The 115,343-nt window shown below is 41.0% G+C and carries 85 protein-coding genes (2 of these 85 running past the window's edge); 46 read left to right on the top strand and 39 right to left on the bottom strand.

What is annotated here, in order from left to right; all coding sequences use genetic code 11:
* A protein-coding gene (locus AAH582_RS23105) for a SulP family inorganic anion transporter (protein ID WP_046673653.1) crosses the window boundary here: on the bottom strand, nt 1–533 show its beginning. Its footprint begins 1,009 nt before the window's first position; the window shows 533 of its 1,542 coding nt (coding positions 1–533); it begins with the start codon at nt 531–533; its stop codon lies beyond the left edge, outside the window.
* Nucleotides 534–618: 85 nt separating this feature from the next.
* Here AAH582_RS23105 and AAH582_RS23100 point away from each other — a divergent pair, with 85 nt between their 5' ends.
* Nucleotides 619–750, top strand: a complete 132-nt coding sequence (locus AAH582_RS23100; protein ID WP_262506854.1) for a hypothetical protein — start codon at nt 619–621, stop codon at nt 748–750.
* An 8-nt stretch (nt 751–758) separates the two neighbouring features.
* On the opposite strand, the gene AAH582_RS23095 is transcribed toward AAH582_RS23100, so the two are convergent.
* Complete coding sequence (locus tag AAH582_RS23095; RefSeq protein WP_053003623.1) at nt 759–1,097, bottom strand: hypothetical protein; 339 nt, start codon at nt 1,095–1,097, stop codon at nt 759–761.
* A gap of 167 nt (nt 1,098–1,264) precedes the next feature.
* Between AAH582_RS23095 and AAH582_RS23090 the strand changes: the two genes are divergently transcribed.
* From AAH582_RS23090 to AAH582_RS23080, 3 genes are all read left to right on the top strand, one after another.
* A complete protein-coding gene (locus AAH582_RS23090) occupies nt 1,265–2,806 on the top strand; it encodes a helicase HerA-like domain-containing protein (protein WP_046673654.1) in 1,542 nt (513 codons plus the stop codon).
* A 133-nt stretch (nt 2,807–2,939) separates the two neighbouring features.
* Nucleotides 2,940–3,851 carry a sugar phosphate nucleotidyltransferase gene (locus AAH582_RS23085; protein WP_046673742.1) on the top strand — a complete coding sequence of 304 codons (912 nt, stop codon included), beginning with the start codon at nt 2,940–2,942 and terminating at the stop codon, nt 3,849–3,851.
* A 99-nt stretch (nt 3,852–3,950) separates the two neighbouring features.
* Complete coding sequence (locus AAH582_RS23080; protein ID WP_343320726.1) at nt 3,951–4,634, top strand: TIGR02117 family protein; 684 nt, start codon at nt 3,951–3,953, stop codon at nt 4,632–4,634.
* 110 nt (nt 4,635–4,744) lie between these two features.
* On the opposite strand, the gene dnaK is transcribed toward AAH582_RS23080, so the two are convergent.
* From dnaK to AAH582_RS23065, 3 genes are all read right to left on the bottom strand, one after another.
* Complete coding sequence (gene dnaK, locus AAH582_RS23075; RefSeq protein ID WP_343320725.1) at nt 4,745–6,649, bottom strand: molecular chaperone DnaK; 1,905 nt, start codon at nt 6,647–6,649, stop codon at nt 4,745–4,747.
* Between the two features lie 132 nt (nt 6,650–6,781).
* Nucleotides 6,782–7,666 (bottom strand): GLPGLI family protein, encoded by an 885-nt coding sequence (locus AAH582_RS23070; protein ID WP_343320724.1) that lies wholly within the window; start codon nt 7,664–7,666, stop codon nt 6,782–6,784.
* Nucleotides 7,659–10,346, bottom strand: coding sequence for a TonB-dependent receptor (locus AAH582_RS23065; protein WP_343320723.1), 2,688 nt, complete (start codon nt 10,344–10,346; stop codon nt 7,659–7,661). The genes AAH582_RS23070 and AAH582_RS23065 overlap by 8 nt, the downstream gene beginning before the upstream one ends.
* A gap of 227 nt (nt 10,347–10,573) precedes the next feature.
* On the opposite strand from AAH582_RS23065, the gene AAH582_RS23060 reads away from it, so the two are divergent.
* The 4 genes from AAH582_RS23060 (at nt 10,574) to AAH582_RS23045 (ending at nt 14,092) form a co-directional block, all read left to right on the top strand.
* A complete protein-coding gene (locus AAH582_RS23060) occupies nt 10,574–11,128 on the top strand; it encodes a thioredoxin family protein (protein ID WP_046673658.1) in 555 nt (184 codons plus the stop codon).
* Nucleotides 11,129–11,627: 499 nt separating this feature from the next.
* Nucleotides 11,628–11,990 carry an MmcQ/YjbR family DNA-binding protein gene (locus tag AAH582_RS23055; protein WP_046673659.1) on the top strand — a complete coding sequence of 121 codons (363 nt, stop codon included), beginning with the start codon at nt 11,628–11,630 and terminating at the stop codon, nt 11,988–11,990.
* Nucleotides 11,991–12,134: 144 nt separating this feature from the next.
* A complete protein-coding gene (locus tag AAH582_RS23050; protein WP_286769134.1) occupies nt 12,135–13,331 on the top strand; it encodes a PCMD domain-containing protein in 1,197 nt (398 codons plus the stop codon).
* Nucleotides 13,331–14,092 (top strand): porin family protein, encoded by a 762-nt coding sequence (locus AAH582_RS23045; protein ID WP_046673660.1) that lies wholly within the window; start codon nt 13,331–13,333, stop codon nt 14,090–14,092. Before AAH582_RS23050 ends, AAH582_RS23045 begins: the two co-directional genes overlap by 1 nt.
* Before the next feature lie 89 nt (nt 14,093–14,181).
* Here the strand turns inward: AAH582_RS23045 and AAH582_RS23040 are convergent, their stop codons facing one another.
* Entirely contained in the window at nt 14,182–15,144 is a 963-nt protein-coding gene (locus AAH582_RS23040; RefSeq protein ID WP_046673661.1) for an isopenicillin N synthase family dioxygenase, read from the bottom strand.
* A 275-nt stretch (nt 15,145–15,419) separates the two neighbouring features.
* Between AAH582_RS23040 and AAH582_RS23035 the strand changes: the two genes are divergently transcribed.
* From AAH582_RS23035 to AAH582_RS23000, 8 genes are all read left to right on the top strand, one after another.
* The gene (locus AAH582_RS23035; protein WP_046673745.1) at nt 15,420–15,860 is read left to right on the top strand and encodes a MarR family winged helix-turn-helix transcriptional regulator; all 441 of its coding nucleotides are present in this window, start codon (nt 15,420–15,422) and stop codon (nt 15,858–15,860) included.
* A 40-nt stretch (nt 15,861–15,900) separates the two neighbouring features.
* Nucleotides 15,901–18,330: a 3-hydroxyacyl-CoA dehydrogenase/enoyl-CoA hydratase family protein gene (locus AAH582_RS23030; protein ID WP_343320722.1), complete on the top strand. Its 2,430-nt coding sequence runs from the start codon at nt 15,901–15,903 to the stop codon at nt 18,328–18,330.
* Nucleotides 18,331–18,360: 30 nt separating this feature from the next.
* Nucleotides 18,361–19,536, top strand: a complete 1,176-nt coding sequence (locus AAH582_RS23025) for an acetyl-CoA C-acyltransferase (protein WP_070570298.1) — start codon at nt 18,361–18,363, stop codon at nt 19,534–19,536.
* A gap of 134 nt (nt 19,537–19,670) precedes the next feature.
* The gene (locus AAH582_RS23020; protein ID WP_343320721.1) at nt 19,671–21,452 is read left to right on the top strand and encodes an acyl-CoA dehydrogenase family protein; all 1,782 of its coding nucleotides are present in this window, start codon (nt 19,671–19,673) and stop codon (nt 21,450–21,452) included.
* Nucleotides 21,453–21,573: 121 nt separating this feature from the next.
* Complete coding sequence (locus AAH582_RS23015) at nt 21,574–22,830, top strand: YeiH family protein (RefSeq protein WP_046673665.1); 1,257 nt, start codon at nt 21,574–21,576, stop codon at nt 22,828–22,830.
* 751 nt (nt 22,831–23,581) lie between these two features.
* Nucleotides 23,582–26,179, top strand: coding sequence for a TonB-dependent receptor (locus AAH582_RS23010; protein WP_343320720.1), 2,598 nt, complete (start codon nt 23,582–23,584; stop codon nt 26,177–26,179).
* A gap of 143 nt (nt 26,180–26,322) precedes the next feature.
* Nucleotides 26,323–26,871 carry an RNA polymerase sigma factor gene (locus AAH582_RS23005; protein WP_046673667.1) on the top strand — a complete coding sequence of 183 codons (549 nt, stop codon included), beginning with the start codon at nt 26,323–26,325 and terminating at the stop codon, nt 26,869–26,871.
* The gene (locus AAH582_RS23000; protein ID WP_343320719.1) at nt 26,861–27,568 is read left to right on the top strand and encodes a hypothetical protein; all 708 of its coding nucleotides are present in this window, start codon (nt 26,861–26,863) and stop codon (nt 27,566–27,568) included. Before AAH582_RS23005 ends, AAH582_RS23000 begins: the two co-directional genes overlap by 11 nt.
* 77 nt (nt 27,569–27,645) lie before the next feature.
* Here AAH582_RS23000 and AAH582_RS22995 read toward each other — a convergent pair whose 3' ends face one another.
* From AAH582_RS22995 to AAH582_RS22960, 8 genes are all read right to left on the bottom strand, one after another.
* Nucleotides 27,646–30,819, bottom strand: coding sequence for a TonB-dependent receptor (locus tag AAH582_RS22995; RefSeq protein WP_204990864.1), 3,174 nt, complete (start codon nt 30,817–30,819; stop codon nt 27,646–27,648).
* A 209-nt stretch (nt 30,820–31,028) separates the two neighbouring features.
* Nucleotides 31,029–31,592: a nitroreductase family protein gene (locus AAH582_RS22990; RefSeq protein ID WP_046673669.1), complete on the bottom strand. Its 564-nt coding sequence runs from the start codon at nt 31,590–31,592 to the stop codon at nt 31,029–31,031.
* 17 nt (nt 31,593–31,609) lie between these two features.
* Nucleotides 31,610–32,872, bottom strand: a complete 1,263-nt coding sequence (gene pepT / locus AAH582_RS22985; RefSeq protein WP_046673670.1) for a peptidase T — start codon at nt 32,870–32,872, stop codon at nt 31,610–31,612.
* Between the two features lie 426 nt (nt 32,873–33,298).
* Nucleotides 33,299–34,129 carry a DUF4197 domain-containing protein gene (locus tag AAH582_RS22980; protein WP_343320718.1) on the bottom strand — a complete coding sequence of 277 codons (831 nt, stop codon included), beginning with the start codon at nt 34,127–34,129 and terminating at the stop codon, nt 33,299–33,301.
* Nucleotides 34,130–34,360: 231 nt separating this feature from the next.
* Entirely contained in the window at nt 34,361–35,197 is an 837-nt protein-coding gene (locus AAH582_RS22975; RefSeq protein WP_046673672.1) for an endonuclease/exonuclease/phosphatase family protein, read from the bottom strand.
* A gap of 173 nt (nt 35,198–35,370) precedes the next feature.
* The gene (locus tag AAH582_RS22970; protein WP_046673673.1) at nt 35,371–36,138 is read right to left on the bottom strand and encodes a glycerophosphodiester phosphodiesterase; all 768 of its coding nucleotides are present in this window, start codon (nt 36,136–36,138) and stop codon (nt 35,371–35,373) included.
* 262 nt (nt 36,139–36,400) lie between these two features.
* Nucleotides 36,401–37,048 carry an HD domain-containing protein gene (locus AAH582_RS22965; protein ID WP_046673674.1) on the bottom strand — a complete coding sequence of 216 codons (648 nt, stop codon included), beginning with the start codon at nt 37,046–37,048 and terminating at the stop codon, nt 36,401–36,403.
* Nucleotides 37,041–38,219, bottom strand: coding sequence for a THUMP domain-containing class I SAM-dependent RNA methyltransferase (locus AAH582_RS22960; RefSeq protein WP_343322372.1), 1,179 nt, complete (start codon nt 38,217–38,219; stop codon nt 37,041–37,043). The genes AAH582_RS22965 and AAH582_RS22960 overlap by 8 nt, the downstream gene beginning before the upstream one ends.
* A gap of 77 nt (nt 38,220–38,296) precedes the next feature.
* Here AAH582_RS22960 and AAH582_RS22955 point away from each other — a divergent pair, with 77 nt between their 5' ends.
* Entirely contained in the window at nt 38,297–38,671 is a 375-nt protein-coding gene (locus tag AAH582_RS22955) for a DUF3127 domain-containing protein (RefSeq protein WP_070570272.1), read from the top strand.
* Between the two features lie 190 nt (nt 38,672–38,861).
* The gene (locus tag AAH582_RS22950) at nt 38,862–39,326 is read left to right on the top strand and encodes a copper resistance protein NlpE (protein WP_343320717.1); all 465 of its coding nucleotides are present in this window, start codon (nt 38,862–38,864) and stop codon (nt 39,324–39,326) included.
* Nucleotides 39,327–39,347: 21 nt separating this feature from the next.
* Here the strand turns inward: AAH582_RS22950 and AAH582_RS22945 are convergent, their stop codons facing one another.
* From AAH582_RS22945 to AAH582_RS22925, 5 genes are all read right to left on the bottom strand, one after another.
* On the bottom strand, nt 39,348–40,349 hold the full coding sequence (locus AAH582_RS22945) for an acyltransferase (protein ID WP_046673676.1): 1,002 nt from the start codon (nt 40,347–40,349) through the stop codon (nt 39,348–39,350).
* Nucleotides 40,350–40,364: 15 nt separating this feature from the next.
* On the bottom strand, nt 40,365–41,519 hold the full coding sequence (locus tag AAH582_RS22940; protein ID WP_046673677.1) for an MFS transporter: 1,155 nt from the start codon (nt 41,517–41,519) through the stop codon (nt 40,365–40,367).
* Nucleotides 41,520–41,582: 63 nt separating this feature from the next.
* On the bottom strand, nt 41,583–42,071 hold the full coding sequence (locus AAH582_RS22935) for a fumarate hydratase (protein WP_231585252.1): 489 nt from the start codon (nt 42,069–42,071) through the stop codon (nt 41,583–41,585).
* Between the two features lie 48 nt (nt 42,072–42,119).
* A complete protein-coding gene (fumC, locus tag AAH582_RS22930) occupies nt 42,120–43,517 on the bottom strand; it encodes a class II fumarate hydratase (protein ID WP_046673679.1) in 1,398 nt (465 codons plus the stop codon).
* A gap of 144 nt (nt 43,518–43,661) precedes the next feature.
* Entirely contained in the window at nt 43,662–44,231 is a 570-nt protein-coding gene (locus AAH582_RS22925) for a hypothetical protein (protein ID WP_343320716.1), read from the bottom strand.
* Nucleotides 44,232–44,550: 319 nt separating this feature from the next.
* On the opposite strand from AAH582_RS22925, the gene AAH582_RS22920 reads away from it, so the two are divergent.
* The gene (locus AAH582_RS22920) at nt 44,551–46,161 is read left to right on the top strand and encodes a S41 family peptidase (RefSeq protein WP_343320715.1); all 1,611 of its coding nucleotides are present in this window, start codon (nt 44,551–44,553) and stop codon (nt 46,159–46,161) included.
* Here AAH582_RS22920 and AAH582_RS22915 read toward each other — a convergent pair.
* The 5 genes from AAH582_RS22915 to uvrA all read right to left on the bottom strand — a co-directional run bounded on the left by AAH582_RS22915 (nt 46,151) and on the right by uvrA (nt 53,915).
* Entirely contained in the window at nt 46,151–47,314 is a 1,164-nt protein-coding gene (locus tag AAH582_RS22915) for an endonuclease/exonuclease/phosphatase family protein (RefSeq protein ID WP_343320714.1), read from the bottom strand. The genes AAH582_RS22920 and AAH582_RS22915 overlap by 11 nt on opposite strands.
* On the bottom strand, nt 47,259–48,137 hold the full coding sequence (locus tag AAH582_RS22910) for a rhomboid family intramembrane serine protease (protein WP_343320713.1): 879 nt from the start codon (nt 48,135–48,137) through the stop codon (nt 47,259–47,261). Before AAH582_RS22910 ends, AAH582_RS22915 begins: the two co-directional genes overlap by 56 nt.
* Before the next feature lie 11 nt (nt 48,138–48,148).
* Nucleotides 48,149–48,835 carry a rhomboid family intramembrane serine protease gene (locus tag AAH582_RS22905; protein ID WP_343320712.1) on the bottom strand — a complete coding sequence of 229 codons (687 nt, stop codon included), beginning with the start codon at nt 48,833–48,835 and terminating at the stop codon, nt 48,149–48,151.
* Between the two features lie 12 nt (nt 48,836–48,847).
* The gene (gene mutL, locus AAH582_RS22900) at nt 48,848–50,734 is read right to left on the bottom strand and encodes a DNA mismatch repair endonuclease MutL (RefSeq protein WP_336830239.1); all 1,887 of its coding nucleotides are present in this window, start codon (nt 50,732–50,734) and stop codon (nt 48,848–48,850) included.
* Between the two features lie 340 nt (nt 50,735–51,074).
* Nucleotides 51,075–53,915 (bottom strand): excinuclease ABC subunit UvrA, encoded by a 2,841-nt coding sequence (gene uvrA / locus AAH582_RS22895; RefSeq protein WP_343320711.1) that lies wholly within the window; start codon nt 53,913–53,915, stop codon nt 51,075–51,077.
* Nucleotides 53,916–54,071: 156 nt separating this feature from the next.
* Between uvrA and AAH582_RS22890 the strand changes: the two genes are divergently transcribed.
* Nucleotides 54,072–55,127 carry a hypothetical protein gene (locus AAH582_RS22890; RefSeq protein ID WP_046673687.1) on the top strand — a complete coding sequence of 352 codons (1,056 nt, stop codon included), beginning with the start codon at nt 54,072–54,074 and terminating at the stop codon, nt 55,125–55,127.
* Between the two features lie 3 nt (nt 55,128–55,130).
* On the opposite strand, the gene AAH582_RS22885 is transcribed toward AAH582_RS22890, so the two are convergent.
* Nucleotides 55,131–55,805 carry a response regulator transcription factor gene (locus AAH582_RS22885; RefSeq protein WP_046673688.1) on the bottom strand — a complete coding sequence of 225 codons (675 nt, stop codon included), beginning with the start codon at nt 55,803–55,805 and terminating at the stop codon, nt 55,131–55,133.
* 73 nt (nt 55,806–55,878) lie between these two features.
* Entirely contained in the window at nt 55,879–57,222 is a 1,344-nt protein-coding gene (locus tag AAH582_RS22880; protein WP_046673689.1) for a sensor histidine kinase, read from the bottom strand.
* Nucleotides 57,223–57,461: 239 nt separating this feature from the next.
* Here AAH582_RS22880 and AAH582_RS22875 point away from each other — a divergent pair, with 239 nt between their 5' ends.
* Entirely contained in the window at nt 57,462–59,834 is a 2,373-nt protein-coding gene (locus AAH582_RS22875) for an outer membrane beta-barrel family protein (protein WP_046673690.1), read from the top strand.
* A 154-nt stretch (nt 59,835–59,988) separates the two neighbouring features.
* Here AAH582_RS22875 and AAH582_RS22870 read toward each other — a convergent pair whose 3' ends face one another.
* The 3 genes from AAH582_RS22870 to AAH582_RS22860 all read right to left on the bottom strand — a co-directional run bounded on the left by AAH582_RS22870 (nt 59,989) and on the right by AAH582_RS22860 (nt 63,102).
* A complete protein-coding gene (locus AAH582_RS22870; protein WP_046673691.1) occupies nt 59,989–60,405 on the bottom strand; it encodes an OsmC family protein in 417 nt (138 codons plus the stop codon).
* Nucleotides 60,406–60,548: 143 nt separating this feature from the next.
* Complete coding sequence (locus AAH582_RS22865; protein WP_343320710.1) at nt 60,549–61,853, bottom strand: SGNH/GDSL hydrolase family protein; 1,305 nt, start codon at nt 61,851–61,853, stop codon at nt 60,549–60,551.
* A gap of 22 nt (nt 61,854–61,875) precedes the next feature.
* Nucleotides 61,876–63,102 (bottom strand): OmpP1/FadL family transporter, encoded by a 1,227-nt coding sequence (locus AAH582_RS22860; protein WP_046673693.1) that lies wholly within the window; start codon nt 63,100–63,102, stop codon nt 61,876–61,878.
* Nucleotides 63,103–63,250: 148 nt separating this feature from the next.
* Here AAH582_RS22860 and tpx point away from each other — a divergent pair, with 148 nt between their 5' ends.
* Complete coding sequence (tpx, locus tag AAH582_RS22855) at nt 63,251–63,751, top strand: thiol peroxidase (protein ID WP_046673694.1); 501 nt, start codon at nt 63,251–63,253, stop codon at nt 63,749–63,751.
* An 88-nt stretch (nt 63,752–63,839) separates the two neighbouring features.
* Here tpx and AAH582_RS22850 read toward each other — a convergent pair whose 3' ends face one another.
* Together AAH582_RS22850 and AAH582_RS22845 are read right to left on the bottom strand one after the other, a co-directional pair.
* Complete coding sequence (locus AAH582_RS22850; protein WP_046673695.1) at nt 63,840–65,012, bottom strand: trans-sulfuration enzyme family protein; 1,173 nt, start codon at nt 65,010–65,012, stop codon at nt 63,840–63,842.
* A gap of 226 nt (nt 65,013–65,238) precedes the next feature.
* Nucleotides 65,239–65,727, bottom strand: a complete 489-nt coding sequence (locus AAH582_RS22845) for an META domain-containing protein (RefSeq protein ID WP_046673701.1) — start codon at nt 65,725–65,727, stop codon at nt 65,239–65,241.
* A gap of 530 nt (nt 65,728–66,257) precedes the next feature.
* Between AAH582_RS22845 and AAH582_RS22840 the strand changes: the two genes are divergently transcribed.
* The 6 genes from AAH582_RS22840 to AAH582_RS22815 all read left to right on the top strand — a co-directional run bounded on the left by AAH582_RS22840 (nt 66,258) and on the right by AAH582_RS22815 (nt 75,997).
* A complete protein-coding gene (locus tag AAH582_RS22840) occupies nt 66,258–68,141 on the top strand; it encodes an alpha-L-fucosidase (protein ID WP_286769117.1) in 1,884 nt (627 codons plus the stop codon).
* Nucleotides 68,131–70,470: a glycoside hydrolase family 95 protein gene (locus AAH582_RS22835; RefSeq protein WP_343320709.1), complete on the top strand. Its 2,340-nt coding sequence runs from the start codon at nt 68,131–68,133 to the stop codon at nt 70,468–70,470. The genes AAH582_RS22840 and AAH582_RS22835 overlap by 11 nt, the downstream gene beginning before the upstream one ends.
* On the top strand, nt 70,457–71,659 hold the full coding sequence (locus AAH582_RS22830) for a DUF4369 domain-containing protein (protein WP_343320708.1): 1,203 nt from the start codon (nt 70,457–70,459) through the stop codon (nt 71,657–71,659). The genes AAH582_RS22835 and AAH582_RS22830 overlap by 14 nt, the downstream gene beginning before the upstream one ends.
* 65 nt (nt 71,660–71,724) lie before the next feature.
* Nucleotides 71,725–72,585 carry a helix-turn-helix domain-containing protein gene (locus tag AAH582_RS22825; protein ID WP_046673705.1) on the top strand — a complete coding sequence of 287 codons (861 nt, stop codon included), beginning with the start codon at nt 71,725–71,727 and terminating at the stop codon, nt 72,583–72,585.
* 174 nt (nt 72,586–72,759) lie between these two features.
* The gene (locus AAH582_RS22820; protein WP_343320707.1) at nt 72,760–74,478 is read left to right on the top strand and encodes a M64 family metallopeptidase; all 1,719 of its coding nucleotides are present in this window, start codon (nt 72,760–72,762) and stop codon (nt 74,476–74,478) included.
* Between the two features lie 76 nt (nt 74,479–74,554).
* A complete protein-coding gene (locus AAH582_RS22815) occupies nt 74,555–75,997 on the top strand; it encodes a hypothetical protein (RefSeq protein WP_046673706.1) in 1,443 nt (480 codons plus the stop codon).
* A gap of 93 nt (nt 75,998–76,090) precedes the next feature.
* Here AAH582_RS22815 and AAH582_RS22810 read toward each other — a convergent pair whose 3' ends face one another.
* The 4 genes from AAH582_RS22810 to AAH582_RS22795 all read right to left on the bottom strand — a co-directional run bounded on the left by AAH582_RS22810 (nt 76,091) and on the right by AAH582_RS22795 (nt 80,510).
* Nucleotides 76,091–77,560 (bottom strand): glycine--tRNA ligase, encoded by a 1,470-nt coding sequence (locus tag AAH582_RS22810; protein ID WP_046673707.1) that lies wholly within the window; start codon nt 77,558–77,560, stop codon nt 76,091–76,093.
* A gap of 64 nt (nt 77,561–77,624) precedes the next feature.
* Nucleotides 77,625–78,086 (bottom strand): thioredoxin-dependent thiol peroxidase, encoded by a 462-nt coding sequence (gene bcp / locus AAH582_RS22805; RefSeq protein WP_046673708.1) that lies wholly within the window; start codon nt 78,084–78,086, stop codon nt 77,625–77,627.
* Between the two features lie 74 nt (nt 78,087–78,160).
* Nucleotides 78,161–79,885 (bottom strand): M23 family metallopeptidase, encoded by a 1,725-nt coding sequence (locus AAH582_RS22800; RefSeq protein ID WP_343320706.1) that lies wholly within the window; start codon nt 79,883–79,885, stop codon nt 78,161–78,163.
* A 13-nt stretch (nt 79,886–79,898) separates the two neighbouring features.
* Nucleotides 79,899–80,510: a fumarylacetoacetate hydrolase family protein gene (locus tag AAH582_RS22795; RefSeq protein ID WP_046673709.1), complete on the bottom strand. Its 612-nt coding sequence runs from the start codon at nt 80,508–80,510 to the stop codon at nt 79,899–79,901.
* Between the two features lie 496 nt (nt 80,511–81,006).
* Between AAH582_RS22795 and AAH582_RS22790 the strand changes: the two genes are divergently transcribed.
* From AAH582_RS22790 to AAH582_RS22745, 10 genes are all read left to right on the top strand, one after another.
* The gene (locus AAH582_RS22790) at nt 81,007–81,642 is read left to right on the top strand and encodes a DUF6266 family protein (protein WP_343320705.1); all 636 of its coding nucleotides are present in this window, start codon (nt 81,007–81,009) and stop codon (nt 81,640–81,642) included.
* Nucleotides 81,643–81,678: 36 nt separating this feature from the next.
* Nucleotides 81,679–82,338, top strand: coding sequence for an HAD family hydrolase (locus AAH582_RS22785; RefSeq protein ID WP_046673710.1), 660 nt, complete (start codon nt 81,679–81,681; stop codon nt 82,336–82,338).
* A gap of 87 nt (nt 82,339–82,425) precedes the next feature.
* The gene (locus AAH582_RS22780) at nt 82,426–82,914 is read left to right on the top strand and encodes a gluconate 2-dehydrogenase subunit 3 family protein (protein ID WP_343320704.1); all 489 of its coding nucleotides are present in this window, start codon (nt 82,426–82,428) and stop codon (nt 82,912–82,914) included.
* A gap of 7 nt (nt 82,915–82,921) precedes the next feature.
* Nucleotides 82,922–84,637 carry a GMC family oxidoreductase gene (locus AAH582_RS22775; RefSeq protein WP_343320703.1) on the top strand — a complete coding sequence of 572 codons (1,716 nt, stop codon included), beginning with the start codon at nt 82,922–82,924 and terminating at the stop codon, nt 84,635–84,637.
* 412 nt (nt 84,638–85,049) lie between these two features.
* Nucleotides 85,050–88,196, top strand: a complete 3,147-nt coding sequence (locus AAH582_RS22770) for a SusC/RagA family TonB-linked outer membrane protein (RefSeq protein WP_084823142.1) — start codon at nt 85,050–85,052, stop codon at nt 88,194–88,196.
* A gap of 18 nt (nt 88,197–88,214) precedes the next feature.
* On the top strand, nt 88,215–89,777 hold the full coding sequence (locus AAH582_RS22765) for a RagB/SusD family nutrient uptake outer membrane protein (protein WP_046673713.1): 1,563 nt from the start codon (nt 88,215–88,217) through the stop codon (nt 89,775–89,777).
* Between the two features lie 519 nt (nt 89,778–90,296).
* Nucleotides 90,297–93,341: a SusC/RagA family TonB-linked outer membrane protein gene (locus tag AAH582_RS22760; RefSeq protein ID WP_343320702.1), complete on the top strand. Its 3,045-nt coding sequence runs from the start codon at nt 90,297–90,299 to the stop codon at nt 93,339–93,341.
* Nucleotides 93,342–93,353: 12 nt separating this feature from the next.
* Complete coding sequence (locus AAH582_RS22755; protein WP_084823144.1) at nt 93,354–94,985, top strand: RagB/SusD family nutrient uptake outer membrane protein; 1,632 nt, start codon at nt 93,354–93,356, stop codon at nt 94,983–94,985.
* Between the two features lie 56 nt (nt 94,986–95,041).
* Nucleotides 95,042–96,208, top strand: a complete 1,167-nt coding sequence (locus AAH582_RS22750) for a glycoside hydrolase family 76 protein (RefSeq protein ID WP_343320701.1) — start codon at nt 95,042–95,044, stop codon at nt 96,206–96,208.
* Between the two features lie 382 nt (nt 96,209–96,590).
* Nucleotides 96,591–97,484: an alkaline phosphatase gene (locus AAH582_RS22745; protein WP_343320700.1), complete on the top strand. Its 894-nt coding sequence runs from the start codon at nt 96,591–96,593 to the stop codon at nt 97,482–97,484.
* 69 nt (nt 97,485–97,553) lie between these two features.
* Here the strand turns inward: AAH582_RS22745 and nrdF are convergent, their stop codons facing one another.
* From nrdF to AAH582_RS22725, 4 genes are all read right to left on the bottom strand, one after another.
* On the bottom strand, nt 97,554–98,540 hold the full coding sequence (gene nrdF, locus AAH582_RS22740; RefSeq protein ID WP_046673716.1) for a class 1b ribonucleoside-diphosphate reductase subunit beta: 987 nt from the start codon (nt 98,538–98,540) through the stop codon (nt 97,554–97,556).
* 132 nt (nt 98,541–98,672) lie between these two features.
* Nucleotides 98,673–100,778: a class 1b ribonucleoside-diphosphate reductase subunit alpha gene (gene nrdE / locus AAH582_RS22735; RefSeq protein ID WP_046673717.1), complete on the bottom strand. Its 2,106-nt coding sequence runs from the start codon at nt 100,776–100,778 to the stop codon at nt 98,673–98,675.
* Complete coding sequence (gene nrdI / locus AAH582_RS22730) at nt 100,738–101,145, bottom strand: class Ib ribonucleoside-diphosphate reductase assembly flavoprotein NrdI (protein WP_053003630.1); 408 nt, start codon at nt 101,143–101,145, stop codon at nt 100,738–100,740. Before nrdI ends, nrdE begins: the two co-directional genes overlap by 41 nt.
* Nucleotides 101,146–101,179: 34 nt before the next feature.
* Nucleotides 101,180–101,413, bottom strand: coding sequence for a thioredoxin family protein (locus AAH582_RS22725; protein WP_046673718.1), 234 nt, complete (start codon nt 101,411–101,413; stop codon nt 101,180–101,182).
* A gap of 460 nt (nt 101,414–101,873) precedes the next feature.
* On the opposite strand from AAH582_RS22725, the gene AAH582_RS22720 reads away from it, so the two are divergent.
* From AAH582_RS22720 to AAH582_RS22685, 8 genes are all read left to right on the top strand, one after another.
* Nucleotides 101,874–104,297 carry a S9 family peptidase gene (locus AAH582_RS22720; RefSeq protein WP_343320699.1) on the top strand — a complete coding sequence of 808 codons (2,424 nt, stop codon included), beginning with the start codon at nt 101,874–101,876 and terminating at the stop codon, nt 104,295–104,297.
* A gap of 272 nt (nt 104,298–104,569) precedes the next feature.
* On the top strand, nt 104,570–105,439 hold the full coding sequence (locus AAH582_RS22715) for an AraC family transcriptional regulator (protein WP_343320698.1): 870 nt from the start codon (nt 104,570–104,572) through the stop codon (nt 105,437–105,439).
* Between the two features lie 442 nt (nt 105,440–105,881).
* The gene (locus tag AAH582_RS22710) at nt 105,882–108,905 is read left to right on the top strand and encodes a SusC/RagA family TonB-linked outer membrane protein (RefSeq protein ID WP_046673720.1); all 3,024 of its coding nucleotides are present in this window, start codon (nt 105,882–105,884) and stop codon (nt 108,903–108,905) included.
* A gap of 49 nt (nt 108,906–108,954) precedes the next feature.
* The gene (locus AAH582_RS22705) at nt 108,955–110,598 is read left to right on the top strand and encodes a RagB/SusD family nutrient uptake outer membrane protein (protein ID WP_343320697.1); all 1,644 of its coding nucleotides are present in this window, start codon (nt 108,955–108,957) and stop codon (nt 110,596–110,598) included.
* 141 nt (nt 110,599–110,739) lie between these two features.
* Entirely contained in the window at nt 110,740–112,563 is a 1,824-nt protein-coding gene (locus tag AAH582_RS22700; RefSeq protein WP_343320696.1) for an aryl-sulfate sulfotransferase, read from the top strand.
* Between the two features lie 31 nt (nt 112,564–112,594).
* Nucleotides 112,595–113,809 (top strand): glycoside hydrolase family 130 protein, encoded by a 1,215-nt coding sequence (locus AAH582_RS22695; RefSeq protein WP_343322371.1) that lies wholly within the window; start codon nt 112,595–112,597, stop codon nt 113,807–113,809.
* Nucleotides 113,810–113,903: 94 nt separating this feature from the next.
* Nucleotides 113,904–114,803 carry an endonuclease/exonuclease/phosphatase family protein gene (locus AAH582_RS22690; RefSeq protein ID WP_343320695.1) on the top strand — a complete coding sequence of 300 codons (900 nt, stop codon included), beginning with the start codon at nt 113,904–113,906 and terminating at the stop codon, nt 114,801–114,803.
* Nucleotides 114,804–114,845: 42 nt separating this feature from the next.
* A protein-coding gene (locus AAH582_RS22685; protein ID WP_343320694.1) for a sodium:solute symporter family protein crosses the window boundary here: on the top strand, nt 114,846–115,343 show its beginning. It continues 1,386 nt past the right edge of the window; 498 of the gene's 1,884 nt are visible here — the first part of the coding sequence; it begins with the start codon at nt 114,846–114,848; its stop codon lies off the right edge, out of view.

Raw genomic sequence — 115,343 nt, 5'->3', positions numbered from 1 at the left:
ATCAATGCGCCAAAGTTGATCGCAGAGGCTATCGTGTCAAAATAGGCACCGATACCATGACCATTGTCCATTTCGAAGGCATGTGTTTCCACTAAGCCCAATGCCAAAGGAATCTGCTTCATGATAATTGTGATGCCGATCGCAGCAAGCATACCTACAATGACCGCTGAAGGGAAATAGTTTCCGATCATCCCTGCTTTTAATATACCGAGAATAACTTGTACTACACCGGCAATCACGACGGCAAGTAGAAAGGTTTCATATGCCCCTAGGCTCTGAATAGCACCTAAGACAATAACTGTAAGACCAGCAGCTGGCCCACTTACACTGAGTGGTGATTTACTGATTGAAGCGACAACGATTCCACCGATTACACCAGTCAATAATCCTGCAAACAATGGCGCACCAGAGGCCATTGCAATTCCCAAACATAATGGAAGTGCCACCAAAAACACCACAACACTAGCAGGGAAGTCATATTTTAAGTCTCTTTTCGATAGTTTCAGAAAAGCCGACGTACGAGTTCCAAACATAAAATTTGTGTTTATCTGTAAAAAATTTTCATCAGGCGACCTTTAACTGGCGTTGTATCATGTATACCGTTTGGCGTTCAACAGCATGAACAAAGCGTTAGTGCCGAACCAAATCAACGATAACATCAACAGAGCCAAAGCCGATTACTTCAGAAAAATCAAAGATTACCGCACATACATTACCTTTAGCATGCGGGTTGACGGGATACATCCCTAGGGATGCCTTTATGAATAGTTAGGAGGCGGTGTTGGAACCGTAGGATGGAAAGCTAAAATGCTTTTCTCATTTTTAAGATAATTCTTCTGTTTTCCTTGGTTCTCAACGAGAATGGTTTCAAATACAATAGGTTCTTCTGTTTTTGTATTGAAAAATTTTGAGGCAGTTTCAAGTGTATCATTACTTGCGCCGTTATTGTTTTCGATTTCCAGTTGTAAAACGACTTGTAAGATGGTACTTTGATCTAAGCTGTTTGAAAAAATAGGCGAAATAGAGATGGCCATCTTTGTGAAAAAGATGATAGCACAAAGGAATGCTGCCACAAATCTAAACTGCTTATTTAACATTTTTTATTACCTTTAATCTTACTGTTTACATCGTAAAAATAGTAATTCTATGTTAAATTCAAATTAATAGTGCACTAAAAATAAAATTTGGCACGAAATTGTGACGAAGAGATTATTTTTTGAAAAGTTTTCAATTTTTATTGATTTATAAATATTAAGCCTTTTGTATGGCAAATAAAGAACAATTTATAGAGAAGGTTCAGGCTTCCTATAATCCCAAAGGAGCGTTTATTTATCTGGGAGCGGGAATGCTTAATGGCGAAATTCTGGCAGAGGCAAAAGTGAATTTAGCCTTGAAAATGATGAACCGTCACGGACTTATTGCAGGGGCTACCGGAACCGGTAAAACACGTACGCTACAATTGATCGCTGAACAATTGTCGGATGCCTCTGTACCAGTATTTATGCTGGATGTTAAAGGTGACCTATCGGGCCTAGCAGTGCCAGGGGTGACCAACCAAGCCCTTATTGATCGGGGAAATGCCGTGGGGGTGCCGTTTGAGCCATCGTCCTTTCCGGTAGAACTGTATTCACTGTCCGGCAATAAGGGGATTCCGATGCGGATTACCGTAGAAGATTTTGGCCCCGTCTTGTTGGGCCGGATACTCGAACTTAATGAAACACAGACCGGCGTATTGGCTGCGATGTTCAAATATGCACAGGATCACCAAATGCCGTTGATTGATTTCTCAGATACGAAGAAACTGCTTACTTATCTTTCTGAAGGACCCGGCAGCGAAGAAATCAAAGGTGATTATGGTAAGATTAGTTCGGCAAGCTCGGGAACCATCCTGCGTAAGATCGTCGCATTGGAACAGCAGGGGCTAGCGCATATCTTTGGTGAGAAAGAATTTGATATTAACGATCTGTTTCAGAAGGTGGATGGTAGGGGTGTGATTAGCCTATTGAATATTTCTGACGTGCAAGATCAGCCGGTGCTTTATTCTACATTCTTATTGAGCTTATTGGCACAGCTATTTAAAAATATGCCTGAGGTGGGTGACTTGGACAAACCCAAGTTGGTCTTCTTCTTTGATGAAGCCCATCTGCTGTTCAATGGGGCTCCTAAAGCCTTTTTGACTCAAGTGGATCAAATCATTCGCCTTATCCGTTCGAAGGGGATCGGCGTTTTCTTTTGTACACAGTCTCCAACCGATGTACCTGAATCTGTATTGGCCCAGCTGGGTAACCGTGTGCAACATGCATTGCGTGCCTTTACGCCCAACGATGCTGAAAATTTAAAGAAGACTGTAAAAACCTATCCTAAATCCGATTTTTATGAAATTGATCAGGTCCTGACTTCTTTGGGTACTGGACAGGCATTAATCACAGTATTGAATGATAAGGGTATTCCTACAGAGGTTGTCGCTACACATTTGGTGCCGGCGCGTGCAGTTATGGGACCTGCAGATGATGCAACGGTTAGCCAAATTATCAATCAGTCTGATTTGCGGGCAAAATATCAGGAGCGACAAGAAAATCGCTCTGCCGCTGAAATCATAGACGAAAGAATGCAGGCTGCAGCACAGGAAGAACAACGCGCGGCCCAGGAAAAAGAAGCGGAAAAAGCAAGTCGGCCAAGCTCCAGAAGACAGACACCTCTAGAAGCTGCGCAACGAACGGCAACAACGACCTTAGCAAGAGAGGGAGTTAAGTTTTTGGGCAAACTAGCGACGGGTTTATTAAACGCATTCTTAAAAAAGAAATAATACTAATTTTTGGATTCTTTTCGTTTCAATACTATACCTTTGAAGGTGGAGCCGAACTTAGCTAAATTTGCTTTTGAGGGCAAATTTAGCTAAGTTTGCGGACGAAAAGAAAATTCTATTAACGCAATTAAATATGAGTAAACCAACCCTTTTGATTTTGGCAGCAGGAATGGCTAGCCGGTATGGTTCTTTAAAACAAGTAGATGGTTTTGGCCCACACGGCGAGACAATTATTGACTATTCAATTTACGATGCTATTCGCGCAGGATTTGGAAAAGTTGTATTCATTATCCGGGAAGAATTTCTGGAAAAAATGAAAACAGTATTTGATGAAAAATTGAAAGGTAAAATAGAAGTAGATTACGCTTTTCAAGATTTTGACTTAACAAAATTCGGTGTTAATCACGTTATCGAAAGAACAAAACCTTGGGGTACTGCCCATGCGGTGATGAGTGCTAAAGATAAAGTGCATGAACCATTTTGTGTAATCAATGCAGACGATTTCTACGGATCGGATTCTTTTCAGAAAATGGCCGAGTTCTTAACAACCGAGGTTTCTGATCAACAAATGTCGTTGATGGGCTTCCAGGTTGGAAATACCATGTCCGATTATGGCTACGTTTCACGCGGAGTATGTGAGGTTACCCCTTCTGGACATATGGAAAGTGTAACTGAACGTACAAATATATACTACAAAGGCGAAGGCGACGATCGCAAAATCGTTTATGAGGAAAATGGGGTGGAGACAGATCTAGATCCTAAAACTCGTGTTTCGATGAACTTCTGGGGTTTTACACCAAAGATTTTCGAAGTAGCTCAGGCGATGTTCCCTGCATTTGTTGAGGAAAATAAGGAAAATTTAAAAGCAGAATTTTTCATTCCTTCTGTACCAGATTATATGGTGAAGCATAAGTTGGCTGATTTTAAGGTAATCCCAACTTCTTCGAAATGGTTTGGCGTAACTTATAAAGAAGATAAACCTATCGTACAAGAATCAATTTCAAAATTGGTGGCTGATGGAGTATATCCAGAAAAGTTATTTTAAGAGCTAAAAGAAATAGCTTATCTTTCACCTGTATTGTCAAGCAATACAGGTTTTTTTTTGACCTGTGCGCTAGATTAATTGAGCGGAAATAAATCTTTGATGAAAAAAATTCTTAAAGTGTTTGGTTATCTTATTTTAGGATTGTTGTCTTTTTGTGTGCTCTATATTGTTGCTGAATACAGTTTGTCAAGAATTTCGGCTCCAAGGAAAAATACAGACGAAGAGAAGACGATTCAGGTTTTTGTTCAGTCCAATGGTGTTCATACCGATATCGTATTGCCTGTCGTTAACGAAGAGATGGATTGGTCGCAACTATTTCCTTATAGGAATACGGTGGGGAAACATAGCGGATATCGGTATGTCGGTATCGGTTGGGGGGATAAAGGATTCTATTTGGATACACCAGAATGGAAGGATCTTAAAGCATCGACAGCCTTTGTGGCTGCCTTTGGATTAGGGGAGTCTGCCATTCATGTGACCTACTACAATTCGGTTCAGCAAGATGAATTATGTTTTGCTTATCAGATCAGTAAATCCCAATACCGTGATCTGATAAAATATATAGAAGATTCGTTGGATCGAAATCAAGCGGAAGCTATTTTGGTGAAAACAGATGCGCAGTATGGCGACTCAGACGCCTTTTACGAAGCAAAAGGAGCCTATAGCATGTTTTATTCGTGCAATACCTGGACCAATAATGCCTTAAAGAGAGCGGCGATGCCAGCAGGTATATGGGCTACTTTGGACAAAGGAATCTTAAGTCACTATAAGGATAAGAAGTAGCTGGAAATGCATAAGCGTATTGCGGTGAAGGTTAAACGAGATAGTGAAAGTAATAGGCATAAAAAAAGCTCCGGGAATAATCCTGGAGCTTTTTTTATGAGGAGGAGTGATTATTTCACTTCTTCGTAATCTACGTCAGTTACATCATCACCACCTTGGTTTCCACCTTGAGCTTGACCTGCATCACTTTGAGGTTGTTGTGCACCACCTTGCGAAGCAGCATACATTTCTTCAGAAGCAGCATTCCAAGCATTTTGCAATTCTTCAGAAGCAGCATCGATATCAGCAAAGTTTTTCGCTTCGTAAGCAGCTTTTAATTTTGTTAAGCCAGCTTCAATTGGCGCTTTTTTATCTGCTGAAATTTTATCGCCATATTCTTTCAATTGTTTTTCAGTTGAGAAGATTAAAGCGTCAGCTGCATTTACTTTGTCAGCTTCTTCTTTTATTTTTTTGTCAGCATCAGCATTTGCTTCAGCTTCTTCTTTCATGCGTTTGATTTCGTCGTCAGACAAACCTGAAGATGCTTCAATGCGGATATTTTGTTCTTTTCCAGTAGCTTTATCTTTCGCAGATACTTTGATGATACCATTGGCATCAATATCAAAAGTAACTTCGATTTGAGGAACGCCACGAGGAGCTGGTGGAATATCGTTCAAATGGAAACGGCCGATTGTACGGTTTTGGTTTGCCATAGGACGCTCTCCTTGTAAGATGTGAATTTCTACAGATGGCTGATTGTCTGAAGCAGTAGAGAACGTTTCCGATTTTTTAGTTGGAATTGTTGTATTTGCTTCGATCAATTTAGTCATCACACCACCCATTGTTTCAATACCCAATGAAAGTGGAGTAACATCCAATAATAAAACGTCTTTTACTTCACCTGTCAAAACACCACCTTGGATAGCAGCACCTAAAGCAACAACTTCATCTGGGTTTACACCTTTAGAAGGCTCTTTTCCGAAGAATGCTTTTACAGCGTCAACGATTGCAGGGATACGCGTAGAACCACCTACTAAGATAATTTCGTCAATATCAGATTTGCTGAAACCAGCATTTTTCAATGCAGACTCACAAGGAGCAATTGTTCTCTTGATCAAGTCAGCTGCCAAAGCCTCAAATTTAGCACGTGATAATGAACGAACTAAGTGTTTTGGACCAGTTGCATCTGCAGTGATATATGGCAAGTTGATTTCTGTAGAAGTTGCGCTTGATAATTCGATTTTCGCTTTCTCAGCAGCTTCTTTTAAGCGTTGCAATGCCATTGGATCTTTTTTCAAGTCAAAGCCATTGTTTTCACTTTTGAATTCTTCATTCAACCAGTTGATGATTACGTTATCAAAGTCATCACCACCTAAGTGTGTGTCACCGTCAGTAGATTTAACTTCAAATACACCGTCACCTAATTCCAATACCGAAACGTCATGTGTACCACCACCACAGTCAAACACAACAATTTTCATGTCTTTGTGTGCTTTGTCCAAACCGTAAGCTAAAGCTGCTGCTGTAGGTTCGTTAATGATACGTTTTACAGATAAACCAGCGATTTCACCAGCTTCTTTTGTTGCTTGACGTTGTGCGTCGTTGAAATATGCAGGAACTGTAATAACAGCTTCAGTTACTTCTTGACCTAAGAAATCCTCAGCGGTTTTCTTCATTTTTTGAAGAATCATAGCAGAGATCTCTTGTGGTGTATATTTGCGGTCGTCAATTTCTACACGCGGTGTATTGTTGTCACCTTTAACGATTTTATAAGGTACGTGTTCAGCTTCTTTTACAGCTTCATCGTATGAAAGTCCCATAAAACGTTTGATGGAATAAATAGTTTTATGTGGGTTAGTAATTGCTTGACGCTTTGCTGGGTCCCCAACTTTGCGCTCGCCACCTTCTACGAAAGCTACGATCGAAGGAGTTGTACGTTTACCTTCGTTGTTCGTAATTACTACAGGCTCGTTACCTTCCATTACGGCAACACATGAGTTTGTAGTACCTAAGTCAATTCCTATAATTTTAGACATATCTTGTGTTTTAATTTTTTACTTAAATAAATTCTATCAGTCTATTATCAACCCTTATGCCAATCCAAAAGTTTTGTAAAAAAAACACTATTTGTCATCAATTTGTCCTTAGGTACTGCCAAACTGACATTTTCAATACACCAGTTGCTCTAATATCCTTTTTTTAGCTGACTCGTTTTGGCGATTGCGTGGCATATATCTGCCAAAGATTTCCGAAAATTCAGCAAGTTTCATTTTTTTTGATTTTTTATCCCGCCAATCAGAAGGAACAAGTTTATTGGTATAGGCGATATTTGTAGCCCAATATTGAATATGCATTTCAGGGATGACAAGACCCAATATCATCCCCGGGAGACCATGGCTTAATGCTGGTCCTGCCGATACTGGAATCTCTTCCGAATAGTAAGCGATCAGATAGAGTGAGTCTTTGGTAGCACCATTGACTCTGCGGCAGTTTACTCCGGCGATATTTCGGAATTCCTCCGTGAAACGCCAAGTAATGCTGTCCAAAGTTTCCGAAAGAATGTATTTTTCGTCGATGTCAAGCTGAATGTCTGCTGTGCCGGTTTTCAGATCCTGGTAGAGGACTTTGCCGTTCTTGTTGGCACCACCTCTAAATTGCCCCCTTTGGTTTCCTCCGATTCGGACCGCAGCCTGAGATCTGCCCCCTCTGCCTGCGCCCGAAGTTATCGTAGGTGCGGCCATTTTGACTTCACCACGTTGCTTTTCGCTAACTACGCTTTCCTCAGGCATCAACACGGTAGAATTCTCATCAAAGTAGAAGTTTAATTTTTCCGTATGTGAATCCGGCATCTTGTCGAGATATTCCATCATGCCCATCCCTCTGTCCATTCCTTTCGAGCTCATGTCGTTGGATAGCTGCCGCATGCGTGCTTTTGTGTACGTGACTTTGTCAAAACTGATCGTACCTCTACTTCCAAAATAAGCATATTGTGCCTGAAGCGATAAACCACACAGGCAGCAGATGATGACGGTTAGATATATTTTTTTAATCATTTCCTTTCCCTAGATATTTGTTGAAATCCCATTTTACACCGACCAAAAAATATTGTGTCAATACCTGTTGAACGGACTCTGAATAGTTGGTGTCACTCGCATTACGACGTGTGTTGTTAAATGTATTGAACAGGTCAAAGGCCTTTAAGCTGAGTGTCATACTCTCATCTTTCAGTACTTTTTTCTCTAATTCAATATTGGTATAAAATTGATTGATTGATTTTTTATAAAGTTTCGTAGGTCCTGTATAGCTATAGTAAATGTTTGCCATGACATTAAACTTCTTCGGTAAAAAGTATTTGATGTACGCCGAAGTCCCGCCTTGAAAACTTGTTGCGTTGTATTGGGTGTTGATCGAGTTTTGCTGTACATTAAAACCAGCGTTCGCCGAAAGATCAAAGTCGAATCCTTCTGAGTCCTGCTCATTTAAGCTAGAACCTAAACTAAAGTTGGTATTCTTTGCATTATTCAGCAGAAACTCGCCGCCGGACTGTCCGCCTTCAAATTTGGTATAGCTATAGCTGTTGTTAAACCTGACGTTTGCACTCTTGTTAAAATTGATGCGACGATTGGCCAATGGCTGCATGTGGTTAATATTCAGGCCGCCATTCCAGTTGGATTTACCCGATAGGTTTTCATAAGAACTGATTTGAGCCGAGTTGTCTAGTATGGTTGTTTTGTTGACAATAGGATTATTAACAAATGACAAGTTCCCGTTGATATTGATATTCGTTCCTTTCAATAAACTGAACGCGTTATAATTGGCCGAAATGTTATTGTTCACCGCGCGTTTTAGGTCGGGATTACCGACTTGTTGAAACAACGGATTGGTCTGAGGTTGCAGTGGTTGTAACTGATCAAACGATGGAATGATATTCGAACTTTGATAAGCTAAACGTATATTTTTGCTATTTGAAAGGCGATAATTGGCATCAACATTTAAATTGTTATCCCAGAAATTCCGGGCAAGATCAATTGATCTATAACTATCATTTAACTGTTGATTCTTGTAGAACGTACGGTTGGAAAAATTGATCTCCAACTTTTCTTTGCGATAGGAAAAGTGCACATTCACACCTTGATTGGTATTATTGTCGATCTGGTTTTGAGAATATAGTGAATCAAACTTTTGTGTAATATTGTTTATTGAATTTTGGGTATTTGTACTCTTCGAATGATTGAAGCTGTAGCCTAAAGCCAGATTGATATAGTCACTGATACGGTTGTTGAAATTGATCGAAGAGTTGAAGTCATTGCCTTTATTCCGGCCATGTCGCGTTTGGTTGATAATTGTACTATCCCCGGTTTTGTAAAAATAAGTCCGTGAATTGACTTTACTCTCTGAATCCGACTCTTTGTGATTATTGCCGACCATCACATTTAAAGAACGCCCCGCTTTTAATCGTTTTCTATAATTTAGGCGAAAATTATTGTTGGAACTTGAGGAGTTCGATTGATTGTTCTCCCTAAAGTCACTGATTGGGTTGCCCGATCCATCGCCCGTTTTGCTGTCTGTGTAAGTTAGATTAGCGTTGGTAGCCCAATTGGCATTGGATTGGAGTTCCATATTTTGCGTGGAATCCAGTCGCATGTTAAGGTTTGACCTGAAACCATTACTTCGGCTATGTCTCTCGCTATCGTTTTTACTGTTTTTTTCCTGAATGGATTGATCAGGCAGCACATTTTTATTGTAAGTCTCCGAGTGGTTCTTGTTGCTGTTGTTGTCATACCCATAGTTGGCGTTTACTTTTAAGGCCTTTTTGAAGAACTGATTTTCATAGTTTGCTCCAAGATTTGTATTCAGTGGTTCGCCCGTAATCTGGTTGTTCATCCGTAAAGAACCTTCACGGCCACTTGAACTCCCCATGTTATTGTGACTGCCCGTAATCCCAATTCGCTCGGTCTTATTGAATTTGGCAGCGAACAGATTTCCAGCATACAATCCTTTGGATCCCGCCAATGCCTCCATATTTCCAAAGATACCCTTTCGTGCTTTCTCCTTAAGTACTACGTTAACGGTTTGGATCCTTACGCCATCATCGATACCTGATAACTCGGCTTCCTCGGATTTCTTTTCATAGAGCTGGACCTTATCGACAGCATCTGCACGTACATTTCGAATGGCTATTTTGGGGTCGTAACCAAAAAACTCCTCCCCATCGATAAACACCTTCTGTACAGATTTCCCTTGGGCAGTGATACTTCCGTCTCCCGTAACCGTAAAACCGGGGAGACGACGTAGTAAATCCTCTAACTTCGCATTCTTTTCCGTGGCAAAACTCGCCGCATCATATTCGATGGTGTCGCCTTTCAGTGTAATTGGAAGACGACGCGTAACAATCACCTCCTGTAAGACATTTCTTTGGGAATTTATTTTGATATCATGCAAGTCGAGATCTTTATCTGCAATTTGGATCGTATCACTGTAGAGTTCAAACTTGGGGTATGTGGCTAAAATAATATAGCTTCCGGGCTTGATATTTTTTACCTGAAACTTTCCCTCTTCATTGGCTCTGTTAAAATAACGAAGGACTGAGTCGCGGTTCAATAAAATAATTGAGGCATTGGTCAGAGGTTTGTCATCCGCCTTGTCCAGAATCCTCCCCTTGATGTTTATTTGGGCGTAGGCACTATTGAAGATGACAAATAGTAAAAGTATTAATTGAACTAATCTTTTCATGTACGGGTTGTATCTTTCAAATATAATTTACTTAATCGTTAATAAATGTAAAACATCTCTTCTGAATGTAAAATCTTTGGTATATAAGGTAGAGGAAATCACATTTTTTCTTGCTGTACATGTACTTTTTGAGCATCCTATTTTTTATTGCATTCAATACAGATTGTTGGCGGAAGGTTGTTTGAGAAAGTTGGAAGTAAAATTTACCTTTGCACAAAATTGGTATTATGACGTTTGAAAATTACTTACAACAATTCGAAGATATCTTAAATCATCCTGAGAATCACCCGACCTATCAAGATGATGAATATTATCAGTACACAAAAATGAACTGGACAAGAATGGGCCGTTGGTTAAAACGCTTCGAACCAACGTCGACTTTTGAACAATTTGTTGAGTCAATTACTGAAAAGCAACAATGGATCATTATTACTGAACCTTGGTGCGGGGATGCGGCGCATTCGGTACCTATGTTGGCGAAGATGGCCTCAAAAAATCCCAATATCACAGTGGATATCCAACTGCGTGATAGTGCTCCGTTTCTGATCGATTCTTATCTAACAAACGGAGGCAAATCTATTCCAATTCTGGTGATACGTAACGAACAGGGGCAGGATTTGGCTGTCTGGGGCCCAAGACCTCAAGCCTGCCAGGAGCTGTTTTTGCATATGAAAGCGCAAGGGGCAGATTTCTCCGAAATCAAAGAGGAGATTCAAAAGTGGTACAATGCCGATAAAGGAACCGAAATCCAAAAGGAAATCCAGGCACTGCTCGAAAAATAAGAAAATTACATCCTTATAATAGACTGGCAATTTTTAAGTTTAACCGGATCATCATCTCAGGAATAGACCTGGTCTTTCCTGAGCATGGTTTGAAAAACTGCTGTTAAACCCGGAGCTATTTAAACCTATTTCCGGGTAAGATAAGTATACGATATTCGGAGATTAGTCGGAGCTTGTTCGGTGCTTCCTCGGTACTTGTTCGGTACTTCTTCGGTTGCAAGCGAAGAAGTACCGCTGAAGCTACGTTTTATGTCCGTCGCTAATCCCTGTAAAGGCTGAAGTTATCTGACTCTTGCTATTGTCTAGTTCCAGTTTATTTTGGATCTATTTTCGGCGTAACGTAATTTCTTTAGGGCAAATAACCCTAATGTCACCTTTGCGAAAGATCAAAAGATTTAAGTAAAACGATCCAGTGTTTTTGTTAGCTTTATATGAATTATGGACCATTTTTATGGTGGCTTTTTCAGTTTGCTTGAGCGACAACTAAAACTAAAAAAATATGAATATTGAGGATCTAAGAGATTATTGTTTATCGATTGGGCCGGTGATGGAGGAGACTCCCTTTGGGCCAGATACATTGGTATTTAAGGTAGGCGGTAAGATTTTTTTGTTGGTAGGCCTGGATCAGGTTGATGGATTACGATTTAATGTTAAGTGTAACCCCGAAAGGGCCATTGAATTGCGGGAACGCTATGAGCATACCGTACTGCCGGGCTATCACATGAATAAAAAGCACTGGAATACCGTGGTTGCCAACCAAGAGATTGATGATAGAAAGCTAGAGGAATTGATTTTACACAGCTATCAGCTTATTGTTGAAAGTCTGCCCAGTAAAATCAGATCGGAAGTCAAAGGGCTATAACCGGACTTTGTGTGTAAAGAATTAGTTGTCTATTCAGAAAAAGGTGTTTAAATGACTTTTTTTGAGGCTAGGATTGGTAGCTTTGCTAAAATCAATGCATTGCTCAAAGCATTGGTCGATAAATTTACACTAAATATTATTTTTATGAAACGAACACGAAGTTACTCGTGGATAATCTGTTTTATGCTTCTTTTCAGTTTGGGAAGTTGTATAAAGGAAGAAGCGCTCAATATGGAAGCGGATATTATCGCTGTTCATGCCGATGAAGATATCTTTTTGCTGAACCCGGTCATCTCAAATACGCAAGTTACACTTTACCTTCAGCCCAATATTCATGATCTTACCAAATTGAATATGACTTTTGACCTGACTCCTGGTGCCTCCATTGAGCTTTTGAAGGATTCTTTGAAAATGCCTGCCGGAACTCAGGATGTGAATAAAGTAATTGTTGATGAATTGCTAAAAAACGGCGTATATTATAAAGTTACGTCCGAAGATCATCAGTTTACAAAAAACTACCTGATTAAAATTGTGAAAACAGATGGTGGATTTGTTCCAACAGCATATGGTTTTGAAGATACGGCGATTGATAAGGATGATAAATACACCATATTTTACAATAAAATTGATGGCCAGGATTTCTATAATTGGGCTTCCGGAAATCCAAGTTTCTCCTTGACATTGAGCTTAGGAGGAGGTACCAAGGACCCCGAATCATATCCCACTAAAACGAGTTCGGATGCACATTCAGGAACGAAAGCGGCTTTATTGGAAACGAAGTTGACCGGTGCTTTTGGGGCGATGTTCAAGAAACCTATTGCTGCCGGAAATCTTTTTATAGGAGCGTTTGATACAGGACCTGTATTGACAGACCCGTTATCGGCAACGCAGTTTGGCCTTCCTTTCAATCAGATACCGCTGGCCTTGGAAGGTTACTATAAGTATAGTCCTGGCGCAACGGTGACGGATGAAAACATGAAACCTGTTAATACCAAGGATTCCTGTGATATCTATGCTGTTTTCTATAATCGCAAGCAGCTTATGGACTCGCAATCTGATCCCAACAAGAAAGTTTCCTATTTGACGGGACATAATATTTTAAAAGATCCAAGTATTGTGGCTATTGCCAGGTTGGAAAATGGGGGCGCAACCAAGGCTGGTGATTTTGTCAAGTTTACATTGCCATTTAAGTACACGGCGAAAGTAAACGAAGCTGATGTTGCCAATTTGGATTATAGCATTGCGATTGTAATGTCTTCGAGTAAATATGGTGATAATTTTATAGGTGCTGTCGGTAGTAAGTTGACGGTGGACGATCTCAAAATTGTAACGAAGAAGTAATGAAAATAATAAAATATACAATCGCACTGGCTGCGATGGTTTTGATAGGATCTATTGCCAATGCGCAGGAAAATACAGCGGATGAGGGTAAATTGGGTTTCGATGTGACGGTAGGCGGTAAGATCGGCGGCGCAGCACCGCTTTCATTGCCACGTGAAATTCGAAAGATTAAAAGCTATAATCCGAATGTTCCCTTTTTTGTCGGAGCAAGGGCAAACTATCATATTGATTCCCAATGGGGAGTATCTTTGGGAATCGTCTTCGAAGGAAAGGGAATGGATACAGAGGCGAGTGTTAAAGGATACAAGACGACATTCAATGCGGTGAATGATGCAAAAGAGGAGCTGAGAGGTTATTATACGGGCGATATCACAACAAAAGTACATAACCTGTATCTGTCTGTTCCGATTCAAGCTACCTATCAGCTTTCAAATCGTTGGAATGTACAGGCAGGTCCTTATATTTCTTTTGCGGTAAAAAAGGAATTCTATGGCGAGGCCTACAATGGCTATCTTAGGCATGAAGAGCCCACCGGAAATAAGATTGTTGTAGATAATGCCGATTATGATTTCTCGGAGAGTGTTAGAAGTATTGATGTTGGTATGAGTTTGGGCGCACATTATGCTATCGACAAAAGATTCTTTGCGTTGGCACAGTTGGATTATGGCTTCAATAATATTATGAAAACCGGATTTGAAAGTATTAGCTTTGGGTTACATAATATCTTTATGAATGTTGGTATAGGTTATAAATTGAAATAGCTTTAATATCCATAAAAAAGAAATGGCCGGTCCTAGGATCGGCCATTTCTTTTTTTATACTGTTACGCTCATTTAAATGATGCGGAGTTTTACATTTTTAATCCGATTTCTCTTAAGCGCTCATCCAGGTACTGACCAGCGGTATAATCTTCGTAAACCTTCGGGTGTTCCGCATCGATGCAGGAATCCAATGAAGCCAAACTCATGGCGGATTTTGGATGTAAAAAGAAAGGAATAGAAAAACGGGAAGTACCCATCTTCTCACGTGGTGGGTTTACCACGCGATGCGTAGTAGATTTCAACTTATTGTTTGTTAACCGTTGCAACATATCACCTACATTGATGACGATATCTTCACCCTTGGCTTTGATAGGAAACCATTCCCCATCTTTTGTCAAAACTTCAAGACCATCCGCACTAGCTCCAATCAATAAGGTAATGAGGTTAATATCTTCGTGGGCACCTGCACGTACTGCGTCAGGGGCTAAGGCGTCAGGATCGTTGATTGGGAAGTAATGGATCGCGCGTAGAATAGAATTACCATTGATGACATATTGTTCAAAGTAATTTTCTTCCAGATCGAGGTAGGTCGCAATCGCTTTCAATAAGTCTCGTCCTGTATCTTCTAGTTTTTTATAAACCTCAGCGGTTACGCCATTAAAGCGGGGAATTTCAGCTACTTCAGGATTGTCCGGAAAATCAGCTTTGGAATATTCTTCACCAACAATCGTTTGACCGCGTTGCCAGAATTCTTTTAAGTCAGGTGTTTTCGCGTCTTTGGCTTTTTCTCTTCCTTTTGCGGTATAGCCACGTTGACCTGCAAGTTCTGGAAATTCATATTTTTCCTTGATCTCAGTCGGCAAAGCAAAAAATTCAGGAACCACCTGATATAATTCCTCAATCAGCTCTTTTGATAAGCCATGATTTGCAATCGTTACAAAGCCTGTTTCATTGAAAGCTTTGCCAATATCTTGGATAAATTGATTTCGTTGTTCTTGGGTTCCTTGTGTATAATGTAGCAAGTCCAAGCGAGGTATGTTTACTAAAGCCATACAGTGTTGATGTTTGTTCAGGACAAAGTTAACGGAATTAATTTTGATTATTAAACAGGGACTGTTAATAAAAGTTTTGTGTTTCTGTTTATTTTGCTGTATGTCAGTGTTTAAAAGTTTTCCACATTTCACAATTGACGACAAGTATCGTTAGGTATGTATACCGAATTATGCTGACGAACATATGACAAAATTTATAATTTCGAGCTTGTTATTCTAATTGCTAACTGGTATATTTGTTATGCAAGCATAATAAATAGCTTGTGAGTACGCTTATGAACCAAAATCAGACAATCGATTATTTTTTAAAAACAGGCTGGCAGACAATAGCCAATAAATATAATCAAATTGCTTCGCAGTACGGTTTTACCCAGGCTGCGGGATATATTTTGATTAACATCCATAAAGAGGGTACACCTGTTTCTCAGATTGCAAATTTGACAGGAGTTAAAACAACTAGTTTGTCTCGGGTGTTGAATAATTTGGAGTCATTGGGATTTATATACCGCGAAACGAGTGAGACCGACAAGAGGTCCGTAAAAGTGTATTTAACCGAATTGGGGCGAGAGAAAAGACGGATTGCTAAAGATGTTGTTCGTAATTTCAATCAATATTTAGCGGACAATTTTTCAGAAAATGAACGGGATCAATTGATTGCTTCTTTAGCGAAGCTCAATGAGCTCGCAACAAGTTACAAAGAAGAAGTAATCATCTAGGAATTAAACCAAATGTACAGAAGTGCATGATAAATATGTTATGATGAACAGAAATATTAGAAAAGTGGCAGTTCTCGGATCGGGTGTTATGGGCTCGCGAATTGCTTGTCATTTTGCTAACATTGGTGTTGAAGTTTTACTGTTGGATATTGTTCCGCGCGAACTGCTTCCGGCAGAACAAGCCAAAGGCTTGACTTTGGAGAGTAAGATCGTTCGGGACCGAATTGTCAACAGCTCCTTAGAAACGGCTTTAAAAACAAACCCTTCGCCAATTTATAGCAAGTCATTTGTAAGACGTATCAAAACAGGGAATTTTGACGATAATCTAAAAGACATTGCTTCTGTGGATTGGATTATCGAGGTTGTTGTTGAGCGGCTCGATGTTAAAAAATCTGTTTTTGAGCGTGTTGAGCAATTTCGAAAACCTGGGACATTGATTACTTCCAATACTTCTGGTATTCCTATTCATTTAATGACAGAAGGGCGAAGTGAAGATTTTAAAGATCATTTCTGCGGCACACACTTCTTCAATCCGCCGCGCTATCTCCCTTTATTGGAAGTCATTCCAACACCGCATACCAAGCCCGAGGTTGTTGACTTTATACTTCACTTCGGTGACAAAATGCTGGGTAAATCGGTTGTGTTATGTAAAGACACTCCGGCGTTTATTGGTAATCGTATCGGTGTTTATTCGATGTTGGCGGTTACTCATTTAGTGGAACCTCTTGGATTGACCATTGAGGAGGTCGACAAATATACCGGTCCTGCAATGGGGCATCCCAAATCGGCAACTTTTCGTACAGCCGATGTGGTAGGACTTGATACTTTGGTGAATGTTGCCAATGGACTGGCGCAGAATGCCCCAGAAGATGAAGCCAAAGGGGTGTTCCAGCTTCCTGCATTCATCAGCAAGATGGTCGAGAATAAATGGTTGGGTGAGAAAACCAAGAAAGGGTTTTATGAAAAAGTAAAAGCTGCCGATGGTAATTCGGAGATTTTATCTTTAAATCTAAAAACACTGGAATTTGGTTCACAGCAAAAAGTGAAATCCACTACTTTGGAAGCTACCAAGCCTGTAGAGGATATCCGCAAGCGGATGAAAGTATATGAACAAGGAACCGATAAAGCGGCGGAACTCTTCCGTGCCATGCATTATCCATTGTTTGAATATGTATCCCGCCGTGTTCCCGAAATTACAGATGACTTCTTCCGGATCGATGATGCCATGCGTGCTGGATTTGGTTGGGAGTTAGGACCATTTGAAGTATGGGATGCGCTAGGTGTTCGCGAGACTTTAGCTAAAATTAAGGCCGAAGAAAAACGACTTCCGGGTCAGGACGGGGAGGTTGCTTCCTGGGTACACGAGATGTTGGAAGCCGGATGTGAATCATTCTATAAAATAGAAAATGGTGTACGTCACTATTATGATATTGCGACCAAATCGTATAAAGCTATTCCCGGTACCGAAGATCTGATCGTATTGGATCACATCCGGGAAAGTAAGACAATCTGGAAAAATACGGGTGTTTCTATTATTGATCTGGGCGATGGTATCATTAATTGTGAATTTCATACCAAGATGAATACCATTGGTGGGGATGTTATCCAGGGATTGAATAAAGCCATTGACCTTGCTGAAAAAGAGTATCGCGGTTTAGTGGTGTCCAATGATGGGAAAAACTTTTCTGCTGGAGCCAATATCGGAATGATTTTCATGATGGCCGTAGAACAGGATTTTGATGAATTGAATATGGCCGTTCGTGCATTTCAAAATACATCCATGCGCTTACGCTATTCGTCAATACCTGTAGTCGTTGCGCCATTTCAAATGACCCTTGGTGGGGGCTGTGAATTCTCCATGCATGCCGATTTTGTTCAGGCTCACGCCGAAACCTATATGGGATTGGTTGAACTGGGCGTTGGTGTTATCCCCGGTGGCGGTGGAACCAAAGAATTTACACTACGTGCCTCGGAGGAATTTAAGGAGGATCAGATTGTTCAAAATACGTTAAAAGATAAATTCCTGACTATTGGCCAGGCGAAAGTTTCAACTTCTGCCTATGAAGCCTATGAACTTGGCTATTTGCAGAAAGATAAATTTGCAATCACCATGAACCGTGCCCGTCTTCTGGCGGATGCCAAGGCAAAGGCATTAGAATTGGCAGATGAGGGTTATGTTCAGCCTGCTCCACGCAATGATATCAAAGTTTTGGGAAATCAAGGATTAGGAATCGTTTATGTGGGCGCTTCATCAATGCGTGAAGGCAATTACATCTCTGATTATGATCGTAAGATCTCAGAGAAACTAGGCTGGGTGATGTGTGGTGGAAATTTATCGTCACCGACGGAAGTGTCTGAACAGTATTTACTGGATCTTGAACGTAAAACATTCCTTGAGCTTTGTGCTGAACGCAAAACGCTTGAAAGAATTCAATTTATGTTGACCAAGGGTAAGCCTTTACGGAACTAGAACTCACTACTCACGAAAAAATTAAAAATCATGGAAGCATATATAGTTGCAGGATTTCGTACAGCAGTAGGCAAAGCGCCCCGGGGAGTATTTCGCTTTATGCGGGCCGATGATTTAGCCACGGATGTTATTAAACATCTTGTATCCACTGTGCCGAATTTAAATAAAGAAGATATAGATGATGTCATTGTTGGGAATGCCATGCCGGAAGCGGAGCAGGGACTCAATATGGCCCGTTTCATTTCACTGATGGGATTGGACACGGATAAGGTCCCGGGAGTAACCGTTAATCGATACTGCGCATCAGGCCTAGAAACCATTGCGACCGCGGTAGCAAAGATTAAGACTGGGATGGCAGATGTTATCATTGCCGGTGGTGTAGAAGTAATGTCCGGAATGCCTTTTGGAGGTTGGAAGATTGTGCCTAATCCTGTTGTGGCAAAAGAGCATCCTGACTGGTATTGGGGAATGGGATTGACTGCCGAAGCCGTAGCCAAAGATTACAATGTTTCACGCGAAGATCAGGATGCTTTTGCACTTAAATCAAATCAAAAGGCAGTTGCTGCCATTCAAAACGGTCATTTGAAAGATGGGATTGTGCCTATTACTGTAAAAGAAAATTATCTGAAAGACGGTAAGATTGCAACGCGCGAATATGTTGTTGATACAGATGAAGGTCCTCGGGCTGATACTTCCCTGGAGGCTTTAGGGAAACTAAAACCAGTCTTTGCAGCGAATGGTTCAGTAACGGCAGGGAATTCTTCGCAAACTTCTGATGGAGCAGCATTTGTCTTGGTGATGTCTGAAGCAAAAGTGAAAGAACTTGGTGTTAAACCAATTGCAAAGCTTGTTAGTTTTGCTGTGGCAGGTGTTCCACCGCGCATTATGGGCATAGGGCCTATCTACGCTATACCAAAGGCCTTGGCGAAAGCTGGGCTTAAAAAAGAAGATATTGATCTATTTGAACTGAATGAAGCTTTTGCGTCTCAATCGTTAGCCGTTATTCGCGAACTCGGATTAGACGAAGAGAAAGTGAATGTCAATGGTGGTGCCATAGCATTAGGGCATCCACTTGGTTGTACAGGCGCGAAATTGACAGTCCAGGTCCTAAATGAGTTAAAGCGCAGAGGCAAAAAATACGGCATGGTGACGATGTGTGTGGGAACTGGCCAAGGAGCAGCTGGTATTTTTGAGTTATTGGACTAAATAGGTCTTTAAAAACAGCGATATAATTAAAATATGGATCTCTGATCTCATAGTGAATAGAAGTATTTAACAACATTGTGGACAGCATTCGTCGCGTAGTAAGATTTTGCTGCCCATACAAATCTAAAAAGACAATGAGCGAAAATAAAGCAATTAAAGGCGGAGAGTTCGTGATTAGGGAGACGCCCTATACAGCAGTTTTTATTCCGGAAGAATTTGATGAAGAAGCCAAAATGATTCGTCAAACTTGCTTGGATTTCTTGGATACGGAGGTATTGAACAAACTTGATCGTATAGATGCACAAGAAGAGGGGCTTATGCCTAGTTTGATGGATAAGGCCGGTGAACTCGGGATGCTGGGAGTTTCTATTCCCGAAGAATATGGTGGTTTCGGCAAAAATTTTAACACGTCTATGCTTGTTGCAGATGCGGTAGGGGGTGGGTTTTCTTTTGCTGTCGCATTGTCTGCTCATACAGGAATCGGAACACTGCCTATTTTGTATTATGGTAATGATGCCCAAAAGGCGAAATATATTCCAAAGCTTGCTACCGGTGAATGGAAAGCTTCATATTGTTTGACAGAGCCCAATGCCGGATCGGATGCAAATTCTGGACGTACCTCGGCAAAATTAAACGCTGAAGGAACACATTATTTGATCAATGGTCAAAAAATGTGGATTACAAATGGTGGTTTTGCAGATATCTTTATCGTATTTGCAAAAATCGATGATGATAAAAATCTGACGGCATTTATTGTCGAAAAGGATTTTGGTGGTATCACGATGAATCCAGAAGAACATAAATTAGGCATCAAAGGGTCGTCAACACGTCAAATCTTTTTTAATGACTGTGCGGTTCCCGTAGAAAATATGCTTTCTGATCGTGAAAACGGATTTAAGATTGCTGTAAATATCCTGAATATTGGACGTATAAAACTGGGCGCTGCCACAATTGGTTCGGCACGAATGGTGATCAATCATGCGGTGCAGTATGCCAATGAACGTGTGCAGTTTAATCTGCCGATTTCTAAATTTGGTGCCATTCGTTATAAGCTCGCTGAAATGGCAACACGTTTGTTTGCTGTGGAATCTGCGTCATATCGCGCGGGTCAAAATATCGATGATGCCTATGATGCACTGATTGCTGGTGGTATGGATGAAGCGAAAGCAAAATTGAAGTCTGTGGAGCAGTTCGCAATTGAGTGTGCTATCATCAAGGTATGGTGTTCGGAGATGTTGGATTATGTGGTTGATGAGGGCGTGCAAATCTATGGTGGAATGGGCTATTCTGCAGATGCGCCGATGGAACGCGCTTATCGGGACTCACGGATCAACAGGATTTTTGAAGGTACCAATGAAGTGAATCGATTACTTGTGGTTGACATGTTGTTAAAACGGGCCATGAAAGGTGAATTGGATCTGATGGGACCAGCGCAAGCTGTAGCTGGAGAGCTTCTAGCTATTCCAGATTTTGGTGAAGAGGACGACGCACCTTTTGCTGCAGAAAAGAAAATTGTGGCAAACCTTAAAAAAGCAGGCCTATTGATTGCCGGAGCAGCTGTGCAAAAATTGATGATGTCTCTTTCCAAAGAGGAGGAAATCCTCATGAACATTGCCGATATTATCGGATATGTTTATATCACTGAGTCAGTCTTGTTGCGTGCGGAAAAATTGCTGCATACAGGATCAGATAAAGCAGACTATGCGAAAGATATGGCTAAAATTTACCTATATGGTGCTATTGATAAAATTAGCGCTGCTGGCAAAGAAGCATTATATTCTTTTGGCGAAGGCGACGAACTGAATATGATGTTAGTTGGTTTGCGCAGATTCACAAAAGCACAGCCATTTAATGTGAAAGATGCACGTCAGCGAATCGCAAAAAAATTGATCGATGAGAATAAATATTGTTTTTGATTGATAATAGATTATTGGTTTTGGTTGATGGCCGGAGAGAAATCTTCGGCCATTTTTGTGTTACAATACTAGAAAGTAACGGTAATTATGTTAAATTTAACCTTTAAACCCTAACCATTCTATGACATCTTCAAAATCATTTGCATTTACAGAAGACTGGGTAGTCGTCATTTTGGGGATTGCTACCATATTTCTTGCTCTCTCAGGAATTGTTGCGCCGGTACCTAGTTTTTCGTGGAGTAATTCTGCCGAACTCGTCTCGACGATTTTTGACCCGACAAATTTACTGAAGCTTTTTGAGCAGTTTATTTTTGTATTCGTTACGGCGATATTAGGCGCGTTTCTTTTGGGAAAATCTGTAAAATATTTATTAGTGGTATTTCCGACTGTATTTATCCTTACGGTATTTGCCCTGATTTTGGCAGGCAACGCAACAGTGAAAGAATATAATCTCGAAGCTGTAATTTTTAGTTTGATTATCGGTTTAATTATCAGCAATTGCTTTAAACTGCCCAATTGGTTTAAAGAGGCACTCAGTACGGAACTGTATGTCAAGATAGGCTTAATTTTGCTCGGAACGACAGTGATTTTCGGAGATATTCTCAAAGCGGGATCCTTGGGGCTTATTCAGGCACTGGCCGTTGTGCTGTCTGTTTGGTACTTCGCGTTTTGGATTTGTAAAAAGCTAAAGATTGACAAGGAAATGTCTCTGATGCTATCGAGTGCGGTTTCTATTTGTGGCGTCTCCGCCGCAATAGCAACATCTGGAGCCATCAAAGGCGATAGCAAAAAACTTTCCTATGTGATTTCGTTGGTCCTGATTACAGCAATTCCAATGATGATTTTCATGCCCTATATGGCAGAGTGGATGGGCTTGTCGCAAGAAGTTACCGGAGCTTGGCTTGGAGGAAGTATTGATACAACCGGAGCTGTAGTAGCTTCTGGCTCCTTGGTCGGTGAAGAAGCGTTGAAGATCAGTACCATTGTGAAATTTTCCCAAAATGTATTGTTGGGGCTGGCTGCTTTTGCCATTAGCATTTATTGGACCTACGCTAAATCTGTTGATGATGAAACCAAGCGCGATAAACCGACATTGAAAATTATATGGGAGCGTTTCCCGAAATTTGTGTTGGGATTTGTGTTTGCATCGTTGCTATTTTCATTCGTTATCTCCCCTGAGAAGATCGACGCCGTCAAAGGAAGTCTGAAAAACCTGCAGGGTCTCTGGTTTACCTTAGCATTTACATCAATAGGTTTGGAAACGAACTTTAAGGATCTTTTTGTCCAAGACAACAAGAAACCGCTGTATGCCTTTCTAATTGCCCAGACTTTTAATGTTATTATTACTTTATTGATTGCGCTGGTGTTATTCCGCTAAGAAGGTAAGTGTTATGATCTGAGGCGGATCGTTAAATATGATCGTAAAAATGGCTGTCCAACAAGGACGGCCTTTTTTGTTCCGTGCTCCTCATACGCTCTCGGATATACCGCTTCTTACAGCTCATTTCATAAGTCCAAAACCAGCCGTATGCAGTAGATCATCTTGACGACGACTGTAGCTTTCATGATTTTTCACGCCGGATGAAATGCGATTAGCCTTTTTATTCTCTTTAAGTGCCTTAAAATTAATGGTTAATGGTATTTTAAAAAAAAATATTATTAAATCTATCAAATTAGTAGTCTTTTAAAAAATATTTATATATTTGTATCGTTATCTGATTTTCAGGTAAATAGAAAGGTGGGCAAAAAGACTGACTTGACTATGAATCGAACTAGCCATGAAATTGATTTTGTAGAAAGACATGTAATTAAAGTTGTTTGAAATTGCCACACTGTAAGTGCATATACGGATTTGCTTTATGTAGTATGAAATAAAAGAAAAATAACAAGATAAAAAGAATGAAACAAAATTACTCTTCAAAAACAAGTTTATTGGTTGCTTCGGTAGAAGGAGCTGTTGTTGGCCTAGAAAGTTGCCAAAAACGAATGTGTTGTTAAAATTTCTCTCTTACACTCTCTTATATTAGAAAAGGGAAGCCGAGGCTTCCCTTTCACAAAGTTTTAACAATGAAGCAAGTATCGATTGGCGTTGGCACTTGTTTAGGTTCACCATTAAACTGAATAAATTTATGAAAAAAAATGCTATTTTTCGAATTAGCGTCGTTTTTAGCTTGCTTTTAACGGGTTCTTACCACAGCTATGCGCAAGTAGAAAATCCTAAACCTATTATAAATGCCTCATTAACAGGTACCGTAATTGACGCCGTAACAAAAGAACCATTACAGGGGGTAACGGTTCAGCTGGAAGCTGTTACGCACCAAGTAAAAACAGACAGTAAAGGAGTTTTTCAGTTTGTAACTGGACAAAAATTACCATTTTCATTGATCGTATCCATCGTCGGTTATCAAACTCGTCACATCGTGGTAGATCATTCTCCGGCCGTGATTGAGCTTACACCACGATTGGAAGCATTGGATCAAGTGGTCGTCACCGCACGTCGTCGGAAAGAACAATTGCAGGACGTGCCTATTCCCGTATCAATTATTCGTGGAGCAGCATTGGAAGATGCCGGCGCATTTAATGTTAATCGGTTGAAAGAACTGGTGCCAACTGTTCAGTTGTATGCATCGAACGCACGTAATACAACACTTAACATACGCGGACTTGGTTCCACCTATGGCCTCACCAATGATGGGATTGATCCTGGTGTTGGATTTTATCTTGATGGCGTATATATTGCCCGCCCTGCCGCAACTTGGCTAGACTTCATTGATATTGATCAGATTGAAGTACTGCGGGGACCACAGGGTACCCTCTTTGGAAAAAATACAACCGCGGGAGCTTTCAATATCACCTCACGTCTGCCTCAATTTACACCCGAGGCCAATGTGGAAGTCAGCTATGGAAACCAGGGGTTTATTCAGGCGAAGACTTCAATCTCAGGACCATTGGCCAAAAACTTGGCAGCGAGAGCTTCTTTCTCTGGTACACAGCGGGATGGAAACTTGTTTAATGTACATACCAATAGGAAGATCAATGATATCAACAACATGGGCTTTAGAGGGCAATTGCTGTTTACCCCAACCGAAAATATCAAACTCGTACTCTCTGGGGACCTGTCATCACAAAAACCGGACGGTTATGGCTGGGCGGTTGCCGGAGTTGTAAAAACACAGCGTGCAGACTATAGACAGTTTGATGCAATTATTAAAGATCTTGGCTACGAGTTGCCCTATAAAAGTGCTTTCGAACGTAAGATAGATCTGGATACGCAATCCAAAGCCGATAATAAATTGGGTGGGGTCGCATTGAATGCCGATATCAAGATTGGAGAAGGGACACTGACCTCTACTTCTGCTTGGCGAACATGGACGTGGGTTCCGCTCAATGACCGTGATTACTTAGGACTTCCGGTATACACCGTTTCAGCAGGTAATTCCGTCCATAACCAGTGGTCACAGGAGTTCAGATACTCTGGGAAAATCAGTGAAAAGGTCAGCGGGGTTGTTGGGTTATTTGGCCTTTGGCAGGATCTGGGCACAGACCCCGTACATACCGAAGAAACAGGATCTGCCTTTTGGCGTTTTCAAAAAAGCTCTACCAGTGCTTTGTGGCAAACTCCGGGCTTATTCGATAATTTTGGAATCAAGACTGTTTATGGCATCAAGAGTACGAGTTTAGCTGCTTATACGCAGATCGATTGGGCTGTTACGCCAAAATTACACATCTTACCTGGTTTGCGTTACAACTATGATAAAAAGGTTGCAAACTACGATAGACAGACCTATGGCGGCTTGCAGACATCAGACCCCGCATTGCTTGCTTTAAAGAATGGTGTGTATACAAACCAGACTTTTGATGTCAATGCTGATGCCGATAATTTTTCAGGCCAGCTCTCGGCAAGATATCGCTTCAATCCGAAGATAAATGCTTATGCAACTTATTCTATTAGCTATAAGCCAGTCGGTATCAATGTCGGTGGGTTGCCGACAGCAAATGGAGCAGTGCTGCTGGATCTCGCCGAAGTAAAACCGGAGGCTGTCCGTCATAAGGAAATTGGTGTGAAGACGAATCCGACACGCAATACACTCCTCAATCTGACCGTCTACCAAACGGATATCAAAGACTATCAGACGCAAGTGCAGACACCAGAGCCTGGGGTAAACCGTGGTTATCTGGCCAATGCCGAAAAGGTACGTGTAAAGGGTGTTGAATTGGATGGAAATATCAACATCGGACACTTTCTCCGATTGAATGGAGCATTGGCCTATACTGATGCCAAATATGTTAAATTTACCAATGCACCTGTTCCCTTAGAAGAGGTTGGCGGAGCGCAAGCTTTTAAAGATATCTCTGGTGGCGTCCTTCCTGGTGTTTCCAAATGGTCTTGGTCCTTGGGTGGCGAAGCGAATAAAAGTGGGAAGCTGATCGGAATTAATGGATCTTACTTTTTGGGCGCAGACCTATTTCACCGTTCTAAATTCTCATCCAGTTCCTCACCATCACAGTACCTAAACATTGATGCCTATTCGGTATTGAACGCTCGGCTAGGATTCAGGGGATCGAATGGTATTTCGGTGTTTGTGTGGAGTAGAAATCTAACCAATAAAGATTACTACGAACAATTGCTGGCAGCACCTGGAAGCTATGGACAGTATGCAGGGGTAGTTGCCGATCCGCGGACTTACGGTGTTACACTGCGATACAATTGGAAACAAGGAAATTAAATCCGTAATTCATATTATATTTTTATCGACCGTCTCCATTTCGTTATGGGGACGGTTTTTGTTTTGCGCTAATTTTCAATAGCTCCTTTTTTTATATATGGAAATTTGTATCTTAAATCATCATTAAGGTGAATGATTTGCGCATGAACGAAAAAGAGCTTTTACAACACTATAAAACAAGCGGTGACTTGTCTACGCTGGGGAAACTATATTCGCCCTATATGTCCTTGCTTTATGGTGTGTGCTTTAAATACTTACAAGACCCCGACCGTAGTCAGGATGCTGTGATGCAGATATTTGAAGAACTTATCACGAAGCTTCGGCAATATGAAGTCGATAATTTTAAGAGCTGGTTACACGTTTACAGCAAAAATTATTGCCTGATGCAGTTACGTAAAGATAAGCGGACAACACAGGTTGATATTGAAGATAATTTGTTCGAAAGCGAACAAAAGCTAAATGATACCAGTGAGGTCAAATGGGAAGAAAAAGACTTTGAGAAACTGGAAGGATGTATGCAGACTTTAAACCATGAACAACAAAAATGTGTGCGTTTGTTCTATCTCGAGCAAAAATGTTATAAAGATATTGCAGATTTGACCGGATATGACTTGAATAAGGTCAAGAGTGCTATTCAAAACGGAAAGCGCAATCTAAAAATCTGTATGGAAAGGAAAGAAAATGGAAAATAATTATCAATTATCACGGATTCATAATTACATCCATGGTTTGATGACTAAGGAGGACATGTTTCAACTGGAACGAGAAGCATTGGAAGATCCCTTTTTACAAGATGCTATCGATGGTTATCGATTACAAAATGGTGTGGATGCCCGACAATTGAGTCTATTGCAGCAACGCCTCAATCGTCGTGTAGAAGATACCGTTGCGACAAGACATGCCCAATATTTCACTTGGCAGCGTTTGGCGATAGGCGCTACCGCAGGGGTACTTTTTGTGACTTTATTGGCCTTGCTCTATTTTAAACATTTTAGCGGTAAAGCGGAGCGTACAACGGATGTAGAGTTGAGCGAGCCTGAAAATAAGGTGTCTGTTGAACCATTGTTGGATGGAGGTGATGCAACGCCGCGTGAAGGATGGAAAATTTTTGAACAGTACCTCAATCAGAAGTCCGTTACATCTGTAAGAGGTGGCGAAATTATTGTCAATTTTACGATCGACAAAAATGGAGTGCCTACTCATATCAGTGCTGAAGGACAACCAGATCAGTCGCTCGTTGATGAAGCGGTTCGACTTCTGCAGTTTGGACCAAAATGGCAGGGAACAAAAGGGCGTCTGAAAATTGTGTTCCCCGTCAAAGAGGAACGGAACTCGGCACAAGTAACTGTAATTAAACCGCCGCATTGTTTTGGAATCGAAAAAAAATAATAGTGATCTGATAAAAAGCAGCGAGCCATTTCTTTCATAGGAAATGGCTCGCTGCTTTTTTATATAGTCTGAATTACTTAAAATGCATATCTCAAGCCTAATTGTACTTGATAAGGATTACCATTTAAATTGGATACTCCCACACCAGAACTCATATTATAAATATATTGTTGACTGGTTGCATCAAAGCTTTTGATGGCATATAGATTTTGCTTACCCAGATTGTGTCCTACGCCCCAAGTTTTTTTCAATAGGTTGGCTACATTGAAAATGTCTATCGAAGCTTCAATGCCATGTTTCTTGTAAACTTTTAGATTTTTAGCCAAATGTAAGTCAAATACACCGTAAAAACCGTTGATGCCGCCGTTTCTTTCGGCGATGCGGTCGAGGTTACCATTGATGTATTTTTTAATGCTCTGTTCTGCCTTTGGATCATCCAAAATGGCTTGAATGCCCGATTTGATGTAATCGGGTGTGTTTTTATTGCTGGGGTTGTAAACGAAGGCAAGATCGTTGGAATTGACAAAATCACCATTAACATTCCCATTAACCGCTAGGGAATAGCGTGTTCCTGCAATTCCGCTAAAACGTAAACCCATAGATACACCCCATAGCGATGGCATAGTACCATAAAAAACAACTTTATGGCGGAATTGATTATCCGAATACGTCATCGTACTCAAGTCGCGTGGATCATCTTTCACCATCAGCGAAAGGGTAGCGGAGTTTGCGACGTTGCCGTTGTAAGAGGTATTGTCTTTTGTGTCGTTCCAGGTGTAAGATACGGTTATCTGCCCGTCTTTATAATAACGATAAGTTCCGTCCAGCACAACCGTATAAGAATTGTTTTTTCCTTCACTGTTCATTTCCAGTACGCGGCCTATTTGTTTTGTTTTACGGCTATTGGTCCAGTTGGCGGCACCGTTTGTCGTATTGATGCTTGATGCCGGAACATACACCCCACGGTTACCTTCGGCAGTCAGCCTAAAGTAAGGATCCTCCACCATATTGCGATCTACATACATATAATTGTTGCGCCCCCAGGTTCCGTAAGCGCTTAAACCGATGCGTAGCGAAGGTGTGAAAAAGTGATTGATGGAAATATTCGCTTTATATACAGTTGGCACTTTTACATCCTTGCTATTGGTATTGATGGTAACAAGTTTTTCGATCTTCGGGTTGTCCAGCAGTTCGCGCCCTGGAGCTGTATCGGGGTCTTGGCGATATCCTGCAAAATTTGGTTTGGGAATTAAAGTAGGGTCAGTAATATCTACACCGGCAATGCGTGAGCCATCAAACAACATATTGTTTAACATAGAATATGGGTTGAGGGCCGAACCGAATATACCAGCGCCAAAACGGATTATATTTTTCTTTTCTTCATTGATATCCCAGTTGAACTGCACGCGAGGTTGTATCTGAAAAGTGTTGATACCATTATCGGTTGAAAGGCCCAGTTCGTCATAGACTGTTTGGTTGAACGTAGCCTTCTTTAGGTATTTCGTATTGTCCAGACGTAGGCCGCCGACAACATCAAGACCCCTAGCGATTTTAGCTTCCATCTGTCCATAGAGACCTACAGCTAGATTGTTGACCAAGGTGTTTTCTTTGTCAGTCATATATACATCACGGGCATACCGATAAGGAGTCAGGTTATCGAAATTTTGTAGACCAGTAAAATAAAAACGACCATTCATTTCGCTGCCGTAGCGGAAATCCATGTTCGTATACATGACATCTGCACCGAAGGTATATTTGATTTTATCTGTGTTATAATAGAGGTTGTTGACCAGTTGTAACATATTTCCGTTGAACCATTCTGGTGCATAGCGCTGACCACCAAGCTGTATTGAATTGGTATATTTATTTGTGCCGTCCACCGATTGAACAGATTCAACGATCGCACGTGGAATACTGTGTGACTGATCAAATCCAGCTACATTGTGCTGTGCTTCAGAACGCTCATAAAAATGTTGCACCTTCAAATCGTTGGTCAATTTGGAACTGATCGACGTGCGCAAGGAGGCCATGAGGCTGTTGTTGATATACCTTCTGTTGGTGTAGGATTCAAACGCATTGATGCCTGTATTGTCTCCCTCTTGTTGATTGTCCATGTCGTAGACAAAGTTGTTCCGAATAGTCAATAAGTTTTTATCGTTCAATTGCCAATCAATGCGGGCGAAGGCCGCGTCGGTCTTTTTCTTCTTGTCAAAGGAACCAAACAGGCGATCGGCACTTGCGCCATATTTACCTACAGCAATGCGGGTAAACTCATCTAATGTAGCCTGGGTTACTTTGTACCGTGCAATGTCCTCCGTTGTTTGAATGTCTGCGATCTGAAGAGGACGGGTATCCATTTGACGATCCCAAGTTACAAAGAAGTGAGCTTTGTCTTTTATGATTGGACCTCCAAGTGAGAATCCATATTGATAGGTGGAGAATTTTTGTTTTCGGGCTGTTCCATTGAGGTTGTACTTACTCGAAAGCCAACCTGCCCGGGCAAAAGTAAATGCACTTCCAGTTAACGTATTTGTACCGGATTTGGTTACGGTGGTAATGCTGCCCCCACCGCTGCGGCCGAACGTGACATCATAGTCGTTGGTCACTACTTTGAACTCACGAATGGCTTCCATAGAGATTGAATAAGCTCCGCCGCTATTGCCACCGGCTACTGTACTGCGTGAATTCATTCCGTCTACCGTAAAATTGGTCGATGAAGCACGCTGCCCAGCAAGATTCGTCCCACTACTGACAGGCGATAAATCAATCAGAGAGGAGAAATTACGACCATTTACAGGCATTTTTTTGAGATCATTGGCCGTAATGGCGGTAGATGCACCCAATGTCTTGATCTTATTTTTTAGGTCAGCCGCAGTGCCTTGAACGATAACTTCATCCAATTTATTTTCAGCTGATGATAAGGTGAAATCCACATTGAGTTCGTCACCATAGCTCAATTTATAGTCGGTCTTTTTTTGTTCTGCATAGCCAACGTGGTTGATTGTAATGCTGTAGGGCGAGCCCAAAGGTAATTGTTGAAAGGTATAGACACCATTTTGGTTGGTCAGTGTCGTTTGTTTAAATCCTGTTGATTCATTCCTTACCGATACAGATGTTCCTTTTACGGGCCCATTGTTGTCTATGATCCGACCTGTAATCGTCGCTTCGGTACCCTGAGCCCAACTGTTGGTTGGAATTTGGAAAAATGTAATAATGGTTAATACCATTAACCAAACGATGTTTCTTTGCATAATAATTTCACTTTTTAGTTGATTAGCGTCTGTCACAAGTATGTTGCGAAATTATCTCTGCAAGATTGTTAAATGGTTAAGATCTCATTATGAAATATTTAATAAAAATGGGTTTTGATGGTCCGTCATGCATAATTAATTAACCTATAAACAGCGAGCGGCTCAGATACCTCTAAGCCGCTCGCTGTTTATTATAAAGTTGAGAAGATTTATTCTTCCCAACGAATTTTATCTGCAATTGGTGTGCGGATAGGTTCGCGCGCCTCAGATTGATGGTGTCCTAAGTAGAATAGACCAATACATTTTTGATTTTCTTCGAGATTTAAGAAACCACCCAAATGATTGATTAAACCGGGAGTCGCCCAGTATCCACCAATGTTTAGCGAGTGTGCAGCTAACCACATGTTTTCAACTGCTGCAGCAGTACAGGCCAATTCTTCCCATTCGGGAACTTCGCCTGTATAATTGACAACAATAGCGATCGCAACGTTTGACTGTGTTGCTTTTTTGCCCATTGTTATTTCTGTTGCTTCAGTGTATTTCTCTGCTGGTGTTACCGATTTGTAAATACGTGATAACTCCGTGCCCAAACGTTCCAATCCCTCTTTGCGGAAGATGATAAAACGCCAAGGTTGTGTCCTTTTATGTGTTGGAGCAGCATTAGCCGCTTCCAAGATACTCAAGATATCTTCTTTACTGACTTCTTCTTCAGTAAAGGATGCTTGAAATACTGATCTTCTGTAGTGTATTGCCTTTAATACGTCGTTTTTCATTATAATTTATTTTTCCTTTATGCTTTTTCTTCCCATAAAGATACAACATGCAAAATTGTTTTGACGGCTTTTTCCATATCTTGTACAGCTACCCACTCTTGCTTTCCATGGAAAGCATGTCCTCCGGCAAAAATATTTGGACAAGGTAGCCCCATAAACGAAAGACGGGAGCCATCTGTTCCACCACGGATACTTCTTCTTTCAGCCACCATTCCTGCTCGGTTGATGGCTTCCATACCGATTTCCATAATTTCAGGATGCTGATCCAGCACTTCTTTCATATTACGGTATTGTTCTTTTACAACAAAAGTATAAGTACAGTTTGGATATTGCTCCACGATTGATTTTGCAATACCTTCCAGTTCATCTTCATGTTTCTTGAGATTGGCCGTAACGTGATCACGTACGATAAATTGAATTTCTGCTTTTTCCACAGATCCACTGATATGAACAGGATGTACGAAACCGTCTTTTTTGCTGGTGCTTTCAGGTGAAAGTCGATTTTTCGGTAGCGCATCAATTACTGCACTGGCGATTTTGATGGCACTTTGCATCTTTCCTTTAGCAAAACCCGGATGCACAGACACGCCATGAATAGTCAATGTAGCTCCATCTGCTGAAAATGTCTCATCTTCGATGGTTCCGGCTCTTTCACCATCCATGGTATAAGCGAAATCTGCTGCTAAACGTTTTAAATCTGCTTTATCAACACCTCTACCAATTTCTTCATCCGGTGTGAAAAGAATTTTGATGTCACCATGTTTGATTTCAGGATGTTTCATTAATAAACGGGCAGCATCCATGATTTCGGCCACACCTGCTTTGTCATCTGCACCGAGTAAAGTAGTGCCACTCGCTGTAATGATATCATGGCCAATTTGATTGGCTAGATCGGGATGTTCGGCATATTTGATGATAATACTATTGTCGTCAGGAAGCACAAGATCCTGGCCCTGATAGTTAGCATGAACCAGTGGTTTTACATCTTTTCCAGAGGAGTCCGGAGATGTATCCATATGAGAACAGAAACAGATAACGGGAACTTGCTTTGTGGTATTAGAAGGAATAGTTGCGTAAATATATCCATTTTCATCCATTGCCGCGTCTGAAATACCCAATGCCAGCAACTCCGTTACAAGTAACTTTCCTAGGTTCTTTTGCTTTTCTGTAGAAGGACATGTTGGTGAATTTGCATCAGATTGTGTGTCAATCTGTACATAACGTTGAAATCTTTCGGATACCGAAAAATCACTTATGTTGTTGATCTCAAATGTGCTCATTTTTTAATAGCCCTAATGTGATAAGGATGGTCAAACTTAGATAAATTGCTTTTTATTTGCAATTTAATTTGGTTGCATTTACAAACAATTTACCCTTCATACATGCGTTTGACGCTATTGTAACAAATGGGCAATAACTGGAAACTGATCGGAGCGAATAGAATCCTAATTTTCGCTAAAGAAAATGTATCGCTAGATAGCATTGTGCTGAAGGGCTTTTGAACAGTACGGTTGTTTGTATCCATGGATATGCAACAAAAGAAATCATGATGGTGGTACATCAATAAAAACCTTCATGACTTCGCAGACACCAACAGCAATGAAAGCAAACTGAAGGTTCTTTGTGGCCAATAAGACCAGACAATTTCAGAAAAAAAAGGACCTATCAAATTGTTGACAGGTCCTTTTTCAGTGGTAAATCGTTTTCTATTTCTTTTCGTCTGCGTAACCAAATACCTTCTGCAGGATATTGGTATTTCTACTGCCGCCTATGTTGTGTCTAATTTTTGATTCCTGGTCGGCAACTTTGATAAATAGACCATCTATTGCTTTCTGCGTAACGTATGCAGTAAGATTTGTCTCCACTTTATTGCCTAAAGGAAGGTTGTTGTAAGCTGTTGTCAATTGGGTCCAGTACTGGTCCACATTGTTTGTACCCATGGCAGATTTGATAACAGGACTAAACTTGTTTGTTAATTCGGTCGATGTATTTGTTTTAAAAAACGTTGTGGCGGCGTCTTCTTTACTACCTAAAAGAATATTGGTTGCATCGGTTATCGTCATCTTCGAAAGTGCGTTTACAAATACTGGGGCAGCCTCTTTAACGGCTCCCTCTGCTGCTCTGTTCATGCTCTGTATAAACTGATCGCACAATTTTCCCATCCCAACAGCACGAAGTGTTTTTTCTACTTTTTGTGCTTCAGCAGGCATCAAAATCTTTACTGCCGCATCACCCAAAAAACCATCCTTCTTGGCTAGAGATTCGATACTCAGATTTAAGCCGTTGCTTAAAGCCTGTTTGATTCCCAACGATGCATCCTTATTGGACAAAGATGCCAAGGTATTCGATTTTGATGCTATTGCAGTCGTATTTGATGTTGTCGTCTTTGATGTCGACGTCGTTTTAGTACTGTCGGTCTGGCCCTGATTTGCTTTTGCCAATGTCTCACTGATTTTCTTAAAAATCTGTGCTTCGCTTGCATTGGAATAAAGTAATCCGGAGACAAATAGTGTACAATATAATAGTGGAAATTTCATTATGTTTTTGTTTTGCTGTCAAAATTAAACATATCGACTGTTAATTTATGTGAAAGTTTAAACCAATTGCAACGAACCATAGCTATTGTCGGGAATCGTAGCAGATGCGCTACAGCGTGCTGAGTCGCTATTCCCGATGCGGTGTAAATAAAAGCTGTCCCACAAAATAAAACAGCAGATCCTAAGCGGACCTGCTGTTTGTGTTATAAGGTTGTTGTTATTAACAAGATATTATTTCCAGGAGAGTGTCGTTGCTACTGGAAAGTGATCCGACGGAAATTTATTCATGTAGGTGTCGGTCAGGATACCATATTTTTTTACCTGGAAAGGTTTGGTGATAAAGATATGGTCTATGCGGCCTGTTGGTCTGATGCTTTTGCCCCATCCGTTGAAGGAAGAATTCGGTTCATATTTGAAAGGAGCCAATTCATGTACGTCGGTAACTACTTTGCTATTGGCAAGTGTAAAATAAGCCTCATCTTGTTCATCCACATTGAAGTCTCCGGTTAAAATGAGCGGTAGATCTTTGGCAAACTCTTTTGCTTTTGTCAGAATCAATTTGGCACTCTCGGTACGCGCAGTACGGCCGATATGATCAAAATGCGTGTTCATGAAGATGAAGCGTTTTTTATTGGCCTTGTCTTCAAAAATACCCCAGGTACAGATTCGCGGTAGTGCTGCATCCCAGCCTTTATTCGGGTGTTCGGTATCTGTGGCTGAAAGCCAGAAAGTTCCACTCTTTATCGCTTTAAAGCGATTTGTATTGTAATAAATTGCCGAGTGCTCGCCCTCTTGTGCACCATCGTCGCGACCTACACCCACGTAATCAAATCCAGGAAGGAGCTTTTTGAGATCTTGAACCTGATCAAAAAAACCTTCTTGGATACCAAAGATATCAAAACCATGGTATTTGATCAGATTGGTAAGCGGGACTTTCCGGTCGTTCCACATGTTATCGACATCGACGGTATTTCTTTGGCGGATATTATAACTGGCTGCAATAAATTCCTGCCCATACGATAGGAAGGATAAACACAGTGCTATAACGAGAAAAAGACTTTTTTTCATTTATTTGAATTATTTATGCTATTTATGAGTGATCTTCATGTGTTTAAATGAACTCGTTTCACTCGGTTATTTGTTTATCATTTATTCTTTATATAAAGGCAATCATGCTGCCTCGGACGACACGAGTGTTTAGTTTCATCGCTATAAATGTCCTTTGTTCACTCGGTTTGTCCTTATTTCTTTAATATGCGGAGCAACAACTCAGGTTCATCAGTGGTAATAAAATCAATTTTCTGATCGATTAGATTTGTCATTTCTTCTTCTGTGTTTACGGTCCATGCATTCACTTTCATACCAAGTTGATGCGCATCTTTCAGCCATGTCGCATTCTTTTTAAAGACGGAAAAGTGATAATCCACCCCATTAATCCCAGCAGCTTTTACATCTGAAGGAGATTTATCTCCTGTAAGATATTGGATATTAGCCTTAGGAGCCAATTCGTGGATCTTTTGACAAGCTTCAAAGCTGAAGGAAATGTAATCCGTAATTTTCTCAGCTTTTAAGCTTTTGACCATTTCAACCGTTTTTGTGGTCGCTTCAAGTGTACGCTCGACACCGAGTTTATTAATCTTCAATTCAAGGATAAGACGCAAGCCTTTCAATTTTTTTCCAGCATTAATATATTCTTCCAACGTGGGAATGGATTCACCGTTAGGATGTTTCTTTTCTAAGAGCTCTTTGTAGGTTGCCGTTGCGATATCAATGCCATAGAAATCATTGTCATGGTTGACTACAAGAATATTGTCTTTGGTCAGATGTACATCAAATTCAGACCCGAAGAGCTTGAGTTCGTGGGCCGCTGTTAAGGAAGCAATGGAATTTTGCGGAAGGTGGCTGTTTTTCCATACGCCACGATGTGCAATGGCTTTCGTTTGCGCGAATAATGCGGAGGATGAGATTACCATAGCGAGTGTCAGACAGCTAAAAATATGTTTTTTCATGCTATAATTATGTATGAGTGGTTGTTTTCAACGGCAGAATGTGCACGTTCCACTCGGTGATTTATTCCTATTCTATTTCTTTTTTGGACATTTATATGACCGATTGTGATGTTACCGATAAAAAAATAGACCCCGATCATGATCGTTTCTTACCGATATGTTTAAAAGCTGATTTTACATAGGACAAAAAAAGTGGTACTTTTTATCTCGATGTACAAGATCTAAAGTACCACTTTTATATTTAGGAATTGTTAAGTGTAATTTATTTTTTACCATTCCATTCAGCCATGAACTCATCCAGAAAGTTGAGCATATAGTCATGACGATGTGCTGCTATTTTTTTTGCAGCCTCTGTATTCATCTTATTCTTTAACAATAATAGCTTTTCGTAGAAGTGATTGATAGTAGGAGCTTCCGAATGTTTGTACGCTTCCTTATCCTTATATTCTTGAACAGGAATGTTCGGATTATACATCTCACGGCCTTTATTACCACCAAAGCTAAACGCACGGGCAATACCTATTGCACCGATAGCATCCAAACGATCAGCATCTTGGACGATTTCCATCTCTTTTGAATGGAATGACACTTCGCCCAAACTTGCTTTGAAAGACATATTGAAGATGATTTTCTTGACATGGTCAATGATCTCAGGCGAAATTTCTAGACTTGCCAAAAACTCTCCGGCAACACGAGGGCCTATTGTTTCATCGCCATCGTGGAATTTACTGTCAGCGATGTCATGTAATAGTGCCGCCAATTCGCAGACCATAACATCCGCTTCTTCATCTTCTAAAATTAACTTCGTATTGTTCCATACGCGTTGAATATGCGACCAATCGTGGCCTGCTTCTGCAAATTTCAATCGATCTTGCACAAATGCTACTGTGCGCTCAATAATGTTATTCATACAATACTTTTGTTTTTTCGCGAGTACCCTCGTATAATTCGTATTCTAATAATCTACAATCTAATTTACCATTATAAAATTCTATGCGACGGGACGCGCGTAGGCCGATTTTCTTTGCTAGATCTGGATTTCCTGTAAATATATAGCCTCTATAACCTTTGCACTCCTGTTTCATGAAATCCCCCATACGCTTATAGGTAATTTCTAGCTTGCTGTGCGTGCCCAAACGTTCACCGTATTCAGGATTGAATAAAATGACACCACCTTCTTTAGGAACGTGTGTTTCGGCAAAATCGCATACTTCAAACGAAATTAATTGCTCCACACCAGCAGTTCTTGCATTCATCTTTGAGACGTTGATTGCCTCTTCCGAAATATCGCTTGCAATAATTTGGGGAGCCGCTTTTTTATTGATCTGATCTTTGAGTAGTCGGCGCTCTTGGAAGAAAACTGTTTCATCATAACCGATGAAATGCATAAATGAATAGTTCATGCGCAGCAACCCTGGTTTTCTGTTTGTTGCTATCAGTGCTGCCTCAATGGCTAAAGTTCCGGATCCACACATCGGATTTACAAAAGGTGAATTACCGTCCCATTTGGAGGCAATAATTGTTGAGGCTGCAAGAGCTTCCAGCATTGGCGCTTTTCCCGGGATCTTACGGTAGCCATGTTTTGCCAGTGTCTCGCCTGAAGTATCGAGAAAAATTTCAGCACGGTCATCTTTCCAGTACAAGTGGACAACCGCTTTATTATTGTCCGGACCTGAATTAGGGCGCATACCTTTTTTTTCCTTTATACGGTCCACAATTGCATCCTTAACCTTTACGTTTGCAAATAAAGGTGTGCTGATCGTCTCATTGTCTACATTGGAGCTGACAGAAAAATATCCGTCAAATTGAATGAGTTCTTCCCAGGCAATTTTACTCAATTCCTCATAGAGCTCCGTCGGATTGTTGGCTGTAAACTCCTTCAACGAATACAAAATCTGAGAGGCTGTGCGTAGGTTCAGATTAAGCTTGATCGTATCGTTTATACTGACCTTTAATTCTACTCCTGTCGGAAATGCCCTGACAATGTCAAAACCTAACTCTTTAACTTCCTGTTGCAAATAAGGTGATAAGCGCTTATTGCACGTTATAATAACTTTATTGGGGGTGTTGAAAACTTCCATCATATTTTGTACAAAGTTAATTAAACTCTTCCTCAAAAATTGCTTAATTTTACGCTTTAATATTTATTTTTTTGATTATGGAAATTAGAGGAAAAGTACACGAGATAGGAGCGACACAACAAGTGACAGAATCATTCAAAAAACGCGATATGATTGTAGCTTATGCCGAAAACCCACAATTTGTTGAGTATATCCGTTTTGAAGCAACACAAGACAGAACGTCAATTTTTGATAACCTTGCAATTGGTGAAGAGGTAGAAGTATCTTTTAATCTTCGTGGTCGTCCTTGGACTAATAAAGATGGCGTAACAACTTATTTCAATTCATTGGTAGCATGGCGTGTTACAAAATTAGGTAATGCTGCTCCAGCTCCATCTTCTCCAGGTTATGCAGATATGCCTGCCCCTGTAGATTTGGCGGGTTCATCAGATGATGATGATCTACCATTTTAATCTGAATAGGATTATATAGCCTATCGCCACGCGGTAGCAAATAGATTATTTAAACTGTTCGCAATACAGTTATCTACGATAGAAAGGCTTCCTCAAGAAGCCTTTTTGTTTGGTGTCCAGTATGCATGCCTGATTTTTCTTGGCGCTTAAATTGCTTGCTATACGATGTCGTACATCAAAAACTACAGATATGAAATTAATTGTATTATTCTCTTGCTTAGCAATGATCTCGCTAAGTGCATGTAATCAAACCTCGAAAAATAGTCAGCATATAGCTGCAGATTCCTCGGCGCATGAGACTGTGGCCGTAGATACTGCCCATACATCGCAGAATTCGTTGGATTGGGCCGGTACTTATGAAGCTACTATTCCCTGTGCTGATTGTGAAGGCATCAAAACAAATATCACCTTAAAAAATGACAATACCTTTGCCATCGTCAGTGAATATATTAATAAAAATACCAAGGTCGAAGATAGTGGTAAAGTCATGTGGCACGACAACGGATCCGTTGTTCACCTCACAGGGAAGGAAACAAATATGAAACTGAAGGTGGGTGAAAACAAGCTAATTGGGCTGGATCAGGAAGGCCATGCGATTGAAGGCCCCAATGCGCATCTTTATATATACAATAAGGTAGAAGGCGAGAAATTGTAAAACGAAGCTCCGATAAAGGAGTTAGCCACTAACGTATTTACCGTACGGAACTTTTCGTAATAAATAGGTCAGTAGGGCACTAGCCAACAACGTGAGCACCGTTGCTGCCGGGATTTTCCACAAAGTGGATAAAGGAAGCAAAGGATGAATATAATTGAGCAGCAAAATATGGCAAAGGTAAATGCCAAAGCTGTGGATGTCGATAAATTCCCAGAAGGCGTTGAGGTTTTCTGGGAGTTTAAGACGTTGAACGAAGACGAATAAAAAGCCTGCACTCAATGCGATGTTGGGCGAAAGATAGTTGTAAAGTGTCGGATCAAATTCCCCACGGGAGCTACTTAGATAATATGTCCCCGATGCTGTAATTAAACAGCAGATCAGAAAAAATGTAAAACTTGACAATTTTACCATTGGGATAGGGTAATTACGTAGGTAATGGCCCAAGACCAAATAGCCCGCATAACCCGAGAAAAAGGTCAGGTCAAAATTAGGTAGGTAACTATTGAACCATTTATTCGTAAAAAATAACGCTGCAAACCACAATCCCAAAAAGATCTCAAGCTCTCTCTTACTGCAGTTGCCCACAATTTTGCGTATGAAAGGAACTGCAAGGTAGAGCCCAAGTATCATGTATAGGTACCAAAGGTGCGCATTCGTTCCTGACTTTAAGCGAATTAACACAATGTTAATAACTTGTGGAAAACCGATATAGTCAAAATCAATATAACGGACAAAATAATAGAGAAGATAGACGATGCTCCAAAAAAGAAAGGGCGGGACAATTTTCAATAAACGTTTCCGATAAAATTGTCCCGTACTTTCGTCTTTCTGTAACAGGAGGGCACCTGAAATAACGACAAACAGGGGTACCGCAAAGCGCGAGAAGCTATTGAGCCAATTGGCATAACTCCAGTCGAATGATTCAAATTCATTGCTGTTTAAGTAGCCCGAAGAGGAATGAATCAAGATAACGAGGAATATCGCAACAATACGTAGTACACTGATATAACTGGTTCGCGCCATTTGATTATGCTGTTTTTATTGACTTTTACTGTCGTAGACTTTCAAATACAGCAAAGTTAGGAGTGCTCCAATGCTCGCCATACCCACACCAACGAGGGAAGGTGTATTATAAGCTAAACCCCAGGTTATTGGGATTCCACCTAAAAATGCACCTAAGGTATTCCCGAGGTTAAAGGCTGCCTGGCCACCTGCTGCGGCCAATGTTGCTGCTTCTTTTGAGGCGCGGATCAACATCAGTTGTGTCGGCGAACCAATAGTGAAGGACACCAGTCCGGTAATAAAGGCTAAAGGATAGGCTGTCCAGCCCAGTGGTGATATAAAGTAAACCATCACAAGGCATAGTGCCATAGCGGAGAAACTCGCGATTGCCGCTTTGGTTGGGGAGATTGTATCCGCCAGTTTTCCGCCGATAAGATTTCCGAAAAACATACCAACACCGATCAGGATCATAATCAAGGGGACACGATCAGCAGCGATGCCCGACACATTGGTCACCAAAGGCGCGATGTAGCTGATCCAGGCGAAAAGTCCACCGGTACCAATGGCGATAATAGCCATTAAGAGCCAGGCGATTTTTTTGTTGAAGAAGTTTAACTGACTAAAGATATTATTTCCTTTGGCGGCCTCAATTTTTGGCATCCATGCATAAATTGCTGCAAAAGTGATTAATCCCAATATACTGATAATACCATACGTTAAACGCCATGAATAATGATGGCCTAAATAGGTGCCGAGTGGTACTCCAGCCAAATTGGCAATAGTCATTCCGGTAAACATAATGGATATAGCCTGTGCTTCTTTTCCTTTCGGAGCCAACCGGGCAGCAACAACAGAGCCAACACCAAAAAATGCGCCGTGCGGAAGTCCGGCCATAAAACGGGAGAGACTAATCAAAAACTGCCCCGGTGCAATACTGAAAAGGCCATTGAAGATAAAAAAGAGCAGCATTAAAAAGAGTAATACCTTCTTCGGAGGATATTTTCCTGTAAATAGCACTAATGTTGGGGCACCTACAACGACACCCAGTGCGTAGAGTGCAATCAGGTGAGCAGCGGTAGGGATTTCGATATGAAGATCTTTGGCAATGTCAGGCAGGATGCCCATCATCGTGAATTCGGTCATTCCGATGGCAAGTCCGCCAAATGCCAAAGCGATAATTCCTTTGTTCATTGTATTTTAAGGTTGAGGTTGTACGATAATGGTACGAAGATAGTAAATAGATTGTACTAAAAATTATTGATACCTTTTTTGAGGGACGCAAGTAATATTTTTAGTCTTTCTTAAGATGATCTGACGTTGATCTAACCTGCTTTCCAGTACCACCGAATCTGCAGCATGATAAACAACTTTAAAGCGGGGGATATACTGACCGGAAAGATAGCAACCTGAAATCTTCTGTTTGCCATTTTCCTTGGTATAGATACCATCGACAATGATGGAGTCTCCGCGTAATACATAAATACCTTTTGCATGTTCTGTCCAGGAGCCATTTTTGTAACAGCTATCTGGTATGGTTTGTACTTTATTGTTGACGTGCATGGTCGCGTAAACAGAGTCACAGGTAAACTTGAAGTCGGTCAAGGTATATTGCATCATCTGCTGCTGTCCAGGAATACTGTCTTGGACCCATTCTCCCTGTAAAAAGGGGGCACCTTCACTCTGCATATCCGAATTGAATTTGCAGGCTGTAAAAAAGAAAAACATACCTATGGCAAGTGCCAATAGGTATGTTTTTGTTTGTATATTTTTTATTGAAATAAAAGTCACAGCTTATTTTAAACTTCCAACCATATCTTCTGGTTTTACCCAAGCATCGAAATCTTCAGGAGTCACATAACCTAAACGCACTGCTTCCTCTTTAAGCGTAGTACCATTTTTATGTGCTGTCTGCGCGATTTCTGCCGATTTGTAATAACCAATTTTTGTGTTTAGTGCAGTTACCAACATCAATGAATTGTCAACCAATTCTTTGATACGTTTGTAGTTCGGCTCAATACCAGCTGCACAGTGCTCTTCAAATGAAACACAAGCATCACCTAATAGGCGAGCAGACTGCAAGAAGTTTGCCGCCATCAATGGTTTGAACACGTTTAGTTCATAGTGACCTTGCGTTCCACCAATCGTAATAGCCACATCATTACCCATCACTTGTGCCGCAACCATTGTCAATGCTTCACATTGCGTTGGATTAACTTTACCTGGCATAATTGATGATCCTGGTTCGTTCTCCGGGATCAGGATTTCACCGATACCTGAACGTGGACCTGAAGCCAACATACGGATATCGTTTGCAATTTTATTTAATGCTACAGCCAATTGCTTTAATGCACCGTGTGTTTCGACGATTGCGTCATGCGCTGCCAATGCCTCAAATTTGTTTTCAGCGGTTACGAAAGGTAGGCCTGTAAATTCAGCGATATATTTAGCAACGACAACGTCATACCCCTTTGGAGTATTTAATCCTGTCCCTACTGCAGTGCCTCCCAATGCAAGTTCTGATAAATGCGAAAGTGTATTTCTTAAAGCTTTCAGACCATGGTTCAATTGGGCGACATAACCTGAAATCTCTTGACCTAAAGTCAACGGAGTAGCATCCATTAAGTGTGTACGGCCAATTTTTACGACATTTTTAAACTCTTCAGCTTTTTTAGCTAATGTGTCACGCAATTTTTCTACACCTGGAATTGTAACTTCTGCAACAGCTTTGTAAGCCGCGATATGCATTCCTGTAGGGAAAGTATCGTTAGATGATTGCGATTTATTTACATCATCATTTGCTTTTAACACAGGCTCGCCTTCGCCGATCTTATGTCCAGCCAATACTTGTGCACGGTTTGCGACAACCTCATTCACATTCATATTGGATTGTGTACCTGAACCCGTTTGCCAGATTACCAATGGGAATTGGTCATCCAATTTGCCCGCCAAAATCTCATCACATACGGTAGCAATCGCATCACGTTTCTCTATAGGTAATACCCCCAACTCGTGGTTAGCATAAGCAGCTGCTTTTTTCAAATAAGCAAAGCCTGCGACGATTTCGTGTGGCATCGAAGCTGCCGGTCCGATTTTAAAGTTGTTGCGTGAACGCTCTGTCTGTGCACCCCAGTATTTGTCTGCAGGGACTTGAACTTCACCCATCGTGTCTTTTTCAATTCTGAATGACATAGTATGTAAGTATAAGTAAAACGTAAAAATTATAAGTATATGTGCGAAGCACCTAATACATCAATGACAAAGTTACAGGATAATAAAGTAAAGAGCAAGGATTAAAGAATAAGGATTGAGAATAAAACTCCCAATAAGCAGATCTTAAAAACCAAGTCGTTTTGTCAAGGAATCATTTACATGGTGGAACACTTGTTTCGGTTTTAATGCCCGCCAAGGCAGCTCATTCAATGCACCACCGAAATTAATGTAATAATCTATGTTTTGCTGCTGGAACTCTTCGATCACATGTTCACGGAAACCGATGCCCGCAATCCAGCCATCTTCGATATCCTGAAACCATTCCTCATAATAAGAGTCGTCCGAAGCATGAAAATTCAGTACATTCTCCCCGATTAGAATAAAATACTTGATGCCTTGACTGATCAATACATCGATAATCTCGCGCTTGAGCAACATAATATCATTGTAGATCGCATCATTCCATTCACCAATCAGTTCGATAATACAGTATTGTTTTTCATAGTCCACAAATAGTATTTTTAGATATAAGGTAAGTGAACCAAATTCATCCCATTGTGGGTGCAAAAGAAAATTATAGATCTGCTTGTCAAAATCGAATTCGCTATAGATTGTACCATAAAATGGGGATTGTTCATCTTCAGCGGCAATGTAATAGTCCCGCCAATTATAATAAGGTTCGATTTCGTGCATAAAGTGGAATCTTTTTCAATTCAAACTAAGATAAATTTACGCGCATTTGCAAGTTAAATTATAGACATCATCTTTATCTGTTGAAATTAAATGTTCGGTGCCCTTATCGGCTGTTCTGTTGTAATTTTTGAAATTTTTACAATGACTTCTAATCGTGGACGGCGCTGTTTCCACCTAAAAGCAAGGGCGGGAACTTTTTATTTTTAATGTAAAAATATGGGTTTAGGTACTCGTTTAACCGAATAAACTTGCTATTTTTGATGAAGTAATTAATTGTTGAATAGTTTGTCTCATCTTCGATAATTCATGAAGATCTCCCATGCAGAAAAGTATTAAAAGAAATATTTTTGTAGCCGCTACTTATGCTGCAGTATTGCTTCTTGGCTTGCTGTTGGGACAAAATTATGCCGAGGAGCAGGGAAGCAACCAAAAAACAACCTTTTCGAGTCTACGCTCGAATGGCAACTCGGATAAATTACAATATCTCATTCAATTAATTGCTGAGAATTACGTTGATAATGTCAGTATAGATACCGTTCAAGACGAAGCCATTGAACATGTCGTATCCCGTTTAGATCCTTTTTCCACCTTTTTAAGACCGAATCAAGTGCTTGCAAAGCAGGAAACGCTTGAAGGAACATTTGATGGTATCGGTGTGGAGTATTTCCGTCTGAAAGATACGCTACTTGTTGTTGGAATGGTTGCTGCTGGCCCCGCTGAAAAAGCAGGTATGCGTATCGGCGACCGCATTTTAAAGATCGGGAATAAGGATCTTGTCGGAAGAAAGGTAGCCGAGTCCGAAATTGAGAGGTTAATCCGTGGAAAGAAAGGAACAGCTGTATTGATTTCTATTCAGCGCAATGGAGTGGTAATGGCCAATCCAATAAAAGTCATTCGCGATCAGGTAAATGTCTCCAGCTTAGATGCATCCTATATGATCGCTCCGAAAACAGCTTATGTGAAAATTCGGAGATTTGGGCATAAGACAGCAGACGAATTCAGACAGTCGCTCATAGATTTACGGAAAAGTGGGGCGCAGGATCTTATTTTGGATCTGCGTAACAATGGTGGCGGATTTGTCCATACGGCGATTGATCTGGCGGGTCAATTTTTCAAAGAAAAAAGATTGTTGATGTATACCGAGGGCGCTAATGAACTACGTCAGGATTTCTATTCAGAGAAAGCTGGCGATTTTGGTGACGGCCGGGTCATTGTGCTAATCAATGAAAGTACGGCATCAGCAAGTGAAATCCTGAGTGGTGCTCTTCAGGATCTGGATCGGGCAACGATTGTTGGCCGCAGATCCTATGGTAAAGGCTTAGTACAAGAACAATTTGACTTTTCGGATGGCTCTGCAATCAATCTGACTGTCGCTCGCTATTATACCCCTCTTGGAAGATGCATTCAGCGACAATACACACGCGCCAATTTTGATGCTGCGAAATACATGACGGGCTTCGATCTATGGACGATGGACACTGAATTCAGCCAAAAAGAAATGTTTACCACCAGTAAAGGGAAACTTGTTTTTGGTGGTGGTGGTATCCTTCCGGATGTTACTATTCCGATTGACACCAACGAAACCAGTGCCAAATACCGCGAGATATTTCATTCCAATGCGATCGAAGAATTTGTTTATGATCGCTTCACGAAACATTTGCCCGCATATTCTATAGAGAATTTTATTAGCGGTTACCACTTACCGACAACAGAATTTGATCTATTTATTTCATATCTCAACAGTCAGAAGCGGATTTCGGTCACCGCCAAAGAAGCAAAAAACTTACATGATTTGATTCAATCCGATATCGAAGCCTTAGTCGGTCGCTATTATTTTGGTCGTGAGGCCTATTATAAAATCAAAAATCGAAGGGATAAATTTATTGAAATAGGACTTAAAACATTAGGTTATCAGATGCCTAAGGTTTAAGCCTAAGATCAGACCATACTGGGTAATGATCCGATAATTTCTGTTTGACAACCTGATAGTTCATCACTTGAAATTTTTGGCTAGCAAAAATATAGTCGATCTGAAAGATCGGTAGGAGGGCATGATGGGTCACTCCCCAGCCGTTACCTTTCTCCTTAAACGCATTGTACAAACCATCTCCAATTAAATTGACCGAGTAGCTCATTGGCGTATCGTTGAAATCACCTACGGCAATATAAGGATATTGACATTCATTCATGTGCTTCTTCAACGAATGCGCCTGTTCGCTACGTAGCTCGAAGGCATTCTTAAGTTTGCGGCTCAATTTACGGGTCCTCGAATTATCCGATTCATTATTATTGGACAGGTTTTGGATAAATTCCTTGTCTTCATTTTGCAGCGCAAAAGAACGTAGATGTATATTGTAGATGCGGATCAGGGTATCCTGTTTTTTGATATCAACATAACTAATCCGGTTGATTCCGTAATCGTTATCTCTGATGGTCCCTGAATCATAGATTGGGAAACGGGAAAGAACAGCCATTCCATACGCCTCATAATCGTTTTTAGAGCTCGGTTCAAAGAAAAAATAATCATACCCCAATTTATCTTTGAATTCCTCGGAGAATACATGTTTTCCCTTAATCTTGCTAATATATTCCTGAAAGCAGATCACATCAGGAGAGATGCTGTCAATAATGCGGACAACGTCAGCTTTAAAGTTTTTTTTCTCATCACCTACCTTTTTGAACAAATGGGCATTGAATGTCATGATGCGAAGCGTGCGTATCTCGGAAGATACAGGTGCATTCTCTTTGCGAATATTCCAATGCTTAGTTAAAAAAGGCCACCCAATGAGGATCGTTACGAGCGAATAAAGCGCAATTTTTCGTTTGCGGAGTAGCCAATAAAAGATAAATCCAATATTGATAAGGAGGATTGGAAGGTAGCCTAAGCCCATAAATGCAATCGGCCAAAAGGATTTGGGATTAATGAAGGTCGCCGAATAACTCATAAGTAATGCAACGATCGCAAGCATATTTGCCAGGAACATTGTTTTACTGATAAAGCCCAGTTTTCTCCTTAAAAATGTCCTTCTATCCATCAACCTTGTCACCACTATTGCTTGCCCTAAAGAGCGTTTCTTTTTCATGGTTCGTTAGACTGTCGTAGCCAGAAATAGAAATTTTATCTAAAATAGCATCGATTTCATCCTGATTGGGTAAGTCATAACGATGTTTCCGATTTGTCGGTATATTGTTACCCACAACGACTTTCATTTTTGCAGGCTTCTGTTGTTTTTTCTGAAAAATTGTAGACCAGTCCATTCCTGATTTTAGCGCATAAGTGAATCCCATTCCAAAAAGGACAACAGCAAAATACGAAATGGCAGCAGGTCGATTCGTCATCGTAAGGGCAAGAAATTCTAGGCCAAAATAGACAATGGCCACTAATTTTAGCTTGATGTTACCCAAAAGCAAAAGCCGTAGCTCATACTTGGGAACCAAAGTCACAATCGCGGCTAATACCGCTGCCAAGGGGAGAGAACCTCCCATAAGCTGTAAGTTACTTGGCATGGGAATAAGTGACCCAAAGCCCATATAGAGCACACTACCGATCAGCCAAGAGGCCATATAGACAAACAGAAATTGCCGCGTGTTTAAGAAGGTAAAGAAGATCTGACCGACCCAATAGAGCCAAAGACTATCAAAAAGTATGGTCCAAAGCTTGACGTAAACGAAATTCGATGTAACCAATGACCATGGTTGTGCAATAAAGCTTGAGAAATTACTCGGTAAACTTAATAGACGTACCGTAGGCTCCAAGAAGCTTTGTGGAACAATTTTTAATTCGAAGAGCAGGTCTAAAAAATAAATGAGGACGAATAAACAGACCTGAATACTGATCACCAAAGGTACGGGCGAGCCAGTTTTATAGGTTTGTCTCCAAAAATCTTTTAAACCGATGTTATTCATTGCGCACAATATTAATAAATTCCTTTTCTAATCTTCCACAGTTTAAGCAGTAGATAGCCAAATAGTGCACCACCGACGTGAGCCAGGTGAGCCACAGAATCTCCTGGTCTAGATAAGCTCATATATATTTCGATGAGGATAAATCCACCGATCATATACTTCGCTTTGACTGGTACAGGAATAAACAAAAATTGAAGCGGTATGTTTGGAAAAAGGTAGGCAAATGCCAATAGTACACCATAAATAGCTCCCGAAGCACCCAACATTGGAATGAGGTAGGTTAATGCTTCGTTGTTCCCGGTATTGGCCATGGAAATAAGTTCGTTTCCGCTTATGCCATGTAGCGGAGCGAAAGAACCCGTCGCATTATAAAGTTGTATGCCATTTACAGCCGTATAAAGAAACCAAGCACCGATTCCTGAAACCAGGTAAAAATTTAAAAAACGTTTCGAACCAAGGACCTGCTCAATCATAGGGCCAAACATGACTAAGGAAAACATATTGAAGAAAATATGAGTAATGGTGTTCTTGTCATGCATAAACATATGCGTGATCACCTGCCAGATTTTAAAATAAGGCGAGTCCGGATAGTAGACCGCAAGATAATCATATGCTACAGGTACAAGTTGAGATCCAATATAAAATATAATATTGATGATCAATAAATTCTTGATAACAGGTGTCAGTTGTGGAAACATATATTTTATCTTCTAATTTTTACCAAATTTTTCCGCTAATTCTTGCAATGTAAATGTTACAATTACAGGATTCCCATAGATGGAGATATTGGGTGAGTGACAAGCAAAAAGTCTGTCCACAAGCTCTGCCATTGCTGTGTTGTCCAATACGGTTCCAGGTTTAATGGCCGCGTTACGGGCAAGGCTTTTTGCAAGATTTTCGCGCTTAGCTAGCTTATACTCAGATTGATTGTTTTTGTAATCCTCTAATATTTTCTCAATCATCTTTATTTCGTCGAATCCTGTCCCTAAGTCTGCAGGAATTCCGTCAATAATATAGGAATTTTTTCCAAATTCACGAATTTGAAAGCCCAAACCGTTGATGTCCTCCAGGAGGTCTTTCATTAATTCATTATCTGCAGCATTCAGATCCAAAGTCTGTGGAAACAAACTTTGCTGACTCAGACCTTTATGTTGGTCCAGCTGTGAAAGAAATTGTTCAAAGAGAATACGCTCATGTGCCGCTTGTTGATCGATTAGGATAAATCCGGAGTGAATCTGCGAAACAATATATTTATTATGTAACTGGAAAAAGAGCTTCGAGGATGATTTATCTTCAACTTGGATGATCTGCGGGCCATCGGTACGTAATTCCGGCTCGGCATGCAATGGCAGCTGAACAGACTCCTCCTTTTCGACAATTTGATATAAAGAATCCCAATTGCTGGGTATGCCACCTGTTTTCTTGGTAAGCCCCTCAGCATAGCTTTCTGAGCGGGTGTAGCTCGAATTGGATTTTGATTTGTCTGTATCAAAAGGGTTGAAGTCCGGATTAAAGGTAACTGTTGGAACGATAATTTCATCCAGTGCCTTTTTTGTAATGAGATTGGTGAAGCTAGTCTCCTGTTCAAAATCCAGGGATGGCATAATATTGTACCGTCCCAATGATCTTTTTACGGCCGAACGGATAATTGCATAAATAGCTTTATCGTCCTCGTACTTGATTTCAGTCTTGGTCGGATGGACATTGATATCAATACGTGCGGGATCTATGTCGATAAATAAGACATAGAAAGGAAATGTTTCTGCCTGCAAGATATCTTCATAAGCGTTCATGACAGCGTGGTGCAGGTATGGATCACGTACAAAGCGTTTGTTGACAAAGAAAAACTGTTCACCACGAGTTTTTTTCGCAAACTCAGGTTTCCCCACAAAGCCCTCTACCTTGATGATGGATGTATCTTCTTCCACAGGGACAAGACGCTGATTGTAATTGTTTCCGAAAATATGGACAATACGTTGTTTTAGTGTCTCTGCCGGCAAATGGTAGATTTCATTTCCGTCGCTATGTAAGGTTAGGAAAATCTGTGGGTTCGATAAAGCAATACGTTGAAATTCATCAATGATATGACGCATTTCTACCGAGTTGCTCTTGAGGAAGTTTCTCCGGGCAGGAATATTGTAAAAAAGATTTTTAACTAAAATATTTGTTCCGGCAGCCACAGCTTCCGGATACTGATTGACAACTTTCGATCCCTCTATTTCAACGACTGTACCTAGCTCATCTTCAATACGGCGTGTTTTGAGTTCGACCTGTGCAATTGCGGCAATGGAGGCCATCGCCTCACCACGGAAACCCATCGTACGAATAGCAAATAAGTCTTCAGCCTTACGGATTTTTGATGTCGCGTGGCGCTCAAAACAAAGGCGAGCATCAGTTACGCTCATACCACAACCATTGTCAATGACTTGAATCAACGACTTGCCTGCATCTTTAACAATAAGTTTTATTTTGTCAGCTCCAGCATCAATAGCATTCTCAATCAATTCTTTAATTGCAGACGCTGGTCGCTGCACCACTTCTCCCGCCGCAATCTGATTAGCAACATTATCTGGAAGTAATTGAATAATATCCGACATATAATACAAAGTTAAGAAATATCCATGTTTGCAGCGTATAAACACTGACGAAAATCAAGCGGACATTCCACATGTTCTTTAAAAACAAAAGCGTGTAATGCGTTCATTTATACAAATGAAAATGGAATAGCAACGACCAACTGTTTACAGCCGCAAAGAACCTGTAAACGTATTTAGTCATTAAATATGACGCTTCCCAGTTGACGTCAAAGTCAGTGTGCGTTGTCTAGCACCTGTGTAAAACACAGCTGATATCGAGCTGGAAAAATATTCCCTTCGCAATAACCGAGCCACCCTACGAACAGAAACCGCATAATTCGCAGCTGCTGTTTTGTTGATATTACATTTCCAGTTTTAAGAAACGTGCCGTTTCGCTTTTGTTATTTTTAATTAAGTTTTCAGGCGTTCCTTCAAATAGAACCTGACCGCCCTCTTTACCACCTTCGGGACCGATATCAATGACCCAATCTGCCGATTTAACAACATCAAGATTGTGCTCGATGATCAAAACGGTATTTCCACGTCCGACCAAGCGATTGATAACGCCCATAAGGACATTGACATCTTCAAAGTGTAGTCCTGTAGTCGGTTCGTCAAGGATATAAAATGTATTTCCAGTATCTTTTTTAGAAAGTTCTGTAGCTAATTTTACCCGTTGAGCCTCGCCTCCCGATAAGGTTGTGGAGGATTGACCTAAGGTGATGTAGCCCAAACCTACATCCTGCAGTGTTTTGATCTTTCGATAGATACTCGGTACGTTCTCAAAGAAATCCACAGCATCGTTGATACTCATATCAAGTACATCGGAGATGGATTTTCCTTTATACCGTACTTCTAAAGTTTCTCGGTTATAGCGTTTTCCGTGGCATGTTTCACAAGGAACCTGTACATCGGGAAGGAAATTCATCTCAATGACTTTCAATCCGGCCCCCTGACAGGTTTCACAACGGCCGCCTTTGACATTGAAGGAAAAGCGTCCTGGTTTATAGCCCCTGATCTTAGCCTCTGGCAATTGAACAAACAAGGTTCTGATATCCGAAAATACGCCTGTATAGGTGGACGGATTGGATCGTGGTGTACGGCCGATAGGACTTTGGTCGATCTCGATGACTTTATCAATATGTTCTAACCCTTCAATTTTTTTGAAAGGAAGCGGGGTGGCTTTGGCTCTGAAAAAATGTTTATTCAGAATCGGATATAATGTTCCCGTGATTAAGCTGGATTTGCCTGAACCCGAAACCCCCGAAACAACAATGAGTTTCCCTAATGGAAAAGAGACAGACAGATTTTTTAAGTTATGCCCTGTTGCGCCATGCAATGACAATGTTTTTCCATTGCCCTCACGACGTTTCTCCGGAATCTTAACCTCTTTTGTCCCGTTGAGGTATGCCGCTGTCAGAGAGTCTGATTTGAGGATTTCTGCTGGGGTACCTTCGGCAACTACTGTACCGCCGTGAACCCCTGCAGCAGGACCCATGTCAATAACATGGTCCGCATGTAGGATCATGTCTTTATCATGTTCGACAACAAGGACCGAATTGCCAATATCGCGTAGGTTTTTCAGGGCATTGATCAACCGTTCATTGTCTCGCTGATGTAGTCCGATACTCGGCTCATCCAGAATGTAAAGTACATTCACCAGTTGGGAACCAATCTGTGTTGCCAGACGGATCCGTTGTGCCTCCCCTCCGGAAAGTGTTTTAGCAGTACGATCCAAGGTGAGGTAATTTAAGCCTACGTCCAGCAAGAATCCTAAGCGTGCGCGGATTTCCTTTAAGATCTCTGTTGCAATAATAAGCTGGCGTTCATCAAGTTTGCTTTCTACCTGATCAAACCACTCCTTGATCGATGTAATATCCATCGTGGAGAGCTCATGGATGTTTTTATCCGCTATTTTAAAATGTAAAGACTCTTTTTTCAAACGCGCTCCCGCACAGGTTGGGCAGGTGACTTTCGTCCTGAAATCATCTAAAGATGGGGCTTCATCCGAAGATTTTCCGGAAAACTCTTCCAGCATCTTAAAGATTCCTTCAAATTCAACACGATATTCTCGTGTGCCATAACTGCCATAAGATACTGTTACAACGATAGGCTCTTCCTTATTGCCAAATAAAAGCTGTTCAATCTGTTCTTCGTTGAGCTTTTCAAGTGGCGTTGAAATGGTAAAATCTAATTTTTTTGCGACAGCCTTCAAGACTTCTGAAGTCCAGTTCTCCCGGGTAGGTCCCAAAGGGGCTAAACCCCCTTTTTGGATACTGAGTTTTTTGTCTGGAATAACCGCATTTTTATCAATTTCAAAAATATAGCCCAATCCATCGCATGTTGGACAGGCACCGTAAGGCGAGTTGAATGAGAAAGTGTTGGGCTGCGGTTCATCATATGAGATACCCGATTCAGCATCCATGAGATAACGGCTGTAGAATTGCTCCTGATTATCCTTGGTGGAGACCTTGATAATACCTTTGGCAGTTTTCATCGCCTGCATAACCGAAGTCTGTAGGCGCTTTTTATCTTCACGCTCTACTTTCAAACGATCCACGACGATCTCAATATCGTGAATTTTATAGCGGTCTACCTGCATTTTTGGAACAAGGTCCAAGATCTCTCCATCCACGCGCACCTTCACATAACCTTGTTTACGGATTTGCTCAAACAATTCCCGGTAGTGACCTTTACGGCCTTTAACCACCGGAGCCAAGATATTTAAAGCCTGCCCTTCAAATTCAGTCAAAATACGTTCGATAACCTGATCGTCCGACATACGCTCCATTTTCTTACCGGTCACATAGGAGAAAGCTTCCCCCGCTCGGGCAAATAGTAGACGCATAAAATCATACACCTCGGTAATGGTTCCAACAGTGGACCTGGGGTTTTTGCTGGTGGTTTTCTGCTCAATGGAGATCACTGGACTTAAGCCCGAGATCTTGTCCACATCCGGACGTTCCATGCCGCCCAAAAATTGACGGCTGTAGGCACTGAATGTCTCCATATACCGACGTTGTCCTTCAGCATAAATGGTGTCAAAAGCCAAAGAAGACTTTCCGCTGCCACTTAAACCTGTAATAACAACCAATTCATTTCTCGGAAAAGAAATATCTATATTTTTTAGATTATGCGCACGCGCTCCAAATACCTGAACTTCACTTTGTTCGCCCAAATCTGGGCTTCTTTTTACTGCCATGAAAACTCCTTAAAGTCCCTGTTGAGGGATAAAATGCAAAACATGCAAAATTACAGATTTTAAAGGAATTATGCGAGCCAATCTGACTTTTGGAATAAAATGTGATATACAAGTGATTTAAAAAAATAATGTACCTTGCACAGTAAATCTAAATTTATGCGAAAATACGACGTCAGCAAACAAGAGAAGCAATCGATCGACGATATCGTCCAATTTTGGAAGAAAGAAAACCTGTTGGATGAACAAAAAGCGAACGAGCTGATGGATAGTTTGGACGTAAAAAGTTTTGACTGGGGACAACTGGCGAGATATGCTTTTTGGATTGCCTTGGCTTCTTTGGTCTTTGCTGTTTTTTCGTTGTTTACAGATGCATCATTCTTGGCCTTTGTCGATACACTTTACGAAGCACCTAATATCCTATTTTGCTTCTTTTTTGCTGCTGTGGCCGTATTATTCTATACGCTGGGTTTTCGGTATAAGAAACGATATCCTTATAAAAATCTATCCACTGAAACGATGATGCTGATTGGGGTTTTTGGAACAGCAGCCTGCATCGGATTTATGGGTAAAGTATTGGATAAAGATACGATGCATTATTCCTTGTTATTTTTACTCTCTGTTGCAATTTATGGCTTTCTGGCCGTTAAGCTTGACAGTAAACTGATTTGGACCTTTATGCTTTTGGCTTTGGGGGTATGGTTTGCGACCGAGACGGCCTACCATAGCAATTGGGGCTTTAAGTTTTGGGGAATGAATTACCCACTTCGTTTTACCATCTTCGGAGCGCTGCTAACCGCTTTGGCTGTTTGGGTTCAACCGCGGTTCGAACGCCTGCAAATCTTTCAGCCTATCAGTTACATTGTAGGGTTGATCTACCTGATGGTCTCCTTGTGGACCCTATCTATTTTTGGGAATTATGCTGATTTCTATGAATGGACGACAGTACGTCAATACCATATGTTCTATTGGGGTATCTTATCCACTGCCGTGTCGGCATTCTTGGTTGTCTACGGCTTAAAGGCTAAAGATAATGTAAGCAGGGAAGTGGGATTTGTATTTTTAGTACTTAATATCTATACCCGATATGTGGAGTATCTCTGGGATAATATCAATAGAGCCGTATTCTTTTTAATTTTAGCGGTGTCCTTTTGGTTTGTCGGTCGTTGGGCAGAGAAATTATGGAACAAGCGGAAAGAAGAGATTGCCGGATAATCCTTAAAATTGAATCGTAAATCCGACTGCTCTATGTGAACTGATACTAAGCTTGGGATCCAGGCTTAAGTATTTTCGGATTCGGGTAATAAAGACATCCATACTCCTTCCGGTAAAGAAATCTGCATTTCCCCATACCTTTTCAAGAATTTCTTCGCGTGTGACAAGTTGACCATTGTGTTGCGACAGAAATAGGAGAAGTTGCGATTCACGTTCAGTAAGCTTATATTGTTTCGAAGCATGGCTTAATAATAACTGTTCGGGATAGAAAATATACGTACCTATGGCAATCGATTTTGGGGTACTATTTTTCTGATTTCGCTTTAATATATTCTGTATGCGAAGTAACAGTTCTTCAGGATCACAAGGTTTGGTGATATAATCATCGGCACCGATTTTTAGTCCCGTGAGCTTATCTATTTTTTGCTCCTTGGCTGTTAAAAAGATAAATGGCAACGTGGGGTATAGGGCGTTGATTTCTTTAGCCAGGCTAAAACCACTAATTTGAGGAAGCATAACATCCAGTATAACCAGATCGTAATCGGCTAGCTGCTGGAAATTTTCCGTAAGATCATTGGGCTGCGCTATCCAGTCTATGTTAAATGTGGATAGCTCAAGGTATTGCTTGAGCATAAAACCAAAATCTGGGTCATCTTCCACGAGTAGTATTTTGTTCATATGCTATTTTCAGTCGTTAATGTATTGATTGTCTATTCCCTATTTTGTTTTCGCTGATCATCCCTGCTGCTGATCATGATGTCTGTGATTGAATAGCAACGAGGGGCAGCTGAATTTTAAACGTAGTGCCTACATCGGGCTTGCTGGTTACTGTAAGCTGCCCGTGATAACGATCCACGATTGTCTTAACAAGAAAAAGACCGATTCCCAAACCTTTGCTGTCGTGAATATTGTTTTTTTGGATGCGGTAAAACTTGTCGAAAATATAAGGTAACTCGGACTCCGCCATGCCGTAACCATTATCCTGTATATAAATCGAGAGTTTACCTTTCTGATCCTCAAAAGAGATATTAATCCAAGTTGCACCATATTTTACGGCATTGTTCATCAGGTTTTGAAATAGTGTTGTCGCATCATTTAGGCTCAGGCATAATTTACCGTCAGGCAAGGGGCTTAATTGGAATGCGATAGCCGGATTGGTCAATTGAAAGTCTTCGAAAATAGCGTGTAGTTCTCTGTTGGTAATAGGACGCTGATCCCTTGTTTGAAGGTTCTCGCTCAGTGGGTTGAGGGTTTGTTCGAGACGGTTTGCCTGACGTTCAATGACCGTTATGATATTGTCGTCTGTTGATTTCCGTAGTGTTTTAGCTGCAATCTTCAAGGTTGCGATTGGCGTTTTGAGCTCATGAGAAATATTGTCAACGACATCGTGTAGCACGCTGATTTGTTTCTGCTGTTTTCTGAGATTCTGAATGGTTCTATAAAAAAGCCAAAGGAAGGCGACAAGAATAAAAAGGGTGCTCAACAGAAGCGAAGTAAGTTCTTTGAATAATATCCAGTTGAGATTCGTCACCTCAAAGGATGTCTTCCTATGTACAAGAAAGGTATATAAGATTTCTTTGCTTTGGATGCTGTTTTCGATTTTCTGTGTTTCTGTTTTTTCTGTTATCCACTCGCTTGAGGAAAGTTCAACGGGCTGCCGAAAAGCTCCAGACGTTGTGTAAATGGTAATGGGACCCGCTGCGATCTGTTTTTCTAAGCTCTTGAAATAGATGCCCAAAATTTCTTTTTTCAGGATGACATCCATTCCAAGTGGCTGAAATAGACTGTCGACATATTGTGTTAGCCTCTGGGATGTTTTATGTGCATTTGCACTGTAAAGTCCTTTCAGTTTTTCGGCCGTAATCTCATTTTTAACCAATTTGATATAATAGTCTCTGGCAATGTCCTTACTCATTAAATCATCATCAAAAAGCTTGTCATTGTCATGAAGCTTGCCAAGCTTACTTTTCACAGTGGCAAAAATATCGCGCTGTTTGAGCTGATAGGTATTATACAATTGATACCCCTGTATGCCGATAAGTACAGCAAAAAACAGCGTAAAGAGGACGATGTAACTTTTGGGCTTCAATTCCATACACAAATATAACTGCTGACGGCTAAGATAATATACCTTAACGCAGCATTAACCCTTTGTTAACTATCATTTGCTTGAACTATAGGCACTTTTGAAGCATAGAATATCAGCGTATTAAATGGCCGCGGTTGTCAAATATGGATGACCACAAACTGGCCTATGTGTTACAAAACATAAATTCTAACAAATAGAATAATGCGGATAAGCTATACTAGAATTTAAAGACTAATTATTTGTAGATGAAATTGATCCTATTTTTTCTGGCTTTCCCCTTGTTGCTTTCGGCACAGACCAAACAAATCGGGGGGCAAGTACAGGATGCAAACAAAATTGTGCTGGCGGGAGCGACCGTTATGCTATTGGATAGCAACTATCAGGAGATCCGGGAAGTAAAGACGGACCATTTTGGAAAATTTATACTTATGCTGGATCATCCTAGTGGCTACTATCTACGAACAACCTATCTAAACTTCAAGTCTCAGGAACTTTTTTTTCACAGCGATACCATTTCACGCCCTTTCTTGCTTGAACTTCTTCCCGAAGCAAAGGTACTCGAAGAAGCACAAGTCGTCGGTCGCGCTCCCAGATTGATCCGCAAGTTGGACCGCTTGGAATTTAACGTTCAGAATTCAAATCTTTCAGCGCTCAACAGCTGGGACATTTTGAAGCGTACGCCATTGGTGATGGTGAATGGTGCGGATTTAATGGTCCGTGGAAGCAAAAATATTGTTGTCCTCATTAATGAACGAAAAGTGATGCTCACGGGGGATGAACTGAAAACCTATCTGGAGAATACAGCAGGCAGCGACGTGCAATCGATAGAGGTTATTACCAACCCGCCAGCAAAATATGAAGCTGAGGGAAGTACGATTATCAATATTAAACTTTCTAAATCGAACCTATATGGCTACAGAGGCTCAGCGGTTGCATTGGCCGAAAAAAGCAGTACCTGGAAGCAACTGTTTGGACTAACCCAGTATTATAAAAATGAAAAAATCAATCTTCGTGGTACCTATAACTTCGGAAGAGGGACATACGCACGCTATGAAACGAATTATGTGTATTATCCGAACGAGCAAACCTCATGGGAAGGTGTAATGGATAGATTTGATACCAATAACAGTCAGAACAGCTATGTGTTTTCGATAGACTATACACCCGATACAACCTGGACAGTCAACGCCGGATTAAATGGATATTACGGACCGAAAACCTATGGCATCTATGAGGTACCCACGATCATATACGATAAAAATCATGTGCAGGAGTCCAGTTATTTTACCACCAATGATCATCAACGATCGGCAAAAACGAATAACCTCTATCTTCAGGTAACAAAGAAACTTAATCCCCAATGGAGCATAAACTGGTCATCCTATTTTACAGATAACCATTCTACCAACGATCAGGATGTTTTGACGGCACTGCGATTTAAGGGGGAGGAACCTACAGACACCCGATTTATCAGTAATAATGAAAATAAAAACCGGCTTTTTTCTTCACAGATAGATTTCACCGGGAAAATAAAGAAACTGGGGCTGGAGTTTGGTGGGAAATTCAGCGATGTAAAAACAACAAGCACCCTTGCTTTTTCCGATGATGAATCCGGTACTCTTCAGCACCGACCCGACAAGAGCAGCGTGTTTGATTACAAAGAACGGAATATAGCTGTATATACCTCATTCGATTATGCTTGGAAGAAATGGAGCTGGAAAGCTGGTTTAAGGGGCGAATATACCAATTTGGAAGGTATTGTGTCCGAACCAGCTGATATCAATAAGCGTGATTATTTTGTGCTCTTCCCGACATTTTACATGCAATATGCCTTGGCTGACGATCAGCAGTTCGGCTTTTCTTATGGAAAGCGTATTAGTCGCCCAGCATACTCTTGGCTTAATCCGGCTAAGTCCTACTATAATCGCTTTTCCTATTTTCAGGGAGATCCACGTTTAAGGGCGACGATCGTCCATAACCTCAATCTGACCTGGACCAAAAACAACTGGAATATCGATCTATTTTACCGATTTGAGAAGTGGCCGAATATGGAAATTTCCCGTCAAGATAACAACAATCACCAGTTGATTTTCCAATATACCAATATCAAGAAAGGACAAGGGGCGGGTATAGACCTGGGTAAGAGTTTTCAGCTGACAGGACGCTGGGGAGTGAACCTCCAGTTGGAAGGAATGTATAACGAGAATTACTTTATGGGGACTGATGATGTATTGCACAAGAATGATGTGTATATCGGCAACGGAAACGTAAGTACCAACTATGTACTGCATAAAGATGCTGGCTGGAACCTTGAACTGGGTAACACATTTACATCCCCGACGATACAAGGGCCATTTAAAATAACAGGATATTCAAGTACCTATGTGACGACAAATCGAAAGTTCTTTAAGAAGAAATTTGAAGTGAATCTATCATTTATGGACATTTTCAAAACAGAAAAAATGACGATATCATCCAAGTATGGCGACCAAAACAACTTTTATAAAGATTACCGCGATACTAGAAAGGTGAATCTGACGCTGCGGTATCATTTTGGAAACCAGAAGGTCAAGAGCAGCAATCAGCCTACAAGAACAGAAGAGCAGAATCGCTTGTAAATCGGTTAATTTTGACGAAGTCAAATCCTGTTGCAGATGCTATTTACTTGGTATATCCCCATGCGCCGGTAAAGAGAATAATACCGCATGGATCAAAAATAATAATCCTCCACATCGAATGTGGAGGATTATCAGATGCCAGGAAAGTATTTTCTTAGTTTATTTTCAGTGAATACGTGATATTGATACCGCCAGCGGCAAGCATATCATGTACTGAGCAATATTTTTTAACGGCCAGTTCAGCCGCTTTAGCTGCTTTTAGCTCATCAATTTCGCCTTTTAGGAAAAAATTGATGTGGATATCTGTAAATACCTGCGGGATTTCTTCGCGTCGTTTTCCTTCCACTTCGACCTGGATATCGTCAATTTGCTGGCGTTGTTTTACCAGTATGCTATGGAGGTCAAAGACGCTACAAGAACCCAGTGCCATTAAAACCAATTCCATTGGACGAACACCTTTTCCTTCGCCGCCGATAGCTTCCGAGCCATCGATGTTGACTTTGACAGGAGATAATTCACTGCTGGCTTCGAAATGCACAGCTTGGTTGACACGGTTTAATTTGATTTTCATCTTATTTTATTTTATTCTTTTTTGCTCGTTTAGACTCCTTTTTCAATCCATACGAGGGTTTTGTTGTTCAATCTATACTAAACAAATATACAAAAAAGGCAGACGATTATTCGTCTGCCTTTTGTCAGTATGTAGATAACTGTTTATTTTGTGACGGTATCGGGCAGTTTGACACCGCGATATTTCGCTACATCAACTTGTGGAATCTTTGAGCCATATTTAGAATTGATGGCACTGATAAAGATGTTCGCCATTAGGGCGTTTCCAATTGGTGTTAAGTGAATACCATCTAAAGAGAATGCATTTCCGGTAATGTATTTTGCACTCACCGCTAGTCCGTTGATACGAACACCTCCTTTTACATTATTCAAGAACTCATGCACATCAGCTAAAGCTAGACCTTTTGAATTTGCAGCAGCTTTAATGGCTGCATTATACTCGTTGATACGTTGTACGACCGTTGCCGTTTCGCTTACATCAAGTACGTATTTGTCTTCGACGGGATTCAGCGGGTGTAAACCGTACGGAATTTGTGCAGCATTTGGTTTTCCCAATAATCCTGTTGAGGAGAAAGGAAGGACAAAATAATCTTGATCGGTAGCTGCACGGGGACCTGACTTGGTTGCTATGTAGATATTTGTTACCGGTGTCGGCGGATTTGTTGCATTGACAGCTGCCAATAAAGCAGCACGGGTTACCGTTGTAAAATAGGGTGTTGCTGTTACATCTGGAATTGTTGCTAGTACTCCTTTTTGTCCGCCAGCGGTTAATGTCGTCACATAGTTACCCAATAATGATGTGAATAGCGCAGTGGAGGTTAATGTTGATGTAGGTCCATCTTCTACGCCACCATTTGTAGCCCAGCCTAAGGCATCGTTGTTACCTAGGGCGAAACTAAAAAATGTGTGATTTTGAGCTGTGGAGTAAGCAAAATATGTTTTCATCGCATCTGCATCAGGCAGCAAGCGTTCGAAATACATATTTCCAGCCTGTGATCCTATTCCAGCTACAAAAGCCATATCCATACGCATGCCCGGTACACCAAGGTTGTTGATCGGGTCGGTATATTTTGTCAATAATTTTGGTGAAGCTGAGCGGTAGGCCAGTTTATCCGTTACCTGTGCCGTTACAGGCTGGCCATTGACGAGCGCTGTAAGTGTAATATAACCAGAACCATTGGCTTGATCTTCACTGAAAAATGGCGATTTGAACTCACCACCACCGACTTGTTTTAACTGTTCGGCAATTAAATTGGGATAGGCTACCTTTTGACCTTCCAGATACAGTCCGCCATCCGCATACCCAGCAGTCAATGAATTACCGATGGCAACATATTTTGAAAAATTAAGCGATCCTGCCGAAGGCGTATATTCTTCCAAAGTAGGTTTACATGAGGCGATCGCTAATAGTGCTAACGCCGCAGCTATATAAAGTTTGTTTTTTTTCATCTTAGTCAAATTTGGCTGTTAATTACCATTTATAACTTACACCAATACCGGGAGCAAAAATATTTGTCGCATATGTACCTGAAAGATGGCTCTCCACATTGGTTGATGGACGAGCCACAATGCGTTGATAAGCGAAGGAACCTGTGACATCAATTTTTGGCGATGGTTTTACCGTAAAACCTCCAGATATCAAATATCTTGTGTTATCTGGTGTCTCCGGATAGACATAGGCGCTCTGTTGGACCGGTGTTGCGATCACACCGCCACCTATACGTAATTGCAGGCGGTCGGAAGCAATATATTCCAATCCTGCTTTAATAGATCCTGCTTTGTCGTATTTTTTTGGTGAATGGGTATCTTGCAATACAGGTGTGTTTTCTTTGTAATCGAAATCTAGGGCTTTATATATGTCGTAGTTAATGAGCGTTGCATCAAGAGCCATCTTCAATTTCTCCGAAATAGGGAAGGCGATGCCCGCGGCAAATGTCGAAGGAAGCGGTAGCTCAGCACTGAATTTGTTACCTGCAGGAAAATTGCTAGCCACCGATTCAGGCACGTCAAAAGTTGCATCACCATTTTTAAGTTTAGTGACAACTTTAGATCGGTAACTTACCGATATTGCAAATTCGTCTTCTAGGTTATAATGGATACCAACGTTATAACCTGTGCCAGTTCCGGTTCCTTTTAGGGTCGCCAATCCGGCGTGACCATCTGGGTAAAATACCGGAACAGAATTCTCGAGGTCTACGGTACCAATGTTGTATACAAAACCACCACCAACACTAAAATTTTCAGTCAGTTTGAAACTTAATGTAGGCTGAATATAAATTGCACGAAGCGAAAGGCTAACCAAACTGAATTTACCTACCCAATCTTTTCCCCAATCGACGGCTCCACCATAAGGAGTGTAGACGCCAATACCTGCTTTCCACCAGGAGTTTTTAGGGCCGAATGCGGCAAATAATGAAAAAGGAGTTGAAATCTGATTTCTAGTATGATAAACAACTGTACTTCCAACCTCTTGAAATGCAGATTTATACATGACAGCATTACCGGCAATCGAAATGGCATTGTGGTCCATTTTTGCTAAGGCGCCCGGACTATAGAAAATGGAAGATTCATCTAAAAAGTAAGCAGAGCCTGCTCCCCCCATTCCCACTGCCTTGGGACTTTGTAGATTCACTTGTGATCCTTGTGCAAACAGGAGTGACGGACTTGCACAAAGTATTGAGAATAGTAGTTTCTTCATACTAGTGTTTATTGTTTGGTTAACATTCCTCTATCAAATACAATGCTAACATAATAAATGTTTGACTAAAATTAATAAATGTTGTGTAATATTTTTTTTGCTCGTACCTTTAAGTGCAAGGATACTAAAAATTAAACGATCATATTATATGGCTACAATCACTTTTAAAGGCAATCCAGTAAACACAAAAGGCAGTTTACCACAAGTTGGCGAGCAAGCTCCTGATTTTAAATTAACTGCAGGCGATCTTTCCGATAAATCTCTAGCGGATTTCAAAGGAAAAAAAATTGTATTAAATATTTTCCCTAGTGTAGACACCGGAACTTGTGCCGCTTCCGTACGTGCATTTAATAAAGAAGCATCGCAGTTAGATAATACTGTTGTGTTATGTATATCGAAAGATCTACCTTTTGCACAAGGTCGTTTTTGTGCAGCAGAAGGTCTAAATAATGTGGTGACATTATCGGAGTATAAAGATTCAAACTTTTCAGATGCTTATCAACTGGCTATTGCGGACGGACCGTTGGCAGGTTTGTTGAGCCGTGTTGTCATTACATTGGATGAAACTGGAAAAGTGTTGTATGAAGAGCAAGTTGCAGAAATTGCTGACGAGCCAAACTATGCGGCAGCGATCGCATCTTTGAATTAAGAATAACTTTGGAATAATCTAAAAAGCCTTTGCTTATGCAAAGGCTTTTTAGTTGATGTATATTCGCTAATTATAACTAAGCGAATGTTTATCTTGTTTTTTCTAATGCTTGCAAGATGTCGTTGATGATATCTTGTTGGTCTTCTAGCCCCACAGACAGGCGGATGCTGCCCGGTTTGATGCCTAAGTTCAAGCGTTCATCTTCTGACAATTTTGAGTGTGTGGTGGAGGCTGGATGCGTCGCGATTGATCTTGAATCTCCTAGATTAGAGGTGTATAAAATCATTTCCAAATGATCCACAAAGGCTTTTGCTCGCTCAAAACCACCTTTGACAACAAAGGTTACAATACCGCCACCAGCTTTCATTTGTTTTTTTGCCAGCTCATATTGTGGATGGCTTGGTAAAAATGGATATTTTACATCCTCAATTTCCGGATGATTTTCCAATGCCTCGGCCAAAGCCAATGCGTTGGAACAATGGCGGTCCATACGAATGCCCAGCGTGTCTAAACTTTTTGATATGATCCATGCATTGAATGGGGAGAGTGCTGGACCTGTATGACGAATGAAGAACATCAATTTGTCGATTAGCTCTTGTTTTCCAACCACAATTCCACCTAAGACACGACCTTGCCCATCCATATATTTGGTGGCCGAATGGATAACCAGGTCAAATCCATATTGAATCGGTTTCTGAAGATAAGGCGTAGCAAAGCAGTTGTCGATCGACAGAATGATATGGGGATATTTCTCTTTGAATTTACCCAACCATTCCAAATCAACCAGTTCCAAACCAGGATTGGATGGCGATTCCAAAAAGATGATTTTCGTATTGGGTTGAATCGCTTTTTCCCATTCTTCAGGATTAGCAGCGTCTACGTAAGTTGTGGTAACACCCCAACGTGGGAAGAGTTCCGTAAATAACTGATGCGTGGAACCGAATATCGCGCGTGAAGAAACGATATGGTCTCCACTTTCGATAATGCCTGCAAAGGAGGCAAATACTGCTGCCATACCTGATGCAAAAGATAACCCTGCCTCTGCGCCTTCAAGAATACAAACTTTGTTGATGAACTCAGAAGTATTTGGATTGGCATAGCGGGAATAAATCATTGCATCCTCTTCGCCAGCAAAGACCGCCCGACCTTGTTCAGCGCTGTCGAAGATAAAACTTGATGTAAGGTATAAAGGAGTCGAATGTTCGCGAAGTGCTGAACGATCGACCTGTTCACGTATGATTTTAGATTGATCTTGTTTCATGATGTGTAAAGGTACGAGATGAAATTTTTATATTCATATAATTAGCAATGAAATAACCCCTTTTTATAAAAAAAAAAGACTATCGCCGTCTATTATATTCCTTTTGCCTTATTTTTCCTATTCAAAGGACGTAGACACGATGCGAAGAGGAGGTGAAGAAGATAACAGACTCTTGAACAAAAAAAGCCGGTACATGTACCGGCCTCCTCTTTTACCTTAAACTAACCTATTTTTTAACGAATTGCATCACAACGATGTCGCCAGAGATGAACGTTAACTCGTTATCCCGTACATCGAAGTTTGTCGTAGACTTTAAACCATTCATAAATTCGTTGTAAGCTGCATTCTCACAGTGCATCATGGTTGAAACCAATTTATCACCAATTTTGATCGAATTGCCTTTTTCACTTTCGTAGGTTCCACCAATACCATTACAACCATTGTTGCCATCTACTTTATGGTCTTTTGTATTGAAAGTCAATGTTGGAATTTTGTCCTTAAATAAATCCTTAAGTTGTTTTCCTGCTGTCTCTGCTGTGGTCAAGGATTTAAGTTCCCAGGTGCCTTCCAAAGATGCATTGTCCACTGTGCTCGGTTTTTGGACGGTAGTAGCCGTGTCGCCGGAACCTGTTGCCTCAGCTTTTTTTCCAGTTGTGTTACATGCGATTGTTGAAAACGCCAATGCAACCGCTAAAATCATTAAATTTCCTCTCATAATCATTTTTAATAATATAAAACTTTTGTTATTTCGTCAGTATCTATACCCATGAAAGCAACCCGAACTTCTTTCTGGTCAATACGCTAGCGTAGCGAGCTCATTGATACGACAGATACGTTCAGAAAAAACATTCCTTTTTCTGCCCTATACTTATAATTATCATGCCAATCTCAAGGATAGCCTAAGCGAGTATCTAGTCGAACGCTGCTAACTATCTTATCCTCTATTAATAAAGGATGGATGATTTTTGTTTGATCAATAAGCGAAAGAATCTGATTTTTCAGGAAATTAGCGTGAAAAAAGGACGAAAAATTAAAAGATTGGCTGTAAAAAGCAGCATGGATAGATTGGAATACTTATTTTAATCAATCGATTGATTTGATCAAAAAATACGATTTGACCCAAGAATACATCCTAATGGAGCTGAGCATCGCTCGGTTTTGTACGCAAATGTTACATACAGCATTTTGCAAAACTTCTTATCTTAGGGCTTTACAACCTAATTTTCTAGCACATAAATATAGACTATGTTGACAATCTTGTTATCCTCCATTTTACTTTCCAGCGGGCCTGTAGCCAAATCAGATACTTTAAAAGCTTACGGGGCTCTGCCAACCGAGCGTCAATTAAAGTGGCAGGAGATGGAAACGTATTGTTTGATTCATTATACGCCGACAACTTTCCAAAATAAGGAGTGGGGCTATGGTGATGCACAACCCTCATTATTTAACCCTTCGGCTTTTGATGCAAATCAAATTGCTAAGGCAGCTGCAGCAGGTGGTTTCAGGGGCTTAATTAGTGTAGCAAAGCACCATGACGGATTCTGTTTGTGGCCAACCAAGACAACATCCTATAGTATCGCTTCTTCACCGTGGGAAAACGGGAAAGGGGATATGGTCAAAGATTTTATGCAAGCGACCCATCGGAATGGGATGAAATTTGGTGTATATCTTTCTGCTTGGGACCGTCACGATGAGCGTTACGGCACACCGGCCTATGCCGATGCCTACAGACAGCAGCTGACCGAACTGATGAGCAATTATGGCCCATTGTTTACGTCATGGCACGACGGAGCAAATGGCGGTGATGGCTTTTATGGTGGACATGAAGGGAAGCGTATCATCGATCGAACAACATACTATGAGTGGCATGAAAAAACGTGGCCTATTGTAAGAAAATTACAGCCTGAAGCCGTTATTTTCTCAGATATCGGTCCGGATATGCGTTGGGTGGGCAATGAAAAAGGATTTGCTGCTGAAACATCATGGGCAACATTTACGCCGATTGGCTTAAATGGAAAAGTCGCTGTACCTGGTGCGACAGAATCACACAATGCCGAAACAGGCGACCGTAACGGTAAATATTGGATACCTGCTGAATGTGACGTACCACAACGTCCGGGATGGTTTTATCATGAAGAACAAGATAGCCGTGTAAAAACACCCAATCAGCTTTTTGAGATCTATTTAAAATCAGTTGGAAGGGGAGCATGTATGAATCTTGGCTTAGCACCGATGCCTTCTGGTACATTACATGAGAATGATGTGAAGTCGCTGCAGGCTTTTGGAAAAAAAGTGAAGGAAACTTTCCGTACCAATTTAGCCAAAGGAGCGACCATCACGGCATCCAATACCCGTAATAGTGATTCAAAATCCTATGGTACTTCCTTTATTACAGATAACGACCGATACAGCTATTGGGCAACAGACGATTCTAAAACATCGGCTACATTGGAAATAAAATTAAAATCCCCTGCTAAGTTCGACCTAATTCAGTTGCGGGAGAATATTAAGTTGGGACAACGTATAGATAGTGTCTCCATTGAACGTTGGGAAAATAACAGCTGGAAGCCTTTGGCCAAAGCAACAAGTATCGGTGCAAACCGCCTCATCAAACTCGAGCAACCTCAAACTGCAAGTAAACTACGTCTTCATGTTTATGCTCCGGTAGCAATCACGCTCAGTGATTTTGGACTGTTCAAGGAGTACAACGAACCCTTTGCATTTAATACCAAAGAGGTGAAAAAGCTGACAGGGTTTAAGATTTCGACGGGAAGATCCAATAATAATGCTTATTTATCTGACGGAAAACCAAGTACTTTTGCGACTGTTGCCGATCAAGGTGTAATCGTTGTCGCTACAGATAAACCTGTTTCTGGTATCGGCTTCCTTCCTCGTCAGGATGGAAAGAACGTAGGGACACCAACACATTATAAAATATCAACTAGTACTGACGGGAAAACATGGACCCTTGTTAAAGAAGGTGAGTTTTCCAATATTAAGGCGAATCCGATTTTGCAACAGGTGTTTTTCGATACGAACAGCGCAACCAAGTTTATCAAATTTGAACCAAAACAATTTATCGATGGCAATGAATTAGCCATAGCGGAATTTGAATTGTATGGTAAATAGATTTTTAATGCTTATCGTGGTATGCATATGTCATACCACGATACTTTTTGCTCAACAAAATCCACTCGTACTTTGGTATAATAAGCCCGCGAAGGTTTGGGAAGAGACCTTGCCATTAGGAAACGGACTCATCGGCATGATGCCAGATGGAAATCCTAGTCATGAAAAGATCGTACTCAACGAGATTAGTATGTGGTCGGGCAGTCCAGAGGATCCCAATAATTATGAAGCCTATAAAAATGTTGAAGCTATTCAGGCGCTGCTTAAGGCCGGTAAAAATGATGAAGCCGAAAAATTGGTCAATGAAACTTTTGTGACCAAAGGCAAGGGGTCTGGTTTTGGTAATGGGGCAACGGTTCCCTACGGCTGTTATCAGCTGTTCGGCGACCTTATACTCGATTATAAATTGCCTGCTGGAACGATCGAAGGTTACAAGCGTTCCCTGGACTTAGCGACAGCCTCTGCACAAACTTCATTCAAGATCAATGGACAGCAAGTCCAACGCCGTTATTATACTTCTTTTGACAACAATGTCGGTGTTATCCAATTAAGCCAAGGCAAAGATGTGGTACAGCAGTTAGGCATATCATTCCAGCGCCAGGAAAATATTGACCGTTATACCTTGTTGGACGATGGGATTCTGGTTGAGGGATCTTTGCCTGATGGAAAAGGTGGTAAAAATCTGAAATTCGTTGGATTTATTCAGGTTAAAGGTAAAAATCTGCAGATCAACAAAAAGGATAAAACCTTAGAGGTGTCGGCAAATGGTGGTCTTACGATCTATTTCTCAGCAAGTACTTCCTATTATGGAAAGGACCCCTTACCTGTTGTCAAAGCAGCGGTTAAAGCAGCAAAAACTGCTGAAGAACAAAAGGTATATCGGGATCATCTCGCTGCGTATCAAAAGGTCTTCGATCGGGTAAGTCTCAATCTGTATGGAAATACAGTGAATAACGCTATTCCGACCAATGAACGCATTGCTAATTTTTATAAAAATCCGGTTCAGGATCCCGATTTGGCAACAATTTATTATCAATACGGAAGGTATTTGAATATTTCAAGTGCTGCCCCGAAAAATACAAAAGCACTCCCGCCAAACCTTCAGGGACTATGGGCTAATCAGATCAATACGCCTTGGAATGGTGATTATCATCTCAACATCAATGCACAAATGAATCATTGGGGCGTGGAGGTTAATAATCTGAGCGAGTATCATAAGCCTTTTATCGAAATGATAAAACGGATTGCAAAGACAGGTGAGCAGACTGCAAAGGCATACTATAATGCACCGGGGTGGGTGGTCTATATGATGACGAATATCTGGGGCTATTCCGCTCCGGGTGAGCAGGCTTCCTGGGGAGCCAGTACGGCATCGGGCTGGCTATGTAATCATCTCTGGGAACATTATCTGTTCACCGGCGATAAAAATTACCTCAAAGAGATTTACCCGATATTAAAAGGAGCAGCCGTATTTTATGATCACACACTTGTTCAGGATCCTAAAACCGGATGGTGGGTCACTTCACCGTCGGTGTCGCCGGAAAATGCTTTCCGAATGGCCAATGGAAAAGTTGCTGCGGTTGTGATGGGACCTACCATTGACAATCAGATCGTACGGGAGTTGTATCAGGCAGTAATTCAAGCGGATTCTATCCTGGCGATGAACGACAGTTTTGCCGGTACCTTGAAAACAAAGCTGAAGGATATCCCTCCGCCTGTAGTCGTTAGCCCATCCGGGCGTGTCATGGAATGGCTCGAAGACTATCAGGAAGTTGAACCTAAACACCGACATGTATCGCATTTATATGGTTTGTATCCTGCGGCATTTATCTCGCCACAGACGACACCTGAATGGGCTGAAGCTGCACGTAAGACTTTAGCTGTGCGCGGCGATGAAGGAACGGGCTGGTCGAGAGCTTGGAAAATATTGTTTTGGGCCAGATTACAGGATGGCGATCATGCACTCGAAATTCTAAGGCAGTTGCTTAAACCCGCTTTTACCAATGAAACAACGTATCAAGGAGTCGGAGCGGGCACTTACCCCAATCTGTTCTGTGCGCATCCGCCTTTTCAGATCGATGGAAACTTTGGTGGTGCAGCCGGGATCGCCGAGATGTTGATACAGAGCCACAATGGTTATATCCATCTATTACCTGCTCTACCCAAAGCCTGGTCAAAGGGCGAAGTTAAGGGACTTAAAACCCGAGGCAACTACACCGTAGACATCAAATGGGAAAATGGAAAGGTTTCCGATTTGCGGATTAAAGGTAAAAAAGGAAAGCTTCGTCTATTTGAAAACGGAAACTATAAAGATTATGAAGTTCGTTAAATATTTTTGCTTGATTTCTGTGCTGGCCTTGGGGACGACAGCCTGTACCCAAAAGTCCGAATCGGCGAAGACAGCCGCCTTGTTGAATAGCTTTAGCTATAAGATAACTGGAAAAACCACTGCCGCGAACGGAACTCAGGTGAGCCTCGTCGATCACGACAATAAACTGCAGCAATTTGTAAAAACACAGGTTGCTAATGGGCAATTTGTTTTGGAAGGTGAATTGGCTATGGCCGGATTTTATGATATTCAGATAAAGGGTATGGAGCCTTATACGTTATTTGTCGAAGGCGGGAGTGAATATGATTTGAGTGAAAATCAGGGCAAGTTTACCTTGACAACCTCTTCGCAGAATGCGAACGATTTTGTGCAGTTCAATGCAGCCTACCAAAAGCGTGAACAGGAGGAAAAAAATAAAACGGCAAATAAAAGCCAAAGGGTAAGGCAGTTGGAGAGCCAGCTGCCTTCGATGGCTGCAAGAAATGACGGTTCCTATGAAAAAACAGTGGATGAAATACAGCGCTTAAGTGGCAATACAGCATTTAATCCACGCACACTATACGCCGATTTTATTCTCGATAGTACCCATCGTTCATCCTTGGTATTGCCTTATTTTTTTAAATACATCTCCTTGGATCAGACGAACTATAAAAAATTCGATGCCGCATTGCTGAGTTTTAATGCAGATTTACAGAAGCATCCTTATTTTAAGTTTGCCCGTGAAAAGGTCGATAAGGTGAAAGACTTCTATGAAAATATGCCTGTATTTCCTGCTATTAGCCCGATGAATGTAGAACGGGATAGTTTGAATTTGAAGGATTTTTCAAAAGCTAAAATGCTGATTGCCGCGTTTTGGAAAACTTCCAATACAAATAGTAAGGCGGATATAGAGATGTTACGGAAAAAAGAATCTCAGTTGAACGCTATGGGGGTAAGGGTTATCTATTTTTCGCTGGATAAGGATCTGGATAAATGGATCAAATCAAGTAAGGATCTCGCCCTAGGTAAGCAGAGCTATTTTTTGAATTATAACGACCAAGCAACGATGGAAAATGATTTTGGTATAGATCGTACGCCAAGTTATCTATGGATAAATCCACAGACCTTCCAAATCCTATCCTTGAGTGGTGAGGATCCAGCAATGCCACAGTTTTTAGGGAAGGTAAAGGAATTTCTTGTTAAAAATTAACGATTATTGTCTTAAAAAATCTTACATTTGAATTAACTGTTTAATATTTGTTATTTCAATACGTAATGAAAGTCGTTCAATTTACAGTTCCGGTTGTTTATCAAGGATCTATTTGTGTGCAGGAAGATATTCTGCCTTCATTCTATAGCAACTACCACCGACACAAGGAAATCCAGCTGACCTACATTTTGAAGGGGCGGGGAACCTTTATGATTGGCAACTTTACACACAGTTTTGAAGAGGACGAAATCTATATCGTTGATGCGGACGAACCGCATATGTTCAAAACAGGGGAGGATATAAAGGATGGTATTCATGCCATCCATATTTTTTTCGACTACGAACATTTTAAACCCTTTCTGGATTTTCCTGAATTTGATGATGTCAAATATTTCCTGGAACACATCAACGTCAGTAAAAAATTGGATGCGGAGCACTCCGTTGCGTTGAAAGAGAAGTTTGTACAGATTAACGTGAGTGCGGGCATAGATCGCCTCCTCTCGTTTGTGAAGCTGATTAATTTTTTAAGTAAAAAAGTAGATCAATGGACTTCGCTGTATACAGGTATTCCACAAAAGAAGTTCTCCGATGCCGAAGGATTGCGAATCAATGAAATATTCCAGTATACTTTCCAGCATTTTGGAGACAAGATTTCCCTGGAAGATATAGCAGCGGTGGCACATATGACCCCACATGCATTTTGCAAGTATTTTAAGAAACATACACGGAAAACCTATGTGACCTTCCTCAATGAAATACGGATTGAACGTGCCTGTAAAATGTTGATTGACGAATCTTCAGAAAGTGTTTCTAATATCGCTTTTAAAACAGGGTTTAACAATGTTGTCAATTTCAATCGGGTGTTCAAAAAAATAACCAAACTTTCGCCGAGTGAGTATGTACAGGAACATCGTATGCGTGACTAAGCTGTCTGTCGGATGTTACGATGCCGGAACCTTATCCCGTTGATTTTGGGATGCTCCCTCCACGGAAATCAGAAGAATGGTTTTGTTGACAATATCGGAGAAAGACTCGTTAATAAAATTTAAAGATAGCAGGTGGTAAAGTGTTATTTTTGAACGTTAACGATAACCATTCCGATGAATAAAAATCTATTTTTTGTCTTTATAGCCTTATTTGTATCGCTGATGCAGGCGCGGGCCCAAGGTTCTCTTTTTAAGATCGATACGCTGCAATACCAAGGAACGGATAAGCATATTGTTAATCTGGTCATTTTGGGAGACGGTTACACCAAAGTACAGCTGGATGATTACGCTGCAGATGCCAAGCAGTTTACCAACTATTTTTTCTCGATCGAACCCTTCAAACAGTACAGCAGTTTTTTTAATGTGTTTGCAATCCGTACGATTTCCGAGGAATCTGGTGCAGCGCACGATTGCAAAGCGGGTGATTGTGTGCATGGTGAAACCGATTTAAGTAAATATCCACCACGTTACAACAAGTTTACACGGGATCATGCTGTTCCGGTTGCCCATCCAAACACGATTTTTGGAAGCAGCTTTGACAATGGTGGTTTACATCGTTTGGTTGTACCGCAAAAAAATGATCGTATCGAAGAGGTATTAAAAATGCATACGCCCAATTATACACAGGTCGTTGTGTTGGTCAATTCCCCATTTTATGGTGGTTCAGGAGGAAAATGGGCAACTTCTACGGTTAATTTTAAGAGCAATGATATCGCGGTACACGAAATTGGACATTCCTTTGCCCAGCTTGCCGATGAGTATTGGGCTGGAAATCAATATGCTATTGAATCTGTAAACCGCTCACAGTCAGCAGATGCAAGTCAGGTCCCCTGGAAATACTGGCTTGGAAAAGACGGAGTTGGTATTTATTCTTATGGTGGTAAAGGTTCACCCTCCAACTGGTTTAGACCACATGAATATTGTAAAATGCAATATCTAGTAGCTCCATTTTGCCCCGTTTGTCAAGAACAATTTGTTGCTTCCATCAAAAAAAAATCAAGCCCATTTATTCAGGTAAAGCCGACGCTCGACAAGCCGATTACCTTAGATAGTGTTCAGAAGTTTTCCCTGCGCCTGGCAAAACCTTCCCCGAACACCTTTAAATTGTCCTGGTTATTGAATGATGAAACAATTGCGACCGACATTGATTCGATTTACCTCGATCCGGGGATGTTAAGCGTTGGAGCAAATACGTTGAAGGTAATGATTCAAGATACGACAAATCTAGTGCGCAATCCATCCTATGTCAACCACCGAGACTCGGTTGTGTGGACCTTTAATCAGGTGAAATTGATTGATTTAGCGAAACCATCGACCACATGGGGCGATACATTGGAAACCTGTTATGGTGGTGCTCAGGTGCTCACGGTAAAGCATCCTGTTGCCGGACTTGAATATCGTTGGTATGATGCCGCTACAGGATTTTGGGAAGAGACAGGCAATAATATTGTGTTACAAAATATTGTGGAATCAAAAGTATACTTCGTCCGTGGTATTTGGGATGACCGCACCTCCGAGATGACAAAAATTCATATCCATACACTGGGTAAAATCGATAAACCAAAGCGTATTGATGTTAAAATCGATAAGAAGAAGAATACAGTACAGTTGACGGTAAAGGATAAAGTCGATGGGCGTTATAACTACATCTGGTTGAATGAAGATGGCCGTCCAATCTATGAATGGGATGAATTTAATGGGGAGTATGTACGCCCAACGGGGGTAAATAATGTGCTCACAATGAAATTACCAACCTCGTCTGGAAAGATATATGTTCAAAAAATAGATAAAGAGACAACGTGTAAAAGCGAGAAAACAATTGTAACTTTTTAGATGTATTGTTGGAATAAAATAATTTATAAGTTAATTTTAATCTGCCGGTTAATTAACTTATAAATCATTTATATTTATGAAAAGAAAATCCAAGTCAACTTGGGGGATTCTTTCATGTGTATTCATCCTGGTTTTAGCCGCGATGCCTTCGTGCAAAAAGCATGCAAAACTTCCCGATGAAAACGATGAAGCAATTCATGCGGTAAAATTCAAAGTCAAGGATTTTGAAGCGATTGTTACTCCACTAAAAAAGCAATCGACTAAGACAAAACGAGCTGCGCTAAGCGGAGCCGCTTCCGAAAACGAATTGTTGTACCATTGGACGTTTGATAATAGCAACACTGTGCCTGAAGTGGCACTCGATGCGGCTGTTTTGATCGATTACAACAATGAAAAGACAGACTATGATTTCCTGGCCGGTTGGCCCGCAACGGGAAAAGCCGTAAGCTTTAAAGGCGTGAAAGAGATCCTAATCAAAATCCCTACCAGAGGTATTCAATCCTTAGGCAACTGGACGTTTGATGGCAATAGTTCGGGTTCAGGGCCAAGGGCGTTATTGTTGAGTTATTCCCTGGATAAGGGAAATAGCTTTTCAGTGCTCTCAGACACCATTAGGTATCCTCCAAATGTGCCAATTTCTGCTAAAATTCCCATGAGTACATCGTTAGCAGATATTTCTCTTGGCAACAGCAAAGAGCTATGGTTGAAAATCTCATTATTTGCTGGAAACAGAGACGGTGGGATGGGCTACAGTCCAACGACGGGTACGTTTAAGATGGATAACTTGATGATTTATGGGCAGGTAAAGCCAGAGGCTTTACCCAGCAAGTTTTACTACCATGTGTTTGATGCGAAATCGAAGGCCATGATCAAATCGGGAGTGCTTAATTCGCAGGAAACTTTCGATGTTGAATTGCCGAATGGAACCTATTACCTGAGTCTGATCGCTAAAAATTCAGCGTTGCCGCTGATTATGGCAGAGGCTGTGGATTTTGAACACTTTTATACTACGAATGCTTTTTCTGAACGATCTGCGGAGTTGTTTGCAGGTCGGGATACCTTTGAAGTTAAGGGGGCACTAGTAGAGCGGGTACTGAACTTAGATCGCATCTACAGCGAGGTCAAATTGACTTTTACGGATAGCGAAGACCTTAGTGTAATAGACAGTATTCAGGTGAAGCAGCTGCATCCAATATTTCATTATTATCCTTTCATGACGCGAAGTAACGACCAAATCGATAAAAGTGTGTTGACGGTTGTCCCAAATTTTACAGCAGCGAATCAAAGCTTTACTTTTAATCAATTTATGGGCTATTATACCGATAATAAGGCTATTAGGTATGAGTTTCGAGTTTTCAAAGACGGCCAGCTGCTACGTACATTTGAACTGGGAAGCGAAATCCGCAACAATGTTCAAATACAGTTTAAGGGCAAATTGTTGGAGACCACCAATGGTAATCTGGGTTTTCAGGTCGTGAAGAACGAACATTGGGACGACAATATTGTAATAGAATACTAGCACAGTTATTGTACTAGGCATCTCGCCACCCTACATCTATTAACAAAAAAAAGGTGTCCAGCAATGGACACCTTTTCTGTGGTAGCGGATTGGCTATATCAATTTTTTTAGTAAGGTATTCCAACCAGTCAAGTCATTCAATATTTTTTCAAGATCGGCAATGGCAACACGTTCCTGTGCCATCGTATCACGGTGACGGATGGTAACGGTGTTGTCTTCTAGCGAATCGTAATCGACTGTGATACAGATCGGTGTTCCGATTGCGTCTTGACGACGGTAACGTTTTCCAATGGCATCTTTTTCATCATATTGGACGTTGTAATCCAATTTTAATGTATTTAGGATCTCGCGAGCTTTTTCTGGTAAACCATCTTTTTTGGTCAATGGTAAAATTGCCGCTTTTACCGGTGCCAATGCTGGTGGAAATTTCAATACGACACGAGAATCTTGTTTTTCTGCTGTAGAAAGATCTTCCGTTACCAGAGCGTTACATAATACAGTCAAGAAAAGTCGGTCCAATCCAATTGAAGTTTCAATTACATACGGAATATAGTTTTGATTGATTTCAGGATCAAAATATTGCATTTTCTTTTTAGAAAATTCCTGGTGTTGTTTCAAGTCAAAATCTGTACGCGAGTGGATACCTTCAACTTCTTTGAATCCGAATGGGAAGTTGAATTCAATATCAACTGCCGCATTTGCGTAATGTGCCAATTTATCGTGGTCGTGGTAACGGTAGTTTGAAGGATCGAAACCCAATGCCAAATGCCATTTCAAGCGTGTCTCTTTCCATTTGTTATACCATTCCAATTCAGTACCCGGGCGGCAGAAAAATTGCATTTCCATTTGCTCGAATTCACGCATGCGCATGATAAACTGACGTGCGATCACTTCGTTACGGAAAGCTTTACCAATTTGGGCAATACCAAAAGGTATTTTCATGCGTCCTGTCTTTTGAACATTCAGAAAGTTGACGAAAATACCTTGTGCAGTTTCAGGACGAAGGTAAACCTGATCAGCTCCATCTGCCATAGCACCCATCTGAGTGGCAAACATCAAATTAAATTGACGTACTTCAGTCCAATTTTTGGTGCCTGAAACCGGACACACGATATTATGTTCTTCAATGATGGTTTTTAGTCCAGCTAAATCATCAGCATTCAATGCGGTATTCAAAGCGTCTAATAGGGCAGCAGCTTCTGCTGTCTTACCGTCTGCTTCATAACGTGCAATCTTGTCTTCGATCAATTGATCGGCACGGTAACGTTTTTTTGAATCCTTATTGTCGATCATTGGGTCGTTAAAGCCATCAACGTGACCCGATGCTTTCCATGTTGTGGGGTGCATGAAAATTGCGGCATCAATACCAACAATGTTTTCGTGCAATTGCACCATGGATTTCCACCAATAAGTCTTTAGGTTGTTTTTTAATTCCGAACCTAATTGACCGTAATCGTAGACGGCACTTAATCCGTCATATATTTCGCTCGATTGAAATACAAAACCGTATTCCTTCGCGTGTGATACTACACTTTTGAAAAAGTCGTCTGTCTGTTTGCTCATAAGTGGCAAATATAGATATTAGTATTTAGATTTTAGATATAAGATTCTTGATAAGAAGCATTCTTTAAATGCCTAAATCACGGATCTGTTGCGATGCATTTTTGTTATCTACTTTTTTGATGATATGCTGGATAATGCCATCTGCATCAATCACAAAAGTGGTGCGTGCTGTGCCCATATACTTTTTGCCATACATGTTTTTCTCAACCCATACGCCATAGGCCTCGACAAGGCTCTTGTCTTCATCTACAAGCAATTGAAAAGGTAGCTCATGCTTACTGATGAATTTTTGATGCGACGCCTCCCCATCTATACTTACACCGATGATCTCAAAACCATCTTTTTTCAAAGACTGATAGTTGTCCCTGAAATTGCAGGCCTCCGTGGTGCAGCCTGGTGTATTGTCTTTTGGATAAAAATATAAAATAACTTTTTTTCCTTTAAAATCTGAAAGATGGACTGTTTCACCATGTTGATTTTTTGCACTGAAATCCGGTGCTTTCTGTCCTATTTCTAGTGTTGCCATATTACATTGTATTTAGTCGATTAAGATACGATTAATCTCTTGAAACCGCTGATTTATTACCCAAAATCAGGTGTTTACCTTGTAAAAGAAGCTTCGTATGTCTTTAAATTTCCTTTGTTGTCTTTCACTTCGAGTTTAAACTCATGTCGGCCACTGCTTAAGTCGGGTTCGAAGTCATGCCAAATATGTCTTGTTTTCGGGTCATATTTCATCAAAGCCCATTTCCCATCAATGTAAGCATTAAAAGTATCTATTCCAGAGAGATTGTCGCTGATTGTAAAGTCAATGGATTGCTGTCCGCTCACATTCTTTCCGTCGGTCAGGTTACGTGCTACAATATTCGGTGCAATGGTGTCAACAGCAACATAAAAACCGCCAAATTCGCGTACATTGGCCACCACCCAACCGTTCTCATATTTACCTCCCTGTGCTCCACCATCGGAAGAAACAATCAAAGCTTTGTCATAAAGGTTTTCAGATAAGCTGTAGTCTGGTTTGATCATGAGCTTGTAGTATCCGAAGACCGGTGTATAAGCATTGTGGATATAGTGCATTGCCGAGTAGCCTTTTGCAGGTTTTGCTCCTTGTGAATAATTGAAGTAAAGATCGTCGTACAATACATTTTTACCCATATAAACACGCGCATTCTCTGCTTCATATTTGTTCTCGTCTGCGAAGTGGAACATTTTTAAGCCGGCAGCATTGGCGCGACTGATCGAAAGCGAAGGATTATTTTGCACCTTAAAATTCAATTCGCTCGTATTTCCTTGAACATCCTTGACGACATATTTTACCTCATGGACCTCATTGTCTTTCAATTCGATTTTCCCCAGGTTGTCCAAGTGTTTATAGATGTTGATCGGATTGTTTGGATCTTTAAAACTTTTTTGAACACGTACACCGGATTTTTTTAAGTAGGGGTAGTCGACGTAAGACTGGATCGCACGGGTCTGATCAAAAGGGATTGATTCAAAGAGCACCGTACTGATGTTTTTGTTGTCCAAAAAAAGTTCGATCGAGTAGACACCATACGTAAATGAGATACCACTGCGTTTATCGACGGTGTTAATGCCTAATCCAAAGGTACCGTTCACAGAGATAGGGGCGTTTGTTGCTAAACTATAATTGCCGCTACCAACGGACTTAATAGTTTGATGCCTGCGGGGTGTATTTTCATCAAACAGTTCGGAGCCCAAATCATAGACTGTCATGCCGCGAATGATCGGCTTGACACCATCCGGAAAGAGTAGTCCAAACAATTGGGGATTGAGTGGCAGTTGTGCCTTTGTATCGCGGATTTCAAAATGAAGATGTGGACCGGCAGAGCCGCCTGTATTGCCCGAATTTGCAATAAACTCTCCTTTTTTTACAGGGACCTGGTTTGGTTTAAGAAAGACATCGACATCAAAACGTTTTTGCTTATACTGCTCATCTTTGACGATTTTAGCAAGGTCCGAATTGAAACTTTCCAAGTGCATGTATACCGAGGTGTAACCATTGGGGTGATCAATATAAACATAATTACCACCACCGCCTATTTGTACCCTGACACGGGATACAAAACCTTCCGCGGCTGCATGCACCGGAATATTGATGCGTTGTTGTGTCCGATAATCGTCCCCACCATGGAAATGTGTTGCCCGCAATTCGCCGAATGATCCCGAAGCCTGTGGAGCAATGTCCATCGGTCTTACAAAATAGTTTTGTGGATAATTGCGGCTTTTGATAATATCTTGTCCCTGGCTTACACCTGTTATGCAGGTTAGCAGGGAGAGTAATGCTGTCGTTTTTTTTATCATGCTATTTCCCCTACTATTTAATTTTACAGCTAAACATTTTCTGGTCGCCGATGAAACCTTCCAATAAATCGCCGATGGCTACAGAGCCAACACCAACAGGCGTGCCCGTGTAAATGAGATCCCCTTTGCGAAGGGTAATAAATTTGGAGGTATACACAATCAGATCTTCGTAGGAGAAAATCATGTCCTTGGTATTTCCCTGCTGAACTGTTTGTCCATTTTGCTGCAGGGAGAAATCAATCGAATTCACATCTGTTAGCTCCTCTTTAGGAATCAAGTTGCTGATTACTGCGGAATGGTCAAATGCTTTTGCCAATTCCCAGGGAAGGCTTTTTGCTTTTAGTTCTTGCTGCACATCCCTTGCGGTGAAGTCAATTCCCAAACCGACGGCATCGAAGTATGTTGATGCAAATTTTGGGGTGACATGTTTTCCCTCTTTACAGATCCGGAGGACAACTTCGGTTTCGAACTGAATATTTTTGGAGAATTCCGGGTAATAGAAATCTTTGTTATCCTTTAATACCGCAGTATCGGGTTTTAAAAATATAATGGGGTTTTCAGGGACTGGATTATTGAGTTCTTTCGCGTGGTCGATGTAATTGCGACCGATTGCAATTATTTTCATGATATAAATTTTTTAGGCAATGAAGCTTCCAGATTTCTTGCGAATTCATGAGCTCGGTTTTCATTGCGTGTACGTTTGAGGCGGTATTCGAAAGTACTATATGCTATTCGTGAGGGACCTACACTAGGCCGGAATGCGCTATGCTAACGAACGTCATGTGAGGAACGATATGGCTATCTTCTAAAAGCTTGTCGTGCATCCCTACTCGGTATACCTTAGTTTTCGTTTACCACAACAAACTTAATAAATGTCCAAAGCTTATCCAAAAATGAAGGAAAACAACAACATCTACTACATACTACCAAAGCGACCTTTTATATAGGGTTTAGTTAGGGTTAGTTTAGGGTTTAGTTAGGGTTAGTTTAGGTATAACCTAATGAAAACCTAACTTAAACCTAACCAAACTCTAATTTATGGCTAAGCTAAGTAAAACATTGATGTCAATTGTTTGTTAGGGTGTAAAATAGATCATAGAAATAAATAAGAAGGTTAAAAAATGGGAATATTAGAAGATGGTCCAAATGGTGGTTTTCGAGGTAAAGTAGGTTCAGTATATGGCTATAATCTCAATGGAAAATGTGTTATACGGGGGGCGAGGAGGAAAAGTACGAAACCACCAACTGCAGCGCAATTGGCACACCGTCAAAAATTAAAAATGGTCAGTGAGTTTTGTCGCTGGATAAAGCCTATTGTTGATTTTGGGTATCAATTTGAAGAAACTAAAAACTCTGGGCGAGGAAAATTTCAGCTTGCACAGCAGCGCATTTTCAAAAATGCCATTGATGTGGATGTCGAAAATAAACCAGTTATTAGTATGGAAAAAGTGCAGGTATTTGTCGGGGAGCTCGTGTCTCCCGAAGGTGTTCAGGCTCGTTGGGAAGACGGTCTGCTGAAATTATCCTGGATACCGAATCCAAAATACAGGGATAGCATGTTTAAATTAAATCTGGCCTTAGTCAGTTTAGATCGGGAGGGCGACCTCAAAATGGCCATAGCGGATGCGGCGCAGGGGGAATGTACGGTTGATATCGCGACATTCAGAAAGGATAAATTTGAATATCATGTCTACATCGGTTTTTGGGATACCTATCATGGTGCATTCTCAAATTCGACCTATTGCGGTGTCATTTAATAGGATAATTCAGTCTACTTGTGTATCTTTAACACTATGAATAAAATACAGGCGGTATTGTTCGATCTGGATGGTACGTTAATTGATTCGGAATATTTCTATTTCAAAAATTGGGCCCCTATATTAAAACAGGAATTTAACCTTCTGATCAACTATGAAGATTGGATTCGCGATTTTGCTGGACATACTTTAGCACATAATGTCAAGCGTCTTACCGAGGACTATGGCTACGACGTGACGGAAGAACATATGTGGAAGCGTACACGTGCGGCTTATGCCGATTCTAACATGAGCGATATTGAATTAATGCCTGGAGCGCGAGAAATTTTAGCTTTTTTGAAAGCAGAAGATATCCGTATTGGGCTTGTGACTTCGAGTTATAGAAGCACAGTCGATACTGTTTTGGGCAAGCACGAGCTCTTGGATTATTTTGAGTTTTTTGTCACGCGAGAGTGTGTGGAGTTGCCAAAACCCAATCCGGAACCTTATCGTTTGGCATTGACAAATCTGGATCTACCAGCTGACTGCTGTGTGGCTATCGAAGATACATCGACAGGAAGTACATCGGCGTTGGGAGCAGGGACGCAGTTGATTGCAGTTACGAAACAGGAGGTGGAACGTGCTAGACTAACAGCTGTTGATAACATTGTGGAAAACTTGTCTGAGGCAAAAGCCCTGTTGGCGCAATGGATTTAAGGGTTGTAAAATAATTTAATCGTTTTAGCATTTGTATTTTTATTCGGATATATGTAATATTACCGAATTGTAAAGGGAACTCTGATTATGAACCGTAGAACCGCAATAAAGCAATTTTTCATTATAGCTGGCGGACTGACAATTTTGTCGTCCTGTCTGAATGATGGAGGTGCATCAATTGTATTGAATAAGCTGAAGATTTCGGCAGAAGATGAGCAATTTTTGGGCGATCTGGCTGACATCCTGATTCCGAAATCGGATACACCAGGAGGGAAGGATCTGAACTTACATCTTTTCGTCATCAAAATGGTCGATGACTGTGAGTCGCCAGAAAATCAGGCTAAATTTGTCGCTGGTTTCAATAAATTGAGAAAACAGTTGAATTTAAAAAATAGCAAAGAGACGGAGGCCACTTTGGCGGGGTTAAAAGACAAAACCGACGAGAAGGCTTTTTTTGAGACCTTCAAATCGCGTGCAATTCAGGGGTATATGAACTCAGAATACGTGATGAAGAATAAGGTGATCTATAAACTTATTCCGGGTCCGTACAATGGTGCGGTAAAAGTTAAGGCATAAATAGCACATGGCAAATCTAAATATTGACAGTGAAAAAAACAGAACCTACGATGCAATCGTGATTGGTTCGGGAATTAGTGGCGGTTGGGCCGCAAAAGAGTTGTGCGAGAAGGGATTGAAAACATTGGTTTTGGAACGTGGACGTGATGTACAACATATCAAGGATTACCCAACCACCAATATGATGCCTTGGGAATTTGAACATCGGAACGAAATGCCTTTCAAAGTAAAAGAAGAGAATCCGATTGTCAGCAAATGTTATGCATTCCATGAGGATGCGGCCCATTTTTTTGTAAAAGACAAGGAACACCCTTATATTCAGGAGAAACCTTTTGACTGGATCAGAGGCTATCAGGTTGGCGGCAAGTCGTTATTATGGGCGAGACAAACGCAACGTTGGTCTGACTTTGATTTCGAAGGGCCGGCTAGAGATGGTTTTGCAGTAGATTGGCCGATCCGTTATGCTGATTTAGCCCCTTGGTACGCTTATGTCGAAAAATTTGCCGGTATTGCAGGAAATCACGATGGACTTCCTGAATTGCCGGACGGCGAGTTTTTGCCAGGCTACCCATTAAATATTGTCGAGAAGTATTTTAAAGAAAGCGTCCAAAAGAAATTTCCGGAGCGCAAAGTCATTTCAGCACGTTGTGCACACTTATCCAAACCAAATCAGATTCACATCGAACAAGGACGTGTACAGTGTCAGAATCGCGTACTTTGTCAGCGAGGATGTCCTTTTGGTGGATATTTCAGTTCCAATGCAACGACAATCCCTTGGGCTGCGAAGACCGGGAATATGACCTTACGTCCATTTTCGGTTGTTCATTCAATCCTCTATGATGAACAAAAAGGAAAGGCAGTGGGTGTACGTGTTATTGATACCAATACAAAAGAGGAAATTGATTTTTATGCCAAGTTGATTTTTGTCAATGCGGCGGCAATCAATACGAATTTAATCTTATTGAATTCTAAATCCAACCGTTTTCCAAATGGTTTGGGCAATGATAGTGGTGTGTTAGGAAAATATGTTGCCTTTCACAACTATAGTGCACGCATTTACGCGGAGTATGAAGGGATGTTGGATTTTACGGCCGAAGGGCGGAATCCCGCAGGTGGAGGGTACATTCCACGCTTCAGAAACTTGCACAAACAGGAAACGGACTTTTTAAGAGGCTATGCCGCCGGTTTCGGTGCTTCACGTAGTAAAGAATCTGATCGTTCGGGTTTAGGGTTAGATCTGAAGAACAATTTGTTGAATCCTAAATTAGGTGTTTGGCAGGTTGGATCTCACATGATGGGTGAAACAATACCAAAAGAATCGGGAATGGTTTCATTGGATAGCAGTAAGAAAGATGACTGGGGTATTCCGTTGTTAAAAATTGCTGTCGATTATGATGAGAACGATGAAAAAATGAAAAAGGATTACATTGCCGTCATGACGGAGATGTTTACGGATGCTGGTTTCACAAACATTCGCCCGGATACACACTGGCAGGCTCCAGGTTTGGATATCCATGAAATGGGTGGTGCACGTATGGGCCACGATCCGAAAACTTCAGTATTGAATAAATGGAATCAGATGCATGCTGTGAAAAATGTTTTTGTCACAGATGGTGCAAGTATGACGTCCACATCAACACAAAATCCTTCATTGACCTATATGGCATTTTCGGCTCGATCTGTCGATTATGCGGTTAGCGAGATGAAGAAAGGAAATATTTAATTTTACCGGGGAAAGCTTTTGAAAATAAATCTTTCCCCAGTAAAATTAAAGTGCTATCTTTCCAAAGAATAGCACGTTAAAACCAAGAAATAATAACCAAAAAGGAAAGATAAAAAGTAATAGACAATTAAAAAACCAAAATAGGGAAACCAAAAAATTTTACAAAAAAAGCAAAAGCGATTTAGCTCAATTTATTAGGAGCCCTTTGGGTTAATGAGCCCAGAGGTAGTCTAAACCTGCTGTTTTCTCTTTTATGTTAAACGAAAGAATGAAAACAAAAAAGGAATTGGATATCCAAATTTTTAAGAAAGCGGATCGATTTTTAAAAACATCAATTAAGGGAAACTAAATTAAACTAGACGTTTTAAGCATCTTTTGCTAAAACGTTTTTATAAACCAAATCACTATTAATATGAGCAAAGTTGACGTAAAATCATTTGCGCAGCTTGGGAAAAAATCAAAGTTATTTTTCTCATTGGCTGTCATTGCTGGTACTTTCCAACAAGTCAATGCCGCTGTCGGAACTTCAGTCAATTACGAAGGAAAATCCTTCGTAAAAGAAGTAAACCATGTGCAGCAGCAAGTTAAAGGAAAAGTATTGGATGCTGCTGGAAAACCAATTTCAGGAGTTAACATCGCTGTAAAAGGAACTTCGAAGGGCACACAATCTGATGCCTTGGGTAATTTTACTTTGGATGCTAAATCGGGGGATGTATTGGTGGTTTCTTCCATTGGTTACAAAGCCAAAGAAGTCACTGTTTCCGGTGCAACTGTTTCTGTACAATTGGACGATGATCAAAGCCAATTGGACGAAGTTGTCGTTGTTGGTTACGGTACCATGCGTAAATCGGATGTAACAGGTTCTATTGCGATGGTTAAAGGAGCCGACATGATCAAAGATCAGAACTTTAGTCCGCTGGATAACTTAAGAGGTAAGGCTTCGGGGGTGAATATCTTTTCCAACTCGAGCCAACCTGGTGCTTACGCCAACCGTGTGGTCATTCGTGGTGTGGCTACGATCAATTCATCATCCAATCCACTCTATGTTGTGGACGGGGTTGTGATGGAAGACTTTCAGTTGTTGAATCCGAATGATATCGAGAATATCGAGGTATTGAAAGACGCATCTTCGGCAGCAATCTACGGTGCACGTGGTGCAAACGGGGTTATCTTGGTAACAACAAAACGTGGAAACAAAGATGGGTCCAAAACAATTAGTTATCAAGGATCTGCTGGTGTGAGCTCGGTTCAACGCTACATGGATGTATTGAATGCACAGGAATGGGTAGATGCCTTTATGATCGGCTTACAAAATGAAAATAAGTACCAAGGGAAATCCTGGTCTTTGGATAAAAAGACCTGGTTTAATGATGCCAATTATTTCGATGCCAATGGCAACCCGCTTTATAATACAGATTGGCAACGGGAAGCAACACGTACAGCTATTTCGCACAATCATCAGTTGAACGTACAACAGGGTGATGACAAATCTTCTGTCGGGGCTTTCTTGAATTATACCGATCAGCAAGGTGTCGTTAATAATACCTGGAATAAGCGTATCAATGGAAAGCTTGCTTATGATGCTAAACCAACATCATGGCTTTCTACAGCAATTAACTTAACTGTTAACCATACTTGGGGACGTTATACACCAGAAGACGGTGGTGGACAAGAAGCGCGTCGTACCATGATCGAGATGATTCCTTGGTATCCAGTCTACGAAAAGGACGGTACTTATACCAATTCCTCTTCTTCAAAAGTAGCAGAAACATTGGGTTTTGAAGGTATGTCTAATCCAGTCGCTATTTTAGACAAGCAAAAACGCATGCGTTACAATACGCAGATTTTTGGAAATGCAGCATTGACCTTCCACTTGGCAGAAGGTTTGGACTTAAAAACCCAATTGGGTATTGATAATCATCAGAAGACTTACCGTGGCTATTCTTCTGTAACTCTAAATAATATTTCCAGACCAAATGGTTGGGCGGAAATTAATCACCGTAATACACTTTACTGGCAAGAAGAAACTTACCTGACTTATAATAAAAAAATTGACAAGCATCGGATCAATGCGATGGCAGGTCTCTCGTGGCAGGCACGGACCAATGATTATGATGGAAGTCGTACGACAGGCTTTGCTGACGATTTCTATGAATACAATAATATGGGAGCCGGAACAATCCCTGATCCACCGTATTCAGCATATGACAAGTGGGCAATGAACTCCTATTTTTTACGCGCTAATTATTCGTATGATGACCGTTATTCGGTGGTATTTACAAGCCGTTATGATGGAGCTTCCAAATTTGGTTTAGACAAGAAATACGCTTTCTTCCCATCCGCAGGTTTAGCATGGAATGTGGGAAATGAAGATTTCCTAAAAGGAAATGATAAGATCAGCAATTTGAAACTACATACAAGTTATGGTCTAACAGGTAACTCGGAGATTGATCCGTATAGTTCACTTGCGAATGTTGCTACTGGAACAACTTTACTAAATGGTCAACGAGCAACGTGGTCTTATGTCGAGTCTATCGCGAATCCGGATTTAAAATGGGAGAAAACTGCCCAATATGACGTCGGAGTCGAATTGGGTTTGTTTCAAAATCGATTGAATTTTGATGTCTCTTACTACCATAAAAAGACCAATGACCTCCTATTAGAAGCTCCATTGCCTCACTCTTCTGGTTTTAGTTCAGTCTATAAAAATATTGGATCTGTAAAGAACCAAGGTTTGGATTTGATGATCAATGGAACCATCTTCAATCACGAAGATTTTAGTTGGAAAGCATCCTTAAATGCCAACTATAACCAAAACAAAGTCGTAAAACTTGGTGAGAATAATGAAGATATCCAAATGAACTTTTGGGTAGGTGGTGCCAATAGTATTATTCGTGTGGGCGAGAACCTGAATAGCTTCTATGGCTACCGTCGACTAGGTGTATATACACAGGCGGATGTCGATGCCGGCAATGCAACGACAAGTCAGATTGGACGTGCGAAGAGATCGGCAGAGAAAGAGATCATTGGAAAAGGGCTGCCAGATTGGACCGGTAGTTTTATCAATAACTTACGCTACAAAAACTTCGATTTTACGTTGGATATGCAGTTTGTAAAGGGGGTAGATGTCATGCAACAGTTCTTCCATTCGACCTACGACCGTTTTGGTATTACCAATGGTTTAAAAAATATCCTGACAGATGCGTATAATGGCTCGAATCCGAATACGATGCAGCAGGCTATCTATCTAACGAATGGTGGACATGCCGGACAAGATACGAACGTAGACGATGCTTGGGTAGCTGATGGGTCTTACCTTCGTGTCAATTTGATTCAGTTGGGATACACCTTTAATCCTGATGTGCTGAAACGTGTCGGTATGTCTAGATTACGTGTTTATGCATCTGCGAATAATCCATTCTTATTTACATCGAAGGAGTTCTTAGGTTATGACCCCGAAAGTACTTCTCAAGGAGAAAGTAAGTTCGGTCAGAACATGACTTTCTTCTCTTATCCTAGAGCGAAAACTTTTTCTGTAGGTGTGAATGTAACCTTTTAACTCTTAGAATTTAACAAAATGAAGAATAAATTATGTATGTTGTTATTGGCCGGGTTGGCATTGACAACTTCTTGTAATAAATTTTTGGAAGAAGACCCCAAATCTGGGGTTGTTTTGGGAAGCTTTTATAAAACTGAGTCTCAGGCTAGAGAGAATGTCAATTATCTGTACCGTAATGGTGCACCTCAACGTTATTCATACGCGTCAAGCGCTTACCTCGGCCCCACAGCTTCTATCAACTCCATGTTGACGGGCTATTTTACAAGCAGCTATGAAGGACAAGAACGGATCTGTTTATTTGCCAGAGAATTGACTCGTCAAAGCAATACCAGTATCATCTCCAACACAATGAATACCATTTGGGATGAAAGCTATAAAGCAATCAACGTATCCAATGCCGCTATCCAATACATTCCTCAAATCAACATGGCGGATGCTGTTAAGAATAGCTTGGTTGGAGAAGCAAAGTTCTTTCGCGCATTTAACTATTTTTATCTGGTAAAGACTTTTGGTGCTATCCCTTTTTATACGACGCCAAATGAGTCTTTAAAAGACAATCTATACTTGGAACGTACGGATGCTGCGAAAGTATATGAATTAATTGAGTCCGATTTGAAGTCTGCTGTGGAACTCCTTCCTGCTGCAACATTTGCTGCAAATGGACACCGGATAACCAAATATGCGGCGGCAATGACTTTGGCCAATGTTTACCTACAACAGGGTAAATATGCTGATGCTGCAGCGGCAGCAAAGATTGTCATTGGCTCAGGTCATAGTATGACCACAAACACCAATCTTGGGATGAATAGTGCCTATAATAAATTACGTACGACGGATGATCTGGATGAAGTAATTTATGCACAGGAGTATAATGCGACTATCCGCGATGGTAGCTGGTGGCCAACTTATGCTTTCAATTCGTCAGCCGTATCGTTATTTACATCCTATTCGATCTTTGAAAGAATCTATGGACCAACCAAACAATTTTTGAATGTCTACGAGAGCAAGGATCTTCGTATCCAGCCGAATCAGTTCTATCATTGGAAGTATACGAATCCAAAAAATGGAAAAGTGTGGGAATCAACGGATGCGGGAATATGGTATTTTGTGGATGAAGAGGCGCTATTGACAACAGGAAAAGCGACTAAAGACTGGAACTTCTATCGTTACCCTGAAGCTTTGCTTATCGCTGCAGAAGGAATCGCGAAAACATCTGGCGTGAGTGCTGAGGCTGCAGGTTATTTAGCTCAGGTAAAAGCACGTGCCAATACCGAAGGGAAATCAGTTGCTGCGTATACAGCCGAATTACTAACCTTATCAGCAGACAATTTTGTGAAAGAATGCTGGAAAGAGCGTCTCCGCGAGTTCCCGTTGGAATTTAAAATGTGGGACGATATTGTTAGAACGAAAATGTTCCCTGTAATTTCAACAACTGAGGCTGGTAAAGTCGATTTCGTACCATTGATTGGGGCTAAGAACGGATCTGGTGCAACATTCAAAGAAACAGACTTATTATGGCCGATTTCTCCAGATGAAATTCAGCGAAATAATAAGTTGACACAAAATGCAGGCTATCAATAGTCTTCAAAATCTGAGTTTAAAATGGCCATCAATCGATGGCCATTTTTTTTTATAAAAAACGCCTAACGCAATGGAATCTAGTGACAATAAACGGGGAAATTAGGTGTTTAGGTAACATCTATAGCGATACTGTTTAAAATTTTAAAAAAACCTTTTCCCTTTAAAATTAAAATCCTATCTTGAATCCACAATCAAACACTTAAACTAAAAACAATAACCAAAAAGAGAAAAATCAACAAACATATAATTTAGATAAAATCACATTCGCTTTTTTTTCTTTAAATAGCAAAACCGCTTTTGCTTTGTTTTTTACACTGATTATATGCTGAGTTGTTCCAGCTTAGGTGCATTTTTATGTTTTTTTTAATAATAAATAATTAATAGGCTGCCAGATTTAATCTATTACGATAGAGATGGGGATCAGGTATTACTATTAATTATTGAAGAAGATACTAATTAAACATGATCGTCTTAGCTTATCAAAGCTAAAACGTTTTATAAACCAAAATCACTAGTTATATGAGCAGAATCGATTTAGAATCATTTGCCCGCTTAACGAAAAATACCAAGCTGTTTTTTTCGTTGGCTATTATCGCTGGGACGATACATCAGGCAAATGCACATGTCATTACCAAGGGGGAAGACCCAAAAGAGACCATTACCCATAAGGTCACTAAGTTGCAGGATTTAATTAAGGGAAAGGTACAGGATGCAAAGACTGGAGAAGGGGTCTCCGGCGTTTCGGTTACCGTCAAGGGATCCACAAAAGGTACAACATCGGATGGACAGGGTAATTTTGCCCTGCAAGCCAAGATAGGAGATGTCCTGGTCGTGTCGTCCATCGGTTATCGAACAAACGAAGTCAAAGTAATCGGAAAAGCCCCGATTGATATTCGTCTATCCGCGACGGAAGACCAATTGGAGGAGGTTATTGTTGTCGGTTATGGTACACAAAAGAAAAGTGAAGTGACTTCAGCAGTGGCCTCTGTAAAAGAAAAGGATTTCAATCAAGGGGGTATGCGCAACCCAATGGATCTGGTGCAAGGTAAAGTTGCCGGGCTAAACGTGACGAGAACCCAGGGCAGCAATCCAAATGCTGGTTCGGATATCCAATTGCGGGGGATGGCTTCCATGAAAGGTGGCAACTCCCCGCTTATTGTCATTGATGGTATTCCTGGTGGAAATCTCGATTTGATCAAGCAAGGAGATATTGAATCCATTGATGTTTTAAAGGACGGATCTGCAGCCGCTATTTATGGGACGCGTGGTAATGGTGGTGTAATTTTAGTGACCACTAAAAAAGGCAAATCCGGAGAGCCGCGATTTGAATATTATACCTATGGTCAACATGAGTCTGTAGCAAAGAAACCTTCCATGTTGAATGCACAGCAATTTAGAGACTATGTGGTCAAAGGGCAGAATAAACCTGATCTTGACCTGGGTGCGTCAACGGATTTATACGATGAATTGATCAATAAAGGTAATTTTTCAACATTCCATAATTTTGTTGCCAGCGGTGGTGGCGATAAATCCAACTACCGTGCTTCAATTAACTATGAAAATGCCGAAGGTATTGCCAAACAGAATGGACGCCAGCAATTCGGCGGTCGTGTCAATTTTTCGCAAACTGGATTAAAAGATCGATTGACTTTTTCCGGTAATATTGCGGCCAATTTCAATAAAGCAGATCTTTTAGGTGGAAAAACGGAATATTTCGAACAGGCGATCCAGCGCAATCCAACTGCTCCGTTATACAATCCTGATGGGAGTTTTTACCAAACCCAAGGTTATAATAATTTTAATCCGCTGGATCGTATGGCCAACCGTGTAGATCAACGCAATCAGGAAACATTCTCAGGAGATGCGCGTATGAAACTCAAGATTATAGAACCATTGAGCATATCAGCTTTCGGATCCTATCTTAGAAATAATTGGAACGATCGTCAATATCGGTCGATCAAAGATTGGGATCAACGCCAAAATTCTGAGTATCAGGGTATGGGCTATGCCTGGAAAAGAAATGAATTAAATTGGTCCAAGACCTTTGAAACAACCATTGATTACAACCAGACATTCAATGAAAAGCATAATATAACGGGTTTACTCGGTTACAGTTTTCAATATAATGGTTATGAGCGGTTTGAAATGTCCAATAATGGCTTTACAACAGATGCTTTTCAAGACTGGGACATGGGAAGTGGTACGGCTCTGACAAATACCAAATTGCCAAGACCATCGATGGGCTCATTTAAGGAAGACAATAAACTGATTGCTTTTTTTGGACGGGTAAATTATAATTATGACCAAAAGTACTTTGTGAGTGCAATTCTGCGTCGGGAGGGCTCCTCACGATTTGGAGCTAATCATAAATGGGGTAATTTCCCTGCCATTTCTGCGGGATGGACCATTACCAACGAAGACTTTTTCTCCAATAAAGACCTTGTCAACAATCTGAAGCTCCGTGTGGGGTATGGGGTAACCGGTAATCAGGGCTTCCCGAATTACAATTCGTTGATCTTATTGGGAACAGGCGGGGTGTATCCACAGGATGGCATCTATTATCAAACGTATGGACCGACACAGAACCCCAATCCAGACTTAAAATGGGAACAAAAAGCCGAATTGAATATCGGGCTTGATTTTGGTTTGTGGAATAACCGACTAACAGGATCTCTGGATGTCTATAATCGTAAAACCAAAGATTTATTATACCAATATAAGGCGCAACAGCCAGCCTATGTGAGTACAAACATTTGGTACAATGTAGGCGAGGTTTCGAATAAAGGTGTTGAATTGCAATTGTCTGGAGTTCCAATTCAAAAAGAAGATTTTAAATGGACGGTGGATTTTGCCGGAAGTTATCAAAAGAATAAACTCGTTACCATGTCCAATGATATCTTTAAAAGTAATTGGATGACTTTTGGCGGTCTGCCTTCTCCAGGTAATCTTGGAGATGCCATTCGTCTTGAAGAAGGCGGTGAAATTGGTTCCTTCTATGGAAAACGTTATGCGGGTCTGAATGATGCTGGAGAATGGCTCTTCTATAAAGCCGACGGTTCCAAGGCTACCATTGCCGATATAAATGATAATGATCGCGCCTATATTGGAAATGGTGTCCCCAAATTCAATGCGTCGCTAGGTAACCGGTTTGCCTATAAGGGCTTCGATCTGACCGTGTTTTTCAGAGGTAAATTTAAGTATGATATCTTAAATACAGCGGATATGTTCTTTGGTAATCAAAAATGGTTGCCTAATAATGTATTTGAAAGTGCTTTTACCAAACATGCCGATCTTAAACAGGATCCACAATATTCTGATTACTATCTCGAGAACGGAAGCTTTGTGAAGCTGGATAATATTACATTGGGATACAACTTTAAATTAAAAACTGATTATATCAAAAGTCTATATGTATATGCGACAGGAAGAAATATCGTAACAATGACCAAATATACGGGCATTGATCCAGAGTTGCAGGATACAGGTTTTGAAGCAGGGATTGATTCGCGCAGTTTCTATCCAAGAACAAGATCTTGGACAATTGGTTTAAATGTTGGATTTTAAAATAGTAAGGTTATGAAAAAAACAAATAAATATTTATTCGCCATCCTGAGCACTATTACTTTAGGTCTCTCTTTTTCTTCCTGCACCAAGTTGGATGAGACAGTGTATAGTCAGATCAAAGATGATAATTTTTACAAGAATAAACGGGAAGTTATGCAAGCTGCACTCCGGCCTTTTACGCATATGCAGGCCTGGCTTGCACCCACAGGCGGAAATGGCTTTTATTATCATTCCGAATTAAGTGCCGATCAGGTAGCCTGGCCACAAAAGGGACGCCATGGATATGACGGTGGAGATCATATCCGGCAGCACTATCACACTTGGACAAGCAATGAAAGCCGAATGCGTGGGGCCTGGGAGTTGATGTGGGGCGGCGTTGGCTATGTCAATAATGCTATTCAGGATATTGAGAAACTTGATATCACTAAAATCGCCGATCTGACGGAGGATGAGCGCACGCAAATACTTGTGCAATTAAAAGTAATGCGGGCATTTCACTACATTAAGATAATGGATCTTTGGGGCAACGTTCCTATCGTGACAAAGGTAGCCGATCCAATTAACCCTGAAACCAGACCAAGAACAGAGGTCTTTGCATTTGTACAGAAGGAGCTGGAAGAAAATGTAGGAAAATTACCTAAAACTTCAGCAAGTAACATTGGTCAAGTGTCTATGGCTGCTGGTTATGCCATGCTGGCTGAACTCTATCTTAATGCAGAAAAATGGTCGGGTAAAGCGATGAATGATGAATGTATCGCTGCATGTGACAAAATCATTTCTGGGCAAGCTGGCGGCATCGGGGGGGCTCCCAAATTGAGCCCTGATTTGAATGCATTGTTCAGTAATACCAATTCGGCGAATCCCGAATCGCTATTTCAATTTCAGTACAGCCGGCAGGCAGGTTTTACATTTGACTGGTCGGGATTCTACATGAGCTACGACTATATGAAGGAAGTGCTCAAAGTTGGCTACGGTGGATGGAACGCATTTGTTGTTATTCCTACTGCATTTAGTGCGTATGCTGAAAATGATTTGCGGAAGAAAGAATGGTTTTTGTTTGGACCACAATATAAATACGGCACCACTACACCTGTATTGGGGACGGAAGAGTATTCAGGTAAACCACTGGTGTTTGTCAACTCAATTCGCAGAGAAAGCGAAGGTGATAAGACTTCAGAAGGTGGTATGACAAAAGGAGAGGAGAATTCTGGAGCTCGTTTTAATAAATATAAATCAGGTACCTTAGACGATGCCAACTATTGGGAGAACGATTATATTATTTATCGTTTAACGGAGATTTATTTTGATAAAGCCGAAGCACTGATGCGCAAGAATGGAGGGAAAGCCAGCAGTGAGGCGGTTGAATTGGTCAATGAATCCAGAAAAAGGGCATTCAGCGCAGCCGATTGGCCTGCGGCACAGTACACGGTAGCTACATTGACATTGGAGGAGCTATTGGCGGAACGGGGACGCGAATTTATTTTTGAAGGAAAGCGCCGGACAGATTTAATCCGATTTGGGAAATATATATCCGGATCTTGGTGGGATCATAAAGCGACGAACGATAAGAATAAAGAACTTTATGCGGTACCGATGGATCAATTGGCTATTAATCCCAATTTAAAACAAAACCCTGGATATTAATGTTCGGGAATAGTAGATGCCCATGCGGGTGTCTACTATTCCTTTACCTAAAACATATGAAAAGATATTTTACGTTGTTTCTTTTGAACTTTATCGGTGCTGCATTATTCGCGCAGAAAGGTAATTTTCAAAACTATGCTATCCAAACGTTAGATAGCATCTATAGCAAGTTTGGAAATACTAAAAATCAGCTTTTGGCTGAAAAATATCCCTTTGATGAAAACTTTAAAGCTGATTATCTGGATAATAATCAACAGGCCGAGCAGCAAAAGAAATATGCTTACCTCTGGCCTTTCTCAGGTAGTTTCTCGGCCGTAAATGCCTTGATGGAATTACCAAAAACAAAAAAGGCATTTCAGTTCATACTCGACACAAAAGTCCTGATTGGGCTACAGGAATATCGGGACGAAAGTCGATCGCCGGTTGGTTATGCTTCTTATTTAAATACAGCTCCTCCCTCGGATCGTTTTTATGACGATAATATCTGGTTGGGGATAGATTTTACCGATAGCTATATTCATACAAAAAAAACAAACTACCTGACTTCGGCCAAAGAGATCTGGAATTTTGTAAAGAGTGGGGAAGATGATAAATTAGGCGGCGGCGTTTATTGGTGTGAACAGAAAAAGGAATCTAAAAATACCTGTTCGAATGCACCAGCAAGTGTATTTGCACTTAAGTTATTTATGGCAACCAATGATAAGTCCTATCTGCTGGAAGGGCAGCGTCTTTATGAATGGACAAAAAGAAATCTTCAGGATCCCGAAGATAAGTTATACTGGGACAATATGCAGCTCAATGGAAAGATTGGAAAAGCTAAGTTTTCGTACAACGCCGGACAAATGTTGCAGGCCGCTGCATTGCTTTATAAGTTAACGAAAAATAAACGGTACCTCGAGGATGCACAACAGCTGGCTGAGGCCTGTCTAGGCTATTTTTTCGAAACGAATGCGAAATTGGATTTCCCAAAATTGAAAAATAGCAATTTATGGTTTCATGCGGTGATGATGCGTGGTTACATGGAGCTTGCTGCGGTCAACGGTGACCAAAAGTATCTGTCTATTTTTGCTAAAAATCTTGAATTTGCCTGGAAGCATATGCGCGACCAAGCAGGACTTTTCAGCCCAGACTGGACTTTGAAGGATCAACATCAATCGAAATGGCTGCTCGATCAATGTGCGTTTGTCGAAATGTATGCACGTTTGGCAAAAGCTGGGTATTAGAATCGACGTAAAGCAGTATAAGGTTAAGACGCTGAAATTATTTTCAGCGTCTTTTTTGTTCTTGTAACATATTGGTTAAAGAGATTAAATATTGTTTACTTAACATAATATATGCTGTGAAATTTCTATTTTTGAGTTAGGTCAACTTATTACAAGCATGACTTGTAAAATATGATCGATAAACCTTGATCTAGCATGGGAGCGATTCATTGGATAGGATGGACATCAGGTTATCTATTCTGGATACAAGAAAGCTTGAATAGGTTGCGTACTCATTGGTTACCAAGTTATTTTATTATGAAACCATCATGATTTATTCAATCACATTAGGGAATGAATAAATCTGATCGCTTCATCGCAATTGAAAAACAAATTTATACAGATGAAAATTAAAAATCTATTATTACCATTGATCGTACTGGGGCTATCCACAAGTGCTGTGTCGGCACAGAGCAAAAAGATCAAACATGTTGTTTTAGTTGGTTTTGACGGTTTTGGAGCGTATGCTTTACCAAAAGCAGAGATGCCGAATCTCAAAAAGATGATGCAGGAGGGTACTTATAGTACACATGTACGCACCGTTTTACCTTCTTCAAGTGCTGTAAACTGGGCGTCCATGATTATGGGGGCTGGTCCTACAGCCCATGGATATACAGAGTGGGATAGTAAAACACCTGAGATTCCTTCTACAGCCAAAACAGCAAACGGCATGTTCCCTTCCTTATTTAATGCGGTTGCCAGCAAAAATCCTAAAGCACAGTTTGTGGTGGTACATAGCTGGCCAGGTATAGGTTATTTGATCGATAACAAAGTCGTTCAAAAAGTTATTAATACCAAAGATGATGATGAGGCTGCTTTGAATACCACGGTAGACATTATAAAGAAAGAGAAACCGACGATTACTTTTGTGCATTTCGATCAGCCTGATGGTGTAGGGCACAATATTGGACATAATACCCCGGAATACTATGCCGAGCTAAAACAGGTCGACAGACGCATAGGAACTTTGCTGCAGGCGGTAAAAGATGCTGGAATCGCGGATGAAACCATTTTCGTTGTTGCTGCGGATCATGGCGGTACAGGAAAAGGGCATGGTGGTAAATCGCTGGCTGAGGTGGAGATTCCCTGGGTAATGACCGGGCCTGGTGTACCCAAAGGGAAAGAAATTAAGGAAAATCTAATGATTTATGATATCGCGCCTACATTAACTTGGTTGCTTGGTGCACCGCTTGATGCCGCTTGGCGCGGACAGGCGATCAAAGCATTCCAACAATAGCCGTTGCCCGTCAAACAAAAAGCCCCAGAGAGTTTTCTTTGGGGCTTTTTGTTTGACAAATTGTCAATATTATATATCTACGACCACATCCATTTTGAAGTCATCATCTTTTAGATGAACAATTTCTGTTGCTTTTTCGTAGTTAGTTGATTTCTTGGAGAAGAAGTCATGTTGTGTCGTTTCAGTATTCAATCCATTCAATACGATTGGGTTGACTTGTTTTACTTCGAAGATCGGATCAAAACCTAAGTTCATCAATGCTTTGTTGGCATTGTAACGAACATATTCTTTTACCTCTGCAGTTAAACCAACTTCAGTATAGATCTCTTCTGTATATTTCAGCTCATTTTCATACAAATTGTAAAGCAAGGCAAGGAAACGAGCTTTTACCTGATCTTGATTTTTTAATTTTTTGAATTGATCTTGGGCTATTAATCCAACGAATACACCGTGGATAGATTCGTCTGCGATAATTTTCTTAATGATATCGGCAGAAGCAACCATTTCGCCCTGTCCACATAACCATAATGGCAAGAAGAATCCAGAATAGAATAAGAATGACTCCAATAATACGGATGCAGCCATCGCCATATAAATCTCCTCCTCGGAAGCATCTTCTTTATCGATCGCGCGGTAGTAGCCATCAATCGTTTCTGCTTTGTATTGAAGATATTTATTTTGTTGAACCCATTCGAAAATATCATTTATTTCGGCGGTCGTAGAAACTGTCGTGAAAATGGTGGAATACGATTTTGCATGGATAGCTTCCATCATACACATATACGACAATACCGCTTTATTCTGTAAGGTGTCGATATGATCGATGATTTTAGGCATACCTGTATGGCTTTGAAGGGTATCCAATAGGGTCAATCCTCCTAAAGCTTTTTTATACGCATCTTTCATTTCTGGGCTGATACGTTTCCAGCTATCGATATCTTTTGATGGAATGTATTCCGTGTCGATCCAGAATTGACGGATATTTTGTTCCCAGAACATCAATACATAATCGTTCTCAGGGGTATTCCAGTTGACAGCTTTATATGTTTTACTCATTTTTAGTTTAAAGTATTAGGCATTTATTATCACGTATTTGGATTGTTGATTTTAGATAAGCCAAAAGCCGCCAATGGCGTAGGCAACTTTTGACTTTCTCCCATTATATATCCAAATACTAAAATCTCAAAATTAAGCTGAACAAGAGACACATTCGTCGATGGTCGATTTTCTTGTCCGTGTATAATAAAGGGATTTCAATCCCAATTTATGTGCATAGATATAATATCTTGACAAATCTCGTGTCGAATCCTTTGAGTTTGTATGCAAAATTGTAGATACACCCTGATCAATATGGCGTTGGATAACCGAAATCAATTTCAAGACTTTGAATTGATCCATATCATAAGCCGATTTGAAGTAGAAATAATTATCGTTTGTCAAATATGGCATTGGATAGTAAGTTGTACTATCTCCATATTCACGCACTTCAATGATATCGACGATTGGCATAACTGATGCGGTTGCATTCATGATATACGAAGTCGATTGATTTGGAGCAATGGCCAAACGGTAAGCATGGTAAATACCATGTTCTTTGATTTTTGCTTTTAATTCCAACCAATCTTCTACCGTTGGGATATGTATCCCTTCAAATAACTCCGCTACCTTAGCAGTTTTAGGCATATAATCGCGGTTTACGTAATTGTTGAAATACGTACCATCGGCATAGGCTGATTTTTCAAATCCAACAAATGTTTTACCACGTTCTTTGGCAATTTCCATCGATGCTTCCAATGAATAATAGTTCATCATCATAAAGAAGGTATTGGCAAAATCGAGCGCCTCGTTAGATTCATACATAATGAAGCTTTTTGCAAGGTAACCATGGAGGTTCATTGCACCTAGCCCTACAGAATGTAACTCACGGTTTGCTTTTGCAATAGATGGAACCATATCGATATTGGTCACGTCTGTAACGACAGTCAAAGCACGCATCGCCGTTTTTACGGTCTCTTTGATACGTTTGTTGTCCATTACAGTTGCAATATTTAAAGAGCCTAAGTTACAGGAGATACCATAACGGATCGTGTCCTGCTTGCCATAGATCTCAATATCGGATACTTGAGATACTTGCATGATTTCAGTACACAAGTTCGAGAATTTCACTTGACCGATTTCATTCAATGCATGGACACGGTTGGTGTTCTCTTTGAAGAAAATATAAGGATACCCTGATTCTTTTTGTGTCTGTGCAATTTTAACTAAAAGGTGACGGGCATTGATTTTTTTCTTTTTCACGTTTGGATTCGTGATCAATTCGTCGTACATCTTGTCCATATCCATCTCATCCAAGAATTGTCCATACTCTTGCATTACCGTATGTGGGTAGATCAAATAGCATGGTTCATCTTTTTCTGCCAATTCCATGAATTTATCCGGAACGATGATCCCGATCGACAACGATTTGATCCTTACTTTCTCGTCAACGTTGATTTTTTTACAATCTAAAAATTCTTCAATGTCAGAGTGGAAAATATTAAGGTATACTGCCCCAGCGCCCGGACGTTGTCCCAACTGGTTAGCATATGAAAATGTATCTTCCATAATCTTCATAATTGGAAGTACACCGCCAGCACGGCCTTCAACACCTTTAATCGCTTCGCCGCGAGCACGGATTTTAGAGATATTGAACGATACACCACCACCGATAGAAGACAACTTCATGGCAGAATCAACAGCGTAACCAATACCATTTAAGTTGTCACCGATCTCATCCAAGAAACAAGAGACCAATTCCCCTGAACGTTTCTTTCCTGCATTCAAGAATGTAGGGGTCGCCGGCTGGTATTCTTGATTGATCATGATTTCAGCATATTCGATCGCTTTTTGAACACCCTCTTCTCTTGCCAAGAATAAGGAAACAGCAACTACACGGTCTTCATAACGCTCTAAAAACTTCTCGCCAGAATCGTCACGTAAAGCGTAGCTCTGAAAGAATTTGAATGCCGCCATAAAAGATTCGAAACGGAATTTCTTCGCATACACATAGTTGAATACCGTTTCCATTTCTTCAAATGTAAACCATTGATAAAAGTCAATATAATAGTTGTTTTCTACCAAATAGTCTATTTTTTCTTTTAATGTATAAAAGAACACTGTGTTCTTATTTACATATTCCAAGAAATATGCACGAACCGCTTCCTTATCTTTATGTAAGCTGAATTCGTCATCATGCTTAATCATGATTTCATTATTAAGCAATATCCAGTTTTTTGCTACTTCGTTTGCTACCATCGCAAAAGTTCTTTAAGATGTCAATAAATTGATTAATATCTTCCATTGTTCCGGACAGTTCAAATTTGAACGCCAGTGGAATGTCAAAATCCTGTGAAATGCGATCAGCTGCTAGACCAAAATTCGGTCCCCAGTTGCGGTTGCCACTGGAAGTAACAGAATAGATATTTTTAGCTTCGCGTTTCATGAATTCTTTTGTGTTTTCGGGCACCTGTCCAAAATTTGTGGTGAAGGTGACCAAATGACCGGGGTCTTTTACCGTTAAATCAGCGGTGATTTTATGGATCTGCCAGCCCGTTATCTGAGCTACTTTGTCCATAAAGCGTTGTACGTTCCCCGTTCTGGAATCATAATAAATGTGTATCATGTCACTGTTTCATTTTAATGATACGCTGAATTTATTAAAGTGCAATGGCAGCCAATTCTTCTGGTTTAAAGCCAATGATACGGTGTTGAATCTCTTCATTTTCCAACACAATTACCGTAGGAACAGTGCGGATTTTGAATCTTGCGGCCAAGTCTGGTTCATCAAAAGGATTAACCGTTTCATATTGGATACCTTTTTGATCCAAATAAGCCGATACTTGTGCACAAGGAGCACAATCGTTTTTCTCAAATTTGATAATTCTTGCCATGTTTACTTGTTTATTTTTTTATTCCAATCTTTATAGAAAAACCCGGACGGAGTTAATGGTATCAATTTTAATCGGGGAGACCAGATTGAAGGTTCATCTGGCCATTTAAAATAGACAATTCGTCAAAAACAAAAGTCTGTACTTCGATACTTAAAAACTTCGTTGAGTTGCCAATTCTTTCATCAGCTTAACAAATATCTTATATTTTCTTTCGATGCGGTAGTTTGACTTTTCCACATTTTGGGTAAAAGTTTCCCAGAGAATGCGTTTGCTGCAGATTCGTGTTTGTAAGTTGTTGGTTTTCTTAGTTTTGTGAATGTGGATAACTTTAAATTAGTAATTTTTACCACTATTTTACAAATGATTTAAGTTTAATTTTAGTGTCATAAAAAAGCTACAAAGCTTGCTTTTTTATGAAAATTTTATTACCTTATTTTGCCCTAATTTGAAAAATAAATTTATGAAGAAACTATTCTATGGTCTCTTGCTTCTAGCGTCGCTGCAGACGCACGCGCAAGAAAACATGACCTTTCAAAAGCCCTCTACTGAAATTTTGGCCTTAGCCGACTATGTACGCCCACCTCAAATAAAGATTTCAAGCGATAAAAATTGGATGTTATTCACGTTCCGACCTACGTATAAAAGCCTAGCCGAATTAGGTCAGGAAGAAATGAAGTTGGCGGGATTGCGAATTAATCCAAAAACGAACATGGAAAGTTCAACAATCTTTTTCGATAAGATTGCCTTGAAAAAAATAGGGCAAAATGTGGAATTTTCCGACTTCACGGGGATGCCCGAAAAAGCGGCGATGACCAATTTTTTGTTCTCTCCAGACAATAAGCGTTTGGCATTTAGCAATACAAATGAGCGTGGAACAGCCTTATTTGTCATTGATCTTGCAACGCGAAATGTCAAACAGCTCACCGCCTACAATTTGAATGGAATATTGACAGCACCATTTCAATGGCTGAGAAATTCTTCTGGCTTAATAATTACGAGCCTGCCAAAGGATCGGGCTGCCCTGTTGGATCCTACAAAAGATTTGCCGACAGGACCTATTGTTTCAACAAGTGACGGGAAGGTATCCCAATTGAGAACGTATCAAGACCTGCTTAAAAATCCGCAGGATGAAGCAAATTTTGAAACGTTGGTGCAATCCAACCTTGAACTTGTAGACCTGGATGGTAAGATTTCGCCTTTTAAAGATAAAGCCGTTTATACGGGGATCAGCTTCTCTCCGGATGGCGAGTATGTGATGATCACGACCATCACAAAACCTTATTCCTATGTAGTCCCCGTCTCATCTTTTCCACAGCAGGTTCGTATTTATGATCGATCTGGCAAGGAAATAGCGCTTGTGAATGAGACTCCCTTGACAGAGGTAATGCCAAAGGGCTTTTCGTCTACACGATCGGGAAAACGTGCCTGGCATTGGCGGAGTGATCAGCCTGCTACCTTGGCCTATGTAGAAGCTTTGGATGGTGGGGATGCGAATAAACCTGCTGAGTTTCGTGATGCCTTATATACTCTATCCTACCCTTACAACGGTGCGGGAAAGCTTATTTTTAAAATCAAAGACCGTTATGCTGGTGTAACATGGGGAAATGATAAATATGCATTGATCAATTCCCAATGGTATGATACGAGAAATGCAAAAACTTTTGTGGTGAATCCTTCCTCGGGAGAATCTAGACTGTTGCACGATCAAAACAGTCAGGATGTGTATAATGATCCGGGAGATGTGTACATGGAAAAAAATAGTTTAGGCACTTATTCAATGTATGTGGATAAAGATAAAGCACTGTTTGTTGGTAAGGGATTTACTAAAAATGGTGAATTCCCTTTTGTGGATGAGCTTGATCTGCATTCATTGAAGAAAAAACGTATCTACACTGCTCCAGCATCTGAACTGCAGGAGCGTATCACTCAACTAGTGAACCCCAAAACGGGTGATCTGTTGATTTCGCTTCAGTCAGCATCAATTTATCCGAATTATTTCATGAAAAACATGAAATCAGGAAAACAGGTGGCTCTTACCGGATTGGAAAATCCGTTTAAATCTTTGGAAAAAGTTCATAAAGAGATTTTAAAGTACAAGCGCAAGGATGGGGTTGAACTTTCCGGTACATTATATTTACCTGCCGGTTATGATTTTACCAAGAAAGAGAAGTTGCCTTTGCTAATGTGGGCTTATCCACGGGAGTATAAGGACAAGAATACAGCCGGACAAAGTACAGCCAATCCCAAGGAATTTACCTTCCCAAGTTATGGTTCTTTTATCTATTGGGTATCTAAGGGCTATGCTGTATTGGATAATGCGGCCTTCCCTATTATTGGAGAGGGAACTAAAGAACCTAATGATAACTTTATTGAACAACTTGTGTCCAATGCCGAAGCCGCAATTGATGCAGTAGATCATTTGGGTTATATCGATCGAAAAAAAGTCGCCGTGGGTGGGCATTCCTATGGTGCCTTTATGACAGCACATCTGTTGTCCAATTCGAAATTGTTTGCCGCCGGAATAGCTCGATCGGGAGCGTACAATCGGACCTTAACACCATTTGGTTTTCAGAGTGAGCAACGTAACTTCTGGGATGATCCAGCCTTGTATATGACCATGTCTCCATTTGTGAGTGCTGATCGGATGAAAACCCCACTTTTGTTGGTTCATGGCGGAGCCGATAATAATCCCGGAACATTCACCCTGCAGACAGAACGCTATTTCCAGGCCCTGAAAAACTTGGGAGCTCCTGTGCGTATGGTCATTTTACCACGTGAAGCGCATGGATATGTCGCCAAAGAAAATATCTTCCACTTACTTTGGGAACAGGATCAATTTTTGGAGAAATACCTTAAAAATCAAGGTGAACATCGAAAAGAATAAAAAGGGGTTGCAAAAATGAATTGCAGCCAAAAAGTAGGACAAGGTTAGAAATTAATTGTTCAGGTGATGAGCTCGATATTTTATCGGGCTCATTCCTTTTTGATGCGCAGCAGCCCCCATTGGATCTGCATTAACTTGATGCGGGAACCATGAAGTAAGGGTTCACCTCTGGAAAGCTTCTGCTTAACCGCGTGCAAATGTGCTGAAGCACCAATGGATTATACATATTATTTTTTAAGTTTGGGTAATTTACTGGAGGGGAAAATCCAATTATGAGACCTGATATATTTAGAGAGAAATCGCCATTATCTTCCGATGACTGTTTTGTGGTCTTCGATCGGAGAAAATCTTCTTTTACATTTCCCGTACATATTCATCCTGAATATGAGCTCAACTATGTTGAGGGGGCAGCGGGTGCTCAACGTATCATTGGTAACTCGATCGAATCTATTGGAGAACGCGATCTGGTGCTCATTGCTAGTCCTGAGCTTGAACATGCATGGAAAGATGGCGATTGCCAATCAAATGATATTCATGAGATCACGATTCAGTTTCATCCTTCATTAATTGAACAGTATCTGGATAAAAAGCAGTTTGCAAGTATACAACAGTTATTATCCAAAGCTTCACGTGGTGTAGTTTTTGGTAAAGACACGGTAGATCGGGTATTACCTCTGTTACGCATATTGACTTTGGAAAGGGATGGGTTCTATTCGGTTATGAAACTTTTGGTGTTGCTGTATGAATTGTCCAAAGGTGATGATATCCGTGTATTATCTACTGCGACCAATACAGTGTTGAGCAATAGCGAATTGATGATGGGACGATTGCAGGAATATATCGTTACCCATGTAAACCGGGAATTGAACCTTCCGATGGTTGCCGCAGTGATGAACATGAGCAAGTCAACATTTTCCCGTTTCCTGAAATCGGCTACAGGGATGAATTTTACGGATTATCTGCTCGACTTTAGGATCAATATGGCGGTGCGATTACTGAAAGATGAGACGCTAATTGCCGATATCGTCGAACAATGTGGATTTAACAGCGTTTCGTACTTCTACCGTGTATTTAAAAAGAAAAAAGACCTTACCCCAGTCGAGTACAGAAATAGTTTACGTAAACAGCAAATGATTATCTAGCTTTTTCTTTTTTCCTTTTCTATTTCGCTTTTTCAAAAAGCGGAAAGATCTCCTATGTCCATTTTTTCAGGATACAGATATTCGATAAGACCCTGCCAATCCCCTCTATGATAATTCAATACAAATGAGTCCAAAGTTCAATAAAATGACTCGAAGTATTTTTTAATACGCTGTTTTTCAGTTTTTTACTATTTTATTCCAATACGCCATTGTTTTTCCTGTTTTGTTATCATTTCCATTTTACGCAATCGTTTGTGCTGACTTTTTCATGATTTTTCCAACAGAAATATGAATGAAAAGTACAATATAAATGACTTGATTTTGCTACTTAAGGCTTCACCTTTTCTCTAATTTCGTTAGATAAACCAATATTAGAATACCAATTAAGTATAGACATATTATACAAATCATCTATTTATTGTAAACCTTAAATACACAAAATATGAGAAAAACAGCTTTACTACTCTTACTTTCCACTTGTGGGAGCTTGGCTTTTGCACAGCAATCCCAAAAGGTGAGAGGCAAAGTCCTCGACGCGGATAATAAGCCAGTGGCAGGAGCTACGGTCAATATCAAAGGTAGTGCCAACGGAACTAAAACGGATGCCGATGGATCTTTTACACTTGACGTTGCGAAGGGGAAAACCTTAAAAATTACCTACGTCGGAATGAAGGAGCAAGAAATCCTTGTCAATGATGCATCAACCTACAGTATTGTGCTTCAATCGGGCAATGAGTTGGATGAAGTCGTGGTGATCGGTTATGGTACGGTAAAGAAGCGTGATTTGACCGGTGCAGTGGCATCAGTAACGGGCAAAGATCTACAATCTAATCTGGCTAAAAGTACTGCCGGAGCTTTACAGGGGCGTGTTGCGGGCGTATCTGTGACCAATTCGGGGGGAGCTCCCGGAGCGGGGTTGAATGTTACCATCCGTGGTTTAAGTTCTTTTGGTAGCAATACGCCGCTGTACGTTGTGGATGGAGTATTTGGAGATATCAACCTGGTGGATCCTAATGACATCGCTTCGTTGGAAGTCTTAAAAGATGCATCTGCGGCAGCTATTTATGGCTCACGTGCAGCTAATGGTGTCGTTATCGTGACGACCAAAAGTGGCCGGCAAAACACGGCAGCTACACTTAGTGTAAATGCGTTCACAGGTGTACAAAAAGTTTCCAAAATGTTGGATCTTATGGATGCCGTACAATGGAAAGCATTTCAGAAAGAGAACAAGTTACTGCCTTCGAGTGCCGAAGCGATGACAGCTAATACGGATTGGCAAAAAGAAGTATTCCGTACGGCGCCTATGCATAAAGTTAATGTGGATATTGCAGGCGGAGGCGAGCGTTCAACTTATAGTGTTTCCGCGGGCTACTTGGCACAGGAAGGAATACTTTTGAATACGGATTACAAAACCTTTAATCTACGAACTAAAAATACCTTTAGCCTGTTTAACAACCATCTACGCTTGGGGAATACATTCTTAATTAAGAATGGCGATCAACAACGTGGATCAGAACTGGTGATTACCGATATTTTGCGTCAGAATCCTTTGGTACCTGTGTATGATTCGAATATATTGGGCGGCTACGGTACCTATTCGTCCTGGATGAAAAATATCGAAAATCCTGTTGGCGTCCTTAATTTGTACAATAATCAACGTCATCAGACCGATATCATGCTTAGCGGTTACGCAGAGGTCGATCTTTTTGTCAAAGGGTTGAAGTATAGACTGAATGTAGGGGCCAATCGTACCACCGGGCGTAATTATAATAAAAAGGCAGAACCACATGTGTATGGTGATAAATTGATACAATCTTATTTGAGAGAAAGTGCATTTTTTAATAACCAGTGGTTGATTGAAAACACGTTACACTATGACCGTACCTTTGACAAGCATACGCTATCCGTTTTGGCTGGATATTCAGCGCAGGAAAACAACAATCGTGGTTTTGGTTTGGGACGTTACGATATTCCACTAGGTACAGATGCTATTGATGCTGCAGCAATGGATCAGCAGTCTACCAATGGAAACCTTCAAGAGGATGCGTTGGTTTCTCAGTTTGGCCGCTTGATGTACACCTATGACAACCGTTATCTTTTAACGGCTACTATAAGACGGGATGGCTCATCGAAGTTTGCGAGTGGACATCGCTATGGCGTATTCCCCTCTGTTGCGTTGGGTTGGAACGTGATGAACGAAGCTTTCTTTGAATCCGCTAAAAAAACGGTCAATGAATTTAAGATTCGCGCCAGTTATGGCCGCCTAGGTAACCAGAATATCGCTAACTATACAACACAGTTCACAACCCAATATGGTATCAATTATATTCAGGGTGGTAAATTGTGGTTAGGCGCAATTCCGGGCTACGACTGGGTATCGCCAGCTGCCTTGACCTGGGAAGAGACCGAAACCAGTGATATCGGTTTAGATCTGGCTTTTTTGAATAAGCGATTGAACGTTAGTGCTGACTATTATGTACGCGAGACCAAAGACATACTCTTGGGAATCAATCGTGCGCCTTCATCAGGTCTGGGTGGTACCCCAGTAATGAATGCAGGGGTAATCAGTAATAAAGGGTTCGAGTTTTTGACTAGCTTTCGGGATGCTGTAGGTGAGGTTAACTACAATATTTCTGTCAATGCCTCTACGGTCAAGAACAATATGAAGGCTGTAACCTTAGGTTCTATCCAAGAGTTTGCCGGTTTCAATCCGCATGCTGAAGGTGATATCACCTGGGCGAGAGTTGGTTATCCGATAGGTGGCTTCTGGTTGATTAAGACAGATGGTATATTCCAGTCTGATGCTGAAGTGCAAGCGTACAAAAGCTCAAATGGTACAGTTATACAGCCTAATGCTAAGGCGGGAGATATTCGCTTTGTAGATTTCAATGATGATGGAAAAATCACGGATTATCAAGACGCCCAATACGTGGGGAGCCCTTTCCCTAAGCTGGCTTATGGTATTCGGGGTAATGTGGAGTATAAGGGTGTTGATTTGGGGTTTTTCTTTGATGGTGTATCGGGCAATAAAATATACAACTACACCCGGGCACGCATTGAATCAACCAACGAAGTCAATAACCATTCAGCAAGCTTGCTAAACTCTTGGACACCATCAAATACCAATACGGATATTCCACGCTACACGCGTGAAGATCCGAATAACAACAAACGCCGTACGTCTGACCGTTGGTTGGAGAGTGGATCTTTCTTCCGCTTAAAGACCTTAGAGATCGGCTATACATTACCGCAGCTTGTGTTGAGCAAGGCGGGACTGAAAAGTACCCGTGTCTTCTTCGCTGGTGACAATTTGTTTACTTCGACAAAGTATAAAGGATACACGCCGGATCTAGGAATCAATTCTGATGAGAATGGTGGTGGATCTAGTACGATGACGGCAGGGACAGATTATGGTCGTTTTCCATTGGCACGCACCTTTATGTTTGGCTTACAAGCCAGTTTTTAAACGACATAACGATGTTTTTCATGAATCTTAGCATTTTTAGCATACAACTATGAAATTTTTAATCAATAAATATACGATTGCGGTAGTACTGGGGCTGTCTTTAACGGGCTGTTCCAAGGATTTTTTGGACAAAATGAATCCCAATAAACCTGTGGATGGTGTCTTTTGGGCGAATGAAAACGATGCTGTATCCGCCGTAGCAACTGTTTATTCACCTATTCGTAACCAGATGGCGGGCTATTATGGCGCATGGAGCGGGTATCAAACCATGAATCGGGCGGATGATACGTTTTTTCTAATTGGAGAAGAAGCTTTTACCTGGGAATTTGTTAATTTCCTGAATAGCGCGTCTACGGGTAATAGTGAGTTTGGTAGCTTATACAAAGGTATTAATCGGGCGAATGTATTTTTCAAAAATATAGATAAGGTGCCTATGGACGAAGCCAAGAAAAAACAGCTGATCGGTGAGGTAAGTTTCCTAAGGGGGATGTACTATTTTTTGTTGGCTGCCAACTGGGGTGATGTACCGTTGCGCCTGACGGTAGCAACGGATGATGCAGAACCGGGTGAGGCTGCGTCTGCATCGGAAGCTGAAATCTGGAAGCAAGTGATTGCCGATTTCAAAGTGGCAAAAGAAAACCTGCCTGTAAATAGACCGGCAGATGAATTGGGCCGTGTAACCAAGGGTGCTGCGATTGCGCACCTAGGTAAAGCATTGGTATATACTAAGCAATATAGCGAAGCCGAAAAGGAACTGAAGGTACTGCTTTCCTCACCTTATAATTATGATTTGGTAGCCGATTATCAAGATAATTTCAAACACACAACTAAGTTTAACAAGGAGTCGGTATGGGAATTGGCTTACGATGGCACATTGAGTAGCGGTGGTGTATGGGGAAATGATCAGCCAAACTCGCACCTGGGAATGGTACTACCGAACTTTGTAGGACCCGATGGTACTGGAGCATGGTTCAAGATCATGCCTTCACCTACAATAATACGTGATTTTATCGCTGAGCAGAGACCTGCAGGATCCGATACTCGTTTTGACAAACGTATGAATGCCAGTTTCCTATGGAAATATTCGGACTACCAAATTGGGGCAGCCGATGGTAAATGGTATGGAAATCAGACTTTTGATGATATTTGGGCGAAATGTCAGGAGAAATTTAAGCGCCACTCTCCTGAAGAACTTGAAAAGGCTTTCCCAACTATTGATGGAAAACAGGGGCGTTTCTTGATGAATAAGTATACCAATGCTTATATGAATGCTGCGGGTTCCAACTCACATTATGATCCAGCGAAGAACAACAACAACAATCTACGGGTGTTCCGTTTCTCTGAAGTGCTATTGTTACATGCTGAAGCGTGTGCACAGAATGGAAACATTGCAGATGCTTCGTCGAGTCTGAAGCGTATACGTGATCGCGCGGGATTGGCTAATAAGACCTGGAGTGGTAAAGATGATTTGATGAAAGAAATCATGAAACAGAATGAATTGGAGTTTTTCTTTGAAGGGCATCGTTTCTTTGACTTAAAACGCTGGTTTACGTATGCTGATATGAAGAAGATTTTTGTAGACAACAAAAAGCAAGGGGCTAATAATTTTCAGCCTAAGCATTATTATCTTCCGATACCGCAGGACGAATTGAATACCAATACCAAAATAGAACAACATCCGTTGTGGCGGTAAGCTGCAGCAGTGCTTCCGACTGGGTCGGTAGGCAGATACGAATTATTCTCGATTCCACAGTTGAGTGTTAGTTTTTTCCGGTAGGGGAGTAGATGCCTCTGCCGGAATACTTTTTGAAATTTCTTTTAAACAATAATAAGTATGATTGCAGTACAACGAATATATCGCATGCGCTTCGCTGCGATTTTTCCCGCTATATGCTGCTTGGTTCTGTTGTTTTTTTCCTGCAAAAAAGATCGGGAAACAACGAATGAATTATCTTCCAAGCTGGCATTGACATCCAAAATCGATGCTGGTGAATTGTTGCTTGATGTCAATCAGCAGACACAAGAGTATGTTTTCAACTTTGAAAAGGGAGCCATAAATGTCCCCATGAAGGATATCCTCAAGATAACTTCTGATTTGGTACATTGGCGTACAAAACTCTCCTTTAGCGACGGGTCGGAGGTGGACGTACCTACCAAGGGTAGTTCGCTCGATTTTATTGTTGAAAATATTAAACTGGATCCTTCGGGTTATAATCCGCTGTCGGCCATGGTAAATGTAAGGTTACCGACATACGGTCGTGTGCGGGTGACCGTACGCGGAAAGCATGGCAAACTGGGTACTATTACGCATTTATGTAACGATGATACACCACGTCAAAACGTACCTATATTGGGCTTATATGCCGATTATGATAATATGGTCGATCTTACTTTTACTGATCGGGAAGGTAACGAGCGCGGTAGTACAACGATACATATCGTCACACAAGCGCTAACAGTGCAAGACTTTCCCAAGTGGAAGATCGTCAAAGGACAAACCGAGAAAATGGAACCCGGAATTAATTTGGTGAGTTATCCTGGGCATAGTGAGCTAGATACTTCTTTACCTTATATGATTGATAACGAGGGTGAATTGCGTTGGTTGTTGCTGTTGAAAAAATCTTCTGATTTACAGAAATTTTCCGGTTCGATAGGTCTTAAGCGGACCAAAAAAGGAACCTTTATTTCGGGTGATCAGTCTCAGCAACGTGTTGTTGAAATTGATCTTTTTGGAAACCTGATCAATCAGTGGGATCTGGCAAAACTGGGATACGGATTTCACCATGAAATTAGTGAGGCCGCCAATGGTAATTTCTTGATCAATGTAACCAAAGCTGCAGCCCGTTTAAACAATGGTCAACCCCGTATTAACGACTTTATCATCGAATTGAATCCGGAAACAGGCGTTTTAGTCAATGAATGGGACCTCACCAAGCAGCTGGATACAACGCGTTATATCAAGCCTGATGGCGTAACGCCGCCGGCCTTTTCGCAGAGCCCAAGTAACTGGGCCCACAACAATTCAATTACAGAAATTGGCGAAGATTTATTGGCTACGGCACGTTATCAGGGGATTTTCAGCTTTAACCATTCGGGAATAACGCAATGGATTATATCGCCTCATAAAAATTGGGGAGCTAAATATCAGGCTTTGCTGTTAAAGCCAATTGCCGAAGATGGTACAGCAATTACAGATCCAGCAGTGATCAATGGGGATGCTGCGGTGGTGGGCTTTGATTGGCCCTGGGGTCCACATACACCTGTCGCCTTGAGCAAGGATCGTATTTTAGTTTTTGACAATGGCTATAATCGGCAATGGAAATCAAATTTTGCTCCAGGGGTGAACAGCTATAGCCGGGTCGTGGAATACAAGGTTGACCTGACCAATAGAACGGTGCAGCAAGTATGGTCTTATGGAAAAGATCGCGGAGCGCAAGGCTTTTCACAGGCCATATCGGGCGTGCAATACTTGGGACAAACGGGACATGTCTTATTTTGTCCGGGTATGGGGGTAGCAACTTCTATTGGTTCGGGCGGACGTGTTGTGGAAATTGATCCGAAAACAAAGGAAGTGATATTCGATCTTGAGGTCGCTACGGGTAGCGGCACTGCATTCCATCGGGTGACACGTATGCCGCTTTATCCCGAACACTTGTAAAATAATTATTTTTTTGAACAGAACTAAATTTATGGCCGAATCATTTGTACGTCAGCAAGCTTACATTATCGAATCACAACGCTTATTATTGGAAAGAGCCAATGTCGAACTATCTAATCCCGGAAAAATTGTTAAGCGTTATTTATATCCTGTTGTTACCAAAGAGCATATCCCCTTGACCTGGCGTTATGATTTTAATCCATTAACAAACCCTCTTTTTCTAGAGCGAATCACTTTCAATTCAACAATGAATGCAGGGGCACTCTACTGGCAAGGAAAGTACCTTTTGTTTGTTCGTGTTGAGGGGACTGACCGGAAATCATTTTTTGCGATAGCAGAAAGTGAAAATGGGGTCGACAATTTCCGATTTTGGGATCAGCCATTAGCTCTTCCTGATTTGGATGAGGAGGAAACAAATGTATATGATATCCGTCTAACTGCGCATGAAGACGGTTGGGTATATGGTATTTTTTGCAGTGAAAAACGCGATACAGCCGCTGGTCCTGGAGATCTCTCCAGTGCCATTGCCGCAGCAGGCATCATTCGATCAAAAGATTTGAAGCACTGGGAGCGATTACCCAATTTGAAAGCGAGTAGTCAACAGCGGAATGTCGTATTGCACCCCGAATTTGTACAGGGGAAATATGCTTTGTATACACGGCCACAGGATGATTTTATCCTAGCGAAACGTGGTGGCGGAATTGGATGGTCATTAATTGATGATATTAAAAACGCTGTTGTTGTTGAAGAGCAAATTATCAACAAACGTTTTTATCATACGATTAAAGAACTTAAAAATGGTGAGGGACCTGCGCCTTTAAAAACGGCGAAGGGCTGGCTACACCTCGCCCATGGTGTGCGTGGGACAGCTGCAGGCTTACGCTATGTGCTCTATATTTATCTTACTAGTCTGGATGATCCGAGTCAATTGATCGCCGAGCCTGCAGGTTATCTGATGGCGCCGGAGGGAGAAGAGCGGATCGGTGATGTTTCCAATGTGTTGTTTTCCAACGGTTGGATCATGAATGCCGACGGTATGATTTATATCTATTACGCTTCAAGTGATACACGAATGCATGTTGCTGTATCTTCGGTCGACCGGCTTTTGGATTACTGTCTAAATACAGCACCCGACGGCCTTCGCTCGGCAACCTCGGTCGGCAATGTCCTCCAGCTTATTGATCGCAATGCGCTATATGCCATGGAATCTGGAGTTTGTTCCCGAAACGATGTGAAACGGGCCTGATAATAGGATGTGAAAATTGAAAGCTGGTCTCCTACTTAAATCGTATAAGCCCGGCTTGTTGTTTGTTATAAAATCGATATTTAGGAGTATACAAATGAAAAATCTGATCAAGTTTTATGGGGTGATCGCTTTACTTTCTCTGTGTTTGACAGTGAAATCTCAGGCCGATCAACCGCTAAAGATAATTTCTTACAATATCTGGAATGGGTTTGAGCGTACGAAAGCAAAAGCGGATAAATTTGTCCATTGGATGAATCAGCAGCAACCCGATATTGTTGCTTTAGAAGAACTGGTCGATTTCAAACAGGCCAATCTTCAACAGTTGGCCGAATCCTACGGACACCATTACAGCATCTTACTGAAGGAGAAGGGCTATCCCGTAGGGATCACGTCTCGCTATCCGATTACCCTGATCAAAGCCCAGGTAGATAGGTTTTGGCACGGCATGCTGCATGTTAAAATTAAAGATATTGACATTATAGTCACGCATCTCAGTCCTTTTTCCTGGAAGTATCGATTGAAGGAAGCGCAGCAGATTGTGGATTATATCAAAAGTAATTCCTTGAATAACTGTATGATCATGGGGGACCTCAATGCGTATTCTCCGTTGGATGCAATTTGGCTGGAACACAAAGAGTCCCTGAGAAAGAATTTATTGAATTGGGATCAAGCGCATCCCGAATATGGCAATATGCGTGGACAACGTTTTGATTATAGTGTACTGTCGGCTTTTATTGCTGCAGGTTTTGATGATTGTATCGGACGTATGGTATTTCCGGAAAATAAGCGGGTCAGTTTTCCGACAGCCACGCTTTATGGCTGGAATTGGGGCGACAGCCGGTTAGCTGAAGTGTCGGAAAGACTTGATTATATCTTATTGTCGGAGCGATTGTCGCCTTTCGTTCAGCAGGTCGAAGTGCACAATGGTCCTGATCTTGAAGGTATATCGGATCACTATCCCGTTTCGGTCGTGATCGGTCAATTGGAGAAGTAGAAATATAATTGTAGATTGCGGTTGACCACGAGAAGATTATTCATGGAACTTTCCGTAATAGATATATTTATCATTGTCTGTTATTTGCTGACGATGATTGTCATTGGCCTGATTCTTAAAAAGCGAGCTTCTAAGGACCTCGACTCTTATTTCTTAGGAGGGAAGTCCCTTCCTTACTATATGCTTGGTATTTCTGATGCATCGGGGATGTTCGATATTTCGGGCACAATGTGGATGGTTTATCTTGCCTTTGTCTATGGCCTTAAAAGTATGTGGATTCCTTGGTTATGGCCTGTCTTCAATCAGATTTTCCTGATGGTTTACCTTTCGGTATGGCTGCGGCGTTCAAATGTCTTGACGGGAGCTGAATGGATCCGAACCCGTTTTGGGCATGGTAAGGGTGCAGATGGAGCTTACACTATCGTCATTTTATACGCTATTGTAGCGGTATTGGGTTTTCTATGTTATGGATTTATTGGGATCGGTAAATTTATGGAAGTATTCTTCCCTTGGGAACAGCTGTCACGCTTTATTCCATTG

The sequence above is a fragment of the Sphingobacterium multivorum genome, assembly GCF_039511225.1.
Taxonomy (GTDB): domain Bacteria; phylum Bacteroidota; class Bacteroidia; order Sphingobacteriales; family Sphingobacteriaceae; genus Sphingobacterium.
This window is presented reverse-complemented; position numbering and strand designations above follow the sequence as displayed.

Coding starts and splice junctions, on each gene's coding strand:
- AAH582_RS22835 (WP_343320709.1), top strand. CDS start 68,131: ATGGTAAATAGATTTTTAATGCTTATCGTGGTATGCATATGTCATACC.
- AAH582_RS23055 (WP_046673659.1), top strand. CDS start 11,628: ATGAATATTGAGGATCTAAGAGATTATTGTTTATCGATTGGGCCGGTG.
- AAH582_RS22830 (WP_343320708.1), top strand. CDS start 70,457: ATGAAGTTCGTTAAATATTTTTGCTTGATTTCTGTGCTGGCCTTGGGG.
- AAH582_RS23035 (WP_046673745.1), top strand. CDS start 15,420: ATGAACCAAAATCAGACAATCGATTATTTTTTAAAAACAGGCTGGCAG.
- AAH582_RS22770 (WP_084823142.1), top strand. CDS start 85,050: ATGAGCAAAGTTGACGTAAAATCATTTGCGCAGCTTGGGAAAAAATCA.
- AAH582_RS23010 (WP_343320720.1), top strand. CDS start 23,582: ATGAAAAAAAATGCTATTTTTCGAATTAGCGTCGTTTTTAGCTTGCTT.
- AAH582_RS23090 (WP_046673654.1), top strand. CDS start 1,265: ATGGCAAATAAAGAACAATTTATAGAGAAGGTTCAGGCTTCCTATAAT.
- AAH582_RS22910 (WP_343320713.1), bottom strand. CDS start 48,137: ATGAATAACATCGGTTTAAAAGATTTTTGGAGACAAACCTATAAAACT.
- AAH582_RS22790 (WP_343320705.1), top strand. CDS start 81,007: ATGGGAATATTAGAAGATGGTCCAAATGGTGGTTTTCGAGGTAAAGTA.
- AAH582_RS22860 (WP_046673693.1), bottom strand. CDS start 63,102: ATGAAGAAACTACTATTCTCAATACTTTGTGCAAGTCCGTCACTCCTG.
- AAH582_RS22845 (WP_046673701.1), bottom strand. CDS start 65,727: ATGAGAGGAAATTTAATGATTTTAGCGGTTGCATTGGCGTTTTCAACA.
- nrdI (WP_053003630.1), bottom strand. CDS start 101,145: ATGATACACATTTATTATGATTCCAGAACGGGGAACGTACAACGCTTT.
- AAH582_RS22690 (WP_343320695.1), top strand. CDS start 113,904: ATGAAAAATCTGATCAAGTTTTATGGGGTGATCGCTTTACTTTCTCTG.
- fumC (WP_046673679.1), bottom strand. CDS start 43,517: ATGTCATTCAGAATTGAAAAAGACACGATGGGTGAAGTTCAAGTCCCT.
- AAH582_RS22970 (WP_046673673.1), bottom strand. CDS start 36,138: ATGAAAAAACATATTTTTAGCTGTCTGACACTCGCTATGGTAATCTCA.
- AAH582_RS22745 (WP_343320700.1), top strand. CDS start 96,591: ATGAAAATTAAAAATCTATTATTACCATTGATCGTACTGGGGCTATCC.
- pepT (WP_046673670.1), bottom strand. CDS start 32,872: ATGAGCACATTTGAGATCAACAACATAAGTGATTTTTCGGTATCCGAA.
- AAH582_RS23080 (WP_343320726.1), top strand. CDS start 3,951: ATGAAAAAAATTCTTAAAGTGTTTGGTTATCTTATTTTAGGATTGTTG.
- AAH582_RS22840 (WP_286769117.1), top strand. CDS start 66,258: ATGTTGACAATCTTGTTATCCTCCATTTTACTTTCCAGCGGGCCTGTA.
- AAH582_RS23000 (WP_343320719.1), top strand. CDS start 26,861: ATGGAAAATAATTATCAATTATCACGGATTCATAATTACATCCATGGT.
- AAH582_RS23095 (WP_053003623.1), bottom strand. CDS start 1,097: ATGTTAAATAAGCAGTTTAGATTTGTGGCAGCATTCCTTTGTGCTATC.
- AAH582_RS22800 (WP_343320706.1), bottom strand. CDS start 79,885: ATGATAAAAAAAACGACAGCATTACTCTCCCTGCTAACCTGCATAACA.
- AAH582_RS22925 (WP_343320716.1), bottom strand. CDS start 44,231: ATGCACGAAATCGAACCTTATTATAATTGGCGGGACTATTACATTGCC.
- AAH582_RS22755 (WP_084823144.1), top strand. CDS start 93,354: ATGAAAAAAACAAATAAATATTTATTCGCCATCCTGAGCACTATTACT.
- AAH582_RS22875 (WP_046673690.1), top strand. CDS start 57,462: ATGAAATTGATCCTATTTTTTCTGGCTTTCCCCTTGTTGCTTTCGGCA.
- AAH582_RS22700 (WP_343320696.1), top strand. CDS start 110,740: ATGATTGCAGTACAACGAATATATCGCATGCGCTTCGCTGCGATTTTT.
- dnaK (WP_343320725.1), bottom strand. CDS start 6,649: ATGTCTAAAATTATAGGAATTGACTTAGGTACTACAAACTCATGTGTT.
- AAH582_RS22950 (WP_343320717.1), top strand. CDS start 38,862: ATGAAATTAATTGTATTATTCTCTTGCTTAGCAATGATCTCGCTAAGT.
- AAH582_RS22945 (WP_046673676.1), bottom strand. CDS start 40,349: ATGGCGCGAACCAGTTATATCAGTGTACTACGTATTGTTGCGATATTC.
- AAH582_RS22915 (WP_343320714.1), bottom strand. CDS start 47,314: ATGAAAAAGAAACGCTCTTTAGGGCAAGCAATAGTGGTGACAAGGTTG.
- AAH582_RS22795 (WP_046673709.1), bottom strand. CDS start 80,510: ATGAAAATAATTGCAATCGGTCGCAATTACATCGACCACGCGAAAGAA.
- AAH582_RS22920 (WP_343320715.1), top strand. CDS start 44,551: ATGCAGAAAAGTATTAAAAGAAATATTTTTGTAGCCGCTACTTATGCT.
- AAH582_RS22785 (WP_046673710.1), top strand. CDS start 81,679: ATGAATAAAATACAGGCGGTATTGTTCGATCTGGATGGTACGTTAATT.
- AAH582_RS22885 (WP_046673688.1), bottom strand. CDS start 55,805: ATGAACAAAATACTACTCGTGGAAGATGACCCAGATTTTGGTTTTATG.
- AAH582_RS23025 (WP_070570298.1), top strand. CDS start 18,361: ATGGAAGCATATATAGTTGCAGGATTTCGTACAGCAGTAGGCAAAGCG.
- AAH582_RS22780 (WP_343320704.1), top strand. CDS start 82,426: ATGAACCGTAGAACCGCAATAAAGCAATTTTTCATTATAGCTGGCGGA.
- AAH582_RS22990 (WP_046673669.1), bottom strand. CDS start 31,592: ATGAAAAACGACGTATTAAAGGCAATACACTACAGAAGATCAGTATTT.
- AAH582_RS23070 (WP_343320724.1), bottom strand. CDS start 7,666: ATGATTAAAAAAATATATCTAACCGTCATCATCTGCTGCCTGTGTGGT.
- AAH582_RS23050 (WP_286769134.1), top strand. CDS start 12,135: ATGAAACGAACACGAAGTTACTCGTGGATAATCTGTTTTATGCTTCTT.
- AAH582_RS22905 (WP_343320712.1), bottom strand. CDS start 48,835: ATGTTTCCACAACTGACACCTGTTATCAAGAATTTATTGATCATCAAT.
- AAH582_RS23085 (WP_046673742.1), top strand. CDS start 2,940: ATGAGTAAACCAACCCTTTTGATTTTGGCAGCAGGAATGGCTAGCCGG.
- AAH582_RS23005 (WP_046673667.1), top strand. CDS start 26,323: ATGAACGAAAAAGAGCTTTTACAACACTATAAAACAAGCGGTGACTTG.
- AAH582_RS23065 (WP_343320723.1), bottom strand. CDS start 10,346: ATGAAAAGATTAGTTCAATTAATACTTTTACTATTTGTCATCTTCAAT.
- AAH582_RS22775 (WP_343320703.1), top strand. CDS start 82,922: ATGGCAAATCTAAATATTGACAGTGAAAAAAACAGAACCTACGATGCA.
- AAH582_RS22815 (WP_046673706.1), top strand. CDS start 74,555: ATGAAAAGAAAATCCAAGTCAACTTGGGGGATTCTTTCATGTGTATTC.
- AAH582_RS22890 (WP_046673687.1), top strand. CDS start 54,072: ATGCGAAAATACGACGTCAGCAAACAAGAGAAGCAATCGATCGACGAT.
- AAH582_RS22715 (WP_343320698.1), top strand. CDS start 104,570: ATGAGACCTGATATATTTAGAGAGAAATCGCCATTATCTTCCGATGAC.
- nrdE (WP_046673717.1), bottom strand. CDS start 100,778: ATGGTAGCAAACGAAGTAGCAAAAAACTGGATATTGCTTAATAATGAA.
- AAH582_RS23060 (WP_046673658.1), top strand. CDS start 10,574: ATGACGTTTGAAAATTACTTACAACAATTCGAAGATATCTTAAATCAT.
- AAH582_RS22975 (WP_046673672.1), bottom strand. CDS start 35,197: ATGAAAAAAAGTCTTTTTCTCGTTATAGCACTGTGTTTATCCTTCCTA.
- AAH582_RS23015 (WP_046673665.1), top strand. CDS start 21,574: ATGACATCTTCAAAATCATTTGCATTTACAGAAGACTGGGTAGTCGTC.
- AAH582_RS23045 (WP_046673660.1), top strand. CDS start 13,331: ATGAAAATAATAAAATATACAATCGCACTGGCTGCGATGGTTTTGATA.
- AAH582_RS22940 (WP_046673677.1), bottom strand. CDS start 41,519: ATGAACAAAGGAATTATCGCTTTGGCATTTGGCGGACTTGCCATCGGA.
- tpx (WP_046673694.1), top strand. CDS start 63,251: ATGGCTACAATCACTTTTAAAGGCAATCCAGTAAACACAAAAGGCAGT.
- AAH582_RS22960 (WP_343322372.1), bottom strand. CDS start 38,219: ATGGAAGTTTTCAACACCCCCAATAAAGTTATTATAACGTGCAATAAG.
- AAH582_RS23020 (WP_343320721.1), top strand. CDS start 19,671: ATGAGCGAAAATAAAGCAATTAAAGGCGGAGAGTTCGTGATTAGGGAG.
- AAH582_RS23030 (WP_343320722.1), top strand. CDS start 15,901: ATGATGAACAGAAATATTAGAAAAGTGGCAGTTCTCGGATCGGGTGTT.
- AAH582_RS22750 (WP_343320701.1), top strand. CDS start 95,042: ATGAAAAGATATTTTACGTTGTTTCTTTTGAACTTTATCGGTGCTGCA.
- uvrA (WP_343320711.1), bottom strand. CDS start 53,915: ATGGCAGTAAAAAGAAGCCCAGATTTGGGCGAACAAAGTGAAGTTCAG.
- AAH582_RS22955 (WP_070570272.1), top strand. CDS start 38,297: ATGGAAATTAGAGGAAAAGTACACGAGATAGGAGCGACACAACAAGTG.
- AAH582_RS22870 (WP_046673691.1), bottom strand. CDS start 60,405: ATGAAAATCAAATTAAACCGTGTCAACCAAGCTGTGCATTTCGAAGCC.
- AAH582_RS22705 (WP_343320697.1), top strand. CDS start 108,955: ATGAAATTTTTAATCAATAAATATACGATTGCGGTAGTACTGGGGCTG.
- AAH582_RS22850 (WP_046673695.1), bottom strand. CDS start 65,012: ATGAAACAAGATCAATCTAAAATCATACGTGAACAGGTCGATCGTTCA.
- AAH582_RS22880 (WP_046673689.1), bottom strand. CDS start 57,222: ATGGAATTGAAGCCCAAAAGTTACATCGTCCTCTTTACGCTGTTTTTT.
- AAH582_RS22695 (WP_343322371.1), top strand. CDS start 112,595: ATGGCCGAATCATTTGTACGTCAGCAAGCTTACATTATCGAATCACAA.
- AAH582_RS22965 (WP_046673674.1), bottom strand. CDS start 37,048: ATGAATAACATTATTGAGCGCACAGTAGCATTTGTGCAAGATCGATTG.
- mutL (WP_336830239.1), bottom strand. CDS start 50,734: ATGTCGGATATTATTCAATTACTTCCAGATAATGTTGCTAATCAGATT.
- AAH582_RS22725 (WP_046673718.1), bottom strand. CDS start 101,413: ATGGCAAGAATTATCAAATTTGAGAAAAACGATTGTGCTCCTTGTGCA.
- AAH582_RS22710 (WP_046673720.1), top strand. CDS start 105,882: ATGAGAAAAACAGCTTTACTACTCTTACTTTCCACTTGTGGGAGCTTG.
- AAH582_RS22810 (WP_046673707.1), bottom strand. CDS start 77,560: ATGAGCAAACAGACAGACGACTTTTTCAAAAGTGTAGTATCACACGCG.
- AAH582_RS22825 (WP_046673705.1), top strand. CDS start 71,725: ATGAAAGTCGTTCAATTTACAGTTCCGGTTGTTTATCAAGGATCTATT.
- AAH582_RS22995 (WP_204990864.1), bottom strand. CDS start 30,819: ATGCAAAGAAACATCGTTTGGTTAATGGTATTAACCATTATTACATTT.
- bcp (WP_046673708.1), bottom strand. CDS start 78,086: ATGGCAACACTAGAAATAGGACAGAAAGCACCGGATTTCAGTGCAAAA.
- AAH582_RS22980 (WP_343320718.1), bottom strand. CDS start 34,129: ATGAAATTTCCACTATTATATTGTACACTATTTGTCTCCGGATTACTT.
- nrdF (WP_046673716.1), bottom strand. CDS start 98,540: ATGAGTAAAACATATAAAGCTGTCAACTGGAATACCCCTGAGAACGAT.
- AAH582_RS22820 (WP_343320707.1), top strand. CDS start 72,760: ATGAATAAAAATCTATTTTTTGTCTTTATAGCCTTATTTGTATCGCTG.
- AAH582_RS22865 (WP_343320710.1), bottom strand. CDS start 61,853: ATGAAAAAAAACAAACTTTATATAGCTGCGGCGTTAGCACTATTAGCG.
- AAH582_RS23040 (WP_046673661.1), bottom strand. CDS start 15,144: ATGGCTTTAGTAAACATACCTCGCTTGGACTTGCTACATTATACACAA.
- AAH582_RS22720 (WP_343320699.1), top strand. CDS start 101,874: ATGAAGAAACTATTCTATGGTCTCTTGCTTCTAGCGTCGCTGCAGACG.
- AAH582_RS22760 (WP_343320702.1), top strand. CDS start 90,297: ATGAGCAGAATCGATTTAGAATCATTTGCCCGCTTAACGAAAAATACC.
- AAH582_RS23100 (WP_262506854.1), top strand. CDS start 619: ATGAACAAAGCGTTAGTGCCGAACCAAATCAACGATAACATCAACAGA.
- AAH582_RS22765 (WP_046673713.1), top strand. CDS start 88,215: ATGAAGAATAAATTATGTATGTTGTTATTGGCCGGGTTGGCATTGACA.